The organism is Acinetobacter calcoaceticus, from assembly GCF_051947995.1.
In the GTDB taxonomy this organism is placed as follows: Bacteria; Pseudomonadota; Gammaproteobacteria; order Pseudomonadales; family Moraxellaceae; genus Acinetobacter.
Genome location: NZ_JBLVVH010000003.1, coordinates 1 through 115,343, shown reverse-complemented (window position 1 = coordinate 115,343; position 115,343 = coordinate 1). Strand labels below are relative to the sequence as shown.

Here is a 115,343-nt window from a genome sequence, read left to right as displayed (position 1 = left end):
TTGACCATCGGCACTCACCATCGGCAGAACACGATTTTCACGGATGGTAATCTTGATTTCACTTTGTCCACCCACCACGATCGGACGTGATGATAAGGTGTGCGGATGCATCGGCACCAGCGCGATCGCATCCATACTAGGGTGCAAAATCGGCCCTCCGCCTGAAAGTGCATACGCCGTTGAACCCGTTGGGGTTGAAACAATCAGACCATCACTGTGCTGACGATAGACATATTGTCCATCAATGTTCAGCTCAAAATCGATCATATGCACCGATTTACCTGAGTGCAACACTACATCATTCAATGCAATCGCATCATAAATGGTTTCACCATTGGTACGCACTTCCATTTCCAGTAAGAAACGGCGGTCCAGCTGAAACTGGCCTTGTAACACCTGATCCAGTTTGAAAATGGCTTCGGCTGGCTTAATATCGGTTAAAAAACCGAGTCTCCCCCGGTTAATGCCGAGCACAGGCGTACTATAGCGTACTAAAGCACGTGCAGCATGGAGCAATGAACCATCACCGCCCACCACAATCACTAAATCAACGACTTCACCCAGCAAGTTACGGCTCACGGTCTGACCATGACTATAGGGAACAAGTTTTGCTGTTTCCTGATCAAAAACGGGGTTTAAGCCTAAACTGATCAAATGATCATGAATTAAACATAACGTTTCTACTACAGAATACTTGTCTGGTCGTCCAATGAGACCAATATTTCGAAAGGATTTATGTGAAATTTGCACGAATAATTCAGCTCCGTTGCGGTTACTGGCTATCATATCATTAACAGCTAATGTTGCGTTGATGATTGATTAAAAAGTATAAAAATGTCTATCCGTTGCTTTTTTAAACCTTTAATGTCAACACATGCTTAAACTTTTTATTGCATGTTGCTATTTATTCACAGTTTTATGATTGCAAAATGACAATAAGCTATCGCATCATTACCGTCATTGTTTTGGTTTTAACGCAAATCTATGAAGTTTGAACGTGGTATTGGTTTTCTAGCACTCATTTTCTCAATGTTAGTGATAGGTGTCTTTGTTGCTTTTAGTATCTATCTGATCCGATTGGATAATATTATTCGTGACAAGTTTGAAGGTCAGCGTTGGGACATCCCTGCCAAGGTGTTTGCTCGCCCATTGGAAATCTACGCCAATGCACCGATTACCCAGGATAATTTTACCCAAGAGTTAAAATTACTGGGATATAAGAATACGGCGAACTACGACAAGTCGGGTAGCTATGTGGTTCAGGGCAACCAGATGTATGTGCATACCCGTGGTTTCGACTACGGTGATAGTACCGAACCTGAACAGGTGCTGGAACTGGCCTTTGCCAATGGCGAAGTCAGTGAAGTGCGCTCTACCAAACCCTCAAATACAGGGATTGCTCGCTTAGAACCTTTATTGATCGGTGGTATCTATCCGCAACATAATGAAGACCGCGTTCTCATTAAACTGAATAAAGTACCTGAAACCCTGATCGAAGCCTTGATCTCGACGGAAGACCGTAACTTCTATCACCATCATGGTCTTTCAATCCGTGGTACTGCACGTGCTGTCGTCAGTAATGTGACGGGTGGGCGTCGCCAAGGGGGTTCAACCTTAACCCAGCAATTGGTCAAGAATTTCTATCTATCACCGGAAAAGACGCTGAAACGTAAGGTCAATGAAGCCCTCATGGCGCTATTGATTGAATTACATTACAGCAAAGACGAGATTCTGGAAGCTTACTTAAATGAGGTGAATCTGGGTCAAAATGGTAGCTATTCGATTAATGGTTACGGTCTGGCATCACAATTTTACTTCGGTCTACCATTGCGTGAACTGAATATTTCCCAACAGGCCTTTCTGGTTGGTCTGGTTCAAGGCCCTTCTCTGTATAACCCTTGGCGTAATCCTGAATCTGCGAAGAAACGTCGTGATGTTGTCTTAAACAACATGAAAGTGATGGGCTATTTGACTGATGCTGAATATGAAGATGAAATTGCCCGTCCATTAAATGTGGTCAGCAAGCCAACCTTAGGCCCTGCTAAATTCCCTGATTTCCTGGATATTGTGCGTCGCCAACTCCGCACGGAGTATCAAGAAAGTGATATTACCAATCAAGGCCTGAGAATTTTCACAACCCTTGATCCAATCGCACAGACTCAGGTGCAGAACGCATTTAAGAGTACTGTTAGCCGTTTAGCCAATGCTAATCCGGGCCGTTTAAGAAACCTGCAAGGTGCGGTACTGGTTGCCCATCCTGAAAATGGTGAACTGGTTGCAGCCGTAGGTTCAACACAGGACTTTACCGGATTTAACCGTGCGCTTGATGCCAAACGCCAAGTCGGTTCTTTGCTTAAACCGATCATTTACCTGAATGCAATCGAATCAGGCCGATACACCTGGGCCAGCCCGATTGAAGACAGTGCCGTCAATATTCCAATTGATGGTGATAAGAGCTGGACCCCGAAAAACTATAGCGGTGGTGAGCATGGTGTTGTACCAATGCAACAAGCTCTAGCCAACTCATACAACTTATCCACTGTCCGTTTAGGCAATGAATTTGGTTTATCTGCGTTCAGCAATAAATTAAGACAGTTTGGTGTCACTTCAGATATTCCGGCCTACCCTTCGATCTATCTGGGCGCAGTGAATATGTCACCGATGGAAGTCTTGAGCATCTATAGCAACTTTGCCACCGGTGGCTTTAAATATCCGCCTCGTTCGATCCGTACAGTGGTGGATGCCAAAGGACATTTGCTTGAGCGTTATGGCTTGAATGTACAACAGACCATTGACCCTGCCGCAGCCTATATCCTGAACTTTGGCCTACAACAGGTGATGCGTTCTGGCACAGGTCGCTCTGCCTATAACAGCTTACCTGAATCATTAAATCTGGCGGGTAAATCCGGGACCACCAATGACACCCGAGATTCATGGTTTGCAGGTTATTCAGGCAATCATGTTGCAGTGGTGTGGTTAGGTCTGGATGACAATAAAGTTACAGGTTTAACCGGCTCATCAGGTGCACTTCCAGTCTGGACCAGTGTGATGAAACAGCTTCGCCAAGAGCCTGTTAATCTGCGTCAAACTGATAATGTGCAATGGCAATGGATTGATAGCGCCAGCGGTGATTTGTCTGCTCAAGGCTGTGATGGCGCGATGTATATTCCTTTATTGCGTCAAACAGTGCCACGTCGTGCCACCTTATGTGGTCAGTCTCATTATGAAGTGGAACCAACCTATATTCCACAGACAGATGAAACACAGAGTGACGAGCATGAAGACAGCATTGGTAACTATATTCGTGACAGTGAAAACCAGATGGATAGTGATTTATCCAATCGTAGTCCTGCACGTGTAATTTCCAGTGGCAGCTATAACGGTAACGGTGAGAACTAAGCCTTAAAAGGATGATGGGACATGATCAAGAAAACAGCAGCGATTATCGGAATACTTATACTCGCAGGGTGTACCACGGCACCTGAAAAGGCGCCGACCAAGAATACGCCAACTCACCCGCAGAAGAAAGTGACTCAACCTTCTTCCGGGGTAAAAATTACGCCTTATGATCAAAAAGAGATTAAGCGTCAAAGCGTTCCTGTGGTTGTGCCGCAACAAAAGGTTCAACAAAAGTTTAATGATGGTAGCCAGTTACCTGCATTTAAAACCTTGATGCAAAAAACCCAGGTCGCTTATAAACAGCAGCAACTGGCAGAGGCGGAACGTTATGCTCTTCAGGCGCAACGTATCGCCCCACAGGCCACGGAAACCTATTTGTATCTGGCCATGATTGCCGATCAACGTAAAGAGTATGCCAATGCAGAAGCATTGGCCCGCCGTGGCTTAAGCTACGCACAAAGCAATGCCATGAAAAAGCAATTGTGGTTAATTATTCTGAAAGCCAGTGAAGCCCGCAATCATTCGGTGAAAGCTCAAGAAGCACGTAGAGCCCTTCAGGCACTCTAATCCTAGTCAATTACACTAAACTGACGGATCCCGGCAAGCCCATAAGCATGATGTTTTTGGGCTTGTTTCAATTCAGCCGGTGCAACGCCCCCTAAGGCAAAAACAGGAATATCACTGGTTCGGGCGAGTTCATCAAAACCCTCCCAGCCCAATTCCTTGGCTCCAGGATGCGTTTCAGTGGCCTGTACCGGACTTAGTAACACTGCATCACAACCAATATGATGCGCATGTTGCAAAGAGACCGCATCATGACAAGCTGCGATAAAGCGCTTCCCAACCACCAAGCCAGCTTTACTGAAATTCATCAACTGTGATTGCTTTAAATGAATGGTGGAGATTTTATCGCGTAATTCAGCATCCAGTTGCTGCCAGAGCTCGACATTGATCATCAATTTCTGTAATTGCGCATCGCTCAAGCTTAAAAGCTGCGACTGGATCTGATCAATATCAGCACAATCAGTACGCCAATATAAGAGCGCCTGTTGTTGTGGCAAGGCTTCAATCTGCCCACTGATCTTGATGAGATGAGGCCAGATCAAACGTTGTAGAATCGCATCATTGGCCTTTGGAAAATTTAACTCGGCCAGTTGCTCACGTTTATACCAGCCCCACGGTTGATGAATCAGATCAAGCAATTCATCTGGCACATAGGCATGGAATAAATGCAGATTTACAATAATATCGTCATACTCATGACGGATCACATCAAAAACATGCCAGTCCTTTAAACCGATGCCCACTTCCTCATAAATCTCACGGCGGCAAGCCTGCTCTGGTGTTTCACCTGCTTCAACTTTTCCACCTGGAAACTCATGTTTATTGCCCTGATGCTGGCTGGCCTGTCGCCAGCCGACCAATACTTTGGTTTTATGTAATAAAATTGCGATTGCAACATCAACTGTAGCTTTGGTCATAACAGACTAAAATCTCTCATCTTTTATCCAGATTTTAAGGTGTTTAAACACGAATTCACATGACTAAAAACAAAATTAATCACTGATTTTGTAAATTGTTAAAATTTCCGTTGACAGGTCTATTCGATAATGATTATCATTTAAAACATTAAAGAACACACCACGGAGCATAACAAATGAACGCACCATTCAACCTATTTACTCGTAGTACAGATGCAGCCCAATCATTGCCAATGTTGCATTCAAACAATCTTTTTGCCTTGGGACGCGAAATCCGCATTATGCATGCGGGTGAAGAATACCGTTTACGTCTAACCCGTAATAATCGCCTGATTTTAACGAAGTAATATAATAACAACCGCATAATAATAAACGTGGGAATAAGCAGTATGTCAGCGCATGCTGCTTTTTTTTATGTTGCTCATGAGAAAATTTATACAGGCAGCTGGATACTCACTTTCAGTCCGCCATAGCAGGATTGGGAAAACTTGATTTTGCCCTGATGCAATTCAATAATTTTTTTACAAATCGACAGGCCTAAACCGGAGCCCTGTGTTTTGGTACCTAAAGCGCGATAAAAACGTTCTCCCAATCGCTCTAATATATCGTTGTCTAAGCCTTGCCCTTCATTTTCGATCACAAGTTCTATTGCATCTTGTTGTTGCTTCAAACTGATATAAATCTGTCCTTGCTCAAGGCTATAGCGGATCGCATTATCAATTATATTGCGGACACAGGTAAATATCAGCTGTTGATTAGCATGCAGCATCTTGGGCTGTGCTGAGACATCCAGTTGTATTTGAATCTGCTTGTCCTGCACAAATAATGCCAAGGCTTGCATTGCCTCTTGTATCACCGTATTTAGGTCACACTGGGATTTCGGCAGATTATTCGCATGCTCAGGATCGAGACGCGCCAACAGCAGTAAATTTTCCAGCGTTTGAATGCCGCGATTGACATCTTGCTGCATCGGTACAAAATCACCCGCCCGTTCAGGATACTTACGTTGCAATAACTGCAATCGAAGCTGAATCGCAGACAAAGGCGAACGCAATTCATGAGAAGCATCCGCAGTAAAACGCTGTTCTGCTTGCAAGGATTGTTCGAGGCGCTGTAGCAGTCGATTGAGCTGCCCCAACATGGGCTGTAACTCTTTCAGCTCCACCTCTCCAGTTGATATCGGGCTCAAATCATCTGCATTCTTTGCTGAGATGTCTGAAGATAACTGATGGATTACCTTAAATTGCCGTTTAATCAGGAAATGCAACATGATCCATTGCATTAGCCATACCAGTAGCAAGATCAAGGTATAACCAGCGAAATGATTCAGCAAATCTTTAAAACGATCTCCTAGAGGCTGTAAAATCAGTACCTGCATATGCGCATGTTCATCATCTCCCGCATAGCTTCGCCATAACTGGCCCTGCTGCCAAATAATGCCATAATCACCATGGCTGGCTGTAATCAGGCTGTAATGCTGTGGATCAAGCTGAAAAGCTGCAGACTGGGTTAAAACTTGCTGCGAATTGCGCAACTGATATTGGATATCAAACTCATCACTTAGTCCATCAATCTGCTGTCCTGAGGGTTGGGTCAAGTCGGTCATCAACAACATATCTGAAATCTCGTCCATGATTTCATCTTGTACCTGCATGGTTTGATACACGGAAATCACGGCGAACAAAAGTAAGGCCACACCACCTGCAATGATTGAACTGACTAATGAGGTTTTAACCAGACGGGTTTGTAGTGACACCACTTTCATCCTATTCACCCTGATGCATGCGATAGCCTAGACCGCGAATGGTCTTGATATATTGCCCGCCAATCTTTTTACGAATCTGATAGATAAAGACCTCGATGGCATTACTTTCAATTTCATCACCCCATGCATACAGAGATTCTTCCAGTTGCTCCCGTGTCACAATATGTTCAGGTTTTTGCATCAGCTTATATAAAATCTGAAACTCTTTGGCAGTAAGATTCACCACTTTCCCCTCCTGAATCAGGGTTTTGGCTTGGGGATCAAGTTGTAAATTGGCAAAATGAAGATATTGGCTGGCTTGCGTCTGATGTTGACGTAACTGGGAACGAACCCGGGCAGATAACTCTTCCAGATTAAATGGCTTGACCAGATAGTCATTCGCCCCCAGATCCAGTCCTTCGACCCGATCATGGACGTGGTCTTTGGCTGTAATAAAAATCACGGGGGTTTTGCTATTTTGCCGGCGAATGCTTTTCAGAATTTCATCTCCTGAGGCTTGCGGTAAGCCCCGATCCAGCAGGATACAGTCATATTGATGCTGTTCGGCTGCCAGAATCGCATGATCGCCACGTTCTACCCAGTCAACGCTATAACCATCCATTTCCAGCCAGGCCTTGATACTTTCCGCCTGAGAGGCATCATCTTCAGCCAGTAAAATTCGCATTTAATCGCCCACTGTGTTGATCTTTCACATGATCTTAAAATAAATCATCAACAAAAAACCACATGATGATCATGTGGTTTTTTGTTGGTCCATCAATTTTTAAAATTGAACCTGATCGACATCTACTTCAACACGTTTCGCTGGCTTATAGTCGATGTCGATTTCACCAATTAAGGTCACTGGTGTTTTTGCTGATACCGGCTTACCTTGCCACAAGTCATCATCAATATCGACCGTCATTGAACCCGTCTGGTCGCTAAACTGATATTTCTCATCACCCGTTGCTTTGACCACATAACCTTTCAATTTGACTGGGCTATCATCTTTCAGGGTCAAAGCCTGTTTGACTGTGGTGATTTGTGTCGGCGCCAAGGCTTGCTGATTTACGGCAGTGGTATTGGCTACGGCAAAAGTAGTTGCGCCAACCAAGCCAGCAACAACTGCACATTTAGATAATAGGTTCATCTTGTTTCCCCTCATCGTGGTTTCATCATTTCGATGCAGTCATTAAAACAAACCAAGATGAGGTGAATCTGAAGATAACGCCGTAGCTTAATTTAATGGCACCACGCGCAATACTTCTTCTAAGGTGGTCACACCCTCAATCACTTTACGCGCACCCGCAATCCGCAAGGGCTCAACGCCTTCTTTTTTCGCTTGTGCTTTTAAATCATTGAGTGTGCCATGTGCACTAATCAGAGACTTGAGTTCCAGGCTAACCGGCATAAACTCGTAAATCCCGACTCGACCCTTATAGCCGGTGTGACGGCAAGCTTCACATCCCACCGCTTTATACATGCTGGTGGGCATGTCCATCATATAATCAAAGGTCAGATGTTCCCACTCTTGCTCGTTGATAGGCGTTTCCTGTTTACAATGCGGACAAAGGCGACGGACCAGACGTTGAGCCAGAACACCAAGAATTGTGGCAGCAGTCAGGAATGGTTGCACGCCTAGATCATGTAAACGCGTCAAACTGGACGGTGCATCATTGGTATGTAAGGTGGATAACACCAGATGCCCTGTTAATGCAGCCTGAATCGCCATATTTGCGGTGTCATGATCACGGATCTCCCCGACCATGATAATGTCAGGATCTTGACGCATTAAGGCACGCACGCCATCTGCAAAGCCTAACTCAATGTTTGGATTGACCTGCATCTGGTTAAAACTGGGCTCCAGCATTTCAATCGGGTCTTCAATGGTACAGACATTGACCTGTTCGGTTGCCAGCTGCTTTAAAGATGAATACAGCGTGGTGGTCTTACCCGAACCTGTTGGCCCTGTAACCAAAATGATGCCATGACTGTGTTGCGTCAGCTGCTGCCAGCTCTGCAATAAATGACCTTCAAAACCCAGTTGCTGGAAACTCCGCACCAATACTTCCGGATCGAAAATACGCATCACCAGCTTTTCACCGAAAGCAGTTGGCAAAGTCGAAAGACGTAATTCGGTTTCCTGTCCTTTCGGTGTCCGGGTTTTTAAGCGTCCATCCTGCGGTTTACGCTTTTCCGCCACATTCATGCGACCTAAAATTTTAATACGGGAAATCACCGCGGTCAGCGTATTCGCTGGCATGTTATAGATGGTATGCAGCACCCCATCAATACGGAAACGTACCTTGCCTTTGTCTTTGCGCGGCTCCAGATGAATATCACTGGCACCTTGCTCAAACGCAAATTGCAGCACCCAGTCCACCAGTTTGACAATATGCTGGTCATTGGCATCGGGATTCTGGGTATCCCCCAACTGTAATAAAGCCTCAACACCTTTATTTTCCCGGTCATGAATACTGGCATTTTGTGAGGAAGTAACCGCACGACTAACCTGATAATACTCAACAATATAACGTTGTAACTGTTCGGGATTTAACAGCACCTTTTCAATCTTTCTAGGGGCCAGACTACGTTCCAGATTGTTCAGCCATTCAGTTGTAAAGGGCTGATCGGTTCCAATCAGAATCCGGTCTGCGTGTACTTCTACCGCCAGAATATGATTTCTGGCTGCAAATTCCTGCGACATGACGCTGGTTAAAGCCGCAACATCGGCTTTAAGCGGATCAATGATAAATAATGGAAGATCAGCTTTCTCAGCCAGCCATTGACACAAACGATTCAGCGATAAGGTACTACCCACATTCAGCTGGTCTTTGAGGCCGAAATTGGCAATCCACTGTAAAGGATGCCATTTCAACTGATCCTTTTGCCGATGTGTGGTCTGTACCAGCAGTTTGTCCCGTTCCGTGATCCGGCCATCTTTGAGTAGCTGTTCCAGACACCAGGTCACATCGATCGTAAAAGAAAAGTTTGCGAATTTTGCCTGAGCTTGCATCACCGTCCATCCCCCATTTTCTTAACTAAATTTATATTTTTTAAAGTATTAACTCTGTTCAACTGCAACAACGGTAACATCCGTTTCACCAACCGTGAAACGTACATTCAATACTGCAAAGCGCATTCCATACACACGTTCAGCATCATTTTGATAGGCAGGTCGAGGATCTAAAGATAACACTTGTTCAAGTTCATCGAATATCTTTTTATGCAAAATCCCCAGCTTTAATAACTGCTGCTGTTGCTGTTGTGCATTTTCCGACCAAACGACCGTTTTACGCTGTGGCTGTTCTTGTGCATATCCACTCACAGCTTCGGTCACCGCATCCGAATAGTGGATATAAGGTTTGATATCCAAAATCGGGGTACCATCCAGCAAATCGCTGCCCGTGACATAGACCCGTACCGCTTTACCATGCTTTTCAACGCGTAAAAACTGTACCACCGATAAACCGATCGGAGATGGACGATACATGCTTCGGGTTGCAAAAACCCCTATTTTCTGGTTGCCTCCCAGTCTTGGCGGACGCACTTGTGCACGAAATTTAGGCATTTGATTCAAGGTGTTATCTGGATTTTTATTCTCATGGAACTGCCATAGCAGCCATAAGTGGCTAAACTCTTCGATACCTTCAAATGCCAGAATATCGCTATAAGCCGCCGTCATCTCTATATAAGACTCGACCTGCACCAGATTTGGCTGGCGTGGGATGCCGAATTTCTCACGATAAGGCGAACACATATGACCAATGATTGGCATCACTACAGAATTGTTCATCACTTTTTCTTATAAACACAATTAAATATATTCAGTTTATCGAGAATGATTTTAGATTAGAATAGCGATCTGTTTCTTTTAACTGTGATCGAGACCTTTAATGGCTGCTTTTAACGTTGAACGCATTACTCATGTTCACCACTGGAATGACACACTTTTCAGTTTTAAAACTACACGCGACGTCAGCTTACGTTTTAAAAATGGTCAGTTTGTAATGATCGGCCTTGAAGTGAATGGTAAGCCTTTGATGCGTGCTTATTCGATCGCCAGTGCGAATTATGAAGAAGAACTTGAATTCTTCTCTATTAAAGTACAAGACGGTCCATTAACTTCTATTTTACAAAAAGTACAAGTGGGCGACGAAATCCTTATTTCTAAAAAGCCTACAGGCACTTTGGTACACGACGATTTACTGCCAGGTAAAAACTTATATCTTTTATCTTCTGGTACAGGCCTTGCCCCATTCCTTTCTCTTCTTCGTGACCCGGAAACTTACGAGAAGTTTGAAAAAGTGATTATGGTGCACGGTACACGTTATGTATCTGAACTTGCCTACCAAGATTTAATCTTGAATGAACTTCCGAATCATGAATTCTTTGAAGAGTTAGGCATCAAAGACAAGTTGATCTACTATCCGACTGTGACACGTGAACCGTTCCACACCCAAGGTCGTGTAACTACGGCAATTGAGACTGGCGAGCTGTTTGAAAAAATTGGTTTACCTCGTTTTAACCGTGAAACTGACCGTGCCATGCTCTGTGGTAGCCCGGCGTTCCTGAAAGACGTCGCTGCGCTGCTGGATCAACACGGTTTGGTTGAATCACCACGTATGGGTGTCATGGGCGATTATGTGATTGAACGTGCCTTCGTCGAAAAATAATATTGCTTTATAAAAAGAACCGAGGATAAGTCCTCGGTTTTTTATTTTAAGTTTTATAAAAATGTAATTTTATTTATACAAAGATCATTATTTAGCCTAACTAAAATAATAAGCCATTATGCAGCATCTAAATGGATTAATCGCTCAATATAATACCAGCACTCTTCAATCTGGGCATGATCTTTATTTACTTTTGCATACGAGGTCATCCCGTCCAGAATATTAATATACATCGCTGTTAATACATGAGGCTGATAAACCTGTGCTTTTACAAACAGGTCCTCTACCAATGCCATTAACCACTCACGATATTCCATGATTGGGCGAATAATGGAAGGATACTGTTGTAAAATTTCTAATGACGCTTTTTGAAACATACAACCATGAAAATCATCCGAGTTAAACCAGCCAAGATGCCAAAAATAGACAGCTTTAATTTTACCTAAATAGTCATCTTGTGCCTTGAGGCTGATTTCTTTCTCGATAGACTCCCGAATGCTTTTATTCCTTCGGGACAAGCACTCTTCAATCAGGTTCTCTTTAGACGGGAAATACTTATAGAACGTCATTTTAGCAACGCCCGACTCACTGATAATTCGGTCCACACCTACAGAGCTGTAGTTATGACGGTTAAAAAGGTCTAGAGCCGTTGCAATAATATCTTCTTTTTTTGACATTTTATTATCCTTTTAGAATTCTATCAAAAAACTTAACGTATTATTAAGACATAGTTTACATGCTGGAAATTTCTGGCCACTATGTATGTTTATCTTATTTTAAGAGCATTATAGAAAAGTCAAATTTTCTTTATTGTTCCTCTTATAGGGTATGAAAAAAACGGCTTATACACAAGCTCATTTGTAAAAAAATCTTTCTATTTTTTAATTAAAAAAATATACCGTGAATTACTTCACCTTTATTTACAGTTAAGTTAAATAATAAGCTTTCTTGGCATTTTTTAGCCGGCTTAATAAATTGATTTCACAAAAAAATCATTTTATATTTAAATCATCCAATAAAAAGATGTTTGGTTGAAACAATAGTTATATTCATAATCAGCCAAAGAAAATCTAACTAAATAATTGGAAAAGCAATAATATTATTAATTCATCGAGTACAAGACTATGCCAAAAAAATTTGAAAACTTTAACAACCCGAGACAGAAAGCGATTGAGGGTATGAAAAACAGTATTTCTACGGATCTATGGAACAAGAACCTGGATTTTCTGAACAAACTACGAGCAGAAATTTCAAACCATCCTGTTTCACGGCATCCTGCCATTCAACTTTTAAATGACGGTGTAATTGACAAAGAGACTTTAAAACATATTCATCTTGAATATCGACATGCCATTGTGCAGGTATTTACCGATGCCTTGCTGATGGCTCAATTCCAGACCAAGCAGTTAGAACCACGTTTATTATCGGGTTCCAAAATGTTCCCGCGCTTTTTATTGAACCTGAACATTCTGGATGAGTTTGGTTTCCGTCCAGGTCTGGATCAGGAAGGTTATTATTCCGGCAACCCGGAATATGCACATTACCCATTATTTGAAGATGTGCTCAATGACTTTGATTTGACCCAGTCTGAGCGTAATGACTATCAACCATCACTGATTGCACAACGGGTACGTCATTATCTGGAAAATTCGTTTAACAGCTATCAGGCAGTTTCAGCTTTGCTCGCCGTTGCAGAAGAAGAAGTGATTTTATTCAGTCCTGCACTACGTCAGGCCACCAAAGCGGTCGGTTTTGATGTGGATAGTGGTTATTATTATGTCCATGGTGTTTCACATGATGCAACTGCCGAAGCGGCTGATGACGACCATGAAGATGATTTATGGTTTGTACTGGCACAGGCCTGCGTTGAATCTGAATACGATTCAATCCGTCAAATCTGTCTTGAATACTGTGATTTATGGGAACAGTTCTGGGATGAACAAATTGCTTACTACGGAACCTTCAAAAAACTTGCCTAATTTTCTCAGGAAAAGCCATGTCTAATTTTAGAGATGGCTTTTCTTTCAAGATAAAATATCAACTCCTGCACTATTCCACCTTTGGTATCCTATCCTCTGTCTTGTCTAATAAATGACAGCAATTTGCGGTATAATTCAACTTTATTCCCCTGTTTATACCCTGCAATGTTCTCTCAATTCGATATCAATTTAGTGGTACTGCTGGTCTTATTAGGTTGCGGTATCTTTAGCCAAAACACGGCGGTGACGGTAGCCGCAGCGTGTCTGATCCTGGTCAAACTCACCCCTTTAAACCAGTTTTTTCCTTATATTCAGAGCCACGGATTGAATATTGGTATCATTATTCTCACTATTGGCGTACTTGCACCGATTGCCAGTGGCAAGATCAGTGGCGAAAGCATTCTTAAATCATTTATCAGTATCAAATCTCTGGCGGCAATTGCCGTTGGCCTGCTGGTCGCATGGCTAGGCGGACGAGGTGTTAAGTTAATGAGTAATCAACCCGATGTGGTTGCCGGCCTTCTGATCGGTACAGTAGCAGGTGTCGCCTTGTTAAGAGGCGTTCCGGTTGGCCCACTGATTGCTGCTGGGATTTTGTCGCTACTGATCGGGAAATCTTAACGTCTATAACATCTGCCGGGTCATCTCATCAAAATAAAGGTAGCGCATAGCTACCTTTCATAATAAGACCTTGGATTAATTTTCATAATACACGGCACGCATCTTGGAAAACTTTTCCAATTGCTTGATAAAGCCTTCAAAATAGTTCTTCTCTTTATCTTCGACCCGATAACCCGCATACAGTGTACGTCTCAGACCTTCCGGAGCGACACAATCCAGACGGCGACTGACCACCCAACCTTTTTGCTCATATTCATTGACCACCCAATCCGGCAATGCCGCAATGCCGCGTCCACTTGCCACCAGCTGGATCAGCATTTGGGTCAGATCTGTAGTGCGGATGTGCTTCGGATAGACATTGGCTGGAATAAACAGATGCGCCATGATATCCAGACGATGCTTATCAACCGGATAAGTAATCAAGGTTTCTTCTGCCAGATCCTGCACGCTCACCTGCTCGGCACGTGCCAAAGGATGTGTGCTAGACAGAACCAAGCGTGATTCATATTTGAAAATTGGGAAATATTCAATTCCCTTCAATGCAATCGGATCTGCCGTGATCAATAGATCAAACTCGGCATTTTGCAGCAGTTCGTGAGGATTCGACTCAAACCCCGCAGCAAAGTCCAAATCTACATCCGGATACTGATGACGATACTGATTCAATAACGGCATCAACCAGTCAAAACAACTGTGACATTCTGAAGAAAAGATAATCCGTCCCGTCTGGCCGTGCACGATACGGGTAATATCAGTCTGTGCGATCTGAACTTGTGGCAATACATCATCTGCCAATTTGAGTAGACGTTCACCAACATTGGAGAAGCTGACAGGGCGACTACGGCGATTCACCACTTCTACCCCATACCAATGATCAAGTTCTTTTAACTGGTGAGAAATTGCAGACGGCGTCAGACATAAATCGGTAGCCGCAGCGACCAATGAACCATGTTCTCTTAGCGCAAGTAATGTTTTTAAATGACGAAGTTCTAGCACAACAAAAACCAAAATTGAATTTATTTCATCTTAACATAAAATTAATTAGCAAGCCTCAACATGAGCTTGATTTCAAGATTTTTCTGGTACGTGAAAGTCTCTCATATAAAAAATGTATTTTTTTAACAGAACTCACAAGCCTCATCTCAAGAGAAAAGTTCTTTGATAATCATATCTGTTTTTATGCTTTAAAATTTTTCAGCTCGAACTGAGAATATTTCAGTTAATTCAAACGTTTTGCCCATTTAAAACTTTTACAATATCAAATTATTTTTATAGACCATGTCGCCTATGACCCGTCAAAGTCAAAAGACGCTTGAACGCCAAAAACTGAGCTTACCCGAAGGACATGACAAGTTACTGCTGCACTCATGCTGCGCGCCATGTTCCGGTGAAGTTATGGAAACCCTGATTGAATCAGGAATCGACTTTTCGATCTTTTTTTATAATCCGAATATCCATCCAGTGAAGGAATACCTCATTCGTAAGGAAGAAAATATCCGTTTTGCCGAGAAACACAATATTCCGTTTATTGACTGTGATTACGATACCGACAACTGGTTTGCGCGCGCCAAAGGCATGGAGAATGAACCTGAAAAAGGCATTCGTTGCACCATGTGTTTTGATATGCGTTTTGAACGCACGGCGCTTTATGCCTATGAACACGGTTTTAGCCTGATCAGCAGTTCGCTGGGTATTTCGCGCTGGAAAAACATGCAGCAGATTAATGACTGTGGTCTACGTGCTGCCGCGCATTATCCGGACATTGAATATTGGGATTATAACTGGCGCAAACATGGCGGTGCAGTCCGCATGCTGGAAATCAGCAAACGTGAAGAGTTCTATCAACAGGAATATTGCGGCTGCGTCTATTCACTCAGAGATACTAACCGCTGGCGGATGAGCAATGGTCGCGACCGGATCCAACTGGGTGTGAAATTTTATAGTAACGCCATGGATGATGAATCCAGTCAATAACAAGGCAGTCGAAACAAAAAGGCTAATTCTAGTGAATTAGCCTTTTCACATCTTAATTTACAGCAACACTGATAATGCTGTAGAACTGATTGCCTGGCTTTTGTTTCGAATCTACCGTTTCACTGACTTCAATCAAGTATTCCGCTGCTTTCGGAAATAACAATTCAGCACTGCCATCCGTCGCCGTTTTCAAGCTGATTCCTTGCTTATCGGTCGCACCTTTAGCACGAATCACCACATCGGCATTGGCTAAAGCTTTATTGGCTTTCGATACTTTAATTTTTACTGCCTGATTGGCCTTTAACTCGTTTGGATGCGTTAAAAACTCAACCTGAATCGGTGCTGTGCTGGCCTGAACGGGTGTATGTTTTTCCTTACTGACATAAGTCAATAATGTCCATTCGCGCGTGATTTCAACTGGTTTGATATTCTTGCTTTTTAGATCGGCAGGAATCACAAAATCGCGCTCAGTTTTTGCAGGCGCTTTATCGGCCGGCATATCAAAAAACATCTTCCATTGTTTTTGATCCTGCACATACTTCAATGGATATGAAGCTTTGGTTTGCACCAGATAAGTCCCTGCTTCAGGCAGTTTCAAATCAAATACGGTCGCTGAGTCCAGTTTAGTATTCGCTTGAATGGTGGTTTTGGTATTATTCGGCGCAGTGATCTCAAATTTTGCATCTTTCAAGGCATATTCACTGTTTAAGGCTTCTTCTGCATAGCCAGAAATAATCGCCACTTGTGTTTGTTCAGTTGTATAGGCAATTGGTGCAACATAAGGTTCATGTGCAGCGCTATAGCCAGAAACAAGTAGCAATGAACTGATTAATAATTTTTTCATTTTTCCACCCCGTAAGTTGTCATTTAAAATGTATGACCTGCAGTATACACAAATGTAAACAATTATCATTAATATTATTATGATCATCTATTAACTTCACACCCTCTGCTGGCTATTTAGATTGCAACACCTCCATTTTTTTACGGTTTCACTAGCACCGTCACCGGTTACCAAGTCTTTACAAAATATGTCGTGATTGTTCAGAAGCCAGTGAAGCTTAACCCTATGCTTATTATTCGAGTTCTAACGATGGATTCATAATAATGAAGAAACTTTTTATTTTAACCACGCTCCTGCTTCCTTTAGCCCTCAGCGCCTGTAATGACGATTCAAATCCCGAGCAGGATTCTCAAAGCAGCAACGATACCCAGCAACAGCAAACTGAGCGTAATAAGTCACTGGTCACCACCTACTATGAAGGTGTATTTAAAGATAAAAAAGTTCGGGAGTTCTCTGAACGTTATATCGCCGAAAACTATATTCAACACAACCCCTATGTAGCCGATGGCAGACAACCCTTTATTGATTTTTTTGAGAACCGTCTGGCAGATAATCCAGAAGCGCAATACAACATTTTACGCACCATTGCCGAAGATGATCTGGTGCTATTACAGGTCAAGGGTAAACTGAATGCAGATACGCCGACCAATGCCGGTTTCGATCTGTATCGGGTTGAGAATGGCATCATTGTAGAGCACTGGGATGTCAATCAGGCTGTCCCAGAAAATGACCGAACCAAAGCCAATCCGGACGTGATGTTTGATGGCCCCAATAAAATGAATTTATCGCCTGCAGAAACCGCTGCCAATAAACAGCTGGTCACGGCTTTTGTTAAAGGTGCCTTTGAACAACATCAGGTCAGGGAGTTTTCCGACCGTTACCTGGCCGATCATTATATTCAGCACAATCCTTGGATTGGAGATGGTAAAGAGCCCTTTGTCTCCTTCTTTGAGCAGCTCTTCCAAAATGATCCTGCAGCACAATATGAAGTCAAACGGGTCATTGCTGAAGGTGATCTGGTGGCCGTGCACCTCCGCAGCAAGCAAAGTAATAAGCCAGAAAATGCGGGCTTTGATATTTTCCGGGTAGAAAATGGCAAAATTGTAGAACATTGGGATGCCAATCAGTCGGTTCCAGAAAACAGTGCCAATAGTAATACCATGTTCTAAGCCTCACCCACGCCACAACGCGATAACTCAGGATAAAGCTCATTCTCATAATGGGCTTTATTTAGGTGTTATTCCTCTACATCGCTACAATAGCTACCCTATTCATGCCGTGCTTAGCTTTTGTGCCGCTCCTTCTTAATTTTATTTGAAAATTCCACTTTCCTCTCTATCGGTTTTGACAGAGGTATGAAAAAATAATCCCTGCTCCAGATATTATTTTTTAGAGACTCATGACCTCTCCAAGTTCTCCCACACCCATAACATCCCACTATTCCTTATTTCTGGTGATTTTCTCACTCGCCGTCGGTAGTTTCTGTATTGGAACAACTGAATTTGTGGCGATGGGACTGATTCAGGAAATCGCCACTGATTTAAATGTCAGTGTCCCGCATGCAGGCTATTTTATTAGTGCTTATGCATTGGGCGTGATGGTCGGCGCGCCGATTATTGCCATCCTCGGCGCTAAGGTTCCACGTAAGACCTTATTGCTGGGCCTGATGCTGTTTTATGGTCTGGCCAATGCAGCGACAGCGTTTGCAACCACCCCCGAAGCCATGTTGCTGTCCCGCTTTATTGCCGGTTTTCCACACGGGGCTTACTTTGGTGTAGCGGCACTGGTTGCAGCTGAACTGGCAGGCAAACAACGCCGTGCCACGGCGATTGCCCAAGTGATGATGGGCTTAACCATTGCCAATGTGATTGGAGTACCGATTGCCACATGGTTGGGGCAACAATTTGGCTGGAAATCAGGTTTTGAATTTTCTGCCGTGATCGCCTTTATTACCCTGATTGGGGTCAGTTTATTTGTCCCGAATATTCCATTGCAAAAAACCGCGAGTATCAAGGCTGAACTGGCAGGTTTAAAGAATATCAATATGTGGCTGACCCTTGCCGTAGGTGCCATTGGTTTTGGGGGCATGTTCTCGGTATATAGCTATGTTTCTCCGATTCTCACCGAATATACCCATGCCAATATCAGTGTCGTGCCAATTGCTTTAGCGATTTGGGGCATAGGCATGGTCATCGGTGGCTTAGTTGCTGGCTGGCTGGCCGATAAAAACCTGTTTAAAACCATTATCGGGATTCTGATCAGCTCGGCCCTCGCCTTTGTAGCCGCCAGCTTTATGATGTCTCATCTGTATACCGCGATTGCAGCCTTATTCCTGATTGGTTTTACCGTGATTGGTCTCGGTGGTGCCTTACAGACCCATCTCATGGACATTGCGGGTGACGCACAAACGCTGGCAGCCTCCCTCAACCATTCGGCATTTAATCTCGCGAATGCTCTGGGTGCTTTTTTGGGCGGATGGGTTTTGAGTCATGATATGGGCTGGTTAGCACCGATCTGGGTCGGCTTTGTCTTAAGTCTGGGTGGTTTAGCCATTTTATTGATTGCCCTGGCGTATGCCCGCTATTCACAGAGCAATGAATCTGCTGTGTCTTAACAGCAGATTCCGCTATTGATATTAATGCATTAGCTTTGCAATTTGTCGATCATGCCATTTTGATAAGAATAACAAGGCCGTGATCGACCCGATCAGGGCAAAAAACATATCCGATTGTGTATCCCACTCATCCCCTTGTGTTCCAAGGAATTCTTCTGCACCCTGTCCCAATAACAATGCAGCAGCCCATTCAATCAGCTCATAACTGGCACTGATTGCCAGTACAATACAGATCACAATAAAGCTCAGCATCTTAGCTTTAGCTAAAATATGATTGCGAATCAGGATTTCACGCGCAACCATAGCAGGTACAAAGCCCTGCATAAAATGCCCGATCTTGTCGTATGGGTTACGATCCAAGCCAAACCATTGTGCAAGTTCAAAACCCAGCGGTACACGCGCATAGCTGTACGCCCCACCAACAATCAATACAATGGCATGCAAGAAAATAAGCCCATATAACAACGGACTGAGGGGAAAAGCTTTATGTGTTGCATACAATATCGGTATCACAATCAATACCGGTGTGACTTCAAGCCACCATGTGGTCCGGTCAAAAGGCTGAATTCCTGAAATGATCAATAAAAAGGCTAAAATCGCTGTGCCCAAATACAGTAAAGAAATACGCATCATCTTATAAGGTCGTGTTTATTTCCCTTTATCATATAAAAAACCCGAAGCAAACGCTTCGGGTTTGTTGTTATCAGGCGGACAGACTGGATTTTACTTCACCGCATCGGCCACTTCTTTCAGCATGGCTTTCATCCCATCCAGACCATTGTTCATCAAATACCAGTTACTCGAATCCAGATAGACAATGTTGCCATTTTTAGCCGCTTTAGTCTGGTTAATGATCTGGTTATTTAACACCTGTTTTGCACCTTGCTGATTTTCAGTAATGGCTGCACCACGGTCAATCACGAACAGGTAATCAGGATTTTTCTGGGCAATAAACTCATGTGACACCGCCATACCATGCAATCCCACCTTGATCGAAGGGTCTGCTGGGGTAAAACCATAGAGATCATGAATATTGCCAAAACGCGAACCTGGGCCATAGGCTGCAATCTTGCTGTTATTGACCAGAATCACCAATGCTGTTTTCCCTTTGGTCTTGGCTTTTAAGGCTGCGATCTCTTTTTCTAAAGTTTGCAATTGTTGCTTCGCTTCAGGCTTTTTGCCCACCATTTCAGCAATATTCAGGGTTTGCTGTTTAAACGAATTGAACTGGTCGTTGTAATCCACATCGACAAAGTAAGTCGGCGCAATCTGTTTGATCTGACCGACCAGGTTTTCCATGCGTCCACTCATCAGAATCAGTTCAGGTTGGCTGGCTGCAATTTTTTCCAGATTTGGCTCTTTGACTGTGCCAACATCCAGATATTGACCATTGCTGAAATTTTGCAAGACTTTCGGTAACGGCGTACCTTTTGGCAAGGCCACCACCTTATCATCCGCACCCAAAGCATGAATGGTATTTAGGGCACTGGTATCCAGCACTGCTATACGGGACACATTCGCAGGAATGCTAATCTGGCCGGCCTTGCTGTTAAAACTTAAGGTATCCTGTGTAGCAGCAGTATGACTGTCCTGATTTGCCGAAGGTGTACTGGAATTACCACATGCAGCCAAGGCTACACTTAACATCATGACTGGCAATGTTTTCTTGAAAAGCATAACAAGCTCCTAACTAATAAAATACAAACCTAATTTATGTTGCTGAACCTGCTGGATCGGAATATGGAAATCGAAAATATCTTGCAGAATACGTTCATCCATCAACTGTTGTGGATGCCCTTGATACAGCAACTCACCTTCTTTCATGGCAATGATGTGATCGGCATAGACAGAAGCAAAGTTAATGTCATGAATCACGACAATAATTGATTTGCCATGATTCTCGGCCAGATCTTTTAACACCCGCATAATCTGGGAAGAGTGCTTCATATCCAGATTGTTCAAGGGTTCATCCAGCAAGATATATTCGGTGTCCTGTGCCAGAATCATGGCGATATAGGCGCGTTGTCGCTGCCCACCCGACAATTCGCTGATTTGTCGGTGGCGTAAGGCATCCAGATCCATATAGGCAATGCAACGGTCAATCACTTGACGGTCATCTTCAGTCAGACGTCCTTGTGAATACGGGAACCGGCCAAAAGCGACCAGATCCTCGATACTGAGACGCAGCTCGGTATGGTTGGACTGCTTCAAGATCGCCAGTTTTTTGGCAATATCGGCACTTTTCATCTGTTGCAAGTCCTGACCATCCAGCAAAACCTGTCCCTGATCCGCTTCGATTAAACGACTCATCATCGAAAGCACGGTACTTTTGCCTGCACCATTCGGCCCAATAAATGCGGTAAATTGCCCTTTGGCAATATTCAGCGATAGGTCATTCACGACCCGCTGTTGCTGATAGCTTTTACTTAAATGCTTGAGCTCTATTGCCATTTTTTATTTTCCTTCAATAAAATCCAGAAGAAATAAATTCCACCGACAAAGTTAATAATCACACTGAGCGTAGTTTTGAAATTCAGCACATGCAGCACCATGAACTGTCCAAGCATCAGACATAAAATGCTGACCAGAATGATGCCCAGTAGTAAGACATGATGTTGATGGGTCTTAAACAGTTCCAGGGTAATGTTAAGTACCAACAGACCCAGGAACATCATTGGGCCAGCCAAAGCTGTTGCAGAAGCCAGTGCCAATACCACCAGAATCAACAGCAAACGACTGGTCTTGTCATAATCCAGTCCCAGATTCAGCGCATGATCGCGTCCCAGCGCCATCACATCGAGCGTGTGATAATGCTTTAAGCTATACAACAGAATCGGCACAATGGTGAGTAAGGACAAGCCCACTGTTTCCATCTTCACCACATTAAAACTGGCAAAGCCGGCATAGGCAGCAATCTGGAATTCATCCGGATCGAGCAAGACCTGAAAGAAAGTGGTCATGTTGTCGAATAAAGTCGAACAGATCAGCCCCACCAACAGCAGGAAATAAATATTTTGCTGCGCCACTTTCTGGAAAATAAAGCGATACAGCAGCAAGGCAAAAGTCACCATGAGCAGCAGACTGATCAGATAATCGGTCACAAAATTCAGTGACAATAACGTACTGGCACCAAAGAAATAGATAATCGCCGTTTTGGACAGTTCATATAATTTATCCAGTCCCAAAGCCTGCGGTGTCACCACCCGATTATTGACAATGGTATGGAAAACCAGGGTCGACACACCGACCGCAGTTCCCGCTACCACGATGGCTGCAACCGTTTTTAAACGTAGATTCAAGGCATATTGCCATGCCACACCCAGATTCCAGCCAAGATAGAGTGCAATACTTGCAATCACCACTATGGCTAAAATCATTAACTTGATTTTATGAGGCATAGCGATATCTCCTAAGTAGCAGCCACAGAAAAATGACACTGCCCACTACCCCCATAATCAGACTGACAGAGACCTCATAAGGGAAAATCATCACCCGACCAAATACATCGCAAAGCAGAACCAGCAAAGCCCCCAACAATGCAGTATGTGAAAGGGTTTTGCGAATATTGTCACCGAGGTATAGGCTTACCAGATTCGGTACAATCAAACCGAGAAATGGAATCGCCCCGACAGTCACAATCACTACCCCGGTAATCACTGACACCAGTAACAGGCCAATAAAAAGCGTCTGTTTATAATTCAGCCCCAGATTGGTGGCAAAATCCTGTCCTAAGCCAGCCAGAACAAAACGATTGGCAAAGAAATAAATCAGAATCAATACCGGTACACTGAGATAGATCAGCTCGTATTGCCCATTTAAAATGGTGGAAAAGTCGCCTTGAAGCCAACCCGCCAAGTTCTGCAACAAGTCCAGTTGTAGCGCAATAAAGGTGGTAAAGGCTGAAATGATACTGCCAAAAATCATCCCCACCAGCGGCACAAAAACCGTATCACGGTGCTTGAGCGTCGCCAGAATAGTCATAAAGGCCATCGCGCCAATAAGCGTTACCGCAATGGCAAAACCGGTTTTAATAAAAATTGAAGCACTGGGCAGTAAAATGATCGAAACCAGAACGCCTAAACGGGCACAGTCATACAGACCTGCGGTGGTGGGAGACACAAAACGGTTACGACTCAACGACTGCATGATCAGACCGCAGACACTTAGCCCCGCACCCGCCACCACAATTGCCATCAGGCGCGGTAAACGACTGGTCCAGAACAGTTGCCAGTCTTGAGGGTTACCCGCCCACAAACCCGCAAGACTCATCTCGCCTACACCGACAAATAAGGAAATCATTGCCAGTGGAAGTAATAATAAAATCAGGTAACGCCGCTTAATCATGTTGGGAGAACTTCATAGGATGCGTAAACTTAAAATAAGCTTAAAAAATACAAAACAGATAATAAGAAACTATCACAAATGATAAAGATTATTGTTAAGTTTTTTAAATGGAATTTAATCTCAATGAAGTACAACTTAATACTGACCGAATTTTACTTTCAGGTATACAAAGCGCTAAGCACTCACACACCGAAGTTATAGCGCATTAAAATTATTCAGATTTGGAAATGATTAAGAACCTGAGCTTAACCGCGCTCTACATTTCTATAATAAATTTTTGAATTATTCAGAAAGCTTTTCACCACAATGCGGGCAAAAACGGTAATGCTTTTTTTCCTGTTCCTGATCTTCAAGCAATTTTTCCCTGACCAGTTGCATGATAATTTCATGGGTCTGCTCTTTGGGTAAACCGACTTTCTTGCGAATCCGTTCAATTTCCAGCTGATCATGCAGCAAGTCCAGCCCTTTGGCTTGCAAGACTTCACGAAACTCCTGTTCCAGTCGCTGATTTCGCATATTCAATTCATTGGCCAGACCCGAAGCCAGAATACCCGCGGGCAAAGCGGCAATACCGACACCGAGAATGGTAATAAATGCACCCAGTATCCGCCCCAAGTTGGTTACCGGGGTCACATCACCATAACCGACCGTGGTAAGGGTGACCACCGCCCACCACATCGATTGCGGTATCGAACTAAAGGCTTCAGGCTGGGCTTTATTTTCAACCACATAAATCGCAGATGCGGTCATGACAATCATAATGACCAGAATAAAGATGACCGCCTGAAATGAACCTTTTTCACGCTGGATGACGCGTAATAAAATTTGCAGGGAAACAAAATAGCGGGTTAGCTTCAGTAGTCGAACCAAACGTAAGACCCGTAAGAAACGCAAATCGATCGGAACAATGAAATTGAGATAAGCAGGTAAAATCGCCAATAAATCGATTATTGCCCCACCACTTTTCATCCAGCGAACCCGTTGTTTCCAAGCCGCTTCTTGTGGTTCCTGCTCAACAATACTCCACAGCCTGAGCAGATATTCACCACTAAAAATCATGATCGAGAGATTTTCAAAGATATCGAAATAAGGCTTATACAGTTGATAAAACTCGTTCACAGACTCCAGCAGAACGGCAGCAACGTTACCGATGATCAAGGCAATCAGCAGATAATTTACGCAGGTACTGACGGTACTTTTATAGTCATCATTATGCAGATTGTCATACACAAAACGTCTTAATTGCTGCCATGAAAGTTGAGTCATACCGTACTTATTGTCTGTTCAAGCAAGCTCAAAATGTAGCATGTTGTTTTCAAATTTGATAAGGGATTTTCACTTGAAGCCCTATTTTCAGGTTTAAAACGAGATCATTTGCCAATACATTGAGCTATCTGACGCTGTTTCAACAAAACTTTCTTTGCAGTTGAGCCTCCGCTTCAACCATAATAAAAGCTTCGTGGTTATTTCTTTAACGATTCATTCATAAAGAACTATAAATTTTATTAAACCCGTGACAACAAGGGGAATTTAACATGGGATTTAAAGCTCTCCCGACGCTGATCTCTTTATTTATTGCATTGATTATCTGGTTCGTAATTCCTGTACCTGCTGGCGTCGATCCTGATGCATGGCATTTATTGGCGATGTTTGTCGGTGTGATTGCCGCCATTATTGGTAAAGCCATGCCGATTGGTGCAATTGCGATTATTGCCATTACCTTGGTCGCTGTGACTGGTGTTACCAACGATAGTCCAAGTGGTGCCATTCAGGATGCGCTCAGCAGCTTTGCCAATCCATTGATCTGGTTAATCGGTATTTCGATCATGATCTCCAAAGGCTTGCAAAAAACCGGATTAGGTGCACGACTGGGCTATTTATTTATCGCGGTATGGGGCAAGAAAACCATTGGTATCGGTTATAGCATGGTGCTGTCTGAACTGATTCTTGCACCGGTTACCCCAAGCAATACGGCACGTGGTGGCGGGATTATTCACCCGATTGTCCGCGCCATTTCCACCAGTTACGACTCTGACCCTGCCAAAGGCACCGAAGGTCGTATGGGGAAATATTTAGCCTTGGTCAACTACCAAGCCAATCCGATTACCTCTGCTATGTTTATTACCGCAACCGCCCCTAACCCGTTGGTGGTGGAGCTGGTGGCAAAAGCAACCAACAGTCAGATTTCATTGAGTTGGAGTACTTGGGCATTGGCGATGTTATTACCGGGCTTAATTGCCTTAATCATCATGCCGTTGATCATGTACTGGATGTATCCGCCTGAAGTCAAGGAAACCCCAAACGCAGCGCATTTTGCCAAAACCAAGTTAAAAGAAATGGGGCCTGTCAGTAAAAATGAAATCATTATGCTGGGTGTATTTGGGATTTTACTGCTGTTATGGGCAGGTATCCCTGCCATGATTTTTGGCTCAGCTTGGGCGGTTGATCCGACGACCACTGCCTTTATTGGTCTGGGATTATTACTTATCACAGGCGTACTGACTTGGGAAGATATTCTGACGCAAAAAAGCGCATGGGATACCATCACTTGGTTCGCAGCTTTGGTGATGATGGCAACTTATTTAAATAAGCTCGGTTTAATCACGTGGTTCTCAGCTGTACTAGAAACTGGGATTGGCCATTTGGGGCTCAGCTGGATGCCTGCCTGTTTATTGCTGATGCTGGCCTATCTCTATGCACATTATATGTTTGCCAGTACCACGGCACACATCACTGCCATGTTTGCAGCCTTCTATACGGCTGGACTGGCGCTAGGTGCACCGCCAATGTTATTTGCCTTAATGATGGCAGCAGCGTCAAGCATCATGATGACCTTAACCCATTATGCAACGGGTACATCGCCTGTGGTATTCGGTTCAGGTTACACTACGCTGGGTGAATGGTGGAAAGCTGGCTTTGTCATGAGTGTGGTCAATATCATCATCTTTGTGGTGATTGGTGGACTGTGGTGGAAAATGTTGGGTTATTGGTGATTTGAATCAAGCAGGCACTTCATTCCAATTGAAGTGCCTGTATAACTAAAAATTAATATTTATACTTCCGGAAGTAACTCTAATAATTTTTTCCGTGCAGCCAAAGCAGCTGTTTTTCCTCTAATCGTAGATGGATGCTGGATTCTGTAACACAAATATTTTTGATCATATATAAATTTATACAGCTGATTTTTATCTATGTTCTCACCTCTATAATCCTGCCCTTCAGAATATAATTTTGGATCAAAAAACTCCCTTCTATAAATCGTGTTCTGACTTCCATTTGCGAGGATAATGATAGTAGGTTCAAAATATTCAATTTGTGCATTTAATAGCTCAAATGAAATATTTTTTATTTTTTCAAAATATTTTGACTTTATTGGGCTTTTTTCCTTCCATGCGAAACAAAATAAATTACAGTAAATCAATCCTTCGGCTCCAGATTTGTCCGCAATCGCTCGCGTAAAATCATGAAAAGTAATTTTCTTAGTTCTAGGTTCAAGCATCATTTTTTGGAAAAAGTTCTTATTCTTTTCAATTGATTTAAGAATGTAATGGTCTAAAGCATATATTTGATCTAACGCGATGTTCCATCCCCTAGTTTCTGCCCCCACAATCATAATTTTATTTTTAGCTGTCCAGTAATGATCTGGTTCACTTGCAAGAAAAAGTCCAGATAATCCTTCTTTAAACTTACTGTATTCATGTACTGTATTAAAAAAAGACTCATCAACTTTAGAGAGTATTTTTAAATATTCTTGCTCTAACATATTAAAGTTTTTCATTCTAATTGCTCAAAAATAAGGGCTGATCAATCAACCCCTATTTTTAGCTAAATCAATAAATTAAGTCAATTGAACAAATTCAGGTTTCTTATTCTTTATCAAATTTCCCGCACTACACGAAAGCCCCACATGGTTGAGCTGGCCTGAGATGAATAATAGGCATTACGATAAGCAGTACGGACATTATGTACATTGTAAATCCATGCACCACCACGTAATACAGGGAAATGACACAAGCCATTATTCTCAGCGCCCCAACGTGCCTGAGTAGTCGGTGCACCTTGATAATTGGCATGCCAACAATCTTCTACCCACTCACGGGCATTGGCAAGGACATCATATAGTCCAAAGGCATTCGGTAAAAATGAACCTACAGGTGCGGTATAGGCATAGCCATCACTACAGTTAAATGAACGCCATGCCGCAGTATTCTTTTCGGTTGAGGTCGTAGTTATATCCAGAACATTGGCATATTTACAAGCTTGATCACGCTCAGGATCATTGCCCCAGTAAAAGGTTGTTGAGGTGCCTGCTCTAGCTGCATACTCCCATTCAGCCTCGGTCGGTAACCGATAGGTTTTACCTGTTTTTTTAGACAACCATGCAGCAAAAGCCTGACCATCTTCGCGGCGTACACATACGACTGGATCTTGGGCAGTTTGAGCAAATCCCGGGTTACTTGGATTCAGATCCTTTCGATACCACATGTTAAAATTACCATCACGAACCTCCCAATTGCGGCAGCCTTGTACTTCCCAACCGGTTTCTTTCTGGAATTGCTGAAACTGGCCCACTGTGGTTTCGTGGGATGCCATTGCAAAAGGCTGGGTAATATTGACCTGATGTTGCGGCAATTCATAAGGTCTTGCCTGAGCTGGCACCTCTTCTCTTTCATGCTCAGCTGGTGTACCTCCCATCTGATAGCTGCCCTTTGGAATAACTGTTAACTCCGGGCAAAAACTATCTGAACAGTCCTTAAATTTAACCAAGGCCGCAGTATCTACATTTACTTTAGTATTTGTCAGTTTTGCTGGTTGAATTACCTTGTTCATTTGAGGAGGGTTATCTAACTGCCGGGTTAATAAATTAATGGTACCCTGCCACTCACTGACCATTTCACGCAGCATGGCTGGGCGCTCCATACTAACACCTGAACCATCATAATCTGGTGCATTACAACGTTGTTGAAGGAAGCTGGATTCTGACTCGAGTTGTAATAATTTGGGTAACATTCGCTGATCAATAAAAGCAGCCAGATTGTTTTCGGAGACGGTTAATGATGCCCTCAATTCTTGCAATGCTTTTTTTGCCTTAAAGTTTTGGTCAAGAATCCCGCTATATACCGCATCACATTGATTATTTTGCCATACCAAACGTTCACTCAGAACTTTTAATGCGGCACTGGTTTCCTGTCGCTTGTATTCTGAACCGATTTCATTTTTATCATCATGACAAGCAACTAGAAAATACCCTAAAAAAAGAATACTTGCTGCCTTGAGATAACTCTTGGATAAAATTTCCATAAGAAGCTCCATTTTTAAATTGAACAAGTGTTTATAAGCTCAATAGAATGCGGATAAGAATCATCTTTTTAAGCCAACTAGCCCTATTTATTATTAATAAAAATTAATAATATTTTAAAAATTATAGGTTCTTAATTATCTTATATAAAAAAATTTAAATATGATTTTGTTGATAAAAAACACAGAGAACACTTAGTCTGTGAAATAATTATTCATTTTCAATACAAACACTTGGCCTGAATTGTTAAGTGTGGATTCAGTTTATTTTACCCAAAAAAATAAGGGCTGATTACTCAGCCCTTACGATGTACTAAATCAATAGCTTGTGTTAGGGAAAAGCCTTTCGGCTTTTCTTGATCCTAACTCATTAAGTCAATTGAGCAGCCTGGATTTTCTTGGTATCAACTTGATCAGCTTCTTTGGTATATTCGCTCATCTTGTCGAAGTTCAAGTATTTGTAGATGTCAGCAGAAGCGCTGTCGATTTGCGACGCGTACTGTTGATATTCTTCAGGGCTTGGTAATTTACCAAGAACCGCAGCGACTGATGCAAGCTCAGCAGAAGCCAAGTAAACGTTTGCACCTTGACCTAGACGGTTCGGGAAGTTACGAGTAGAAGTCGATACACATGTTGTGTTCGGTGCTACACGTGCCTGGTTACCCATACACAATGAACAGCCCGGCATCTCGGTACGCGCACCAGCACGACCGTAGATGTTGTACATGCCTTCTTCCATCAATTGATGCTCGTCCATACGCGTTGGTGGAGCCAACCATAAACGAGTAGATAATGAACCACCAGGTACTTTGTCAAGTAACTGACCCGCTGCACGGAAGTGACCGATGTTAGTCATACAAGAACCGATGAATACTTCATCAATCTTGTCGCCTTGAACGTCAGAAAGAAGTTTCGCGTCATCCGGATCGTTCGGGCAGCAAAGAATTGGTTCTTTGATGTCAGCAAGATCGATTTCGTAAACTTTTAAGTATTCTGCATCAGCATCTGCTTTTAACAGGCTTGGGTTGTCTAACCACTTCTGCATGTTTTCAGCACGGCGTGCAAGTGTACGCGCATCGCCATAACCTTCAGCGATCATCCACTTCAACATGGTGATGTTAGAACGTAAGTATTCAGCAACTTTCTCTTCAGAAAGCGTGATTGAACAGCCAGCAGCAGAACGTTCAGCAGACGCATCAGAAAGTTCGAATGCTTGCTCAACAGTCAAGTCATTTTCCATTTCTGAAAGGTCGATCTCAAGGATACGACCAGAGAAGATGTTTTTCTTACCTTTCTTCTCTACAGTCAAGTCACCCGCCTGGATTGCGTAGTAAGGAATTGCATGTACAAGGTCACGTAAAGTGATACCAGGTTGCATTTTACCTTTGAACTTAACAAGTACAGATTCAGGCATATCCAGTGGCATAACACCAGTCGCAGCTGCGAACGCAACAAGACCAGAACCCGCCGGGAATGAAATACCGATTGGGAAACGAGTATGCGAGTCACCGCCAGTACCAACGGTATCTGGAAGTAGCATACGGTTTAACCAAGAGTGGATAATACCGTCACCTGGACGTAGAGATACACCACCACGGTTCATGATGAAGTCAGGTAATGTATGGTGAGTTGTTACGTCAACCGGTTTTGGATACGCAGCAGTGTGACAGAAAGACTGCATTACTAAGTCAGATGAGAAGCCCAAGCACGCCAAGTCTTTTAACTCGTCACGAGTCATTGGGCCTGTTGTATCTTGAGAACCAACAGTTGTCATCTTAGGTTCACAGTAAGTTCCTGGACGGATACCTTGACCTTCCGGTAAACCACATGCGCGGCCAACCATTTTTTGAGCTTGGGTGAAACCTTTGCCAGTGTCAGCAGGTTGTACTGGAGTACGGAACAATGTAGAAGGTGCAAGACCTAATTCTTCACGTGCTTTCGCAGTTAAACCACGACCAATGATCAGGTTAATACGACCACCCGCACGTACTTCGTCTAAAAGTACAGGTGTTTTAAGGTCAGCTTCTGAAATTTGAGCGCCGTCTTTGAATGCAGTTACTTTTGCAGCAGCGTGGTCAATTTTCAATACAACTTCGTCGCCCATGTTCATGTTGGCAACGTCGATTTCTACAGGTAATGCACCTGCATCTTCCATTGTATTGAAGAAAATTGGTGCGATTTTAGAGCCTAAGCACACACCACCGTCTTTTTTGTTTGGAATGTGTGGAAGTTCGTCACCGAAGAACCAAAGAACCGAGTTAGTTGCAGACTTACGAGAAGAACCTGTACCAACAACGTCACCTACGTAAGCAACTTGATTGCCTTTCGCGATAAGTTCTTTAATTTGGCTTAATGGACCAACTTCACCTGGTTTTTCAGGGTTGATACCATCACGCTCGTTTTTCAACATCGCGTTTGCGTGTAACGGGATGTCCGGACGGCTCCAAGCGTCTTGCGCTGGAGACAAATCATCGGTATTGGTCTCACCAGTTACTTTGAACACAGTGATTTTGATTTCTTCTGGAACGTCTGGACGGCTTGTGAACCATTCAGCATCAGCCCAAGATTGTAAAACAGCTTTAGCTGCAGCATTACCTGCTTTGGCTTTGTCTGCTACGTCATGGAATGCATCAAATACAAGAAGTGTTTTCTTTAACGCTTCAGCAGCAAGCTCAGCAAGTTCAGCATTATCAAGAAGCTCAACAAGTGGCGCTACGTTATAACCACCAAGCATCGTACCGAGTAAGTATACTGCGCGCTCTTTGGTTACGAGTGGAGAGGTTGCTTCGCCTTTTGCAACGGCAGCTAAGAAAGCAGCTTTTACATATGCAGCTTGGTCAACACCTGCTGGAACACGGTTTTCTAGCAAATCGACTAGGTATGCTTCTTCACCTGCTGGTGGATTTTTTAATAGGGCTACAAGTTCAGCAGTTTGAGCATCATCAAGCGGCTTCGGTGGGACTCCGAGTGCGGCACGTTCTTCAACGTGTTGGCGGTAAGCTTCTAGCACAGTGTTATTCCTCTTTTTTAAAAAATTACTTGTAAGTTCCAGCTTTGTACAAGCTTTACAAGCAATGTGGACAGCAAAATTTTACTAGACTTCGCGTCAAATGTTAATGCAACTACCGTATTTCTACGTGATGTCCATTATTTTATAGCGAAATGATCCCCTCTTTTAAATACCGCTTTGGTCTAAGGTTAATGTCTAATAAAACAATAAATTACATCTATAAAAAAAGACAAACGATGTTGTCTTTTTTATGAACACATTAAAAAAGTTTATAGTTCGGTAGCTTGTCATGTGGTGTAGCCAAGCATTCTTCCATAAATTTTTTCTTTAAATTTTCACGTAATGCTTCTGGATCTTTTTTCAGTTCATCAACCGGGATTGCATAAACTTTATCCAGAATATTAAAGATGAACTTACGTGTCATTTCATCTTCAATTTTGCCCGCATGTTCCGTTGCCTGCTTTTGGTCAATTCCATTTTGACGATCTAGCGTGATTGAGCGCGCAGCGTTCCCCACACTGACACAGTAACCGTGCCATTGTTCTTCAGGGGTTAACGGCTTTTTATCAGCACAACCAGCCAAAACTAAACCTAGTGCAATCAACAAAACTTTTTTCATCTTCATACTGCGGCTAATTTGATGCCCACCATCATACTGAAACTTGTTTATTTTGCAAAAAGGAAGCAGCTAAAAGCTTGCTTTCCGTAATAAAAACATACAAATCATTTATTACATTGCATGTTATTGGCGATCTTTTGACACTTCCCTCCATGTGCTGAAAGATAAGTCGTGCCCGCTACTAAATTATAAGACTTGCCTTTTGTATCCCAGCACCTTACACCATTGCAGTTTTTTACAGGAATGAGTACTCCGCTTGCTGCCGTCAGATTGCTGGCTGTGGCATTGCTTACAGGTTTGGATGTCGTTGCTGGAGTTGCAGTCATTGTGGCCGCTTTTGGTTCTTTGGGTGCAGTTGACTGCTGTACTGCGGTATTGCTGTTGTTCTTGACCGGATCGAGTTGTGGTTCGGTTTTTTGTGCAGGTGGTGGCGTTGCTGAATAGGTGGTTACACCTTTGGCATCGACCCATTTATAGTATTCCTTGGCATTGACTTGGAGTGTGGAACTGAGCAGTATCAAGCCAAGCACTGCCCAAAGCTGACCGAAAGTGACAGTTTTCATGTATTTTCTCCAAAAAATGTCTTAAATTCATTTATTATCAATGTCTTATAAAAATTCTATCATATTTTTATTTACTAAAATAACGTCTTTTAGAAAAACTGCCTTAATGGATTAAAGCAGTTTTATATTCAGTTCACACGGACTGCTGTACTACAGCCAGACCAATAAACACTACAAGCATTATCACCATTCTCTCGGCATGTTTTCTTTCCCAGCTCAACAGCCTCTTCTTTCGTTGCCGCACTCGCCGTTGCTGCAGCCTTACTACCTGCCATAACAACTGCGCATTGATTGAAAAATGCAAGCCTCACAGAGCAAGCTCCTCCTCCACCTTTCTTACAGTCTTCAATAGCGGCTTTTTCTGCTCTCCGCTTACTCCTCATGTCAGTGACAAATCCATAGGTGCCATTACCATCAGAGGCAATCGCACCCCAACGATCGGCCCAAACTGGTGGTGGTGATGCAGATGGTAGATTATTTAAAGGTGAGTTTTGATGATCCGGTGGTAGGCATACACCTCCCGGCAATTCAACCATACCCGCAGGACAAGCATAAATAGAGCTACAGACTCCTAGAAACATCACGCTCAACACTATTAATCGCTTTATAAATTTGTTCATTTCATCTCTCCTGAACAAAAGCCATCACGTGATCAGTTCACACGGACTGGCATGCTGCAGCCAGAATAAAAAACAATACATTTCTTATTGCTTTGAGCTTCGCAGTTGCGCACAGCTCTTACTTTTACTTCATCTAAGTCTGGTCCACTGGCAGTGTTTGCTGCAGCATCGTTGCCCCCAACTGCAACGCATTGATTATGATATGTGTAATCTACTTTACATGCCCCGCCGCCACGCTTTCGGCATTCCTCAATGGCTGCTTTTTCTGCCTGTCTCTTAGAACGGAGATTGGAGACAATCCCCAAAATACCTTTTGTGTCATTCGCAATCGCACCCCAACGATCTGCCCAAACTGGTGCTACAGATTGATTACCACCAGCATTCATTGTCGTACAGCCCATGGTCGTGCCATATTGCTGAGGAAATTGACCCTCTGGACAGCCACCCTCTGCTAGCGCTAACGTGCTCCAAACTACTCCCGACAAAATCAATAAAATATGTACGCTATTTTTAGCTATCACATCTATAGAACTCGATGCCTTTAGTAACATCACGCTCAACACTACTAATGGCCTAAGAAATTCACCCATTCCAAACCCTCCTTATCACGCACATCCCTCTATTGTGCAGTTGTATAAACATCACAACAGATGCACTCAAAAAGTGGATGGATATATTCCACTATAGGAATCAACACGATTCGGAACAATGATTTTAATTTCGAAGCAAAGGATAAAACGACATAAATGACAGGATTAAAATTTTAAATTATAAAAATAAAACAATGACTTGAATCTGCTATTTTCAGTATCACTCTTAGCATAGCCTCTAAAAAATTGGCATATACTGTTAATAGATCTGTCCTCATTATTTCTTTGTGACGATCAGATCTTAGAGGTTTCAGATGTTGTTTTAGCCCATAAAAAAAGAGGAACTATTTCAGCGAAATAATTCCTCTTTCCTGTTCTAAGCCTAGCTTAAAGAAAGCTTAGAATCGCCAATTGTAGAATACGTCAATTGCACGTTCTAAGGACTGACTTGCTTCCAGATATAAACGGCGGTTCATCTGATAACGCAAGGTCAACTTGTTCACCGGGGTAAATACACCAATACCATAACGAATAAACAGGTCTGGCGTAATATAGCCTGTCAGGCTGACCTGCGTATCATCCCCCGTACCCTGTGCATCCAGTGCCAAACCACTTAAACCGAAGGTTCGGCCAATCTGGTTGGTCAAGGCACGTGTACCACCCAAGCCCATACTGATCCCTGCGGCAGCAATGGTATTGTTTACATCCGACTTAAAGCCTTCAGTATTACTTAAACCGCTGTTACCTTCATTAATACGGCCTGTCAGCAAGGCATTCAGTGCTTCCTGTTCAGACAAGCCCGCATCGTTATAAATCTGAATGTTCGGCACGGTTGCTGTACCTGTAACACGGACACCGACCATGCTGCCCTGAACCGGTTTATTGGCATCGATATCCAGTGTCGGGTTCGCCAGCGGCCCGTTAAAACGTGCAATCGCACGATTCAGGTCAAGGCTTTGACCATAGGCTTCAATCTTCACTTTCTGGCTGACACCAATCGCACCGTTGGCACGCATGGCTGTTTCCAGACCACGTTGTGATAAATGCAAACGTCCGACCAGTGGAATGCTACTTTCAAAGCCCTGGAAGATCACCTGATTTCCTAGTGACACAGTCATATCTGCACGAATATCCCATGGCTTGGCAGCCTTTAAGGTCGCCAGTAAATCTTGTCCCTGCTGTACCACACGTACATCCGGCGACAAGTTCACCACCGTAGCAGAACTTTCTGGCATTGAAATACGGGCACGCGGTACATCAATCTTACCCTTCAAGCTGAGACGTTGGTTAAATGGAAAAACATCCAGCGTAAGGTCGGGTTCTACAATTGCCGTAATCATTGGCGCCTGACGCACCAGCAAATTATCACCCTTCAAGCTCAGGTTTAAATGTGGATCATTCTTCCAGTCAAAGTTACCTTTTAAGCGCCCCACACCTTGTCCGCTGTTAAATGCACCATCAATCGTGGCATAGTCTTGGCGAATAGATGAATACAGCTGGATATTGCTTAAATTGACAGGCAGTGAAATCATGCTGATTGCACCATTTTTCAAGCGCATCTCACCGGTAATTTGCGGCTGGGTCAAGGTGCCATTGACTTTTCCAGCCAATGACAAGGTGCCCGCCATTGAACGGACATCTTTAATAAATGGCTTAAAGACTTTGAGCTGCACATCATCAAAAGCCACTTCACCGCGCATCGGCATATTATTCTGGAATGGATCGATGATCACATTGGCATAGCCTGTCCCGATATCAGGGGTTTTCATATCCACACGGAATAGCATGCCTTCACTGATACTTTTGGCAATCAGGCTCAACTCATCATAAGTCACGGTCGTGGCTGGATCTTGCGGATCCTCCGCCGCCAGACCGATTTCACCTTTACGTGTGACTAAACGCGCATCCAGTTTCGGATGACTGCCGTTCGCCCACGATGCTTTGGCATAACCGTTAAGCTGGCCTGTAACCGCCAGACCTTCCGGCATAAAGGCGGTAAAGTCTTTTAAGTCCAGATTTTTGGTAATCAGCGAAAGGTTGCCTTTTGCCTTACTGATTCGGGCTGGCTGATCCAGACAGAGCTGGCTATTTACACTCTGCCAGCAATGCTGTCCAACATACAGTTCCTGCTGGGCACTCGTATAGATAATCGGTGCATTCTGGTTTTGCACCAGACTGATATTACGCGAGGTAAAGTTACCTTTCTGAACCAGTCCCAACCAGTCATTATTTGGATTGAAACCACCGGCAAGCTGCACATAGAAATTCGATTGACGATTTTTACTCTCGACTTTCAATACATGTGCTTTACGTGTTCCGGCCAGATTTACAGTGGCATTCTGGATCTCACGATTACCATTACGCAACTGGGTTAAAGTCGCCGTTAACTGGGTTGGCGTGGTCTCGGACGTCGGGAGTTCACCTTGTACACGTAATGACTTGATACTGACCAGATCATTAAATCCAAAGTCATCAACCGCTATATTTGCAGTTGCTCTTAAGCGCGGTTGTGATTGGACATTTAAGCTGCCATAGGCGCGTCCGCGTAAACCCGGATATAACTCGAATAATGCCGGTGCATTCAGCTTAATTTTTAAGCTTTGAGCATTCCCTGAGGCTTGCAACTGGTTCTGTGCATAGGCAAGGATCAGGTCATTGGCCTCAAATTGCTGAGGTAAAAAACCTTCCTGATTTGAATCAAGCAATACACTGAGATTACCGCGACCACGAATCGGTTTATTGTTCAAGAAGCCTGCGGCATTGAGCTGACGAATATCAATCCGTTTCAGTTTATCTGACCAGACCCCTTGTGTTTTGACATGACCAGAAACTTCACCTTTGAGGCTGGAAACAAAATATTGAGGCTTGAAACGTACCAGTGAGGCATCAATGTCCCAACCGAGCTTGTCTTTGAGATTCACTGCACCAGTGGCAAAAATCTTACCCGCAACGCCATCATGTTTAAGTTCATTAATCTTGATGTAATCCGGTGTCCCTGCCACATTAATTTTTAATAAACCTTCACCCTGATTCAACGCATTTAAAGAGCCGTTATAATCCACGGCAAAGCTCTTGAATCCCCCACCTGCTTTTTCATCATGGAAAATTAAAGCGGCTGTACTTTTCCCTTTTAAGGCAATGGTTTCCTGCTGGTTGGCCTGCGCAAGCTGACCTTTCAGATCAATCTGTTCAAGCTGAATCACCTGTTGATTTGGCTTGGCAAAACCACTGGCCTTAATGTCACCATTCAGTAAATTGACCGGTGCAGCTGCCACAACAGTCTGCGGATTAAAATCCTGTGCTTTAAGTTGAGCTTGCCACGAGAGCTGCTGCTTTTCCGTTGGTAATTTAACTTTGGCCTGCCCAGACAAACTGCCTTTTTCTGCCAGATAACGGAAATTTTCAACATTTAACAGATTGTCTTTAACATCTAAACGCGCTTCATATTTACCCGTTGGCAATAAACCCTGTTCATGCGGACGTACGGTGGTTGCAACATAAATATCCTGTTGCCCCTCTTTAAGAGCCAGATTGGTATGACCTTCCTCACTGCTCAGCCAGCCAATATACGGCATGGCACGATCAATGCCTTTCCATGAAATATCCAGCAACATCGGTTGCGCTTTGTTATTTTTTTCTTCTGCCTGATCCAGCTTGAGCGCCCAGCTTTCATATTTATCAAAAGCGACTTGAGCAGCTACAGCCAGGCCTTTTTGCAGTGAACCGGAAGAACTGATATTGGCATCGAGTTTAGGGGGTAGAAAGTCTTGTACAATCTGCGGTACTGTGGTGTTTTCAGGATCAAGATGATCGAGACGTCCCTTGATGTCCCAAGTGACATGCTCATGCCAGTTTACAATACCATTCAGGCTGACCGCGCCTTTCATTAACTGACCGTTAAAGTCACGGATATTTAACTGATGCGTTAAGTCCGTATCCATCAGGGCGGTATATTTACCTTCAGGAATCTGCTCACCTTTCAAATCTGTATCAAGATTCAAAGCCAGTTTTTGTATGTCACCGCTAAAACGAACCACACCATCTTTGGCAAACAGTTTCTGGTCCTTGAGTAAAGGCAAGTGATAATTCTTTAAAAACAACTCGCCCTGCATCGGAACATGTTCACGTACAGGATGAAGCGTTGCACGACCTGTCAGCAAATCCGGAGTTAGTGTTGCAACACCTACTCTCAAGGTATCCAGCGATCCTTGCGCCGCCACCTTAATGGTTTCAATATCCAGACTTTTTAATGACGGAATAATTAGGTCTGCCTTGGCATTTAAAGGATATTTACCACTAAAATCCATTTCACCTGATGCATTCTGGACGGCAAGATAGCCCATATCCATACGTGAGTCTTCAAACTCCAGCTTGGTTTCAGACCATAAGGCATCCTTCAGATAAACATCATTAAAATCAACCTTTGACGTTGCGGTCTGGATTTGCAGATGATCCAGACTGGCTTCATTGATACGCAAGACAAATGGCAGCTTGATCGGATCAAATCCAAACGGTTCATCTGATGGTGGTTTTTTATTAATAATTTTCAGGTTACGAACATCGGCATGACTCAAATGTACTTCTTTACTTAGAATCGCTCTCCAGCCCAAAGAGACATCGGCACGATCTAAAGAAACATCAACAGCCTGTAATTGCACCAGAATATTTTTCAGGATGATGCCCGATAGCAGATTACCGCCTTCATATTCGTATTTAATAATTTTCTGGCTTTGCAGCACGCGATCTAATAGAAAACGGCTACCTTTATCCGTAGACATCATTACAACTAAAGAGCTGACCAACAATAAAAGAATGATCAGCACGATCAGCACAATATTTCGAACAATGTGCCGATTTTTTCTTGATCCAGCTGGAGGTGTCAGTTGCTGTTCTACTTCCGTCATAATCAACCTGAAATTGTTTTCCCTTTTATAGAAGGGTTATAAAAAAGTTTTAAAGTTGTGGACCAATAAAGAAATGCAATCGGATCGGATTATTCTCATTCGAAATACCAGAGGCAATATCGAGACGAATCGGTCCAATTGGTGATCTCCAGCGAATACCGACACCCACACTATATTCTGTTGGATTGCTAAACTGTTTGTCGTAAGCATTACCAAAATCCGAGAATACGGCCGCACGCCAGCCATCTTTAAATTGGTAATTATATTCTAATGAACCAACCCCTAAAGCTTGTCCACCCAACTTATAGCCATTTTCTTCTGGAGATAAGCTCTTATAGTCAAAACCACGTAAAGACTGATCACCACCAGTAAAGAAACGCAAGTTATAAGGCACTTTATTAAAATCATCGGTAAAAATATAGCTTGCATCGCCACGACCGACAAACTGGTGATTGTCATTTTCACCCAGTGAATAAATAAAGCGCCAGCCTGCGCTCACAATTGCCATATTGGCATCGGACAATAATGATTCTGTACCCAGTTCAACTTTATAGGTTTGTTTAAACCCTTTGGTTGGATTCAAACGAGTATTGCTATTGGTTTTAGAAGCTTCATAGCTCAAGAGCAAAGATTCTTGCTCAGGTTGCGAAACTTTAAAGGCATCTGGAATTTCATCAATATCCACAATTCCTTTTTCAGTTAAACGGTCTAAACGATAACGCAAGCCAAAAGTATGTTGCCAGTCGCCGAGTGGATTTTTGATGACACGCTCACCACCCACTACCGCAGACTCGATCAGCAAATTGATATCTGGCCCAATATCATCACGCGTTTCACGCTCATAACCACCCACAAGGTTGAAATAGTCATTTAAAGGGTGTTTATAAGGAATGCTGTAACGACCATCAATCGACTGACGGATTTCAGAAACCTCGACGTTGGCATCAAAAGAATGGCCATATTTATTGACAATCGCTCGGCGGTACTGGCTACGAATACGTGCCCCAGTATCGGTGCCATAACCAATACCTGTTTCCAGACTGTTTAAACGGTCAGCATTCAAGGTCACGACCACAGGAATTTTCTGGTCAATACGCGCTTGCTCTTCCTGCTTCTGACGTGTCTCATCATCCTCATCATGCGATGGCATCGGCATTGAACGGGCTAAAGAATAGCTCTGAGCCTGTTCGCCACCGGAGAATTGTGACTCGTCAACCACATCCTGAGTCACCTCTTGTGCTGAGGTAATTTTGGCTCTGGCGATATCGGCCTTTTGCTGGCTATTTAACAACTGGGATTGCTGCACACGCTGCTGATCGACCAATGCTTGCAGATCAGGTGGCAGCTCCAGAGGAGGCTGAATGGCATCCGGTTTGATGGTATCCACCAGCGTATAGTTAAAATAACGCGTATTGGTTAAGTTATTGGCCAGTGCATTTACACGCCAGAAGGCATAATCATCATCTTCCTTCCAAGGTGCCAGACTATCCAGTACTTTCTGGGTCAAAGGCAATGGCTTGCTCGGATCGCTCATCCGGTATTCAACTTTTTTCAGTTTATAACGGTCACCTGTTTCATATTTCAGGTTAATTTCTGCAGTCTTTTCAGGCTGGCTGATCTTTACATCATGCAAGCGCCAGAACGCATCAAAATATCCGTTATCTGTAGCAACCGTGGAGATCTTGTTTTTTGTCTCTTCATATTTGCCATGGTTAAAAATATCGCCTTCATCCTGTTCCGGAATCAAACGGATGACCTGGAATTGCGGAATGTTTGCACCCGCTCCCGTAAATTCAATATTTTGTTCTTTAATTTTTACCGGTTCATTCGGTACCACAATGACTTTAACCTTGCTTTCACTCTCTTTAACAAAGGTATAAGTGGCATTGTAATAACCGACAGCTTGAGCAGCCTGATTGGTTAAAGCGCGCAATTGCGGCAAGGCAACATTGAATTCTTCAAAAGATTCCTGAGTAAAACTGGACAACTTGGCCTTGATATTTGCAGCCAGAATAGGCGGTGCACCGGTGACATCAGCGGTAATACGCGGGATCTTGTCTGGATTTAACAGGTTTTCAGGACGTAAGCGATGCCATGCCCTTTTGAAAAATCCTTCTTTTTCGGCAGTCTGCTCGGTTTTAGCCTGCAGCTCAGGTAAGGTACGTCCCGTCTCATTTGCTTCTACCACGATCTTGCTGTCGGTCTGGATATCGTGCATCAACTGGTCGATATTGACAGGTGCGCTTTTTATCTCGGTCAGCTCAGATTGAGAAACGTCACTCACAGATACTTCAGGTGTTTTGGCCGTAGTTTCGCGATAGTTCTTTGCTTCATTTTTGGCCTCTTCCGCCACGCGAAAGATTTCATTTGCCATATTCTGATCTACCGGAATCACAGGCAAATTCTCTAAATTATCATCCAGCTGAATCGGTTTTAATTCATCAATTTGATTTACAGCCTGCTCTTGCTGCTTTAAAGCAGCCAAACTGTCCTGTACTGACAAAGAATTTTCTGGCGTATTGAGCAGTGCTTGTTGCTGCCTCATTAACGCAACCGCTGCGTCAGCCTGTTGTTCAGCCTGATCCACTGTCTGATTTTCAGCCGGTTTTGGAATTTGCTCTTGCGCATAAGCAACTGATATACAAGAACTAATTAAAAAACCGCTACAAATAAGTTTAGGAAAACCCTGCATTTTAAAAATTAAATGCATAGAATGAACCAGTGTTGACTGTTTAAACTTCGATTTAGATGGCATGTAGAACTCTAAACTTATTTTTTAATTTATCATTTTTGATGGCTGAAACAACTTCAAATCTTTGATTTTTCATCCAATCAGACAGGGATATCATACATGCATTTCATCACATTTTTACAGTTCGTCACATTTTTTTATAAATCACAATGAAGTGAACACACGATGAAACAAGATGAGCGTTTAATGACATCACGTCGGTTTGCCCCGATGTTTTTCACGCAATTTTTTGGAGCACTGAATGATAATGTTTATAAACAAGCGCTTCTGTTAGTCATCACTTATGGCTGGATTCAACAACAAAGTGCGCCTGTCAGTACACTCAATAATCTGGCGGCCTTATTGTTTATTCTTCCTTACTTTTTCTTTTCGGCTACAGCTGGGCAAATTGCCGATAAATATGAACGCTCCCAACTTATTCGCTTCATTAAAATATTAGAAATCGTCATCATGCTGATCGGTACGGCTGGCTTTTTGCTGGGCAACCTGTGGTTGTTACTATTTGCTCTGTTTTTAATGGGAACGCACTCTACCTGTTTTGGGCCAATTAAATATGCCATCTTGCCTGAGATTTTAAAGCCACAGGAACTCATGTCGGGTAATGCCTTATTCCAGTCCGGTACATCGATTGCCATTTTACTGGGCATGATTCTTGGCGGTGCGGTAATTGCTTCTTCTGAAGGCAATCTGCTCTGGATCAGTGTAACTGTGGTGACTATTGCTTGCTTAGGCTATTTATGTAGCCGTTTTATCCTGCCGCAAAAAGTTGCTGCCCCTGATTTAAAAATTGACTGGAACTTTTTCCGCACCAGTTTCCAGACCATTGGCTATGCAAAAAGCATCCCGATTGTTTTTGTGATTCTGTTAGGTAACTCTTGGTATTGGTTCTATGGAGCAACCTACCTGACCCAGATTCCGCAACTGACACAACAAAATTTACATGCCTCAGAAAATGTGGTCAGTCTGCTGTTAACCTTCTTCTCGGTCGGGATTGGTGTCGGTTCTCTGTTATGCCGCCGAATTGGCGGTACGGAGATCAATATCAAGATGGTGCCTTATGGCGCAATTGGCTTGACGGTTTTTGCCCTTTATCTCGCTGCCAGTCTCGCATTTGTACCTGAACGCACAGGTGATCTACTGACATTGAAAGATATGTTTACCCAAGGTGCAGTCTATTATCATGTGATGCTTGCCGTGACCTTATTGGGCATTAGCGGCGGTTTTTATATCGTGCCCCTTTATGCCATGATGCAGGCCTACTCACCACGCTCGCACCGTGCGCGTGTTGTTGCAGCAAACAATATCTTAAATGCTGTATTTATGGTCTCTTCGGCAGTTTTTTCAATTTTAATCTTAAGCATTTTAAAAATTGATATTAAAATCTTATTCACCATTACTGCTGTTTTAAGTGCAATTTTCTCATTCTGGTTATTAAAACGACTCAAACCATTATTGGAAAATGCGCCCAATACTTTAGAGGATTAATATATGCGTCAATACACAGGTCTCGATAAACTTATTAATTCTTTTGATCAGGCTTTACGTAGTCTGGTACCTGGAGCAACCAGTGCTCAACGCTCAAATCCAGCCAGTGATGAACCTTCCCAACTCTGTGTCAGTGATGCACGCCATGTTGCAGGTTTGATGCGCGTTAACCACAGTGGTGAAGTGTGTGCCCAAGCGCTTTATCATGGGCAAGCATTGACTGCAAAGTTGCCACACGTTCGTGAAGAAATGCAGCATGCTGCGATCGAAGAACAGGACCATTTGGCGTGGTGTGAAGATCGTTTAAAAGAACTGGATAGCCATACTAGCGTCTTGAACCCGATCTGGTACGGATTGTCTTATGGCATGGGTGCGATTGCAGGCATTGCAGGCGACAAATACAGCTTAGGTTTTGTCGCTGAAACTGAACGTCAGGTGAGCCAGCATTTACAGGAACATCTCCAGCAATTGCCAGCGCATGATGATCGTTCACGTAAAATTCTTGAACAGATGAATGAAGATGAATTGCATCATCGGGATACCGCATTGAATGCAGGCGGGGTTGATTTACCAGTGCCTGTACGCATTACCATGACCGCAATTTCAAAATTAATGACAAAAACCAGTTATTATTTATAAACTAGTCTAGGGAATTATGACTTCATAATTCCCTTTTTTTCTGCTCAATTGTTCATAAAAATGCTTTATAAAAATCAGCGAAATACAATTTTCCCTTTATCTGTCGAATAACGGTCAGACCAGAAACTTTGTGGCTGCTTTTCAAGATCAGTAAAAATCGTATAGTTAATTTTGCCTTGTCTAAACTCAAACTGACCATTTTTTTGAGTTGCTGCTACTCTGGTATCATTCACCCAGACACGCTGTTGCTGGTCAATTCGAATGGTTGCCAAGGTTGTTCCATCTGATCTTTCAGCAATCCATTGAGGTTGATTGAGCGCAGGTTCCGGTGTTGCAACTGCATCGGGTATGCCAAAGCCAGCCTTGATATTTTCTTCTGCGGTCTTATTGATATCACAGCCTTGCGCCTCACTGATTTGCGTACAGCCTGAGCGTTCGAGCTGTTCTCTATATTTGGCATCAATGGCATAAGCAGAGTTCATGACAATACATGCCATCAGTCCGACAGTAATAAATTTGATTTGCATGATGCATCCCTTGCGATTGATCAGTTAAATATTTAAACATTGATCTCGGCATGGGTCTGTAATTTAAATGTTTAATCCCAAAAGCAAACAGCCTGTGACCGAAATCACAGGCTGTTTAAAACCATATTTTCAACTTAATTTAGACCATGTTCTGCTTTGAAACGTTCCATATTTCGTACGGCGTCATGATAACGCGATTGTACGCTGCTGCTATTGATCCGTAGATCATATAAACGCTTCTTATAATCATCCCGAACTTTAGAAGAAAGATCGGTACGTTCCAGCTCTTTTAAATACCGATTCATCTCATTCTGTGAACGGCTGAACTCCGAATCGGCCTGATAATATTCGTTGGCAGCCTGATAATAAGGTCGTAATGATTGGCGTTTTTCAACAGGACAAACTCGGAAATCCCCGCGGCCTTCTAACGCTTCACTGAAAATATTTTCAGGCTGACAATAATAGCCTAGACCTTGTTGATAGCCTTTTTCATACAGGCTTTGATTGGGAACAATATTGGCTTTCTGGCAAGAAGAATAATACTTATCTAGACGCGATTCATGCCCGGCCGAACCATCTTTTTCACCCACGATCAACCAATTCGCAGTTTTACATTGCTCAACACTCATGGCTGCACAACCGGAAAGTAATACCGTCAAAGCCGATAAAATTAAAATACTTTTCATGAAGAATGGTCCTAATTATTATGAGATTACATTCAAACAAATTACATTGTAATGACAGGATAGTTTATCTTTTGATCATAGCTTAAATCAGCATGTGGCCATAAATCAAATAAAGGAACTTTCACATCCAGCGCCAGCGGTAACTTCTTAGGATTAAACCGCATAGTGTCTAAATCCTTTCCCCAGGCAATTACATCAATATCCAGCGTGATCTGGTGTGATGGACGAATCCGCCCCGATTGCTGTTCCAGTTTTTTAAGCAGTTCGATGACTTCTTCAATGCCGAGTCGACTGCTTAACAGACATGCCGAGTTCCAGTAATCTGCTCCAATCCCGTCTCGACAAGGAATTTCATAAATGGGAGAAAACACCACTCTACCGAGCTGGGCAATCTGTTCATAAGCAAAAGTGAAATTTTGTTGCTGCTGGAGATTACTCGCCAGTGCGAGCGCAAAAATTGTGTCTGTTGCGTTCAAGGCGAATTCCTACTGCATTAGCTTGAGCAATGATGGCGGGTTTACGAATAGTGAGACTGATCGACTCGATCGAAGGAAAAGTGGTAAATAGGCATTCAAGCACCAGTTGGGCGGCATGCTCAATCAGTTTAGGTTGTGCCTCTTGAATGACTTGAGCTGCAAGTTCGCAAATTTGAGCATAGTTGAGCGTGTCTTCCAGCTCATCCGAGTGTGCAGCTTGGGATAGATCATTATGAATGGTGAGATCTAGCATTAAAGGTTGAATAATCTGGCGTTCCCAGTTGAAACAGCCAATGACCGTATCAACCTTTAACTCTTCAATGATAATGGCATCCATAATGACCTATTGAACCGATAAATAAATTAATGCTTTAAAAACGAAGCAGGTTCAATATTGTGAACCATTTTCAAACGCTGGTCAGCATAAATATCGGTATAAGGTGCGAGAACACGCATGAAACGATCAAAATATAACATTTGCTTGAATAATAACGCGAAGTCACGTGGGAATTTGATGCCATGACGTTCACCCACAGCCACCATATCCATCATGATGTCATTCAGATCTGCCGGATTCGAACTTAGAATTTCTTGCGGATCTGCCAGCAATACCCCACTAAACAAACGTTCAAGATCATCCGCCAATACCTGAGTATCAATTTTCTGATGAGTCATGCCCATCTTGAGCATATTCTCAGCCATTGCCACATAGTTGGTATGCTGTAACGCGTCCATAAAGGCCATACATGCTGTCCAGACTTCCGGCTTTAACTGACCGACAATACCAAAATCGATAAAGCCAATACGACCATCTTCCAGCAGCATCAGGTTACCGGCATGTAAGTCTGCATGGAAACTCTTGCACAACATCAAGCTACCAAACCAGGTATTCATGGCTGTAATCAGGACTTGTGTAGGATCTTTGGCATACTGTTTAACCACATCAAAGTCGGTTAATGGCACACCATATAAACGCTGCATGGTCAGTACACGACGGGTCGAAAACTGATGATACACTTTGGGTGCAGTCGCAGCCTGATTGCCTGAAATGTTCAGATACTGGATAAAATCATCCAGATTTTGTGCTTCTTCAATAAAATCAACTTCACGTACCATCCGTGTCTTGATCTCATCTACAATTTCAGAAAGCGATGCAAACTTGATTTTTGGTACTGCTTTTTCCAGTAATTTGGTTGCCCAGTGCACAACATTCAGATCGGTATACAGAATTGTTTCCACGCCCGGTTTCTGTACTTTTAAAACCACGTCTTCACCGGTGACCAGTCTGGCCGGATGCACCTGTGCAATTGAGGCAGACGCCAACGGTTTTTCATCAATAAAACTGAAAATTTCATTGAGATTACGGCCTTCAAACTCTTCTGCCAAAACCTTTTGAATATAGCTAAACGGTAAAGTCGGCGTTTGATCTAGACAGCCCTGAAACTCCTGCACATATTCTCGCGGGAATAAAGACGGCGTACTGGCAATGAACTGACCCAGCTTGATATAAGTCGAACCAAGCGACTCAAAGGTCTCACGCATGAGTTTGGCATTGCTTGGTTTCTCAGTTGCATATTTCACACCTGCTTGTGCTGCAACCACCACTGTTTCACCGATACGTGCAACAGAGCGTAATCCATCGAATAAAATATTTCTTTTCATAATCTTTCTTGCCTCACAGATGGCATTAGTTTAGCAAATTTTGCTCATTTTACCGATCAAGTTGCCTGACAAACTGGACAATTTACATCTTTTTCAAATTTAAGAATGCGTTGCGACAGGTTTAAGCCATTCCAGAGCAACAGTTTTTGCTTCAGTGGGGTTAAACCTAATCCTAAAAACAGCAAAGTGTGATGCGCTTGTAATGACGCAATCATTACAGGCGTAGTTGCCAATACGCCAGATTCGGCACAGCGTAGCCCTTCATTAGCATGCTCTTCCTTTGGAAATAAGCATTCATAACAGGCCGAATCTGCCTCCACCATAAACATTTGCCCTTCAAAACCAATGGCTGAAGCACTAATTAACGGGACCTGATGCTTTTTACACACTGCATTGACCAGATAACGGGTGGTAAAATTATCACAACCATCTAACACTACATCCTGATGCTGTACGAGTTCATCCGCATTTGTGGCATCGAAACGTATATTTTGATAATTGACCTGTATATGTGGATTAATGGCTTGGAGATGTTTTGCCAAGATTTCAGCTTTATATCGGCCTAAATCATTTGAGGTAAATGCAATTTGTCGTTGCAGATTACTGATCTCAATGGTATCTGCATCGATAATCGTAATTTTTCCTACCCCGGCACGTGCCAACAGCTCAGCACTGGTACAGCCGATCCCCCCAGCACCAATGATCAGTACATTGGCAAGTTTTAGCCTTTCTTGTGCCTCGATATCCCAACCATCCAGTAAAATCTGACGGCTATAGAGATGCATTTCCTCATTGCTTAGCTCAAATTCGTTTTCTAAATGGTCTGACACGTGGCTTTACTTCTTTGTTCAAGGGAATGCTGATTCTAAGTCGATGGAAGGATGGAGGAAAGTAGTAAATTTTATCTCAAACAGTTTTCTGTTGGCGCAGCTTTATTTTTATCTCGCTAATTTCTACTTGTCTTAATGCAACTAAAAAGATTAATGACTGCAAAATACACTTTTATTAACAGTTCATTCCATTATTCCACGTCCACTAAAGTAGATAAAATTGGGACCAACTCGCTATAGCATCTGGGTAAATCATCTTAATGTCCACTTGCCGCACTTCTTTTAAAATCATATTTAATTATTTAAAAACAAAAGCCTAACTGTTATAGAAAACTATTGTTTATTACTCAACCCAGTTGTATCCGGCACGAAATTATTCCTTCTTAAACAGCTGATATCCCAGTTCAACGCTTCTGCTCCAATTGACAAGCCTCCTCGCAATTTCTGTAATAAAGAATCATTTTAAGACCATCATGGAGTTGATATATGTCTTTGCTTAGGAATACTGCCTTTTTAATCTTGCTATTTTTGGCATTCGATTGCAGTGCGAAAATAATTCCAATCCCTACACAAGAACAATGGGTACATGCCAAGAAAAAAATACACCTCGATAATGGCCTCAACCTGTCTTATATCGAAGCAGGTAACACTGAGGGTAAACCGTTATTATTCATACACGGCTATACCGATAGCAGCCGCACCTGGTCTTTAATCATGCCCTATCTCAAAAACCGACATATTTATGCGATTGATTTACGTGGCCATGGCCAATCTGATGCGCCTGCATGCTGTTATGCCTATACAGATTTAGCCAGTGATGCCAACCTGTTCCTTAAAAAATTAAAAATTGCCAAAGCCGACGTGGTTGGACATTCATTAGGTTCTTTAACGACTCAAGTATTGGCTACGGCTTATCCAGATCGCGTGAATAAAGTCGTCCTGATGTCTTCTACACTGAATATTGGAATAAATGGGCCAGGCAATTGGCTATGGGATAATATTCAAACATTGCGTACGCCGATTGATCCCCATGGAAAGTTTATGCAGGAATGGAGATGGAACCCCAATCCGATTGATTCAAAACTTGAAGAAATATTAAGTCAGGAAAGCGCAGTTGTACCGCTGCATGTATGGAAAGGTGTCTTGAGTGGTGCTATATATGGAGATTTGAGCAATGCCGCGAAGCTGATGTCCGCTCCAATGCTGATCTTATGGGGTGATCAGGACCAACTATTCGGCATCCAGCATCAAAACAAACTTCAAGCGGCCTATCCTAAAGCCAAATTTATTGCTTTTAAAAATGTAGGCCATAATATTAATTTAGAGCAACCGAAACAGACCGCCGAACTGATCGAAGACTTTTTAAATACTCGTTAAAATGACTTTCCTATAAAAGATAAAGTGGAATGTTGATTCTGCCCAACTTAAGCCTATTATTTGTATAGGGCCTAAACTGCTTTAGGCTCTATAAAATTCTCTCTAACCTCAAACCACAATCTTGAATGGCTGATTTCAATACAGGTTATTCAAACGAGCTATTTCATTTGCGATCATGCATCATTTCATAAGATTGCGCTCTCAATAACTCTTCCTTGGTGGCAAAAGACTGAGTTCTTAACTGATTAATCGACTGCTGTTTACTGGCATCACTCGCATTACTTTTTAAAATCTGGTCACGCTCAGCCAGATATCCATTGACCTGTGTTTGCCAGCCAGCTTCTTCCTGATCAACCTTTTCCAGACGGTCCGCAGCCTCTGGCCCCAATAAACTTTCACGCATATTGCGTAGCTCTTGCGCAGAGCCACCTTTTTCACGGATTTCCTGCGTTAATTGCTGTAATTCAGCAAATTGCATGGAAACCCGAACACCATCCGCCATCGTGGCAGGAAGTTGATCAATTAATTTTGCCAGTTCAGCTGCCTTTTGCTGTGCCGTCAAGGTCTTATTGGCATGAATACGCATCTGCTCAATATTAAACTGGTTCAGTTTACGTTCGTTGCCAAACAAGGCATTGATCTCAGCCGCATTAAAAAACTGCTGCTGGACTTTATACATCTGATCAAGAACTTTCTGAAAGCCCTCAATATCACCCGTTTTAATATTACCGTTGGGTTTTAAATTTTTGAGGGTATGGCTGTACGCCACATATTGATCCAACAAATAAATGGCATAACCTGAAGCCGTCTCTGGTAATGTCGCGCTCAGATATTGACGAATATCCGCGATCAGTTCAGTTTCTGTTTTTTCACCCAGACTAGAAAAGAAATAATCAAAACAGCTACGAATACCAACCGTCAGTATCAGTTTACCGTTGCCATCCACCTGAATTGGACAGTCAATTTCGGTGCCTTGTAATGAAGCCGCCAGAACTGGTAATTTTCCCTTTTGATGATCTTGTGTAGCACCGCCTGCAATATTGCTTTGTGCGGACTGTTGTTGAGCCTGCTGCCCTAAAGGATGTGAAACCACTTGAGTATCTGGTTTAAAGATCCAGTAAATCAAAGCCAATATCAGCAATAAACCGATAATGACACATAAACTGATGGTTTTATTATTTAAAAATTTACCGTTCATCATCCCTTGCTCTATTGATCCTTTTTTAAATCATCCTGGCTAAAGGAGCACATATGCCCCTTTAGCGCATTGATTACAGTCCCTGATTTTTTAAACGATTGGCTTGTGCACGGAACGGCGTAACCGGATTTTGCAAGAACCCGACCAAACCTAATACCTGATTTACCTCATCCAGATGGTTAAATGCATAGTTATCACGAATGACCGTGCCTAAATGGCTTGAACAACGCGGTACCAAGCCATCATTTTCACCTGAAATGAGTAAAGAGGTTGCCGTTAACGCATAGTCCATCGGATCAGCCGCATTGGTAAACGGGCTGGTACCACTCCACGAATAATAACGGACACCATTCACCAGTTCAGCGCCTGATCCACAGGCTGTGGTAGGTACACCTGCCGGGAAGCGCTGGTTAAAGTCTGCAGAACCCTTGGTGGTGAGTGAGTTTAACCCCGCAAGGGCATCCTGATCATAATAATGACCAGAACCAATGCCGACCAAAGAGAAGAACGCATTAACGCCTGCTGCAATAACAGGTGCAAGTGCTGGACCAACAGGTGATTTCACCACTGAGTCGACCACATCTGCAACATCTGAACCTTTGGTTGGACCTCCTACTGCTGTTACTGAAGCAATCTTATTCGGCAATAAGCTTGCCACATAACGAACCGACTGTGAGCCATGACTATGGCCAATTAAATTGATTTTTTCAGCACCGGTAATTGCCAGCACCTGTTTTGCCTGTAACAGTAGCTGTTCACCACGTACTTCCGATGAGTTAAAGGAAGCTTGCTGTGCCACAAATACACTAGCCCCGTTTCCAACCAGATCTTCAGTAATCCCGTTCCAGTATTGCAATGGGCCAACCGCCGAAAAGCCGGCCATACCATGCGCCAGCAAAATCGGATACTTGGTTTTTGCATAACTGGAAGTGACGTTCGTACTACCGCCGACTGAGCAACCGTTCACATTACAGTTTTGCCATGAGGCCTTGGGTGATAGAAAATCAAACAAACCTGCATGAACTACGGTACCACTACTCACAAACATGCCTGCCATTAACGCCATAGCATTTAAATATTTCTTTTTCACGTTTTTGCTCCGAGCATTTTTCATTTTTATTACAAAGTGTTAGTCCTGTAATTTTGTATGTGGAATCATTCCTACCATACAAAAGCGATGTAAAATTTCCCCTCCTTGTAGATTGTTTGATTTTTAGACTAAAGCAAACTGTGCCAAAATCATAACAGTTCAGGCCAAAATTACGATCGATTGATAAAATTCCGATGAATGTACATGCGCAAAGCTGCAATAAGGGCTGTGCTCATCAGTATTACCGCATAAGAATATAAGTCGTGATAAGTATGGCAATGAATCATCTGGCTGAATGTTCCAGACCGGAAAATCTGAAGTATGCTTCCATTTTTGTTGCGTTTAACGTTATAAATACCGCAAAAATGAATCTTATTGCCTTAGAGATTATGCAACAATAATCCGTCTTATCTCCTTTCTGGATTGCGTATGAGTGCCCAACATATTACCGCCGTTGAACTTTCCAAAGCCTACCGTCTACTCAACCACGGCCCAACCGTACTGGTGTCGGCTCAACATGAGCAGGATACGGATGTCATGGCGGCAGCATGGGCATGTGCACTGGAATTTAGCCCAGCCAAGGTCACGGTTGTGCTTGATAAAAGCACCAAGACCCGTCAACTGGTTGAGCAAAGCGGTTACTTTGCGCTACAGGTGCCCTGCTACGCGCAAATTGATATGGTGCACCAACTCGGTACGATTAGTAAATTTGACCAGCCCACCAAACTGGCAGATTGCAAAACCGAACTGTTTTATCAGGACGCCTTTCCTGTACCGCTGGTCACAGGTAGTCTGGCATGGTTGATATGTAAAGTCATTCCAGAGCCACATAACCAGCAAGCACACGATTTATTTATTGGCGCTGTGGTTGCAGCCTGGGCAGATTCTCGCGTGTTTCGTGATGGGCACTGGCATTTTCAGGATGCTGCAAAAGAATTACGTAGTCTGCACTATATTGCAGGCGGAACCTTTTATTTGATTGGTGATGAAGTCAAAGCCAAATAATTGGCAAAAGCTCAGGCAATGATTTTCAGCATTGCCTGTATTGTTTATTCAGCTTTCATCATTTCACGATACAGGGTATCCAGGAACTGCTGCTGTTTCTGGTTATCCTTAAAATAACGTTGATAATTGACACTACAACTTTCTACATCCGCAATATTGGCCTTGTTAAAAGACCAGTCGCTGGTGTCTTTGACAGTAATCCCGAGATCATCATCGCAACTCTGCCACAATTGGGCAAATCGACTGCGCTGACTGGCATCCAGTTGCTGAAAATCGGCATAAACAGAAAAACCGTGCATCTCTGAATTAAAAAATTTCGAAATCATGCTGACAGGCACACCGCCCCAGCGCATGGGTTGATCTTCCGGAAAACGAATATCGGTGAGTTTCTCCTCAGGCATGATCTTGTCTTGTTCACCTTCCTTCAAAAACTGGGTGTCATAGACCAGTGTAGTACCTGCAGGGACCAGAATTTTTTTCACCACACGGGCTTCACGGGTTTTGTAATAGGGATAATTCGGTGTTGAGTTTCCACCCGTTGGATTCATATTGCCAACACAACCGCTCAGACACAGGCCCAAGCATGCGGAGAGAATCAGTCTATATGTCATATCAATTCCTTTTAGTATGTTTATTTTTATCAAGCCACGGTCTATTACCTTAAAATCAAAGCTGTTAACAGACAATATAAAATTTGAGTAAAAAAAGAAAAAACAGTTGTGAAGGCGAAGTCCGCAACTGTTCTATGGCGTGATTGAATCCTGTTAGCAAGGCTTATTTTGGTGCCATACGAATCGCACCGTCCAGACGAATCACCTCACCATTCAGATATGAATTCTCGGCGATATGGGCCACCAAGCGTGCAAATTCTTCTGGACGACCCAAACGTGAAGGATACGGTACCATTTGGCCTAACGCATCCTGTACGTTCTGCGGCAGACCTTTTAACATCGGGGTTTCCATGATACCCGGTGCAATGGTCATCACCCGTATCGCATGACGGGCAAGTTCACGTGCAATCGGTAAGGTCATCGCCACAACGGCACCTTTCGATGCAGAATATGCTGCTTGCCCAATTTGTCCATCAAAGGCTGCAACCGAAGCTGTATTGACGATCACCCCTCGATCTTCGTCACCTTCCGCAACGCTATTCTTGCTCATGGCATCCGCCGCAAAGCGCAGCATATTAAATGTGCCTGTGACATTGATGTTTAACGTTTTCGAGAACATTGCCAAATCATGTACGCCCTCTTTGCCCACCACTTTTGCCGAGGGGCCGATGCCCGCACAATTGATCAGACCATAAACACTGCCATGTTTGGCAAGTACATCTTTAAAAAACTGTTCCGCAGCAGCTTCATCGGTCACATCCAGTTTTACAAATTCTGCCTGAGCTCCCAATGCCTGTGCCTGTTGTTCTCCCGCTTCAACATTCATGTCAACCAAAGTGACTGACGCACCTTTTTCAACTAAATATTCAGCTGTTGCCGCACCTAGACCAGAGCCACCGCCTGTAATAACAAAATGTTTTCCCTGAATTTTCATTTACGTTTCCTATCAAATTAAAGATATAAATTTTTATAACCAAGCCTAAAGGCAACTTTTTTCCGATACAATTTCAAAAAGTAGCAAATTGAATGCGACTTTTGAGCAGTCGATCTATTTATTCTCCTGTATATCATGTGCCTATGACCAAAAACCACACTCCCGATCTTAATGCGGCCAAGGATACAATTTCAAATGCTTTAATTCGGGAAGCATTAAGCGTTGCTGCGAGTCGCGGCTTAAATATTGTCAGTATTGCCAATCGGGCAGGCATTTCAGCTGAACTGTTAAGTTCAGGTAAAGCACGCGTTCCCGTTACCCAGTGTGCCCAATTATGGGTGGAGCTGGCTGAGAGTATGAATGATGAGTTTCTCGGTATGGATACCCATCCCATGCGCCGTGGCAGCTATCAATTACTGGCAAAACTTGCCTTTAATACAGAGAATCTGGAACAGGCCATTAAAGAAATTCTCAAGTTTTTAGCCCTGATTCTGGACGATATTCGCGGCGAACTGGTTCAAAAAGGCAATAAGGCCTATCTGGTCCTGCATGATCGTGAACAACCGAAGCGGATGTTTACCTATTCAACCTTTCTGATGCTGGTTCACAGCTTGATGTGCTGGCTGAGCGATCAACGTATCCATTTTCATAAAATGAGCTTTAGATGCCATCCACCTGTTGAGCTACAGGATTATCGTGTCCGTTTCTGTGAAAATATCCAGTTTCATGCCGCACAAAACAGCATAGAATTTGATGCACATTATCTGAAACATAAAATCAAAAAAGACAAACAGGCACTTAATGATTTTCTGAGACATACCCCTTATAACCTGATCGTACGTTTCAAGAATGAAAATTCACTGAGCCTGCAAATACGCCGACAATTACTGCTGCAAGCACCTTCAGAATGGGCAGAACTGAAAGATATTGCCCAGCAATTGAATATGTCGACTGCGACCATCCAGCGTCGTTTAAAACAGGAAGGTGTCAGCTACCAGCAACTGAAAAATGACATTCGCTGTGATATCGCCATTGAACGACTGAGTAAAACGGATGATTCGATTCAAAGTATTAGCGACGATCTGAACTTCCATGACCCCAGCGCTTTTCATCGTGCCTTTAAAAAATGGAGCGGTGTAAGTCCGGGCAGTTATCGAAAAAGCTCACCCTTGAAGAAAAACAGACGCAACCTCGTCGATGAGTAAAAGGAATTAAGCCATGTACCTTCCTGAAATATTTGAAGAAAAAGACCCTCAAAAACTTTATCAACTGATTCAGGATTATCCGTTTGCAACGCTTATCAGCCAGAGTAGCGAAGGTCTGGATGCCAATCATCTGCCTTTTAAGCTGATACCGGATGAACAAAATCAAACAGCGATACTACTTGCGCACATTGCCAGAAATAATCCATTACACATGCAAATTTCAAACGGCACAGAAGTCCTGATTATCTTTCATGGTGAACAGGATTATATTTCACCAAACTGGTATCCCAGCAAACAACAGCACCATCAGCATGTACCAACATGGAACTATCAGGTGGTGCATGTCAAAGGCAAAATTCAGTTCTTCTCTGATGAAAAAGCATTACGTGGTATTTTGGCCAAGCTGACACGGACACATGAAGCCAATCAGCCTGTTCCATGGAAAATGTCCGATGCGCCTGCTGAATACATTGCTCGGCTACTGCAAGATATTGTGGGCATTGAAATCCAGATCACCGGGATCACGGGCAAATTTAAACTCAGCCAGAACCGGGAAAAAGCAGATGCCTTAGGCGTAGTTGATGGGCTGGAAAAATACGGCAATCACACTCTGGCAAAAGCCGTACAACGCTATATAGAAGATTAAGCAGACTTTTGGGCTAAACTGACCCGATCATTGCCGCCATAGTCCTTGATGGTCTGGATTTGCTCAAACCCCTGCTGCTCAAAGATTTGACGAACGACCTCACCTTGGTCATAGCCATGTTCCAGCGCAATCCAGCCCTCTGGTTTGAGCCAGTTTTTACCTTGCAGGATAATGGTTTCAATATCCGCCATGCCATGGTGATCTGCAATCAGCGCACGCTCGGGTTCAGACTTGAGCTTTTGCATATGCACATCTTCTGGATCAATATAGGGTGGATTTGAGACAATTAAATCAAATTGCTGCTGATCCAGTGCCTCAAACCAGGCACCACAGGCAAATTTCACCTGCATAAGACCATGCCGTAGCGCATTTTCCTGCGCAACCGCTAAAGTTGGCGCATAAATATCAGTCGCCATGACCTGCCACTGCGGACGTTCACTCGCCAGCGCCAGAGCTATTGCCCCCGTCCCCGTACCTAAATCAACAATATTGGCCTGTTGATCCAGCGGCAGCTTTAATACCGTTTCTACAAGAATTTCAGTATCTGGTCGGGGAACCAGAGTATCATGCGTCACTTTCAGGTCTAAGGTCCAGAATGGCTGTGAACCGGTGACATAGGCCAGTGGTTCACCCTGCTCGATACGGGCCAGTCCTTCCAGATAAGCCTGCTCCTGCATATCTGTCAATTCTTGCTCAAGTCGCAGTTTCAGTTCTAAGGCGTTAATCCCCAAAAGATGCTCAAGTAGCCATGCCGCCTCCTGACGTTCATAACTGTCAATTTCACCTTTGATCTCTAAGGCTTGAGCAATATTCATCAGCCGCCATTTTCCTGTGCAAGCATTGCCAGCTGATCGGCCTGATATTCACGATGCAAGCTATCCAGCAATTCGGTTAAATCACCTTCCATAATCGCATCTAACTTATATAAAGTCAGGTTAATACGGTGGTCGGTCATACGACCTTGCGGATAGTTATATGTCCGGATACGCTCTGAACGGTCACCTGAACCGACCAGATCACGACGCATTTCAGAGGTTGCTGCATCGGCTGCTGCACGTTTGGCATTTTCCAGACGCGACACTAACAAAGCCATCGCTTTGGCTTTGTTCTTATGCTGTGAACGCTCTTCCTGACATTCCACCACCACACCAGATGGGATATGGGTAATACGTACTGCAGAATCGGTTTTGTTAATGTGCTGACCACCCGCACCGGATGCACGGTAAGTATCAATACGTAAATCGGCAGGATTGATTTCCACGGTGGTATCGACATCCACTTCTGGAAGAATCGCAACCGTACAAGCCGAGGTATGGACACGGCCCTGTGATTCCGTTGCAGGGACACGTTGCACACGATGCGCGCCGCTTTCAAATTTCAGGCGACCATAAACCCCTTCACCGTCAATCCGGCAAATGATTTCTTTATAACCGCCATGCTCGCCTTCATTTTCAGAAAGCACTTCAATACGCCAGCCTTGGGTTTCAGCGTATTTACTATACATACGGAACAAATCACCCGAGAAGATCGCAGCTTCATCACCACCCGTTCCCGCACGAACCTCAAGATAAGCTGCATTGGCATCGTTTGGATCTTTTGGAATCATCAACACATTCAGCTGATCTTCAAGCTCAACCAGCAGTGCCTTATTTTCTTTAATTTCTTCTTCTGCCATATCTTTGAAATCAGGATCTGATTTCATCATTTCAGCAGTTTCAATATCTTCTTCCGCTTGACGATACTTACTCCAAACTTCGGTGATTTCAGTTAAATCATTATGTTCACGAGACAATTTACGAAAACGTTTATTGTCCGAAATCACTTCTACATCAGCGAGTAATGCAGTCAGCTCTTCGTGACGATCACAAAGTTGATCGAGTCTTAAACGGAGTGATGCTTTCATGGGTGGAATATCTCAAAATCTAAAGACTCAGTGCTGATCAAGCACGAGTAAAATCAAAAAATTGCGCATAGTTTACAGACTCTGCCACTTAAAAGACATAGTGAAACTGTGGAACTTACCATTCCCCCTTCATTTCATCACAAATTGTTCGGTTTTAGTTTTTACGACTTGTTCTCTGACCAGTGCTTGGCTATAAATAATACAGGACAAATAGAATGATAAAACAACAGGATAAACTATGAATAATTTTATTAACCGTCCAACTTCAGCCTTTATTGCCGCAAGCTGGGTGGCCTTACTCGCTGGTGCAGTGGGCTTTATGATTGGGTTGTGGAATGCCAACATGCCCTTGCATGAAAAAGGCTATTATCTGGTGATTCTACTTTATGGACTTTTCTCGGCAGCCTCCCTTCAGAAAACTGTCCGTGACCAACTCGAAGAGATTCCGGTAACGGCTATTTATTATGGACTGTGCTGGGCCTCCATGGCGGTCTGTATTGTGCTGTTACTGATTAGCTTATGGAATGCTGAACTGACCATGAGTGAAAAAGGCTTTTATATTATGTCCTTCCTTTTGAGTTTGTTCGGTGTCGTAGCTACCCAAAAGAATATCCGTGATTTAAATTATTTACGGTTACAAACAGAATTTAACCCGCGTCAACTCAAGTTAGAAGAGAATTCTGTAAAAGAAGAACAACAGGACTAACAATCCATCTTCAATCAAGGCTTAAAAATCATTTAAGCCTCTTTCCACCCTCAATCAAGCTATCCATTTGTTTTTTAAACACTATACACTTTCAAAAAATCTAATCTAAAACAAAAGATTACAATCCAGACACCAAAGAGTAATAATTTAGACCCGCTTCTCCACACTTTCATTCTCAAACTTTGTTACATTTGCTGCCATTAGAAAGACGTCCGATTTATAGCGGACACGGAGTCAAAAAATGAAATTAAACGCTTGGTTATGTGGTGCAATTTTTGCAACTTCATCACTTGTTACTGTTGCTCATGCTGATAACGGCACTCGTGTTGCAGCTACATCTGCACTCGGTAGTGTTGTTGGTACTGCAATCGGTAAAGAAATCGGTGGCAATAACGGCGCGATGATTGGCTCTGCGCTTGGTGGTGCGGGTGGTGCTGCTGCTGCAAGTAGCAAACGTACACGTACTGAAGCCGCTATCGGTGGTGGTTTAGGTGGTGTCGGTGGTTATACCGTTGGTAAAAACCTTGGTGGTACGACTGGTGGTTATATTGGGGCTGCTGCGGGTGCCGCAGGTGGTTCAGCTTTGGGACGTAAAGTCGGTCAAGATCGTTATTATGACAATCACCAGTCTAAAAAATACAAGAAAAAAAGAAAGCATCGTCATCATTAATGTCTTAGAAAAAGCACCTTCGGGTGCTTTTTTTATGGGCTGAAGCTTACCTGTCGTGCCATACAATCCCGAGCAAAATACTGGGTTGAATCATTTTTTCGAACTTTCTAAAATAATTCCCTATTTTTTATATGCCTTTATTGCATGATGAATACCGAATTACTCTCTCCCGCCGGTTCCCTTAAAAATATGCGCTATGCCTTTGCCTATGGTGCAGATGCGGTCTATGCAGGCCAACCTCGCTATAGTTTACGCGTACGGAATAATGAATTTGACCATGACAATCTAAAAATCGGGATTGATGAAGCACATGCCTTAGGTAAAAAATTTTATGTGGTGGTCAATATCCAGCCGCATAACAGCAAGCTTAAAAATTTTATCCGAGATATCGAACCGGTTATTGCCATGCAACCTGATGCGTTGATTATGTCTGATCCAGGGCTGATCATGATGGTGCGTGAGCATTTCCCCCAGATGCAGATTCATCTCTCGGTACAAGCCAATGCCATTAACTGGGCCACAGTAAAATTCTGGAAAGATTACGGTCTCAGCCGCATTATTTTGTCTCGGGAATTGTCAATCGAAGAAATTGAGGAAATCCAGGCACAGGTTCCCGATATTGAACTGGAAGTGTTCGTACATGGCGCACTGTGTATGGCCTATTCAGGACGTTGCCTGTTATCGGGTTATATGAATAAGCGTGATGCCAATCAAGGTGCCTGTACCAATGCCTGTCGCTGGGAGTATAAAATCCATGAGGCACAGGAAGATGCCAATGGTGATGTGATACCTGTTCAGCAGGTCGCAACTCAACAGCAATGTTGCTCACAGACATCAAACAGCACCAATACGGCGCAAACGGTTCTGGTGCAACGCAATGATGAAGACATGTTTGCCGCTGAAGAAGATGAGCATGGCACCTATTTCATGAACTCCAAAGACCTACGTGCGGTACAGCATGTAGATCGTCTGACCCAGATCGGGGTAGCTTCACTCAAAATTGAAGGCCGCACCAAATCCTATTTTTATTGTGCCCGTACCGCGCAGATTTACCGTAAGGCCATTGATGATGCGCTGGCGGGAAAAGTCTTTGATCCAAGTCTCATGACCCAACTGGAAGGTTTGGCCAATCGAGGCTATACCGAAGGTTTCTTGCGTCGCCATGTGCATCACGATTATCAAAATTATGCTGATGGTTCATCTCATTTTGACTATCAGCAGTTCTGTGGGGAAGTGATCGGGCGTAACGGCGACCATATTCGGATTGAAGTCAAAAACCGCTTTGTGATCGGTGATTCACTTGAGTTAATGACACCCAAAGGCAATATCAACTTCAAATTAGAACAGATGCGTGATCTTAAAGGCAATGCCATTGAAAATGCCAAGGGTTCAGGTCATATCGTCGAAATTCCTCTCTCCCCCGAGATCGATATTGAATATGCACTGCTGATCCGTAATTTGCCGCACGCCTCAACCGAATTACATTCTGCAGCGCTGAGCTATTCGGCAGATTAATATGGCACTGTTAATTACCAACGCATGTATCAATTGTGATATGTGCTTGCCTGAATGCCCTAATCAGGCGATTAATGAAGGTGCAAAAGTCTATGAAATCGACCCAGAACGTTGCACTGAATGCATCGGTTTCTATACAGCACCTACCTGTGTCGCCGTCTGCCCTATCGACTGTATTCAGCCTGATCCGGCCTGGGTGGAGTCTCCTGATCAATTGCTGATAAAATTCAATAAGCTGAATCTATTCAAGCATTAAGAACTCACTAAAAGATAGGTACAAGCATCACTATCAAATTACAAAGTGCCTATCTCGCTTTTCATTGACTGCACTTCATCCTGATTTTGCTTTTGAGTATCTGCACTGGCATCAAAATTGCTAATGAGTATTACGTTTTATTCAATTAGTATTACTCTATGGGTGTGCGCCTATGCATCATTCAGCTTTGTCAAAAAGGAAAAAGCTTTACCTAAGTCTGGGGTCTTTTCTGATTCCCATCCTGATCTGGAGCTGTGTCAGTTACTTACCGTTTATCTGGCACCCGCAAGTTCAAATTACCGATGCAGGCACAGCCACTTATCTACAGGCAGGAACCCGAATAGATAAACAGGCTTACTATGCTGAGGCCCAAGCTGCCGTCAATCAAGGCAAAACACCGCCTACAGGTATTCTAGTCAATCCGATTTATTTGCCTGCTCCGCATCAAGTGGCGACAGCCCTGTTTACTTCGTTTACCACGCCTCCGCAACAGGCCGATGCGCCTTGGTTACATCAAAGCCTATGGCACAGTATCAAAATTGTATTTACGGCATTTTTGATCTCTTCATTGATCGGTGTGCCGCTTGGTATTCTGTGTGGCTTTTCCAATACCATTTCCAAGCTCACTGAACCCTTTGTCGAGTTCTTTCGCTACCTGCCTGCACCCGCCTTTGGGGCCTTGACGGTGGCGATTTTAGGCATTAATGATGCCCCGAAAATTGCCATTATCGTGATTGGTACCCTATTTCAGCAAATTCTGATTATTGCCAATACCACCCGCCTGGTAGATCGTGGCCTGGTTGAAGCCGGTTATACCCTTGGTACCAATAAGCTCAAGAGCCTGTTCCATGTGGTGATTCCCGCGGCATTGCCCGACATTTACCGTGATCAACGGGTTTTACTCGGTTGGGCGTGGACCTATTTGATTGTGTCGGAACTGATTGGTGCAACCTCAGGAATTACCTGGTTCATTACTCAACAGGCGCGTTATCAGAACTTTGACAATGTTTATGCCGCCATCCTGATTATCGGGGTGATTGGACTGTTGTGTGATTTGATTTTAATGAAATTCGGCACATACCTATTTAAATGGAAAAAGGGAGTATAACTATGACGGATAATTTTGATGCCAAAGCCTATTTTCAGCATATTTATACGCGCCCCGTGATGCTGGAAACCAAGCAACTGACGCAAATTTTTCGGCATGGTACTTCTGAGCGGACGGTGCTGAACCAGATTGACTTGCGTATTCATAAACGTGAGTTTGTCTGTGTAATTGGTCCTTCTGGCTGTGGAAAATCAACCTTAAGTCGTGTGGTTGCAGGTCTAGATGACTACCATAGCGGTGAGGTGCTGGTCGAAGGTCAAAAGATTAAAGGCTCGAGTTCAGAACGTGGCATGGTGTTTCAAGGCTATACCTTATTTCCATGGAAAACCGTCAAAGAAAATGTGATGTTTGGCCCCTTAATGAAAGGTATCAGTCAAACCCGTGCCGAAGAAATGGCACGTGAATGGATCAATATTATTGGTCTAGAAAAATATGAAAATCAGTTTCCCCATGAACTTTCAGGTGGGATGAAACAGCGTGTCGCCATTGCCCGTGCCCTAGTCAATGAACCCAAAATCTTACTCATGGACGAGCCTTTTGGCGCACTTGACCCCTACACCCGACAAAAAATGCAAAAGCATTTAATGGACTTGTGGCAAAACATCGATATCACCATCTTATTTGTCACGCATGACATGGATGAAGCCATTTTACTGGCAGATCGGATTGTAGCCTTGAAAGCCAATCCTGGTGAGGTAAAAGAGATTATCGAAGTTAATTTACCACGCCCACGAACCATGGAATTGATGCAGTCGCCCGAGTTTAAACAGCTTCGGGAACGTGTCGATCTATTGGTACATCATCAAGAAGAGGCGCTAGATCCTGCCTTACAGGATTTACCTAAAATTCCACGTATGACCCAAATGAGTACACAGAAATAAAATAGCATTTGGGACGACCCAATCTGCTTCATTTATTGCTGGACGACCAGCCGATGGTGAATCTCATGAACCATGATTATGTGTTGCCCTTGATTGATATTTCCTTACTTAATAGTGCGAATTTAGAAGATCGCAAACAGGTCGTAAGGCAACTTGACCAAGCATGCAAAGACGTTGGCTTCTTATACATTCAAGGTGAACAATTTCAACCCGAACTGTTCGATCAGTTAAAACAAACCGCGCAGCACTATTTTAGCCAAGACCACACCACTAAAATGCAGCATTATATTGGCCTTTCCGAAAATCATAGTGGTTATGTGCCAATCGGTGAGGAACAATTTAAAGCCAATGTCTATGATCTAAAAGAGTCCTATGACATCAATTATGACTATCTCGGAGAGCAGCATCGCCGTCCTTTGCTCGGGCCAACGCTGTGGCCTGAAGATGCCCACTTTAAACACACCGTCTTAAATTATTATCAACATATCAAAGCCATCGGCAATCAGCTATTTAAAGCTTTTGCTTTGGCACTTGATTTGAATGAAGACTTTTTTGAACCGCATTTAAAGCATGCACCGAGCCAATTGAGACTGATTCATTATCCCTACAATCCCGAGGCAGAAGATCAATCGGGTATTGGTGCCCATACCGATTATGAATGTTTTACCCTTTTATTTCCAACAGCGGAAGGTCTACAAGTATTGAATAAACAAGGCCAATGGATCGATATTCCCTTGATCGAAAACAGCATGGTCATGAATATTGGCGACATGATGGAAATCTTATCCAATGGTCGTTATCTGGCAACCAAGCATCGCGTAAAATGTGTACAGCAAGAACGTTACTCTTTCCCGCTGTTTTTCTCCTGTGATTATGACTACCTGATTCAACCTCTGATTCCTGATGAGGCACCGTTATATCCGCCAATGAAAGGTGGTGAGCATCTATTTAATCAGACGGCCCAAACTTTTATGTACCTCAAGCAACGCATTCAGTCAGGTGAGCTGGTACTTGAGAATGCCCGTCCGCTGTACTCCTTTGGGTTAAATGAACAGGGAGCAAGAGAATGAATCTAATGAACTTATTAGCACAACTTGAGCCGACAGTAATTGATGACCACTTGCCCTTACCACGCTATTTGTTGGGATGTTTTAGACGTAAAAGTATCAGTTTCTTCAATGGCATGACGGATGAAAAAACTATTGTGTATTGGTTTCAGTCCAGATCTTTCAGCATTGACCTCCGATTGATCGATGCCAATCAAACTGCGGTGCATGAGCGACAAGGCTGGATTGGCGATACTTTATGGGATTCAGAGCACGAATTACTTTCTTGGCAAGTTCATCAAAACTATCAGAATCATATTCAATGGCCCGAACCTGCCAAGCTTTACCTAATCGGCAACAGTATTTTAGAGTTTTCACCTTCCCATGCCTATGTAGAAGATTGGCGGCAACAGGCTCAACAGGGCCTATTGCTCGGGTTACGCCTATTCCAGATGCAACATGTGGCAACACAAAAGATTGTGCCTATGGATGGGGGCTTGATGATCTCCGATCAACATATGGCTTATGCACAATCACGCCTTCCGCAACAACAAAATCAACTGAAAAATGGCCCGATTGATCATCCTGAAAATGATCTAAAAGCCATTGAAAGCTATGAAGTCTCGGTTGCTTTAAATGGTTCTCCTATTGGTTTTAGTACCATCAGCAGTCGTTTGCAGCAATCAATTTCACTCGATGATTTTGAAATAGAAGATGCCAATACCCTAATCCAACTGAAACAGATTGAAGGTGAGCTGTATCGACTTTATTTTCATCTGGATATGTATCAACCAGATTTTGTATTTCACACCACAACCGCAACTACCACGGATACACAGCAATGGCTGGCTGCTGAACAAAAGCATTTATTAAAAAATGCCATACGGACTTACTAATCCTGCTTCGATCTGATTAATTTTGAAAGGACAATCCTTTATAAAAAGATTGTCCTTTAAATTTTAAAACCTGAAAATAAAAAATCGTTCTTATAGAACGATTTTTTATACAAGATTATCTATTTCAACTCATCCACCAAAGCTGGATAGATCAAGCCATCTACATCCACTTCGGTTTTATAAATGCCATTACTGACATTGAATTGATTGACGTGATAGGTTGAACCATAAATCGAATCAAAACCTGTTCCCTTCTGGAACACTTTCTTATTTGCTGCGATATCCAGTAAATGCGTGCCCTCAATGAATTGTTCATATTGTTGAGGATCAACACCGACACGATTGGCCATGATTTTTACCGCATCCGCATGCGTTGCAGGGTCTTGGATATATTTCACCGTTTTATCCCAGACTTGAATCAGTTTTTTCCAGTCTTCTCTATGCGCCGATAAATGACTTGGATTTACCGCCAAGGTATCGTAAATCAAACCTGGTTTATCTTTAGAACTATAAATAATCTTGGAACCTGCAACAGCTTTTAAGGCTTGATTGGCAACAGGTTGCCAAACCGCAATTGCAGCAACATCCTGACTGCCGAACACTTGAGGAAGTTCATTGGTCACTGAATTGACCAGTTTGATATCTGAGAATGGAATCTTGGCATCGGTCAAAGCCGTCGATAACAACAGGTGATCGACCAAGCCCTTTTCTGTAGCGATGGATTTCCCTTTTAAATCCTGAAGGCTGTTAATACCATTCTTGGCAATAATGACATCATTACCCGCAGAATAATCGGTCACCATAACGATCATGCCCTTGCTTCCGCCCGACGCATTCACCAAATTATCTCCATTGGTAATAAATACCGCATCGAGTTGATTGGCAGCAAAGGCAGAAATTGAAGCCGAATAATCAAACCATTTAAAATCAACATTTAAGCCTGCATCTTTGAGCCAACCTTTTTCAATTGCTACTTGCCAAGCCACCCAACCCGGCCAATCACTATACCCAATCATCATTGCAGTCGTTGACGTCGCATCTTTGGCCTCGGACGCTTTCTCCGCCGTTGGGACCTTAGCCGCATTATCACACGCTGCAAGGCCCAGTCCAAACAGCACTGAAACGGATAAAGTTGCTATTGCTTGCTTCATAATCACCCCCTATCTTTTTTGAAAATTTTGCCCACATCTAAATCATGTATTTAGCGACAATACCGACGCTTGCTAATCGTTTTGCTGTAAAGGTGGCATTACGGCATCCATGAGTTCCAGATGCCCTTTAATCACCCCTTTTAAGGCAGTAAATTGTTGGCTAATCTGTTTAAGGTCATTACTGCCACCTTGTAACAGCATGACTTCCAATATTTTTTGTTGATCCAGTTGAATATGTAATGAACTGATCACCTGTTCTAAAAACTTCTGCTGTAAATCCAAGAGTTGCATACGCAACGGCATACAACTGGCGTCATAAAGCAAGGTCAGTGTGCCGACCATAACCGCATTTTGCTGTGCCTGTTCAGCAATGAGATGCTTGTTGATCATGTCGACAATCGCCTGAGAGCGACTTTCATAATGCTCTTCGACAATGGTTTGATCTAAGGCCTCAACCGTTTTTTCAGGGACGGTAATACTGATTCGAGTCAGTTTAGGACGCGCATTCATAATGATCAGACTAGTGTTATTGTTTAGGAAGCTGGGTTTGCTTTACATACAGACCTGCCCGAACGGTCAGTAAATTGGCAAAACAGCGCGCTGCAACTTTGAAATACTGAATTAGGATTGATTGCGTTTTCATAACCACCTCAGCCTGAGTAATACCAAATTTATAATTCGTAATATTTAATGCAGTATCTATGCCAGTTTTTTAGCCAAATTCTGTAGATAAATAACTACAAATTGCTGAATAAATGCACATAAAAAAAGCCCTATGTTTCATCATAGGGCCTTTTTTGCATCATGAATTTAATCGCTATAGCGTAGGCGCAAGCGTAAATAACGCCTGTCCTGTTTTTACCGTTTGCGCTTTATCAATCAAAATGCTGTCGACTTTCATTTTTGCAGGTGCAAGTATGGGGATTTCAATTTTCATTGCTTCAATTACCGCCAAGGTTTCACCCTCTTCAATAATATCGCCCACGGTACATTCAATTTTCCAGACCGAGCCTGGCATATGTGACTCCACGATCATGCCACCGTTCGGAACTGTGATCTCTGAATCCTCCAATAGCACATCCATACGTTCAGACACATATTCAGCTAAACCTGCTTCATGCCAGCGACGACGCTCCTCTTCAAAATTGCTTTGCTGAACCTGTTTAAAGGCCTGAATACTGCTTTCATTGTCTTTCAGAAAAGCATTATAGTCTTTGAGATTCAGTACCCCTTCTTCGATCCGCAGTTGCAAACGACCTGCTTTAAAGTCTTCCCGCATGTCCAGCAACTCAGACTCAGACACTTCATAAAAACGGATCTGGTCAAAGAATCTGAGCAACCACGGCTTGTACGGTTCAAAATTCGGATTTTGACGATAACGGCTCCATACCTGTGTGGTACGTCCTACAAATTGATAGCCACCCGGCCCTTCCATCCCATAAACACACATATAAGCCCCGCCAATTCCAACTGCATTCTCAGGCGTCCATGTTCGGGCAGGGTTATATTTGGTGGTGACTAAACGGTGCCTTGGGTCGAGTGGTGTAGCAACAGGTGCACCCAGATAAACATCGCCCAAGCCCATCACTAAATAAGCAGTATCATAGACCACGTCTTTTACTGCTTGCTTCGATGCAAGCCCATTAATACGGCGAATGAACTCGATATTATCGGGACACCATGGCGCATCTGGACGAACCAATTGCGTATATTTTTCGGTCGCAAGCTGCGTTTGTGAATCCTCCCAAGCTAAAGGCAGATAAACAGTTCTAGACGGTACTTGCATATTTTCAATATCAGGTAATTCACTTTCAGCCACCTGTAACAAGCGGAGTAAATCCAGTTGCTCTAAGACCGTCGAATCAAAATGAATTTGTAATGAACGAATGCCCGGCGTCAGATCAATGATGCCCTGAATATTTTGTTGCTGTACCCATTGCATCAGGGCATGAATACGGAAACGTAAATTAAGATCCAGAACCAGTTCACCATATTCGACTAACAGATATTGGTTTCCAGCGGGGCGATAGCTCACTTTCGGTTTATCCGCACCCTGATCCAAAGTCGCCAACACCGCTTTTTTTAAAGTGACAGGCTCAGCTTTGAATACAGGTGAAAAATCAACCTGCGATATCGTTTCATCCTGTAAAGCCGATTGATAGCGTTGTTCTAACTGTTGCGCCTGTGCATAGCTGACAGGAATAAATCTCACTTTATCACCAGCTTTGAGTTGCCCTAATTTCCATAACTCTGAGTTAATTACGACCACAGGACAAACAAAACCGCCTAAACTCGGACCATCAGGTCCTAAAATAATCGGCATATCTCCCGTGAAATCAATTGCACCAATCGCGTAGGCATTGTCATGGATATTGGATGGATGTAAGCCCGCTTCACCTCCATCAATCCGTGCCCATTCAGGTTTGGGGCCAATCAATCGGATACCGGTACGGCTCGAATTAAAATGAATCTCCCAGTCTTGATCGAAAAACATAGAAATATCATTGGGCGTAAAGAAATCAGGTGCACCATGTGGGCCATACATGACCGCGATTTCCCATTCAGTTTTAAAATTTGGGATGTGTTCAGGTTTTAAAGCAACTGTTTGTTCGGTTTTCGCCTCAGTGATGGGCAACATATCACCCATCAACAAGTTACGTCCGGCATGACCACCGAACTGCCCTAAGGTAAATGTGGCTAAACTGCCTAAATAAGCAGGCAGATTAAAACCATGTTTAATCCCGATATAACTACGGCACCCCGTACTGATACGACCGCATTTTAACACCTGCCCTTTACGGACATTGATACTTGACCACATTGCGACAGGCTGACCATCCAGACTGACCTCCATCTCACCGCCAGTAATGGCAATCTGACTATCACAATGAAACTTTAACGTTGGTCCAAGCAAAGTACATTCTAGACCTGAACTGTTAAATGCATTACCCAGCAGTTGATTGGCAACATTCAGGCTCAATGCATCCATGGCGCCTGAAGGTGGCACCCCAACATCCCAATAACCCAGACGCCCGGTCACATCCTGTACTGCAGTCTGGATACCTGCTTGCAGCACCTCTATTTTCTGGGTTCTCCATTGAAAATGATTCAAGAAACGGGTGGTCTGTGTCCCTTGCTGAAATACTTCACCCGCGATAATTTCCTGTAGATATTCGAGATTGGTTTCAATTCCTGCAATTTCCGTATTACTTAGGCTATTTTGCATGGCAATAATCGCCTGCTCTCGATCCTCTGCCGTGACAATGATCTTTGCAATCATTGGATCATAAAATGGTGAAACGTTTGAACCGGTTTCGACCCAGGTTTCGACCCGTGATTGAGCGTCAAATTTGACACTGGTCAATAATCCTGCGCTGGGTTGAAAGTTCTTGATCGGATCTTCGGCATATAAACGCACTTGTATCGAATGGCCTTTGGGCGGTTCAATCTGTTGCGGTGCTTGCCAGTCCCCACTGGCCAAGGTCACCATCCATTCAACCAGATCAACAGCATACACCTGTTCCGTCACACCATGTTCCACTTGTAAGCGCGTATTCACTTCTAAAAAGTAGAACTGTTGTGTATCGGTATCCATCACAAATTCAACCGTACCCGCAGAACGATACTGCACCGACTGCATCAGTTGAATCGCGACCTGTTGGATATAGTTACGTTGCGCATCGTTTAAGTGTGGTGCAGGTGTCTCCTCAATCACCTTTTGGTTACGGCGTTGTACGGAACAATCACGCTCACCGAGCGCAATGACATGGCCCTGACCATCACCGAAAATCTGTACTTCAATATGACGGGCATTTTCGACAAACTTTTCCAGATACAATCCTGCATCTTTAAAATTGGCTTGCGCCAGATAGGAAACGGTTTGATAGGCTTCTTTTAATTCCTGTTCATTCCAGACCAGTCGCATACCAATACCGCCACCGCCTGCGGTGCTTTTCAGCATCACTGGATAGCCAATCCGATCGGCCTGAAGCAATGCATCATCCAAGTCGATAAGCAACTGACTGCCCGGTAGCAAGGGCACATTGTTCTGAATCGCCAATGCTCGTGCAGTATGTTTTAGACCAAAATCACGCATTTGCTGTGAAGTTGGACCAATAAAGGCAATCCCCTGTTGCTCGCACAGATCACAAAATGTGGCATTTTCCGATAAAAAACCATAACCTGGATGAATCGCTTCAGCCCCTGTGTGCTGTGCTGCAGCAAGGATTTTTTCAATATTTAAATAACTTTGCTGTGCAGCTGAATCACCGATAAAAATCGCTTCATCGGCTAGACTGACGTGCAAGGAATCCCGGTCGGCTTCGGAATAGACGGCAACCGATTGAATCCCGAGTTTTTTTAAGCTACGGATAACACGACAGGCAATCGCACCACGATTGGCAATGAGTACTTTTTTAAACATTATGTCACCTCACGCGTCACGTATAACAAGCTGGATTTTGGTTGGATTATAGGCATTGCACGGATTATTCAATTGCGGACAATTCGAAATCAGCACAATCAGGTCCATTTCGGCCTTGATCTCCACATATTTACCCGGCGCCGAAACTCCATCTTCAAACTTTAAATGGCCCTCTGCAGTCACAGGCACGTTCATAAAAAAGTTAATATTGGGTCCAATATGACGAACATTGAGCTGATGCTTTTTGGCAATTGGATGCTGTGCCAAGGCATACATAAAATTATTACGGCAACTGTGCATCGGATATTTATCATGCGCATAACGAACGGTATTGCTTTCACATGAACATGCACCGCCCAAAGTGTCATGTCTGCCACAGTTATCATCGACAATCGTGGCAATGGGACGGGCAAAATTACTAAATAAAGTCGTGCCTTTCTCTAGATAAAGCTGCTGATTTTGCGCCAAGGTATCAGTTGCGCTATAACGTTCTTCGGCATTGTTGGCACTGAGAAACAAGGTATCGACGGCTTGGTTGCCTTCCAGATCAATAATCCGAAAATACTGGCCTTGCTTCACCTCCCCCATCCATGCTTCGCCTGCAAGGCAAGTTTCGTCTAAAACAATCTGTTCTATCTTTGCTGATGCTGTCATTTGTTTGCTCCCCAACTTAATTCGACAATGCGTAATAGCGTGTGTTATTGGCAAAACCGCGCTGATTTTGAGCACATGAATCCCGACAGATATCCTGTTCGGTTAAGGCATGGGCTTTGAATAGGCGAAGCTGGATATCGGAAGGCTGATAAGGTGTGGATGAATCCAGTGGATGTGGTGCCGCAGAAAGAAAGACTAGACAATCCATTTCAAAGCGCAGTTCGATCTTTTGTTGTTGATTATCGTCAGCGACATAGCTTAATCGCCCTTGATCATCAGGCTGGACTTTTGAAAATAAATTTACCGTCGCACTCAGATCCGCCTGACCTAAACCAAACTTGGTCAGTTCAACCAATAAACTATCCAGACCATTTTGATGCATGTCATTACGTGCATCCTGAAAGTTTTTCTTGCCAAACTGTTGTGCAATTTGCTGTGCGGTACTGGGACCGCAAAACACATCATTCCAGCCATGTTCATCTTGAATAATGGAGGCCATCACACGACCCAGATCAGAATACAAAACATGCCCTGTCGAAAGAAATGCCGTATGTTGTGCTTTCAGACTATCAGGCATATTAAAACGCTCAAGTTTGTCATCAGCATTGACACAGAACAAAGACACATTGGCATGATGCCCCAGCGCTTCCAGTTGTAAGACTGCACCGCGCTGGATGCGAGCAGACCAGTGATGACCACCGGGTAATGTTTCTTCCCACAGTACTTTATTGTCGTGATAGAACGATTGATTCATAACAAACCTCTTGCGGATGCTTAACCTCGTTATGGCAAAATGCCTGACCTCCCGGGCTTTTATCCCTCCGTGTAGTTCTATCGAACCGTTATCTCTCGGACCAGTCATGTCTCCTGTGGATACACCGGAACCCTAGACAACTTTAGCTATATTGTTATGAAGCAAAAGACATGCCAGATTAGTAATACGATTTTTCATATTCGTAATACCAAAATGATCATTTTTGGACTGTTCAGCGTGCACTTTTAAAAAGAAAGCACCAATGTGATGCTGTAGGACTAGAAGAATGGATACATTTAGGTTTTCTTTATCCATAAAAAAAGCGCCTGACGGCGCTTTCTTTTAGATATACAAATTATTTTGCATATACAGGGAATTTTGCACAAACTGCTTCAACTTTTGCTTTCACGTCAGCAATCACTTTTTCGTCACCTTTGCTATCGATCACGTCAGCGATCCAGCCAGCAAGTTCACGAACTTCAGCTTCACCAAAACCACGTGTGGTCACTGCTGGTGTACCAATACGGATACCAGAAGTCACAAATGGTGAACGAGGGTCATTTGGAACCGCGTTTTTGTTTACAGTGATATGCGCTGCACCTAACCATGCATCAGCGTCTTTACCCGTTACGTCTTGTTTGATTAAAGACAACAAGAATAAATGGTTTTCTGTACCGCCAGACACAACATCATAACCACGTGCGATTAATACTTCAGCCATCGCCTGCGCATTCTTCACAACTTGCTGTTGGTAAGTTTTGAATTCAGCAGACATTGCTTCTTTGAAGCAGATTGCTTTTGCAGCAATCGCATGCATCAACGGACCACCTTGGTTGCCCGGGAATACAGCCGATTGAAGTTTTTTCTCGATTTCTTCGTTTGCTTTAGCAAGGATCAAGCCTGAACGTGGACCACGAAGCGTTTTATGCGTCGTTGTAGTGGTTACGTCTGCGATTTGTACCGGGTTTGGATATACGCCAGCAGCAACAAGACCTGCAACGTGAGCCATATCAACAAACAGATACGCACCTACTTTGTCAGCAATGTCACGGAAACGCTGCCAGTCTACAACTTGGCTATACGCAGAGAAACCCGCAACGATCATGCGTGGCTTATGCTCTAATGCTAGACGTTCAACTTCTTCATAATCGATTTCACCCGTTTCTGGGTTTAAACCATACTGGATTGCATTATACGTCTTACCAGAGAAGCTTACTTTAGCACCGTGAGTCAAGTGACCACCGTGCGCCAAGCTCATACCCAATACGGTATCGCCCGGGTTAAGAAGCGCAAGGTAAACAGCCGAGTTCGCTTGAGAACCAGCGTGTGGTTGAACGTTTGCGTAATCAGCGCCGAATAATTCTTTTGCGCGATCAATTGCAAGTTGCTCGATCACGTCAACATATTCACAACCGCCGTAGTAGCGTTTGCCAGGATAGCCTTCTGCATATTTGTTAGTAAGTTTTGATCCCTGTGCTTCCATCACAGCTGGTGAACAATAGTTTTCAGATGCAATTAACTCAATATGCGCTTCTTGGCGTACGCCTTCAGAAGCAATCGCTTGAGCTAATTCTGGATCAAATTCAGCAATAGAAATATTGGCAAACATTAGCGGAGGGTCCTATAAATTAGGGCTTTTAAGCCGTGCTAAAGATTGGTGCGTATTGTAGCACGAAGTTTGCCTTTTCACAGATTGATATTGATTAAATTCTTGGTGAATTTTACTGATCTTGCTTGCTATTCTATCAATCAAATAAAAAAGGATATGCAAATGGGATTTATTGACAAATTTCTTTCGAAGAAAAATCGTACACCACACAACTCCACTGAGAATCCAATATTAGAAGTTCCTGAAAATTGGAATTTTTATATGTGCCAAATAGATGAGCAGCCTGCCAGTTATTTCTTAAATCTGGCTTTAGCAGAAGTTGCACCCCTACCAGAAAGATCAATCCTAGTCTGGATAGAAATACAAATGAATGACTCAAGAGAAGATGGATTATCTTCCAGTGAAGAGTTCGATCATCTGGCCGAGATGGAAGATCAAATCATTCCCGCACTTACAAATCACCATCCGATACTTTATGTAGGACGTTTAACCCATAATCACTTGAGAACATTTTATTTCTATGCTCAGGATGGAATAGATGTCGAACATAGCATTGATCACATCATGCAAAGGTTTCCAGATTATAGCTATCGATTCAGTCAAGAGAGCGATTCAAACTGGTCAACCTATTTGGATTATATGTATCCCTGTGAAGAAAGCATGCAATCGATTTCCAATAGAGCGGTCATTGAGAACCTTCAAAGTCACGGAGACAATCTTGAGCTTGCCCGACCTGTAGATCACTGGATTTATTTTCAGAATGAAAATGACAGTACAAATTTTTTGAATGCCGTTAATGGCTTAGGTTTTGAAGTAGTGAGTCAAACATACCTTGCGGAGCAAGCACATCATCCCTATCAGTTACAGATTTCCAGAATTGATCATGTAGACCTACAGTCTATCGATGCATGTACCCTACAACTCTGGAAATTGGCCCAGCAATTTAATGCAGAATATGATGGTTGGGAAACCCAGATCATTAAAAATTGATGAAACAAGCCCAATCATCGTGATACACCGATTGGGCTTGTCAGGATACTGACTTAATTATTCGCAGGCATCGCAGTTTTTACATCATTGACAATATTCCCGATATTCAAGACATAAGCTGTACCGTGATCCCATTCGGCACTAGTAAGATATTGGATTTTGGAGCCTTTATTCTGTGCTAGCGCAACAAGTGCATCCGTTGCCGCTTTAGGAACGGTAGTATCTTGTGCACCTTGATAAATCGTGACAGGCTGATTCAACTTCACTTGAGCGGGTTGTGAATCTTTTTCCAAAAATGTTTTCACCAATGGCACAGCCATGAAATTGGTTTGTGTGCGAGGGTAATTGGTTAAACTATTATTGTTTTTGCCAGCATAATCCAACATGGCGGCTCCAAACTTTTTACCTAGCACATCAAAGCAATCCGTTTCTGCATTCTTAGCGATCCCATCCGTTGGCGACTGGAATACATTTGAATAGCTAAAGCTTGGTTCAAGATTTCTTAGTCCAGCGGTAATTAAGGCAGTAAATGTATCCAGTTGCGCATACATTTCAATTTTTTGTGGTAAAGGTGCATTTTCAACGGATGCATTACCATTAACCAAAATAGCTGCCAAATTAGATGCAGGTGCAACAGCAATCGTTCCTTTATAATCCAGCTTGGCACGGCTTTGATATTGTGCTGCCCCTAATGCCGCTTGCCCACCTTGTGAATGCCCTACCGTCATCCATTGACGTGATACAGTTTTACCTTGTCCTGCCAAATAATATCGTGCAGCAACTACTGCATCTGTAATAGAGAATGCCTCACTCTTAACATTCAAGAAGGGATGCAATTCTCGGCCGCTTGGTTCTCCCAAGCCTTCATAATCAGGCGCAACTACCACGTAACCAGCAGCAAGCAATTGCGTAATCATACTTTGAATGTAAGGGTTAGTTACATTACGACTTGGCGCACATTGATCTGCCACCCCTGTTGTACCATGTGCCCATGCAACAATTTTCCATCCGCCTGGAGGTGTTGGCCCGCCTGGAACAAACAACAGGCTGGTTGCCATCGTTTCCTTACCATTCTGTCCCAACATTTTATAGGTGAGTACGGAACTTTCAGTAGCTACTGCGCTAAAATCTGTTTTGGTATATGCTACTGGAACCCCCACAACCGGATCTTTAATATTATTCTCAGGAACTTCGGGTTTCGGTGTATAGGTTGTATTCCCCCCATCACCGCCACCACATGCCGTCAACAACAGGCTCGAACTCAACATCGCAATTGATAATAATTTCATATTCATACAGTTATCCCTTAACCATTTTCTTTTTCATTTTAATACTTAGTATTTTTTTTACTAAGGCAATTACTTCCATAAGAATGCGCTTAATAACAAATTGTTCAAGTATTTTTTCCATTTTCGATGTTAATTTATCCAAACTCAATTTTATGTTAAAAAAAATAAAGTGACCTTGGCTGATTCACCCCTGTTTCAAATAAATTTCTTGTAAGATATTGGCATTCTCCACTCAGCTCAGGTCGACTTTCATGCAAGCCATTATCCTAGATACAGAAACACATACCTTGAATGGTTTGCCGATTGAAATTGCCTACGCTCCGATTGAAATCGAAAATGGAAAACTCAGTCTGGATAAAAAGCAGATTTTTGATCAGCTTTATCAGGTTGGACAACCGATTTCTTATGCTGCCATGGCAGTGCACCATATTTTAGAGTCTGATCTGGAGGGACAACCTTTTTATAATGAGTTCCAGCTTCCAACTCAAACCATCTATATTATTGGTCATAACGTTGACTATGATATTGCCGCTATTGCCCGTTGTGGTGTCGATGTATCTCAATTAAAGCCAATCTGTACTTTAGCCCTTGCACGCCATGTCTGGGAAAATGCTGAAGCACACAATATCTCCGCCCTCATCTATCTGATTTCTAAAGGTAGCGATAAAGCGCGTGAAATGCTTAAAGGTGCACATCGTGCCGATGCCGACATTATCTTAACCGCCAATATCCTGATGCATATTATTCATCAGCTGAATATTCAAGATATTGAACAACTCTATGTTGCCTCAGAACAGGCACGCATTCCTAAAAGTATCACCTTTGGCAAACATAAAGGAACGGCCATTCAGGACCTTCCTGCCGACTATATTCAATGGTTGATGCGTCAGGAAGATCTGGACCCGTATTTACGCAAAGCCTTAGAAGCAAAATGAGTCAAATAAACTCAAAGCCAAAACAGCTTAACAGTCTTTGCTCTTGATTTTAAAAGGCAGTAACATTTAATAAATTGTTAATATTACTGTCATTTTTTAACTCTATCTTAATTTCCGTCTTATCTTGATTAGGGGGAAATTAAGAGATGTCACATTTTTTTAAAACTGAACTTGGCCAGAATGCATTACAACAACGCAGTATTGCTTTAACTGCCCGCCAACGTCGTTTATTACTTCTAATTGATCACGAAGATTTTAAAGAGCTTGATCAGGAGTATAGGCAACGGATCGCACCCACCGAACTGGTGCAGCAACTGATGGATATGGGGCTATTGGCACAACACCAGTCCTTACCCATAAATAAAGAACAAAGCCAAACAACGTTAAAAATGCCTGCTTTTGATGAGGCCCTATCTACTCAATCGGTGCCAGTTCAAGAAAAGCACATAATTCGACCAGCACCTGCAGTTGAAGAAATGCTTGAACTGGAAAAACTTGCGTTTGTTGAAATCCAGCAGGTCATGATTCAGACTCTAAGCAGTTATTGTGGTCTGATGGCTCGCCCGCTAATACAAAAAATTCAGTCGATTAATTCATTAAATCAGCTGAAAGCTTGTCAAATGCAATGGATTACATCATTGCAGGAATCACGGATTCCGCCAAGCCAATTGAACCAAACCTTAAAACTGATTAATTATTCTGTACAGCATTTATCATAATCAATAAAGATTTGATGAATCATTTATGAGCTTTGAGTGACTGAACATACAAATGGAGCACCTCTTTCAAAAGGTTCTCCATCTAGTACAATCAGATATAGCCCTTCTGTTTTTAACAAGCTATTGTATTTTTGCCCTTGTGACGATGTCTCAAACTCTTTGGATAGTTGATTAAATACATCAGCAAAATTGGGATTCGCAAGTTTCAATAAATCCCGACAATATTTTAATGCCTCATTTTTTGAAGCCTGATAATCATTCGGATATCTTGAAGAGACAACGACCTCGCTCCAACTTTCGAGATCGGGTCGTTTTGATACTTTAATATCTAGCCAATGCTCCTCTGGCAAGAAAAAATAACTTGAGTTGGCATCTATATCATTAAATCTCACCTGATTCTTATCAGCCCGAACCTGAGTATCAAGATCAACCAATTGTTTAGAAAGTCTATCCACAAAAGTAGTCATCGCCAGATAATCTGATCTTTCAATATCTGCGACCTTTTTATAAGAATCCGTACAACCTGCACTTAGAAGCAAACTTAATATTAATATTTTCTTATCCATGTTTTATCCAACACACTGATGTTTTAGGTTGTAGCGGTTATCAATAGAGTAATTTACCTGTGGACTGTAAAATTATCATAAGGAAAAAGCTGGATAGCTAAAATTGATGATAAGTATTAAGAGTTAACTGATTGAATAGATATAATATATGAGTAATTTTTTTAGTCTTAAAATGTAAATTTGGTGCGCTCAGCGGGACTCGAACCCACGCCACAGGCTTCGGAGACCTGTACTCTATCCAGTTGAGCTATGAGCGCATGCGTGCCACATCATAGGCAAAAAAAACATATTGGTAAATATGTAGGCTTAAACAAAAATGTTTCTTGCTTATTAAAACAACAATTTTAGGTGTTTTATAACTATCTTATTACTTTTGAACGCAATAATTAGATAAAAAAGCTTCAATTCACTTTTAAATTGTCTTGAATACACAACGTTCTGTTTTTAACACGCCATAAACCTATTTTTCTACTTGGTTTATTTTTTCATATCGCTCAAAATACCCGTTCTATTTAACAACGTGAGACGTTTATGACTGATGCTTTGGTGTTGAGCGATTTGTCCAAAACTTATCGTAATGGTTTTCAGGCGTTAAAAGGTATTAATTTAACCGTGCCTGAGGGTGAGTTTTATGCATTATTAGGCCCTAATGGTGCAGGAAAATCGACTACGATCAGTATCATTAGCTCTTTAGCCAAAAAAACATCTGGTTCAGTTGAGATTTTTGGACATAACTTAGATACCCATCCTTCTCAAGCAAAACAATGTCTTGGTGTTGTTCCTCAAGAATTTAACTTTGGTCAATTCGAAAAAACCTTCGATATTCTAGTGACCCAGGCCGGTTATTACGGCATTCCTAAAAAAGTGGCAGAACAACGTGCCGAACATTATCTAGAAAAGCTTGGCCTATGGGAAAAGCGTAATATTCAATCACGTATGCTTTCAGGCGGTATGAAACGCCGTTTGATGATTGCACGTGCCATGATGCACGAGCCGAAGCTGCTGATTCTGGATGAGCCAACCGCAGGTGTTGATATTGAATTGCGCCGTTCGATGTGGGACTTTCTTACCGAAATGAATGACAACGGTACCTCCATCATTCTGACCACACACTATCTAGAAGAAGCAGAAATGTTGTGTCGTCGTATTGCGATTATCGATCGTGGTGTGATTAAAGAAGATACCACCATGAAAGGCTTCCTTAATCAGTTGAATGAAGAATCATTCATTTGTGATCTGGCTGAACCGATTAGTGGTTTTGATCTGAATATTATTGGCTTCAAATTTAATCTGATTGATCCTGTGACCCTCGAAGTCACCATGGATAAAGCACACAGTATGAATGACCTGTTCCTGTTATTGCAGTCTCAGAACATTCAAGTAAACAGTATGCGGAATAAATCCAATCGTCTGGAAGAGTTATTCGTGAAAATGGTCGAGAAAAATCTTGCAGGAGCGAATGAATGAACTTCAGTCAATTAAAAACTGCACTCTGGACTTTAGTTGTTAAAGAAATTCGTCGCTTTATGCGCATCTGGCCACAAACCTTGCTGCCACCAGCGATCACCATGAGTTTGTACTTTGTGATCTTCGGAAATCTGGTCGGTTCACGTATTGGCGAAATGGGTGGCTTTAGCTATATGCAGTTCATCGTGCCCGGTTTGATCATGATGGCTGTCATTACCAATAGTTATGCCAACGTTTCTTCGAGTTTCTTTAGTGCAAAATTCCAGAAAAGTATTGAAGAACTGATTATGAGTCCCGTGCCACTGCACTTAATCCTGTGGGGTTATGTGATTGGTGGTGTCAGCCGTGGCGTTCTGGTTGGCCTGATTGTGACCATCATGAGTTTATTCTTTACCCATTTAGAAATTTATAATTTATTTGTGACGATCTACACCGTCATTATTACTTCATTATTATTTTCTCTGGGTGGCTTTATTAATGCCGTATATGCGAAGTCTTTCGATGATATTTCCATTATCCCGACTTTCGTATTGACCCCGCTCACCTACTTAGGTGGTGTGTTCTATGCCATCAGTGCATTAAGTCCTTTTTGGCAAAACGTCTCTTTAGTTAATCCGATTGTGTATATGGTCAATGCCTTCCGTTATGGCATTTTAGGGCACAGTGACGTCAATGTTGCTTTCTCTTTAGGTGTTGTAACCCTGTGCTGTGTTGTCCTCTATGCAATTGCCTATCATTTATTAGCTCGTGGTTCAGGAATGCGTGAATGAGTGTTGAACTTTCTTTATTGGGTAAAGACACCCAATACCCGACTCAATATCAACCGGAAGTTTTATTTCCAATTGCCCGTGCTGAGTCTCGTCAACAATATGCGCATATTGAAGGCATTACTCAAGGCAAAGACTGGTGGCATGTTTTTGAAATTTCATGGTTAAATCAGTTAGGTTTGCCTCAGGTCGCGATTGGCCGTTTAACCCTGCCAGCCAGCTCACCAAACTTAATTGAATCGAAATCACTTAAGCTGTATTTCAATAGCATGAACTTCACGCAATTTGATTCGAAACAAGCCTTTATTGCTACAGTTGAGCAGGACCTGTCAAAAGCAGCAGGTGCAAAAGTTGAATTAAACCTGTTCCATGTCGATGATTTGGAAATTTCAAAACCACAAGGCATTTGCATTGATGATTTGATTCCTGAGCGTCTTTCCGAACATCCGGATTCGACATTGTTACAGTTAGATGCTGCAGCCGGAGAAAACGTAGAAATTGAACTTTACTCTCATCTTTTAAGAAGTAACTGCCCAGTCACAGGTCAACCGGACTGGGGTACGGTTTTTATTCGTTTGCAAGGTAAAAAGCCTTGTTATCGCAGCGTTTTAGCTTATATTATCTCGTACCGTCAGCATAATGGTTTCCATGAGCAATGTGTTGAGCAAATATTTGCCGATATCTGGCAACTTTTGCAACCAGAAAAACTGATGGTCTATGCAACTTATACTCGCCGCGGGGGCTTGGACATTAACCCATGCCGAGTATCAGATTTGTCATGGATGCCCGAGCCAATTCGCTTGGCACGACAATAAAACGAATAAATTTGATATATAGAGGACGTTCTTCAATGACCAGTTATTTCGGTATTCTTCCGTCAGCAAGTTTGAGTCAGGACATTCAGCTTGCACAAGCCAATCGTGACAGTAAAGAGCCTCAATACCCTTTACGTGACAAAATTTCTCTACAGCTTACTGATGAGTTAATTGACACCATGTTGGTTCACCTGGTTCAGCAATTTCCACCAAGTGATAAACGGGATACCACCGAAGGGCTAGCGATTAAAATTCGCGGCATTGTCGAAACGCTCATGAAACAGCTTTTAGGCAAAGCTTCAAATGAACAGGTGCGTGAATCTTTAGCCTTTATGGAAAAGAGCCTGTTCATTGACAATGAAGGTAAACAACGTATCGGTACCGCATTACCTGATAGTCTTGTGGCTGACATGAAAAAGAGCTTTGCTGAAGTGGCTGCCGGAAATGGTAAAGAGCAGCGTGATGCCTTAACTCAACAGTTCAAGACATTTGCTGATGCCTTAATTCACCACTTTATGACTGAATATAACAAGACACTTGGCCTCGGTATGGTTAAACGTGGCGTTGCCAGTGTAGCAACCAGTGGTGTTGAAACCGCAGTTCATATCGTGATCAAGAAATTAATCCCAAGCCTAAGCCAGGTCGAACTCGAAGTCTTCACCAAACACTTTGATCAGTTATTGGTTCAAAAATAAGCTTTACCCCTGAAGAAAGCGACGATTGTAAAATCGTCGCTTTTTTTATGCCGATTTTATGCAAAATTAAGCGCTTATAAATGTCACAATTTCTAAATTTGCATTGTCTAAACCGACGATTATGTTAGCATGCGCGAAGCGTTGATTTACTTGATTTAGAATCGCATGTCTCCAAGCTCACAATACAAATTTTTGCGTCAAGCACCACGTGATGGCTTGAGCACAGCCAATCAACTTTCTCGTTGGCAACAACTTCACCTTGATCCTTGGCTCTGTCTGTTTTTGATCCTCAATGCCATACTCGGACTCACTGTTTTATATAGTGCATCTGCACAAGATGTGGGGCTTGTTACCAAACAGGCGATGAGTTTCGGGATCGGTTTTGCCGTGATGTTTGGTTTGGCCCAGATTCCACCCAAAGTCTATCAGGCATTCTCACCTTACTTTTATGTATTCGGTGTCTTGTGCCTGATTGCCGTGATGGTCTTTGGTGAAGTGCGTATGGGTGCACAACGCTGGATTGACATTCCCGGCTTTGGTAGTGTGCAGCCGAGTGAGTTTATGAAAATCGGCATGCCAATGATGGTGGCCTGGTTCTTGTCACGCAAGGCCCTGCCGCCAAGCTTCTCTCAGGTTATTCTATCGTTAATGCTGATTGTGGTGCCTTTCCTGCTTATTGCAGAACAACCCGACTTAGGTACTTCTTTACTGGTCCTTGCCAGCGGGATCTTTGTGCTTTTCCTCAGCGGCCTGTCATGGAAATTGATTGCGGCAGCCGCAGGCGCTGCAGGAATCATTATCCCAATCGCCTGGGAATTCTTACTGCATGACTATCAACGTCAACGGGTATTAACACTTTTTAATCCTGAGGCAGATGCACTCGGAACAGGCTGGAATATTATTCAGTCAAAAACTGCGATTGGTTCTGGTGGTTTTTCGGGTAAAGGATTCCTTGAAGGTACACAATCCCATTTACACTTTTTACCAGAAGGTCATACTGACTTTATTATTGCAGCCTATTCAGAAGAGTTTGGTCTGATTGGTGTTACCTTACTGATTCTTCTTTATTGTGCAATTATTTTCAGGACATTCCAGATTGGCCTGCAAAGCTTTCATAACTATGGTCGCTTAGTGGCTGGCGCCTTTGGTTTGTCATTTTTTGTTTATGTATTTGTAAACGCAGGCATGGTCAGTGGTATTTTACCTGTAGTAGGTGTGCCTTTGCCGTTCATGAGTTATGGCGGAACTGCAATTATTACCCTTATGTCAACTTTTGGACTGGTTATGTCTATTCATACACATCGATAATGAGGAATTTTATAAACTTATGTTTCTTCCTACTTTAAATAAAACTTTTAAATTTTTAACTTTAAGCGCTGGTTTATTCTTGAGCAGTAATTGGGCACAAGCAAATGAATTTTATAATCACCCGAATTACTTTGCGTTTAAACAAAAAGCCATGACTACTTATGGCTTAAGCAGCGAACAAATTGATGCTGCCATGAGCGGTGCGCGCAACCTGCCTAACATTCTAAATATCATGACCCGCCCGGGTGAAAGCAAACCTTGGTATCAATACCGCTCGATGTTTTTAGTCGAAGGTACCATTCAACGTGGTGTTCGCTTCAAAAACGAGTATGAGGATGTGCTGAATCGCGCAGAACAGCAGTATGGCGTCCCTAAAGCTGTGATTTTAGGTATTCTCGGCGTAGAAACCGGTTATGGCGCAAATAAAGGCTCTTTCATCACACGTGATGCCCTTGCAACGCTCGCTTTTGGCTATCCACGTCGTGCCGACTATTTTAGTGATGAACTCGCAGCGCTCATTTCCTGGACCTATAAAGAAGGTTACCCGACGAATAGCATCGTTGGTTCTTATGCAGGTGCGATTGGATATCCACAATTCATGCCAAGCAACATTCAGAAACTTGGGGTCGATTACGATGGAAATGGACATATTGATCTTAGAAATTCTGCTGCTGATGCGATTGGATCAATTGCAAACTATTTAGCTCAGTATGGCTGGGAACGTGATCGTCCAATTGGCTTCCCGGCACGCTACTCAGGCAATAATCCTGACAGTGTAATTGCCAAGGACCTCACCCAGCCAACGCCTTATGGCGAGCTGAAAAGACTGGGTATTACACCCGTTAACCCATTGGTAAAAATTGATGATCTCGATCTGGTCAATGTGATTCAATTACAAGATCAGTTTGGTCCGATTTACTATATTACTTATCCAAATTTTCAGGTGATCACCACCTACAATAAGAGCCGTATGTATGCGACAGCAGTATGGTTATTAGGTACAGAAGTAGCTAGCCGATAGGCTAGCTTTTTTACAAGATTATGGAAAGTCAATAATTTTTTAATAAAAAATGAACACAGAATCAGCAAAATTCATTTCTTGTTACAATATTGATTATTATTTAACCAGAAACTGTAAGTTTTTGCCCTTTTTGTAACTATTTATCGTTAAAGACTAGACACACTTCGTAAGCGATGAATATTATCGCCGCAAGTTAAAAGTAATTGCAAAAGTGAATAATTAGACATGTGCACTATATTTCAGGCAGTTTTATTGAAATAGAAAAGCATGTTCTCTAGGAGTTTATACAATGCAGTTTTCGCTAAAATATATTCTAGCGCTGACGGCAGGCTTAAGTTTAAGCCCGTTACATGCTGAAATGGTACAGTCTTCATCATTATCAAATGATGTGGATGGTTCTAATTTGGCTGCCCGCGTTCTAAGCAAAGATTCTCAAAATTTTAATTCTCGTTTCTCTAACGTTAATAGTCTTTCAATCACTGAGAGTTCAGGTGACAAAGTACGTCGCCAGACGATTGCTGCAAAGATCGATATCCCTGAAGAAGAGCCTTCAGTGATTGAAAAACTGAATACTGTTGCTTCGAACACAGTTCGTAAATTCAGCCAAAGCGGCGTTGCTTCATGGTACGGTCGTCAATTCCATGGCCGTAAAACAGCAAGCGGTGAAACATTCGATATGAATGCCATGACTGCTGCACACCGTAGCCTGCCTTTGAACTGTTACATCCGTGTAACTAACAAAGACAATGGTAAAAGTGTTGTTGTGAAAGTAAACGACCGTGGCCCATTCCATGGTAACCGTGTATTAGACTTATCTTACGGTGCTGCAAAGCAATTGGGTATGTCTAGCGCTGGTACGGGTAATGTCAGCATTGAACGTGTTGATGGTCCTAACTCTTAAGCGTTAAACCACAGCATTCAAAAAAAGTCGCGTCATGCGGCTTTTTTTATTTTTTATCGACAATCTTTTTTAACGCTTTACGCCCTATTCTTTTGTTCGGTATATTGAAGCCATAAAAATGAATACAGCGAGGAGCGCATTGCGAAATCAATTGAAGAATGGTTTGAGGAATATAGTGATAGCCACCAAAACCAGACCAACAAGAAAATTCACTGGGTTTGTGTACCTGCAATCTTATTTTCGATTATTGGTATCCTTGCGCACTTTAGCATCTTACTTACCGCGTTATTGCTGGTTTTAACTTTAGTCTTTTATGCTCGTTTAGACCTGATACTTGCAATTGCAATGGCAGCTTTATTGGCCGTGATGGCATGGCTAATTGTGATCTTGCCAGTCGGTGTCGGATTCTATATCGGGGTATTTGTGATTGCCTGGATCGGTCAATTTTATGGTCATAAAGTTGAAGGTAAGAAGCCTTCTTTCTTTAAAGACTTACAATTCCTTCTGATTGGCCCTGTATGGTGCATGGACGCGTATTTAGCTAACATCCTACCTAAATGGAAAATTCGTCAAAAATTGGCGCTTACACGCTAATTTAGCGCCTATCTTGCAAGTAACCGATCAAGGAAAAATGCTATTGATAGATTTTTCCTTGATATTTTAGCCATCCATCCATGTGTTTTCCGCGTGGATCATGATGCGTCCAGTGAATGACACCACCTTTCTGGCTATATTCATATTCACCATAGAACTCAACGACCTCACCCTTTTTAAGCCCCTCAATTCTTGGTGCCAAATCGATATTGTGCGCAATCAGCACGGTTAAGCCATTGTCCAGTTTAAGAATCATTTTCTGATGTCTTGAGCCATCATTATCATCAGGCAAAATCGCTTTCACCACGCCCTGCGCTTGCACCTGAACATTACTGCGTTGTTGCTGATAAGCCTGCATGATCTTGTGCTGATCATCGACAGAAACCGTATTTCCTGTATTGGAAGTCTGAACGCTAGCACCAGTATTTTGTTTTTGCTTAAAATCCAGACCAAAATAAGCAGCAACCAACAAAACGATGGCAACAATGATCAGATTATTTTTTTGATTTTTCATATTTCCCTTTTATTCAACTCAAGATAGCAAAATGCCAATCAAGGTGATTGGCATTTGCATCATACAAGCACTGGGTGGCTTAGAACAAACGATTCATACCATTCAACGCTGCAACACGATAGGCTTCAGCCATGGTTGGATAGTTGAAAGTGGTCTCAACAAAATACTTCAAGGTATTGTTTGGGCTATGCATCACAACCTGTCCAATGTGGATAATCTCTGCAGCATTATTACCAAAGCAATGAATACCTAATACTTCTAAAGTATCACGGTGGAATAGAATCTTTAATTCACCTACCGTATCACCGGTAATCTGCGCACGCGCCAGATGACGGAAAGAAGCCTGCCCCACTTCGTAAGGGACTTTCTCTTCCGTTAACTCCTGTTCGGTCTTACCAATCGAAGAAATCTCCGGAATGGTATAAATACCCGTTGGAACGTCACGGATTGGCTTCACATTTTTCTCGCCGACCATATTCGCACCTGCGCAACGACCCTGGTCGTATGCCGCCGATGCCAAAGACGGCCAGCCAATCACATCACCCGCAGCAAAAATATTTTCTGCTTCGGTCTGGTATTGATCATTCACCATCAACTGACCACGGCCATTTGGCACCAAGCCTACATTTTCAAGACCTAAACCATCAGTATTTCCTGAACGGCCGTTACACCATAAAATAGCATCGGCCTTGATCTTCTTGCCACTCAGTAAATGTAGAACCACGTGATCATCAAACGTCTCTAAGCGGTCGATCTGTTCATTGTGACGGATCAGCACGCCTTGTTCACGTAAGTGGTATGACAATGCATCGGCAATTTCATCATCCAGATAGCTTAGAAGCTTTTGCTGGGTATTGATCAGATCAACCTTATGATCTAATCCAATGAAAATTGACGCATATTCACAACCGATCACGCCTGCACCATAAATGATGATTTTCTGGATAGCGAAATCAAGGTCGAGAATCTTGTCTGAATCAAATACACGCGGGTGATTAAAATCCAGACCTTTTGGCTGATATGGACGGCTACCCGTTGCAATCACAATCTGCTTGCAAATAATGGTGTCTTTAATACCATCCTGACCAAAAATCAGAACCGTGTTCTTATCCTGAATATAAGCACGTCCATGAAAGACTTCGATTTTATTGCGATCATAGAAACGTGTATGCGTGTCAACTTGCTGTTGAATCACTTTATGCGCATTACGTAATACCTGTTTCATGGTGAATTGTTTCCATTCACCGACTTTCTGAAACATTGGATCACGCTGATAACGAATGATACTTGAAACTGTTTGACGCAAAGCTTTACTTGGAATTGTGCCTACATGTGCGCAGTTACCGCCGAGTTGATCACGAACATCAACGATTGCAACTTTTTTACCTGCTTTTGCAAGCTTCATTGCCGCGCCTTCGCCAGCTGGGCCAGAACCGAGAATTACTGCATCATATTTAACAATATTCCCACCAACGACCTCTTTCTTACGTGGCATTCAAAGCTCCTTTGTCTCTTAACCGTTTTTGCTCTCTATATGATAACCAATATGCAGCGAGATGATGTATTTCACAACTATATATTTTTATATATTTACATTTTCAAAATGAATACCACTTTTCCTGCTTTAATGCGGTAAATTTGACTATAATATTCCCATATCTCAAATCAAAGGCTGTAGGAAGTATATGTCTGAACACCGTAAACCTGAACAGGGTATAAAACTTCGTGGCGCGGAAAAAGTCGCAAGAATTCCTGTAAAAGTTATCCCTACGGTTGAAGTACCTCGCAAACCTGACTGGATTCGAGTCAAGATGACCGCTCCAGAAGAAGTTCAGCGTATCAAAACAACCTTGCGTTCACAAAAACTGCATACCGTATGTGAAGAAGCTGCCTGCCCTAACTTGCCTGAATGCTTCGGTGGTGGTACAGCAACCTTCATGATCATGGGCGATATCTGTACCCGTCGCTGTCCTTTCTGTGACGTTGCACATGGTCGTCCAAATGCATTGGATCCTGATGAACCGCGTCACATGGCTGAAACCATTTCTAATCTGGGCTTAAAATATGCCGTGATTACCTCGGTTGACCGTGATGACCTGCTTGATGGTGGTGCCCAACACTTTGTTGACTGTATCAAGGAAGCGCGTGCATTAAGTCCAAAAACCTTATTGGAAATTCTGGTGCCTGACTTCCGTGGTCGTATGGATATTGCCTTACGCATCATGACTGAATGTCCGCCAGATGTATTCAACCACAATATTGAAACTGTACCACGTCTCTACAAAGCCATGCGTCCAGGTTCTGACTATCAGCACTCTTTAAACCTGTTAAAAATGTTTAAAGAATACTGCCCTGATGTACCAACCAAATGTGGTTTGATGGTCGGTATTGGTGAAACTGAAGAAGAAGTGATTTCGTTACTGGATGATCTGCGTGCACACGATGTGGATTACGTGACCATTGGTCAATATCTGCAACCATCGAAGCAACATGCCCCAATTGACCGTTTTGTTACACCAGAAGAATTCGAGCGTTATGCCGAACATGGCCGTAAACTCGGTTTCAGAAATATCTGGTCTGCGCCAATGGTTCGTTCAAGCTACTTTGCTGATCGTCAATATCATGGTGAGCCAGTGCCTGCAGTACGTCGTAAGACTGATCCTGCCAAGAAAATTGCAGTTCAAGCAATTGAAGCTTAAAGTTTCATAAGGCATAAAAAAACACCACAATTGTGGTGTTTTTTTATATTCTAGTCAAAAGCTTAAGCAATATGCTTTTGTACCACAATCGAACCGACTGAATAGCCCGCACCGAAAGAAGAAATTACAGCAAATTCGCCATTATCGACCTGTTCACCGGTACGATGCATCGCAATGATGACTCCGGCAGATGAAGTATTGGCAAACTCATCCAAGATGATCGGTGCACGCTCAAGATCAGCATCTTTACCAACAACCAGTTTTAAAATTAGTTCATTCATGTTGGCATTGGCTTGGTGCAACCAGAAACGCTTGATTTGTTCAGGCGTTAATTCAAGTTTTTCCAGTTGTGCAGTAATGATTTTTGCAACAAGCGGACAGACTTCTTTAAATACTTTACGGCCATCTTGACGGAACAGTTTGTCATCGACCACCGCATCTTCACTGCGATTCAAGAAGCCAAAGTTGTTACGGATATTATTTGAGAATTGAGTAAACAAATGAATATCTAAAATTTCAAAACCTGATTTGGTTTCAGTTTCTTCGATAATTGATGCAGTCGCAACATCACCAAAAATAAAGTGCGCATCACGGGTACGATAATCCAGATGACCAGACGTGATTTCAACATTCAGCAATAACACACGGCGAGCACCGCATTTTACGGCATCATAAGCCTGCTTCAAACCGAATGTTGCAGCAGAACATGCCACATTCATATCATAAGCATAGCCCTGAATCCCGAGTGCAGACTGGATCTCAATCGCAACCGCAGGATAAGCACGCTGCATGTTTGAACACGCCAAAATCACCACATCGATGTCTTCAGCGGTTACGCCTGCATTTTCCATCGCCTGTTTTGCCGCAATTACGCCCCACTCCGCTTGAAGTGAAAGCTCATCGTTGCTACGTTCCTGCAAACGCGGACGCAAGCGTGTTGGATCTAAAATACCTGATTTTTCGACCACATAGCGACGTTTAATCCCTGATGCTTTTTCAATAAATTCAGGGCTTGAACCACGTAAAGCCTCGATTTCGCCCGCTTCGATCTGCGCTGCGTTGTCTTGGTTATATTGTTCTACATAAGCATTTAAACTTTCAACCAACTCTTCATTGGAAATAGATTCGGTTGGGTGAAATAACCCTGTACCTGTTATACGGATGCCCATGTAAAACTCCTGTAAAGAATGCTTCTAACTTTCATATTTCTCAGTTTAACCGATTGCTAATCGATCCCATAGTTTTTGTAATCTAGTTGGTGAAATAGGCAGCTTTGTTTTCATCGGTTGAGAAAACAAGGAAATTCTGAGTTCTTCCAACATCAAATACAATTCTTTGATTTTAGGATCTTTTTTAAATTTAAATACTTTGTCCATCCATGGATCGACATCATCAATTGCAGCAAGATCACGTTGTAGATTATTTGGCAAACGGTCTAAACGCAATAGCAGTGCTTTCAAATAACGCGGGTATTCCTGCCAAATCTCGGGCGATTGGCTATACACAAAGTCTGCCAATGACATTAAATCAAGCTGATCTTCAATATCATCCACACTGCGACCAAAGATCGTCTGATCCAGTACCAGCAACTCACGGCGAATTTGCTGCCATTGGGTAAATATTTCAGTTAAATCAGCTAATGTCTGTTGACCATTTGCTAAAAACTGCTTTTTGGTTTCAGTTAATAACTGCTGAAATTCATCGACATTTTTAGGCAATTGCTGGATCGACACCTGCAAAGTTGCATAAACCAGCATCTGCTCCAGTTTTGCCCGCTCACCTAAAGGTGAATAAGCCAGAGCCAGCGGCTTGGAAATCTGCTTTTTGAGTTGACGGATTAAATCCCCCAACTGCATATGCACCAGCCGGATCACTCCTTCACGATGGTGCTTGATTGCTTCATCCTGATCATTAAAGGTTTGAATCACTACACCTGACTCGTCTTTCGCATCAAGCTCGGCAAAAAGCTTGGTTGGCACCAATGCCTGATATTGCTTGACCACAACACCCGTGACCTTTTGCGAAGCTTCGAAGATAAAATTTTCAGGGAAGGTTTTAAACTCACCTTTTTGCTGTTTCACTGGACGATGGGTTTCAACACGACAACGTGCTTTCAGCTCCTCCAGATCACGCCCTTGCGCAATTAACTTGCCTTTTTCATCAACCACTTTAATAAAAGGCACCAGATACTGATCAATCCGTTCAAAAGAAAAATCTTTTTCCGTGATTTGCTCACCACGCAAGGCAAATGCCAGATAACTAAACAGATGTTCACGTAAATGCGTTGCATCGACACCTTGCATCAGTTTTCTCGCAGTATCAGGAATCGGCACCAGATTACGGCGCTTATCTTTGGGTAATGCTTTCAGTAATGCTTCGATCAGGTCTTGACGCCAGCCTGGAATTCCCCATGACCATTGCTTTTCATCGACTTGCGGTAACGCCTGCACCGGAATCTTGACGGTTGCCCCATCTTCATCATGACTTGGGTCAAATCGATAGCTGGCCGCCAGGCGCAATTGACCATTATGCAAATAATCGGGAAATTGTTGCGTGGTCGGCCGATCGTTCAGCCATAAAGCATCATCTTCGACAAACAGATAACGGGGCTGATCAGGTTCGACGGTTGCACGCCAATCTTCGAAACTACGACGGCTGGCAATTTCCTCAGGCACTTTTGCTGCATAAAACTGGTAAATGGTTTCTTCATCGACCACCAAGTCACGGCGACGCAGTTTATCTTCAACGCGCTCCACTTCTTCAAGCTTTAACAAGTTATGCTTCAAGAACGGTGGTGTAATCCCCAGATTCCCTGTGGTTAGAGCATCGCGTAAAAAGATTTCATGGGCCGCAGGCTGATCCACCTTCTCAAAGTTGATCAAACGCTTCGGTTCAATAATTAAACCAAACAGAGAAATCTGTGCATAGGCATTCACAATACCTGCTTTCTTGGACCAGTGCGGTTCAAAGTAATGGTATTTCAATAAATCACGGGCCGCCAGCAAAATCCATTCTGGATCAATTTTTGCCAAAGTCCGCAAATACACCTGAGAAGTTTCCACCATTTCAAAGGCCATCACCCAAGCGGTATTGGTTTTATGCAAGGTACTGGCGGGGAACACTTTGGCTTTCTGCTGACGTACCGCCATAAAGGTATTACGTTCATCGGTTTTATTGGCAATGAATGAAAGTAAACCAGTCAATAAAGCGCGGTGTAAATTTTCATAATTGGCACCCTTTTCATTAAAACTCAGTTTTAATCCTTCTGCCAGCTCGACCAGTTGCTGATGGGTCTGCTTCCATTCACGTAAACGCAACCAGCTTAAAAAATGTTGACGTGCAAATTGACGACGCTTGTTCTCCGTCTGTGTATCCGGACTGGTTTGCAGAGTATTCCAGAGTTTTAAGTAGAATAAAAAGTCCGAATCTGCTTCTTTGAATAACGCATGCTTCTGATCGGCCTGCATTTGTTTATCTGCAGGACGTTCACGCGGATCTTGAATTGCCAAAGCACTGACAATAATCAGGGTTTCTTTGAGCACACCAAAATGTGCTCCGCCAATGATCATACGTGCCAGACGCGGGTCAATCGGCATACGAGCCATCATCTGACCGACTTTGGTTAAGTCATTCTTGCGCTCACTCAGTGCACCCAACTCGATCAGCAGTTTACGGCCATCATTGACCAGACGAAAATCAGGTGGCTCGATAAAATCAAAATCTTCAAGACTACCTAGTCCAAGGCTTTGCATTTGCAAAATCACAGAGGCCAAGTTGGTTCGTTTAATTTCCGGCTCGGTAAATTCTGGACGGCTTAAAAAGTCTTCTTCACTATATAGGCGAATACATACACCTGCCGCAATACGACCACAACGGCCTTTACGCTGATTGGCAGCAGCCTGTGAAATCGCTTCAATTGGAAGACGTTGCACCCGTGAACGATAGTTATAACGTGAAATACGGGCAAAACCGCTATCAATCACATAGCGAATATTCGGAACTGTCAGTGCCGTTTCTGCTACGTTGGTGGCAATAATGATACGGCGACCTTTACCACTTGGACTGAAAATCTTTTGCTGTTCTGCCAAGGCTAAACGTGCATATAAAGGCAGCACTTCAGTATGACGGGGACCATACTTCTGTAAGGTTTCTTGTAATTCACGAATTTCCTGTTCTGTACTGGCGAAAACCAGAATATCGGCATGCTCAGGATGGCCCTTGCTCTCTGCATCGGTAAAACATTCTTCAACAGCCTGTACCACGGCACGCGGGAGGTTTTCTTCAAAGTCATCGAACTCATCATCATCACTGCCAACGATGCTCAGTTCTGAAATCGGGCGATAACGCACTTCAACAGGGAAACTACGCCCTTCTACTTCAAAAATCGGTGCATCATAGAAATACTGGCTAAAGCGATTCACATCGAGCGTTGCCGAAGTAACAATGACTTTTAAATCAGGACGCTTCGGTAAAAGCTGTTTTAAATAGCCCATGATAAAGTCAATATTGAGTGAGCGTTCGTGCGCCTCATCAATAATGATGGTGTCGTATTTTGACAGGAAGCGGTCATTGGTCAGTTCAGCCAACAAGATACCATCGGTCATCAAACGAACAATCGAGTCTTGTGAACCCTGCTCGTTAAAACGGATTTTAAAACCGATTGATTCACCGAGTTTCTCGCCAACCTCTTCGGCGATACGCTGCGAAACACTACGCGCAGCCAGACGACGTGGCTGGGTGTGACCAATCATGCCTGTCAGTCCACGCCCTGCTAACATGGCAATCTGCGGGAGCTGTGTGGTTTTACCAGAACCGGTTTCACCCGCCACAATAATGACCTGATGCTTTTGAATCGCTGCAATCAAACGATCTGCATACTGGGTGACAGGTAAATCCTGATTGAGTTTGATCTCTGGAAGGCGTGCAAGGCGCTGCTTAACCTTGTGGTTAGACTGTTCAAACAGTTTTTCGATATCTGCTGGTTCTGTTTTCTTATCCTTGCGCAGTCGATTTAAACGGTGACGGTCACGTGCCATAACCAATTGATCTACATTTAAATGACTCTGCACTGAACAGCTTTCCTGAAAAATAAACTAATCGGCTATTTTACGCCTTAAAGCCTTGCTATGCAAAGAAACTGCATCAATCTCCTGCTGATCTTGATCCAGTTCCCTCCATACAGCTTAAGGTTTCGGTGACTGGTCAAAGCGTTTTAGAAAGCGTTTGACATATTTTTTAAAGGGCCAGGTAAACTGTTTGACAAAACTATTCGGGATCTTATAACCCACTGTTCCATATACACTGGCCAGATGATCCGGCATATAGACACTTTTAAATAGCACATCATAAAACGGGATAAACGCTGCATAATTCTTATCAATCGCAGGTTTTTCGGAAGAATGATGCCAATGATGAAACTCAGGTGTAGCAATCAACCAGCGTAAATACGGGAAACGGAAACGCACATTGGAATGAATAAAAATGGCATGAAAGGAAATAAAAATCAGATAGGCAAATACTGCCGAAGTATGAAAACCCAGTAAAAATATCGGCAAGGTTGCAATAAACCGGGTCATCAATACTTCAACCACATGCAGACGTGAAGATGCCAGCCAGTCCATATATTCGGTCGAATGATGAATGGCATGGAAACGCCACAGGAAATTGACCTCATGCATGGCACGATGTAACCAGTACACCACAAAATCTACCACAATCAACAATTCAATAAACTGCAACCAGATTGGCTGGGCCTGAACATAAGGCACAATCGGATTATTGGGTAAATGGGTAATCCAGTACTGAATCGGCATCACGGTTAAAAAGCTAAATAGCTGAATACCAATATGACTGAACATGAAATATTTCATGTCCGTCACCCAGCCCACTCGCAGGATTTTCTGCTCGGGACTCTTGGCAAAAAAACCTTCTAAAGGAATAAAGATGAGGGCCAGAATCACCAGTGTAAGTACAAAATAATCTATACCTGCATAAAAAGGCACACTCGGTAACATCGGTGCTTTAATCACACCACAACCTAAAATCGCAGCCACCAAAGCGAAACATAAACCATAGAAGCCGTATCGGTTCTGACGGACAATCGCACTAAAAGCACCAAAACCGACACTCAGAATAATGCCACCCATGAGTCCAAAATAAAAAACATCATAATTTTTTGCATAAAATGGTCTTAACTCAGGTGTAGTCATCACCGAAGGGAATAGAAAACACAAGGCGCCAAACAGGCAAAGCAAGCCTAAAGACATGGAAATAAACGCACTAATTTTTCCCAAGCCCGCATTCAGTTCCAGATTTTCAAATTTAGCTCTTAATTGATCAGTCATTGTTACTATAATTTTCACTCTGAATGCCAGCATACCCTGCTGATGCATATAACCTTATAATTTTTCTCAAATAGATACTATTTAGTATTTCAAAGAGTTACAGCCCATTTTAGTCAATCGTCTACCGAACCACAAGATCAATCTCTAAGCAGCACCCAGCTTAGCTAGCCTATTCATATCAGCAACTAACATCCAGCACCGCCATAGCGAATACCTTGTATAGTTCTCCTGACTCTGTATTCCTATCGCTTAATGATTTAAAACTCACAGCCATGCTGGATAAAGTTTGAACGTATATCTTGGTTTTTTATATATTTTTATCTTTTTTCAATTTTACCCTTGAATTTTGATCACGTAGACTTCATGTTGTTATGCACATTAGTTTTCAGATGTTTTGTCATGTTGGCTTCATTTTTATGTCGTCAAATAAAGCAGACATCTTTGGGTGAAAGTCGTTTTTGATTGATTTATTCAATTTTCCGATTTTAGTCATGTAAAAATACTATTTCCCCAATAACTAAAAATTATTTATTCTAGACCTCGTAAACAAGTAAGGCGTTAGCCTCTCAATAAAACCTCAATCATGGAGACAATGATGAGCTTAATTAATACTGAAGTTAAACCATTTAAAGCAACTGCGTACCACAACGGTCAATTTGTTGACGTATCTGAAGCAGATCTTAAAGGTAAATGGTCTGTTGTATTCTTCTACCCAGCTGACTTTACTTTCGTATGTCCAACTGAGTTAGGCGACCTTGCTGACAACTATGCTGAATTCCAAAAATTAGGCGTTGAAATCTATGGCGTGTCTACTGACACTCACTTCACGCACAAAGCTTGGCACGACACTTCAGACGTTATTGGTAAAATCCAATACCCATTGATCGGCGATCCAACTTGGACGCTTTCTAAAAACTTCGACGTATTAATCGAAGCTGCTGGTCTTGCTGACCGTGGTACTTTCGTTATCGATCCAGAAGGCAAAATCCAAATCGTTGAAATCAACGCTGGTGGTATCGGCCGTGACGCATCTGAACTTCTTCGTAAAGTAAAAGCTGCTCAATACGTTCACGCTCACCCAGGTGAAGTTTGCCCAGCGAAATGGAAAGAAGGCGAAGCAACGCTTGCTCCATCTATCGACTTAGTTGGTAAAATCTAATTATTTAGATTAAACCGATGGTCCGAAGCCACCCTTTTTAGGGTGGTTTCTTTTTGCCTGTCTTCTGTATAAATCCCCCCTCTACTCCGATCCCGATTTTATAGCTAATTTTTTACAATTCTTATACTTATAAATTTATAGCCAGCTTCATTTATCAATTGTCAGACGGTTTGAGTTGGAGTACTGTCAAATCATGGAGCACCAGAGTTGTTAAATATGTACTAAAAGATCAAATTAATAAGGGGACGAATCTATGGAAAAATCTGTTGTTGTAACCTCCTGGAAATATGATGTTTCTTCACGCTATTTAAAAATCTTTTATAGCAACGGCTCGGGCGAGCTTTACCATCCTGTTCCAGAGTTTATCTACAATAACTTGCTTCGTACCACTGATAAAACGGCCTTTGTGCATAAATATCTTGAATTTGACCTGCACTTTAAACGACTCTGTATTTCAGCATAAAGCATAAAAAAAACAGCCCGATCGGGCTGATTTTTGTTGTATCTAGCTTCAGCTTTAAGCAGCATCTTGCTGTTCGGCATATTTCTCTAACATCTTTTGTTTGGCTTCAGGATGGACATTGATTCTGTCCAAGTGACCTTTATAGTGTTGCACCACCCGATCATCCATAATTTTTGACCACCACGCTGGAATAAAGGCGGGCAAAATCATGGCCCCATAACCTGCGGGTAACTGCGGTGCATCTTCAAAATGACGTAAGGTCTGAAAGCTTCGGGTCGGATTAGCATGATGATCTGAATGACGTTGTAATTGATACAGGAACAAATTGGTTACTACATTATTATTGTTCCAGCTATGCTCAGGTAAAGTCCGTTCATATTGGCCATTTTCTTTCTTGGCCCGCTTTAAACCATAATGTTCAATATAATTTACTGATTCAAACAAGGTAATTGCATAGACCGCTTGCGTCAGTTGAAAAGGTACAGAACGCAGACCAAACTGACTGAACATCGCCGCATGGTATACAGCCGACATGACCCACCCGTGGATCAACTCATTTTCCTTACATAAGAAAGGCAATTTCTTGCGTTGTAAACGGTTCTTTTCAATCTCGATCGCTGATTTAAAACTACCCATCACGGTACGCGGTAAAAACTTCCAGAAGCTTTCACCAAATTGTGACGATGCCGGATCTTCAGGCGTGGCTACACGACGGTGGTGACCATAAGGATGCTCAATGCGAAAATGGTTATAACCTGATGGCGCCAAGGCCAGATGTGACAAATAATGTTCCAGCCGTCCTGTTTTATGGCTCAATTCATGTGCGGTATTAATCGCAATGCCATTGACCATGCCGACCAAGCTTCCCAGTAACAACTGATCCGCAAGCGAAGTATCTTTACGACTGGCTAAATAGGCGCCATAGATATTGGTCGCGTATTGCAAAGGAATAAAAAGTTTAACAATACGGGCATAATAGGGATCGGCTTCTAAATCTGCGATTGCATCGAGTGGCGGGTTTTCCGTGTCCTCACCGATCAATTTATCCAATGTTGGAATAACAGCATGAATAAATAAGGGTCCAAATGAAGCGAAGAATTTTTTGGTTCTTTTAGGGCCAAACTGATAGCCTGCCAAACCACTCATTGCAATCGTAGGGACAGCCAAACCCAATAACCACAAATGCCGTTTTTTATCTTTAAATGTTGTTGCCGCTTGCTCGACATCCAGTTGAGTATGCATATTCATTAGAATCTCCTCAATCAAACACAAACTCTTTTGCTTGAGGTAATTGTGTAATTTTACAGCAGCGCTATATTATCATTTTAAGACTTGCTATTATCATTTTAAGACTTTACTGAGTTTTTCTTGTGCAGAAGCAGCAAATTCCGGTGATTCCATCACGCTACTATTTGCGTCTGATTGAAATTTTAATCGGCACACATCAATACGACCATCATGTGTTGAGTGCATTGCAACAGCAACTGGCACAAACAGAACTGTTGTCTATTCAACAGATAGAGCAATTTATTGAAATGGGTTTAAGCCTGCCTAATACCCATGATCTGGCCTTTGTACTTGGAAAAAACCTTAAACTCAGCTCGCATAGTCTGGTGGGTTATGCCCTCATGACCAGCCCGAATCTGGAACATGCACTCAGACTCATTGCACAATACTTTAGACTGATTATGCCAAGTTTTAAGCTCAGTATTCAGTTTCCAGACCATCAACAAAAGGTTGAGCTGTTATTTGAGCCAATATTGCAAATGAATAAACAATGTCTGGCTTTTCATATCGAAGCCATTGCAGTCGCTTTTTACTACAGTCTGCTAGAACTGGCAGGTCAACAGTTACAACGTTATCAAATCTATTTAAGTATCCCCGAACCGACTTATCAGGAACGTTATCTCTCCTTAGTCAAAGCCAGTTTCCAGTTTAACTATAGCTGGCTATCTGGTATACGGGTCGTGATTGACCAGCAACAATTGGCACTACCCTTACCGTTGGCAGATGCGCATAGCTTAAAAGTGGTTGAGCAACGCTGTCAGGAACAAATCCAGAAAATCTACCATCAAGGTGAAATCGTGGAATGGGTCAGCATGATGTTGCGACAAGCCAATCAAGTACCCACCTTAACCGAATGTGCTCGAGTCCTGAATATTTCTACAAAAACCCTGCAACGCTATTTGCAGCAACAAGGTGTTGAGTTTCAGGGATTAAAGCAGCAGATCAGCACAGAACGCGCCATTGATTTATTAGAGAATTCTAGCTTTACCATTACAGCGATAGCGTATGAACTGGGTTATTCCAATCCTGCCAATTTTACCCGTGCCTTTAACAAAGTCATGGGCTGTAGTCCGCAAGCGTATCGCTTAAACCATCAGGATCAAATTCATTCACTTTAACACCACCATACATAAACCCGCGCCAATCGGCAAAATCGTAGTCATGTAATCTTCATCTTGCTTAATCAATTCCAGAAAGGTTTTCACTTCGGCGGCATGAGAAATCACATTATCGATTATCAAGGTACTGCCAGCATTTTGTAATAAACGCTTTAAATCGGCCCAGTAACTGACGTAATGAATACGCTCTGCATCCAGTAAAATAAAATCAAATGCTTCTGTAGCTTGGGCCAGAAAATCCGCTGCATCTCCTACCCAGAAATCAATGTGCTGTGCTAGCTCAAAATCTTCAGCATATTTTTTCGCTTGGGCACTGCGTAAAGGATCAATTTCTAGCGTTTGAATCTTTCCGCCGACCGCTTGGGCAGCCTCAGCCAACCACAAGGTTGAATAACCAGTCGAAGTCCCGATTTCCAGAATACGTTTTGATTGCTGACAACGAATCAGCATCGCCAATAACTTTGCCGACTCGGCCTCAATATTCCGATAGCGACTCAGACGATCAGACTGTTGTGCATCGTGTTGTTTAAACTCGTCATATAAATCAGCAATACGCTGTAAAAATACATTACTGGTCATGATTGACCCTCCAGATGCTAAGTCGGCAAAGTCTGCTTAAGTCGCTTGAATCAATTTAAAACGGGGCTGGATTTGTCCATCCGCCAATTCAACCGTTTCAGTAAACATCGCCAATGGGCGTACCCACATCGAATAATCGCCATATAAGCATTGATACACGACCAGCTCCTCTTCTGTTTCACTATGACGAGCAACATGAAAGACCTGATAAAGCTGCCCTTTATAATGTTGATAGATGCCGCGCTGTAATGCCATATTGCTTATCCTCTATTTATGTCACGTCATGATTGCAGTTGTATAACAGGTTTGATTGTACTGATTTTTTTATCGAAAGATATATTTCAAAATTCAACTATTCAATTAAAAATTCAAAAAACCGATCAAACCCATAAAAACATACTGTTTTACCTATTTATAGTTTTTGCGTAGTATAGCCTTATTGAATGAATTGACCGATTTAAAAGTCTTAGGGTTTGGAGAAATACATGTTAGATCAAAATATTAAAACTCAATTAAAAGCTTATTTAGAACGTTTAGAAAGTCCGATCGAACTGGTTGCTGCTTTGGATGACTCAGACAAAGCAGAGAAAATCAAAGAACTGGTGACTGAAATCGCGGAACTTTCTGACCAAGTTACGGCGCGTTTTGACGGTTCAAACGCTCGCCGTCCTAGCTTCGGTGTTGCCAAAGCAGGTGAACAACCGCGTGTGTTCTTTGCTGGCTTGCCGATGGGCCATGAGTTTACTTCTTTGATTCTGGCATTACTGCAAGTGTCTGGTTATGCGCCAAAAGTCTCTGATGAAGTCCTGGCTCAAATCAAAGGCCTCAACTTGACTGCAAACTTCGATGTATTTGTGTCACTTAGCTGCCACAACTGTCCAGATGTGGTACAAGCGCTTAACCTGATTGCAATCAACAACCCGAATACCACGGCAACCATGATTGATGGTGCTTTCTTCCAGGATGAAGTGGAAGAGCGCAAAATCTTAGCTGTACCTATGGTATTCCAGGACAATGAGCATATCGGTCAGGGTCGTATGACACTGGAAGAAATCGTGGCTAAGTTAGACACCAACTTAGCTGAGAAAGATGCAGCAGCAATCAATGCCAAAGATGCATTTGATGTGTTGGTGATTGGTGGTGGTCCTGCGGGTGGTACTGCGGCAATCTATGCAGCGCGTAAAGGGATCAAGACCGGTATTGTGGCTGAACGCTTTGGCGGTCAGGTGATGGATACCATGGATATTGAAAACTTCACCACGGTGCAAAAAACTGTCGGTCCGAAGTTTGCTCAGGATATGGAAGCACATGTCCGTGAATACGGCGTGGATATCATGAACCTGCAACGTGTCAGCAAGATCACAGGCGCAGATCAAACTGCCAACGGTCTAGTTGAAGTTGAACTGGAAAATGGTGCCAAGCTTGAATCGAAAACCATCATTCTTTCAACCGGTGCACGCTGGAGAGAGATGAATGTGCCGGGTGAAGCCGAATACCGTACCCGCGGTGTGGCTTACTGCCCACACTGTGATGGCCCATTGTTCAAAGGCAAACGTGTTGCGGTGATTGGTGGCGGTAACTCGGGTGTAGAAGCCGCGATTGACCTTGCAGGTATTGTTGAGCATGTGACACTGGTTGAATTCGATACCAAGCTTCGTGCCGACCAGGTGTTGCAAGACAAGTTAAACAGCTTGCCAAATACCACCGTGATCATGAATGCATTGAGTACCGAAGTGGTCGGTGATGGCGCTCAGGTGACAGCGTTGAAATATAAAGACCGCGCTACTGATGTTGAACATACGGTTGAGCTGGCAGGGATCTTTGTACAGATCGGCTTATTGCCAAACACTGACTTCCTGAAGAACAGTGCGGTTGAGTTAAGCAACCGTGGTGAGATCGTGATCAACGACCGTAACGAAACCAGTGTTAAAGGTGTATTTGCCGCAGGTGACTGTACGACCGTGCCTTATAAGCAAATTATCATTGCCACAGGTGAAGGTGCCAAAGCTTCTCTCTCAGCCTTTGATTATATGATCCGTTCTGGCCTATAAAAAAGACACGTACTTATATTGACCGATGTAAGTGCGTGTTTTTACAAATTTTCAACTTTATTCTTTATGCAGTTTATGTTTATATTTTTAGCATCCATTCCTATTGGATGCCACAAAGAAAAGGAAATAGACAATGAATAAATTACTTGTTGCATTAGGTCTTGCTGCTACTGTTGCGCTTGTAGGCTGTAATAAAGATAAAGCACCTGAAACAGGCGCAACCACGGGTGAACATTTAGAACACGCGGCTGATCAAGCTGGTGCAGATATCAAAAACGCAACTGAAGCAGCAACAAGCGATGTTGCGACTGCAGTAGATACAGCGGGCGATCAGATTGATGCTGCTGCTGACCACACTGCAACGGCGACTGCTGAAGCTGCTGCAAAAACTGAAGCTGCTGCACGTGATGCGACAGCTAAAGTTGCAGGTGCAGTAGAATCAGGTGCTGCTGACGTGAAACAAAAAGCTCAACAATAATTGAGCTGAAATAAAAAAGCCTCTGTTCGCAGAGGCTTTTTTATTGGGTTGTATTAGCTCAACAGCCCTTCATCACGCATCGCAATCTGAACCGATTGACGCTCAGCAATTTTATTACGTAGCGCTACGATATGGATATATGGTGTTAAATCATGTTCGATATGGTTTGACCAGTTGGTTAACACAAACAAATAGGCATCCGCCGGGCCAAAGTTATCATCGACCAGATAATCACAATCCCAACCCGCCAGATAGTCATCGATATATTTCAACAAACGGTCCACTTCAGCATAGGCCTTGGTCTTCTCATCGTCTGTCAATTTACCGGTAAAAAAGACAGAATATGCATCATGCAGTTCCGAGTTCAAATACCCCAACCACTCAAGAACTTTTGCCCGTCCCATGCCCGATGGTGGTATCAGGTCCTGTTTTGGATCGTGTTGCGCAAGAAACGGTAAAATCGCCACATTCTCGGTTAAAATCAAACCTGGATTAATTTCCAAAGCCGGTACATAACCCTTTGGATTAATCTCGTAATAATCTGCACCTTTTGAGGTTTTATGTGTTTTTAGATCAACTCGTTCTAAATCAAAATCTACGTTGATTTCATTTAAAATAATATGGGCTGCCAATGAGCATGCGCCAGGTGAATAATACAACTTCATAATTGATCCTTGTTATCTAACAACTTATGCTCTAGAACGTTCCTACGAAACTCGAGAACAGACAGAATTAAAATTTATAATCGCTTTCATGCTAAGAACATCTACACCACTACTATTAATGAATTTTTTTCGACCTTGCAAGTTATATTCCGTGACGATTGATTATTTTATGAAAAAACAAACCCAACAATGTCACGGAAACCGGATTAGGCTCGACCAAAAAGCTTGCCTAACCATTCAAATAACGAATTTAGAAACTCTACGATAATATGTTTCGGATGATCAGGTTCAAGTTGTGAATCGGCGGTTTTCATATCCAGATCAACAATCACGGGATCATGGTCTGAAGAACGGTAAGCATTGGCCGAAAAGAACAGATCCTTTTGCGCATCGGTTTTATATTCTTCGTTATAATCCAATACCGTTGGTTCATCGGCATTGATATGCCAGGCAAAGGCTTTCACCACACGCTTATACAGGTTGGCATCGGCGATGGCATGATCAAGGTTACCTGCACCGCCATAGCCATCTGCATCACTCGATACGCCAAAGACATAGCTATAAGCCTGATTGCCCTCACCGACCTTGCTGTCATTTAGCAATACTTTATAGTTGGCTTTTTCAAAGCTCAGGATCGGATCTTCTTTGGCATAGCTGTTCATATCACCCAATAATAAAATATTCGGATTTTTGACCTGAGTTGGATTCTTGGCGATCCATTGCGTGAGTTGTTCAACTGCTTTCACGCGGGTTGGATTCCAACACCCTTGTCCATCCCGTTGATCCGCATCCAGAGAGTTTAGATCTACCCCCTTACAACCTTTCGATTTAAGATGATTTGGAATGACCGTAAAGATCTGTCCGCCCTGTAGCGGCTTAAAAGATTGCGCTATGGTCGAACGGTTTATCCCCCAGATCTAATACCGCAGCTTTATTCACGGGTTGAACACGTTTGCTGTTATAGATAATCGCAACTGCAATCACATCCGTACCCAACTGGTTAAGTCCTTCTGGAATGACATATTTCCAGTCTGGTCCTAAAGCCCGAGTTAAATTAGCAACTGCACTATCACTGCCATAACCATTATTGGCAATCTCCATCAAGCCATATACATCAGCATCGATTGTTTTTAATGCACTCACAATTTTGGCATGTTGCTTGTCAAACTCAACCTGACTGTTTGCACCACGTTCGGTTGGGAAGCCAGTCTTGCCATTGTCATAGTTGAGTACATTAAATGCTGCAACACGAACATGTTTACTTTGCTTAGCTGTAATCGTTGGCCGCGGATTAGTGGTGGTCACGACTTCCGGCAAGTTTGCCCCTGCAATGGGTTGTACACGCCAGGCATTAAAACGGTATTCCAAAATACCTTGTGCATTTTTTAACTGATAGCCTGAGCGTAGTGTATTCAACGCACTAAAGTTTTGTGGCAACCACGGCGCACGGTTTTGATTATTATAGCCATCATCAAAGATAATTTTTGAAAGCAGATTTTGCTGTGCTAATGCCTTGGCTTCATTTGAAAGTGCCGGATACAGATTGGTTGGAATAAACAGACGCCCCAGACTTAAAGACAACTCCCCATAACGACCGAAATTATAGTTTTCACTGATCGTCAACGTTTGTGGTAATTTCACCAACATGCCCTGATAACGTTTCGGTGAGTTTCCCGCCGTATCGGTCAAACTGCTAAAGGGTAAATTCAAATCCAGCGGTTGAATCAATGATGCCATGTTCTGGTTACAGGTCTTGATATCCTGCTGCAACTGATCCATTTGAAGCTGGTTTTGATAACTGGTTAAACGGCCACGCAGGATCACTTCATCGCCAACCTGCCCACCGTTTACGGCACTACTTGCAGGAATATAGACGAAGATGGCATTGCTGACATTTGGCGTTGCTTTGCTATCAGGCGTTTGCACATAGAAACCGGAGAAACCGTTGCTATAACGATAGTCTGCGGTGATCACGCCACGAATGGTATAGTTTTGATTCTGAGCTGACTCGGCTAAACTGGCAATCGGGGTATCACGACTGCTACAGCTGACCGCATCGCTAATCGGCGGTGTGGTGGTTGAACCGCTTAAGTTCGAAAAGTCATTCCGGTCCGTCCAGGCCTGCCAGGATTGATCCAGATCAAATGGACTGGTTGGGTCAACACTCACGATTGAATTGTCTGTTTGAATACGTTTAAAGCTGTTACCCATGCTTAAAACCGCTGTACCCCAACCATTCGCTGGACGCTCGCCAATGCGACCGAAACGATCTACAGGTGTCCCACGATACAGTAATACCACCGCATCATCACCATTAAAGGACAAGCTAGCAACCTGATTGACCTTATTGCCTAATTGCGCTTGTAATTCTGAACGACCGATCAGAAATTTCTGTTTGCTAGCTAAACTGCCTTGTAAGGGAAATGCCGCGGTTTTAACGGTGCCGCCATTATTAAACTGCTGGATTTCATAATCTGCCAGATTGACCGTTGTGGCATCAGGGTTATAGATTTCCAGCCCCTTTTTATTGCTGCTGCCATCGACATACTGACTAAACATCAGTTGTGCATGCGCCGCAGAAAAGATTGAAGATGCGCCCAACAGGCTTAAACAAATGGCGATCGAATGGTATTTAAAATTATGCATGATTTTTTACTTAGTGTTTAAATTGCCATTAGGCTATGCAAGTTCTGTGACAGCACCATGAAGATTTTTTGACAAGTTTTCATCATTTTTAAAAATAAACGACTAAATAAAATCACTTAAAAGTTTGACTTGTCCACCTGAGCACTTAAAATACGGCATTTCTATATTTATATCTCCAGAATCATGTCAAACGATCAGTTAGAAACGCAAATTACGGAACTCGACAATTTGCCTGAGCACCGTGAAATTGTGACGTTTATGCGTCGTTCAGCTCCGCTCAATACTTCACAACGTACTGCTTTAGAAGATTATCGTGATTTAATTTTGGAATACCCTGTTGGTGATTTACGCCAGCATTTTGAACATCCTGAACGCCCATTAACCGTTGAAATCGGTTTTGGTATGGGCCGTTCTCTGGTGTTAATGGCAAAGGCCAATCCTGAACGTAACTTTGTCGGCATCGAAGTGCATGTGCCTGGTATCGCACAGTGTGTCTATGAAGCGGGTATGGCTGGCTTAAAGAACCTGTTTGTACTGGATGCCGATGCCATTCAGGTATTACGTGAAATGCCAGACAACAGCATTAACTGTGTACAGCTTTACTTCCCTGATCCATGGCAGAAGAAACGTCACTTTAAACGCCGTTTTGTCATTCATGAGCGTATGCAACTGGTTGAACAAAAACTTGAGCTGGGTGGGACTTTCCATGCAGCGACAGATTGGGAGCCGTATGCAGAATGGATGCTTGATATCCTAGATAACCGTCCTGATATGGAAAATCTGGCAGGTAAAGGCAATAGCTACCCTCGCCCAGACTGGCGTCCAGTCACCAAATTCGAGCGTCGAGGTCTTGAATCTGGTCATAAAATTAATGACTTTATCTTTAAGAAAATTAAATAAGTCGATTTAGTTTTCGAAGGAAGCCACTCATTGTTTGTTGAGTGGCTTTTTTATTGCATAAACATTGACATGGCTGAGATCAGGTTATGGCGAGTCATGCTCTAATTGTTTTAACACCTCTCCTGATTCTTTAACTCCATTTTCATAGGCTTTTTTAAACCAGTACTTGGCTTTTTCAAGGTTATGATATTCATTTATATAAAGGTAACCTAAATTATGCTGAGCCATAGGAAAATTCTGCTCGGCTGCACTTTCATATAGTTTTAAAGCCCTCTTTTCATTCTTGGGTACCAGCAAACCATCAGAATACATATTTGCCAGGTTATATTGCGCTTCAGGCATATTCTGTTGTGCGGCCTTTTCATATAAATCCATGGCTAGACCAATATCTTTTTTCACCCCTCTCCCTGAAGAATAAGCATTTGCCAGATTAAACTGGGCTTTAGCATAGCCTTGATCTGCAGATAACCGATAAAAAGCTAAAGCCTTATTTCGGTCTTTTTTCACATAATGGCCATGGTCATACATAATGCCCAAATTATATTGTGCTTCCGGAAAATTTTTCTGTGCGACTCGTTCATACCAGTAAAAAGCTTTCTCTTCGTTTTTAGCGGTTCCAAGGCCCTTGAAATACATGCCGGCCAAATCATTTTGGGCAATCGCTGAGCCTTGCTGCGCTGCTTGTTCAAACAAAGCCTTAGCTTTTATATAATCTTGAGCTACATCTTGACCCAAGAAGTATCGCCCGCCTTGCTGATAGAGCAATTCGGCTTGTACCTCCTGATTATCCCGAGTTACTTTTGAACAGGCACTGAATTGAAAAATGGTCAAAATAATCAACATAACAATAAATTTTTCTTTCATTTCAATATCAATACCTTGTATAGATCAAACGAGTGTATAGTCAGATTTTCATATCCATATAAAATTGAATCTACGATTACAACTTTGATTTCCTATAGTCTACCTATTATTTCTAGCAATAAATTGATTATTAAAAGAATATAAAACAAACTTTTGAGGAGATTTTACTTATTTTTTAGAGAAACAATCAGGCTATAGTACCTTTTTTAAAATATGGATAAGAATAAAATGCTAATAAAATTGGATTATATTGTTAAATACTAGAAATCAAATCCAAGGTCTAATATAGATCAATCAAAAATAATCAGCCTTATATATCGCTTTTTCACCAACAACATTATAATTGGTAAGAAGTTTTTAATTAGCTCTTAATACCAACTAACACAAATTAACTTCACTATTTTAATTAGATTGATTAAGATTTCTTCCAATTAAATTTAAACAATTGATTTTTTTATAATGAAAAAGCAGAAGCTATTCTTTATTTTATTCTCAGGCCTAGCTTTAAGCGCTTGTGCCAAATCACCTGAAACTAATCAGAAAGTTGTAAAGACCTCACCTGAACTGCAACAAAAAATTCAAAAATTGGTGGAAAAAACCAAAAAGAATATGATTTTTGTTGAAGGTGGGAGCTACCTGATGGGCGATTTTGGGGTAGTCACTCCTGAACTTGAAAAAACCGTGCCTGATAGCATGGCGGTCAAGAATCCCAAAGGCAATATCGAAAAACCTGATCACCTGCCTTTCTCACCAGGAAATGACAATAAGGCTTTGCATAAAGTAACACTGAGCAGCTTTAATATGAGTGCCTATAAAACAACATTAGAAGACTTTAATGTTTTTACTGAGGCAACCGGACAACCTAAGAGCTATTACAATGAACTCTTTACTCCAGAGATCGCCCATGAAATTGCGACAGGGATGGATTGGCAACAAGCCAAAGATTATTGCCAATGGCTGGGACAACAAGTAGGAACGCCTATGGACCTACCGACTGAAGCACAATGGGAATATGTTGCACGCAATAAAGGCCAATATACTGTCTTTGCAACAGACACAGGCAAAGTAGAGCCTGAGAAGAACTTATGGAAATTAAATCAATATGACAATTATAGTCATAGTAACACCCCTGATTCAGTACTGGAAATTCCAGTGCTTGGCAAAACACCACCAAACCCTTTAGGTTTTTATGACCTTGTCACCAATAATTATGAATGGATGAATGACTGGTACGATAAAGACTATTACAAACACTCTCCTGTCGATAATCCCAAAGGGCCTAAGTCTGGTACTGAAAAGGTATTGCGTAGCTCACCTGCAATGAGTGCGGATGATTTAATGATGGCTGGTGGTCTTAATATAGAAAGAGCACATGCCCTACCAAAATCAAATGAAGAAAATAAAATGACCTATCGTTTATATGGGGTACGTTGCGTCGCCAATCTTCCACATTCTTTTTAAGTCAGCATTCAATTTTAGGTTTTAAAAAATGATTAAACCCACCCTTATAGCTATTATATTTTCTAGTATAGCCTTAACTGCATGTGCAAAACCCGCCTCAGATTCTAGCCTAAAGACACAAACACCAGTTGCCCAAAAAAACCTGTCTGCCGAACAACAAAAGCAATTACAGCAGCTCCTAGAAAAAACTAAAAAAAATCTCATTTTTGTCAAGGGTGGAACTTTTATGATGGGTGATTTCGGCCCTGAACATAGTGTCGATAAACTTCCTTATGATGGTAAAGGTGACAGCAAGCCCTTGCATAAAGTCACTTTAGATGACTTTCAATTAAGTGCTACCAAAGCCACTTATGCTGATTTTGATATCTATACTGATGTCACTGGACAAAAGAAGGTTGGAACATTCGATGAACTTTCAATTAAATATCGTATTCCTACAGCTGCCGCAGGAATTAATTGGCAACAAGCTCGAGACTATTGCCAATGGCTCGGCCAACAGCTTAATTTAAAAATGGATTTACCTACAGAAGCCCAATGGGAATACGCCGCCCGTAATCGTGGTCAATATGTTCTTTATGCAACCGACAATGGCAAAATGGATATTGGTCGTAATATCTGGAGCTTTGAGCAGAAAAAAGCCTCTAATAGAAAATTCAAAGCAAGAAAAAATGTATCTACACTCCAGCAATTTCCTCCAAGCCCTTTAGGCTTTTATGACATGCTTACCGACAACTATGAATGGATGCTGGACTGGTATGATCCAGAATATTACAGTAAATCCCCTGAAAAAAACCCGCAAGGCCCTGCATCAGGTAAATTAAAAGTTGTGCGTAGTTCTGCACCTGATGATGGCCAGAATATGCATATGGGAGGAAAGGGCTTAACCATGCAACGCCATGCGATGCATCCTGTTGAAGACCCTGTACGTGCAAAAGACCCAAGAATTAAAAAGTATAATATTGATTTAAATCAATACAATTCAGTACGGTGTGCTGTAAATCCTTAATTTACATAGCTTCTAAGGTGTACCTTAAATATCGTATACCTTAACTCCTTCTTTCTTCTATTTAAAACACCGAAGACCATCAATTTAAGTAAAAAAATATGCGAAGATTTCAACTTCACATTTGGTTTTAATACTTAACACAATGTTTCTTTTCAATCCCGCAAAACTGTCTTAGAATTCTAACAATATCCGCAACCCAATGATTTTAAAAAAGATGATTAAACAAAACCTTGCGATTATTCTGCTTTCTAGCACTGCTTTAACCGCATGTGCAAAACCCGCCTCAGATTCTAGCCAAAAGACACAAACACCAGTTGCCCAGAAAAATCTATCTGCCGAACAACAAAAGCAATTACAACAACTCCTTGAAAAAACAAAAAAGAACCTTATTTTAGTCAAGGGTGGAACTTTTATGATGGGTGATTTCGGCCCTGAACATAGTGTCGATAAACTTCCTTATGATGGTAAAGGTGACAGCAAGCCCTTGCATAAAGTCACTTTAGATGACTTTCAATTAAGTGCTACCAAAGCCACTTATGCTGATTTTGATATCTATACTGATGTCACAGGTCAAAAGAAGGTTGGAACGTTCGATGAATTTTCAATTCAAGAACGTGTTCCTACAGCCGCTGCAGGAATTAACTGGCAACAAGGCCGAGACTATTGCCAATGGCTTGGTCAACAACTTAACTTAAAAATGGATTTGCCTACAGAAGCCCAATGGGAATATGCTGCCCGTAATCGTGGCCAGTATATTCTATATGCAACTGATAACGGCAAAATGGATATCGGCCGTAATATCTGGAGTTTTGAACAAAGAAAAGCAATTAATAAAAAATTTAAATCTCTTACTAATGTCCCAGTTTTACAACAATATCCTGCTAGTCCATTAGGTTTTTATGACATGATCACGGATAATTATGAATGGATGCTAGACTGGTATGATCCAGAATATTACAGTAAATCCCCTGAAAAAAATCCTCAAGGCCCTGCATCAGGTAAATTAAAAGTTGTGCGTAGTTCAGAACCACGCGGTGGGCAAAATCTATATATGGCAGCAAAAGGTTTAACCATACAACGCCACGCTATAGATCCAATAGCAGATCCTAAACTTGTAGAGTATTACTCTAAAAAAGACTACTCTTTTGATTATAATCAAAATAATTCAGTACGTTGTGCTGTAAATCTTTAATTTATATACTTTCTAAGGTGTACCTTAAACATGGTACACCTTCTCTGATTCATCCTGCTCAAAAGGCGCTAAGATTTCAAGATTGCTGGCCATCAATGTTTGCTCTTCAAAACCTCTGGATATTCCCTGCTGTATCTTAAACTGTTCAAAACGCTGATCATCCTGATTTCTTACTAACATATAATTCCAGGACGTACCTGTAACTGCTTTAGCACCCTTACGGTATTTTAAATAATCTTTTAACCATTGATTAATATTGGTTCCCGCATAATCAATACCCTGGTTAATACAACGAATAATATCTTCAGCATATTTGGGATTTTCCCCATAATTTAAAAAGCGAATCAGATCCCCTTCAACTTTACCGAATTGATCTCGGGTTAACTTTTCTCCCAGCGGATGAATATGTTGAATAGTATTTTGCCATTCTGCAGTCGTAATACAGGTCTTTAAGATATTAATTACTGCTGTCTTTCGGGCAGGAAAAAACTTGATTTCTAAACTACTAAAAGAAACATAAATATCAAAAATTGGGGCAGTACGATCACTCCAATGAGTCACTGCATATAGCAAAATCCCCTTGGTTTCTGGTGGAGCAATGATTAATTCCTCCCGCCCTTTAGCTGAATTCACATGATTCGCTGTTTTTAAACGGCCCTGATCAACATCTAATCTTATAACCCAACGTTTATATTCATTTGATAAGAATTGTACTCCTACAGTTAATGGTTGATCTTCACCAATACAATAGGCCAAAATTTGTGCCATCAATGAAAATGTCTCTGATTCAATATAAAGAAGGTTTCTAAAGCTAGCCTGTAATAATTGTAGTTTGATAAAACCGATATAGTTCAGAATATGCTCGGTACCTACCGTAAAAGTTGCGACCCCCTTTGCCCCTATCCCCCAACATAGATGGGCAGCAGCGCGTATTTTAAAACATCCGTCATCATAAATAATCTGAAATTGTCCTTGCGCGCCAGCCCCGATACTGACTGCAGCACCAGCAGTTGCAGCAGCAATTGTGACAAATTTCCCTTCACCACTTTTATCTATATTCGGTTTAAACCATTCAATGCCACCTTTGAGCACACCTTGTATTTGTGCACCTACAAAGGCGTTAATTCCTGCTGTTGCTTGGGGTTTTCCGCTTTCTTGGGCAGTCGCAATTTCTTTTAGATCACCTTTTGCTGGCTGAAACATGGGTTTACGTTCACGATTCAGCATATTTGACATCGATTGTCCAGGTTCTCGTACCACTGCAGATATCACCTGCGTTGTACCTTGATGACTGATATCTACTGATAAATTCCCTGCAATCCCAAGATTTGCTCCAGAGAAACCGGATAACTCAGCACCAATTAAAAACCGAATCGTACCTAAATCATAGTTTTCAAGTTCAAGAGCCCACCCAGATTCACAAGGATAAAATTTACGCCACTCTTTTACACCTTCGAATAATGTCCATTTGGCGGATGCATCCCCGCTCAGTTTTGCTTTAACACCCTTTGGAGATGCACTGATCATGCCTTCGGCACTAGAACCAGCCACCATACGCATCCACTGAGCTTCCTGACTCACCGTTATATTACTACTACTAACATATTCTTCAGCGATTTCGCCACCCAAGCCACCAATCAGGTTATAAACGGCTTTATCCCCACCCACTGATTTTTTAGCGGTCAATAACTGTTTTGCGAGTTTATCAAATTCCTTTTTGATAAGACTTGGCGGAGCAACCTGACCATTTTCCTGCTTAATCTTGACTTCCTTTTCTTCATTTAAGCGCCTCTGGCTATAGCTCTTATAATCAGAAACACGCAGATAACGCCTTACCAAATTATATTTGGAAGCACTCTGATTCTTTTCACCAGTTGTCTCAACAATCCATACCTCTTTAAGGTCTGCAACTTGTTTAAATTCACCATTAATTTTTTCAATGGCTTTTTCCTGATTGATATTCAACCTTTTCTCGAGTTCCTTGATTTGCTCAAGATCTCTACTTTGAATTGCTCTTGTTAATTCACTATTAGAATGATGAACTTCCTTTATTGCATCAGATAGAATTTTTGTTTTTCGATCAAATTCCGCATAAAGTGCAGGAGGAAGTACCAAAACCTCATTGTCAGATGGATTGATGACAATGGGTGGTTTCTGATTCTCGCCTAAACTGGCTTTATTGTTAATATCTGGATTGGTATTCGCTGAGGCTGTTGGGAAAACAACCAACCTGATATCCTGCTTATCTACACAAGTAATTGGTTCATATAACTCACTTGTCTTTGATGTGCTTCCCATTTGATATTTAATTTGGCTTTTCAGATAAGTATCCGCTTGTTTGGTATAACCTTTTTGATCTGTTGGTGTTGGTCTAAAACCGACTAAGGGTTTACTTTGCCCCTCTCCAAAAATCTGATAGCTCATATTAGGAATACCTTTACCTCGGCTATCAACAAAGCGGTACAACACATACATTTTAAATTTCAAATATTTTCTGGACTTTATAATCGTAGTATTTTTCTTTTTATATTCCTCATAAGACATATCGAAACTTTGCTCAAGTTTTTGTACACCCTGATTAAATGTTGGTGGCATTTTAGATAAATTAAAAAAATTGCCTTTAGGATTTTTCTTCGCCTGCTCTTTTAGTTCAGCACGTAATTTTTTGGATTTTTCCTGCTGAAGCTCGAACTGCTCTTTTGTTATAAACTTGATATTGTTCTCTAAACGACTATCTTGAATTTCAATAACATTTGTCCCTTCAGCCAAAACAGGTTTAATCAGCTTTTTAGGACTAAAAATGGTTTCATGACCCTGAACAAAAACATGTAACGTCCCATTTTCACTAATTTCAACTGGCTTAGTCTGCCCCTTATCATCGGTTACCCCCGTATAGGTAATACGACTCCCCTGTTTAGGAAAAAAAAAGAGAGTGTAATTCACATTTGGCAAGACTTTGTTTCTTTGGTTATAAAAAATAATCGTTTTTTCAATAACATTATATTTATTCATTATTTTCTACCCCTTTGTTACCAGCTTATATTTAGAAGCATTTTCATCATTAATATGAATCGAAATCTTCTCTGAACTCTCTGTTGTGAATCTTTGAGTTTGGCCTGCCGCATTTGTGCGACCAGTTTGCTGACTTCCATCTGCTCTAAATGCAATATATTCTACATTTTTCGCAGGTTTACCTTCTAAATCCACAATCTCAAAAGTCAAATAACATGGTGAGCTATTAAATTTCCTTTCTGGGGCCTCAACCTTCGCTCCACCCATAAACAAATGCTGCCCCGCCTTGACCTCAAACTTGCCGCCTGTGGTTGGGAAAATACCAGAACCATCTAGCTTAATCTGAGAACCACCCGCAGTAATTACAATCTCTTTCGGACTGGTAATCTCAATGCGGTCTTCGGTTGAAATAATCTGAATCCCTTGCTTGGCAAGTAAATCCATCCCATCCGATTGAGCCTGAACCTCAAACTTACCTTTGGCAGCAACCTGCTTAATTCCATTCTGCGCTGCAAACAGGCTCACCTTACCACTGACATGTGCCACCAGATTTTTTTGCGTGCTCAAATTGATACTGTCGCCGGCAAACTGATTGATCTGACCATCCGCAGATAAATGAATATCTTCATTAGTGCTCAGGCCAATGCCTGCTGGCGAACTCAATAACAGCATGGCCTTGTTAAACTTGGCAATATCCGCTTCAATTTCATCAGCAAACGCTTTCAGTTGATCAACTGATTCAATTTCATCGGTCTGCTGGTTCTTGGCAACCTCACTCAGTGACTTGGCATTGCTTTGATTGCCTTCAAGCTGCTGTTTAGCAGGCTGTGCATCCAGATGTTCACCTTGCGCTTGATCCTGCT

General features: G+C 42.6%; 102 protein-coding genes, 1 tRNA gene, 1 pseudogene and 1 riboswitch (1 of these 105 running past the window's edge). Of the genes and pseudogenes, 45 read left to right on the top strand and 59 right to left on the bottom strand.

Annotated features, from left to right (window positions below):
• Positions 1–750 carry the 5' portion of an NAD(+) kinase gene (locus ACNQO6_RS06380; protein WP_262753510.1) on the bottom strand. The gene continues 159 nt to the left of window position 1, outside the view, so only the first 750 of its 909 coding nucleotides appear in the window; it begins with the start codon at positions 748–750; its stop codon lies off the left edge, out of view.
• Positions 751–984: 234 nt separating this feature from the next.
• Here ACNQO6_RS06380 and mrcB point away from each other — a divergent pair, with 234 nt between their 5' ends.
• Positions 985–3,399 carry a penicillin-binding protein 1B gene (gene mrcB, locus ACNQO6_RS06375; RefSeq protein WP_440208424.1) on the top strand — a complete coding sequence of 805 codons (2,415 nt, stop codon included), beginning with the start codon at positions 985–987 and terminating at the stop codon, positions 3,397–3,399.
• 21 nt (positions 3,400–3,420) lie between these two features.
• The gene (locus tag ACNQO6_RS06370; RefSeq protein WP_440208423.1) at positions 3,421–3,966 is read left to right on the top strand and encodes a tetratricopeptide repeat protein; all 546 of its coding nucleotides are present in this window, start codon (positions 3,421–3,423) and stop codon (positions 3,964–3,966) included.
• Between the two features lie 2 nt (positions 3,967–3,968).
• Here the strand turns inward: ACNQO6_RS06370 and ACNQO6_RS06365 are convergent, their stop codons facing one another.
• Entirely contained in the window at positions 3,969–4,880 is a 912-nt protein-coding gene (locus ACNQO6_RS06365; protein ID WP_440208422.1) for an NUDIX domain-containing protein, read from the bottom strand.
• 176 nt (positions 4,881–5,056) lie between these two features.
• Between ACNQO6_RS06365 and hemP the strand changes: the two genes are divergently transcribed.
• A complete protein-coding gene (hemP, locus tag ACNQO6_RS06360) occupies positions 5,057–5,227 on the top strand; it encodes a hemin uptake protein HemP (RefSeq protein WP_004661888.1) in 171 nt (56 codons plus the stop codon).
• Between the two features lie 86 nt (positions 5,228–5,313).
• Here hemP and ACNQO6_RS06355 read toward each other — a convergent pair whose 3' ends face one another.
• From ACNQO6_RS06355 to tsaA, 5 genes are all read right to left on the bottom strand, one after another.
• Positions 5,314–6,645, bottom strand: a complete 1,332-nt coding sequence (locus tag ACNQO6_RS06355) for a sensor histidine kinase (RefSeq protein WP_440208421.1) — start codon at positions 6,643–6,645, stop codon at positions 5,314–5,316.
• 1 nt (position 6,646) lies between these two features.
• The gene (locus tag ACNQO6_RS06350) at positions 6,647–7,309 is read right to left on the bottom strand and encodes a response regulator transcription factor (protein WP_343581693.1); all 663 of its coding nucleotides are present in this window, start codon (positions 7,307–7,309) and stop codon (positions 6,647–6,649) included.
• A gap of 99 nt (positions 7,310–7,408) precedes the next feature.
• Entirely contained in the window at positions 7,409–7,774 is a 366-nt protein-coding gene (locus ACNQO6_RS06345) for a NirD/YgiW/YdeI family stress tolerance protein (protein WP_440208420.1), read from the bottom strand.
• 87 nt (positions 7,775–7,861) lie between these two features.
• Positions 7,862–9,640 (bottom strand): GspE/PulE family protein, encoded by a 1,779-nt coding sequence (locus tag ACNQO6_RS06340; RefSeq protein ID WP_440208715.1) that lies wholly within the window; start codon positions 9,638–9,640, stop codon positions 7,862–7,864.
• 48 nt (positions 9,641–9,688) lie between these two features.
• Positions 9,689–10,402, bottom strand: coding sequence for a tRNA (N6-threonylcarbamoyladenosine(37)-N6)-methyltransferase TrmO (tsaA, locus tag ACNQO6_RS06335; protein ID WP_440208714.1), 714 nt, complete (start codon positions 10,400–10,402; stop codon positions 9,689–9,691).
• 118 nt (positions 10,403–10,520) lie between these two features.
• Between tsaA and ACNQO6_RS06330 the strand changes: the two genes are divergently transcribed.
• Positions 10,521–11,300: a ferredoxin--NADP reductase gene (locus ACNQO6_RS06330; RefSeq protein ID WP_004772583.1), complete on the top strand. Its 780-nt coding sequence runs from the start codon at positions 10,521–10,523 to the stop codon at positions 11,298–11,300.
• A gap of 116 nt (positions 11,301–11,416) precedes the next feature.
• Here the strand turns inward: ACNQO6_RS06330 and ACNQO6_RS06325 are convergent, their stop codons facing one another.
• Positions 11,417–11,977, bottom strand: a complete 561-nt coding sequence (locus ACNQO6_RS06325; RefSeq protein WP_440208419.1) for a TetR/AcrR family transcriptional regulator — start codon at positions 11,975–11,977, stop codon at positions 11,417–11,419.
• Between the two features lie 447 nt (positions 11,978–12,424).
• Between ACNQO6_RS06325 and ACNQO6_RS06320 the strand changes: the two genes are divergently transcribed.
• Both ACNQO6_RS06320 and ACNQO6_RS06315 read left to right on the top strand, forming a co-directional pair.
• Positions 12,425–13,279 carry a hypothetical protein gene (locus tag ACNQO6_RS06320; RefSeq protein ID WP_202739944.1) on the top strand — a complete coding sequence of 285 codons (855 nt, stop codon included), beginning with the start codon at positions 12,425–12,427 and terminating at the stop codon, positions 13,277–13,279.
• 165 nt (positions 13,280–13,444) lie between these two features.
• A complete protein-coding gene (locus ACNQO6_RS06315; RefSeq protein WP_005230925.1) occupies positions 13,445–13,900 on the top strand; it encodes a DUF441 domain-containing protein in 456 nt (151 codons plus the stop codon).
• A 75-nt stretch (positions 13,901–13,975) separates the two neighbouring features.
• On the opposite strand, the gene ACNQO6_RS06310 is transcribed toward ACNQO6_RS06315, so the two are convergent.
• Complete coding sequence (locus ACNQO6_RS06310; protein ID WP_005230927.1) at positions 13,976–14,896, bottom strand: LysR family transcriptional regulator; 921 nt, start codon at positions 14,894–14,896, stop codon at positions 13,976–13,978.
• A gap of 282 nt (positions 14,897–15,178) precedes the next feature.
• Between ACNQO6_RS06310 and ACNQO6_RS06305 the strand changes: the two genes are divergently transcribed.
• On the top strand, positions 15,179–15,874 hold the full coding sequence (locus tag ACNQO6_RS06305; RefSeq protein ID WP_440208418.1) for an epoxyqueuosine reductase QueH: 696 nt from the start codon (positions 15,179–15,181) through the stop codon (positions 15,872–15,874).
• A gap of 52 nt (positions 15,875–15,926) precedes the next feature.
• Here ACNQO6_RS06305 and ACNQO6_RS06300 read toward each other — a convergent pair whose 3' ends face one another.
• A complete protein-coding gene (locus ACNQO6_RS06300; protein WP_440208417.1) occupies positions 15,927–16,718 on the bottom strand; it encodes a DUF4198 domain-containing protein in 792 nt (263 codons plus the stop codon).
• Between the two features lie 263 nt (positions 16,719–16,981).
• Between ACNQO6_RS06300 and ACNQO6_RS06295 the strand changes: the two genes are divergently transcribed.
• Both ACNQO6_RS06295 and ACNQO6_RS06290 read left to right on the top strand, forming a co-directional pair.
• Positions 16,982–17,887, top strand: coding sequence for a nuclear transport factor 2 family protein (locus ACNQO6_RS06295; protein ID WP_440208416.1), 906 nt, complete (start codon positions 16,982–16,984; stop codon positions 17,885–17,887).
• 230 nt (positions 17,888–18,117) lie between these two features.
• Positions 18,118–19,332 (top strand): MFS transporter, encoded by a 1,215-nt coding sequence (locus ACNQO6_RS06290; protein WP_005230935.1) that lies wholly within the window; start codon positions 18,118–18,120, stop codon positions 19,330–19,332.
• A 21-nt stretch (positions 19,333–19,353) separates the two neighbouring features.
• On the opposite strand, the gene ACNQO6_RS06285 is transcribed toward ACNQO6_RS06290, so the two are convergent.
• The 6 genes from ACNQO6_RS06285 to ACNQO6_RS06260 all read right to left on the bottom strand — a co-directional run bounded on the left by ACNQO6_RS06285 (position 19,354) and on the right by ACNQO6_RS06260 (position 24,942).
• Positions 19,354–19,962, bottom strand: a complete 609-nt coding sequence (locus tag ACNQO6_RS06285) for a DUF2238 domain-containing protein (protein WP_440208713.1) — start codon at positions 19,960–19,962, stop codon at positions 19,354–19,356.
• Between the two features lie 93 nt (positions 19,963–20,055).
• Entirely contained in the window at positions 20,056–21,009 is a 954-nt protein-coding gene (locus tag ACNQO6_RS06280; protein ID WP_343580962.1) for a siderophore ABC transporter substrate-binding protein, read from the bottom strand.
• Positions 21,010–21,018: 9 nt separating this feature from the next.
• Positions 21,019–21,783, bottom strand: a complete 765-nt coding sequence (locus ACNQO6_RS06275; RefSeq protein ID WP_440208415.1) for an iron ABC transporter ATP-binding protein — start codon at positions 21,781–21,783, stop codon at positions 21,019–21,021.
• Entirely contained in the window at positions 21,774–22,730 is a 957-nt protein-coding gene (locus ACNQO6_RS06270) for an iron chelate uptake ABC transporter family permease subunit (protein WP_440208414.1), read from the bottom strand. The genes ACNQO6_RS06275 and ACNQO6_RS06270 overlap by 10 nt, the downstream gene beginning before the upstream one ends.
• Positions 22,720–23,676 (bottom strand): ABC transporter permease, encoded by a 957-nt coding sequence (locus tag ACNQO6_RS06265; RefSeq protein ID WP_440208413.1) that lies wholly within the window; start codon positions 23,674–23,676, stop codon positions 22,720–22,722. Before ACNQO6_RS06265 ends, ACNQO6_RS06270 begins: the two co-directional genes overlap by 11 nt.
• A 282-nt stretch (positions 23,677–23,958) precedes the next feature.
• The gene (locus tag ACNQO6_RS06260; protein ID WP_440208412.1) at positions 23,959–24,942 is read right to left on the bottom strand and encodes an ion transporter; all 984 of its coding nucleotides are present in this window, start codon (positions 24,940–24,942) and stop codon (positions 23,959–23,961) included.
• A gap of 269 nt (positions 24,943–25,211) precedes the next feature.
• Here ACNQO6_RS06260 and ACNQO6_RS06255 point away from each other — a divergent pair, with 269 nt between their 5' ends.
• Positions 25,212–26,669, top strand: a complete 1,458-nt coding sequence (locus ACNQO6_RS06255) for a DASS family sodium-coupled anion symporter (protein ID WP_440208411.1) — start codon at positions 25,212–25,214, stop codon at positions 26,667–26,669.
• Positions 26,670–26,728: 59 nt separating this feature from the next.
• On the opposite strand, the gene ACNQO6_RS06250 is transcribed toward ACNQO6_RS06255, so the two are convergent.
• The 9 genes from ACNQO6_RS06250 to ACNQO6_RS06210 form a co-directional block, all read right to left on the bottom strand.
• Positions 26,729–27,454 carry a hypothetical protein gene (locus ACNQO6_RS06250; RefSeq protein WP_343580968.1) on the bottom strand — a complete coding sequence of 242 codons (726 nt, stop codon included), beginning with the start codon at positions 27,452–27,454 and terminating at the stop codon, positions 26,729–26,731.
• Positions 27,455–27,552: 98 nt separating this feature from the next.
• Complete coding sequence (locus tag ACNQO6_RS06245) at positions 27,553–28,977, bottom strand: formylglycine-generating enzyme family protein (protein WP_440208410.1); 1,425 nt, start codon at positions 28,975–28,977, stop codon at positions 27,553–27,555.
• Between the two features lie 367 nt (positions 28,978–29,344).
• The gene (locus tag ACNQO6_RS06240; protein ID WP_005230954.1) at positions 29,345–31,984 is read right to left on the bottom strand and encodes a bifunctional aconitate hydratase 2/2-methylisocitrate dehydratase; all 2,640 of its coding nucleotides are present in this window, start codon (positions 31,982–31,984) and stop codon (positions 29,345–29,347) included.
• Positions 31,985–32,243: 259 nt separating this feature from the next.
• Positions 32,244–32,603, bottom strand: coding sequence for a hypothetical protein (locus ACNQO6_RS06235; RefSeq protein ID WP_343580701.1), 360 nt, complete (start codon positions 32,601–32,603; stop codon positions 32,244–32,246).
• 104 nt (positions 32,604–32,707) lie between these two features.
• Complete coding sequence (locus ACNQO6_RS06230) at positions 32,708–33,166, bottom strand: DUF4124 domain-containing protein (protein ID WP_440208409.1); 459 nt, start codon at positions 33,164–33,166, stop codon at positions 32,708–32,710.
• A 128-nt stretch (positions 33,167–33,294) separates the two neighbouring features.
• Positions 33,295–33,786, bottom strand: a complete 492-nt coding sequence (locus tag ACNQO6_RS06225) for a DUF4189 domain-containing protein (protein ID WP_440208408.1) — start codon at positions 33,784–33,786, stop codon at positions 33,295–33,297.
• A gap of 32 nt (positions 33,787–33,818) precedes the next feature.
• On the bottom strand, positions 33,819–34,376 hold the full coding sequence (locus ACNQO6_RS06220; protein ID WP_440208407.1) for a DUF4189 domain-containing protein: 558 nt from the start codon (positions 34,374–34,376) through the stop codon (positions 33,819–33,821).
• A gap of 398 nt (positions 34,377–34,774) precedes the next feature.
• The gene (locus ACNQO6_RS06215) at positions 34,775–39,280 is read right to left on the bottom strand and encodes a translocation/assembly module TamB domain-containing protein (RefSeq protein ID WP_440208406.1); all 4,506 of its coding nucleotides are present in this window, start codon (positions 39,278–39,280) and stop codon (positions 34,775–34,777) included.
• 49 nt (positions 39,281–39,329) lie between these two features.
• Complete coding sequence (locus ACNQO6_RS06210) at positions 39,330–42,035, bottom strand: autotransporter assembly complex protein TamA (RefSeq protein WP_440208405.1); 2,706 nt, start codon at positions 42,033–42,035, stop codon at positions 39,330–39,332.
• A 162-nt stretch (positions 42,036–42,197) separates the two neighbouring features.
• Here ACNQO6_RS06210 and ACNQO6_RS06205 point away from each other — a divergent pair, with 162 nt between their 5' ends.
• Both ACNQO6_RS06205 and coq7 read left to right on the top strand, forming a co-directional pair.
• The gene (locus ACNQO6_RS06205; RefSeq protein WP_440208404.1) at positions 42,198–43,517 is read left to right on the top strand and encodes an MFS transporter; all 1,320 of its coding nucleotides are present in this window, start codon (positions 42,198–42,200) and stop codon (positions 43,515–43,517) included.
• Between the two features lie 3 nt (positions 43,518–43,520).
• A complete protein-coding gene (gene coq7, locus ACNQO6_RS06200) occupies positions 43,521–44,156 on the top strand; it encodes a 2-polyprenyl-3-methyl-6-methoxy-1,4-benzoquinone monooxygenase (protein ID WP_005258021.1) in 636 nt (211 codons plus the stop codon).
• 74 nt (positions 44,157–44,230) lie between these two features.
• Here the strand turns inward: coq7 and ACNQO6_RS06195 are convergent, their stop codons facing one another.
• The 6 genes from ACNQO6_RS06195 to ACNQO6_RS06170 all read right to left on the bottom strand — a co-directional run bounded on the left by ACNQO6_RS06195 (position 44,231) and on the right by ACNQO6_RS06170 (position 48,292).
• Positions 44,231–44,683 (bottom strand): hypothetical protein, encoded by a 453-nt coding sequence (locus ACNQO6_RS06195; protein WP_440208403.1) that lies wholly within the window; start codon positions 44,681–44,683, stop codon positions 44,231–44,233.
• 134 nt (positions 44,684–44,817) lie between these two features.
• The gene (locus ACNQO6_RS06190) at positions 44,818–45,369 is read right to left on the bottom strand and encodes a DUF2799 domain-containing protein (RefSeq protein ID WP_440208402.1); all 552 of its coding nucleotides are present in this window, start codon (positions 45,367–45,369) and stop codon (positions 44,818–44,820) included.
• A gap of 41 nt (positions 45,370–45,410) precedes the next feature.
• Entirely contained in the window at positions 45,411–45,845 is a 435-nt protein-coding gene (locus tag ACNQO6_RS06185; RefSeq protein WP_440208401.1) for a 2-amino-4-hydroxy-6-hydroxymethyldihydropteridine diphosphokinase, read from the bottom strand.
• A complete protein-coding gene (gene folB / locus ACNQO6_RS06180; RefSeq protein ID WP_440208400.1) occupies positions 45,802–46,182 on the bottom strand; it encodes a dihydroneopterin aldolase in 381 nt (126 codons plus the stop codon). The genes ACNQO6_RS06185 and folB overlap by 44 nt, the downstream gene beginning before the upstream one ends.
• 26 nt (positions 46,183–46,208) lie before the next feature.
• Complete coding sequence (locus ACNQO6_RS06175) at positions 46,209–47,507, bottom strand: ABC1 kinase family protein (RefSeq protein WP_004772617.1); 1,299 nt, start codon at positions 47,505–47,507, stop codon at positions 46,209–46,211.
• 56 nt (positions 47,508–47,563) lie between these two features.
• Entirely contained in the window at positions 47,564–48,292 is a 729-nt protein-coding gene (locus tag ACNQO6_RS06170; RefSeq protein ID WP_440208712.1) for a HesA/MoeB/ThiF family protein, read from the bottom strand.
• Between the two features lie 531 nt (positions 48,293–48,823).
• On the opposite strand from ACNQO6_RS06170, the gene ACNQO6_RS06165 reads away from it, so the two are divergent.
• Entirely contained in the window at positions 48,824–49,714 is an 891-nt protein-coding gene (locus tag ACNQO6_RS06165) for an alpha/beta fold hydrolase (RefSeq protein WP_440208399.1), read from the top strand.
• A gap of 163 nt (positions 49,715–49,877) precedes the next feature.
• Here the strand turns inward: ACNQO6_RS06165 and ACNQO6_RS06160 are convergent, their stop codons facing one another.
• On the bottom strand, positions 49,878–50,912 hold the full coding sequence (locus ACNQO6_RS06160) for a lipase secretion chaperone (protein WP_440208711.1): 1,035 nt from the start codon (positions 50,910–50,912) through the stop codon (positions 49,878–49,880).
• Between the two features lie 73 nt (positions 50,913–50,985).
• Positions 50,986–52,002: a lipase family alpha/beta hydrolase gene (locus ACNQO6_RS06155; RefSeq protein ID WP_005230972.1), complete on the bottom strand. Its 1,017-nt coding sequence runs from the start codon at positions 52,000–52,002 to the stop codon at positions 50,986–50,988.
• 429 nt (positions 52,003–52,431) lie between these two features.
• On the opposite strand from ACNQO6_RS06155, the gene ACNQO6_RS06150 reads away from it, so the two are divergent.
• The gene (locus tag ACNQO6_RS06150; protein ID WP_005230973.1) at positions 52,432–53,007 is read left to right on the top strand and encodes a flavin reductase family protein; all 576 of its coding nucleotides are present in this window, start codon (positions 52,432–52,434) and stop codon (positions 53,005–53,007) included.
• 44 nt (positions 53,008–53,051) lie between these two features.
• On the opposite strand, the gene ACNQO6_RS06145 is transcribed toward ACNQO6_RS06150, so the two are convergent.
• Together ACNQO6_RS06145 and ACNQO6_RS06140 are read right to left on the bottom strand one after the other, a co-directional pair.
• Entirely contained in the window at positions 53,052–53,618 is a 567-nt protein-coding gene (locus tag ACNQO6_RS06145) for a hypothetical protein (RefSeq protein ID WP_343581641.1), read from the bottom strand.
• A 163-nt stretch (positions 53,619–53,781) separates the two neighbouring features.
• Positions 53,782–54,552 (bottom strand): SDR family NAD(P)-dependent oxidoreductase, encoded by a 771-nt coding sequence (locus ACNQO6_RS06140; protein WP_440208398.1) that lies wholly within the window; start codon positions 54,550–54,552, stop codon positions 53,782–53,784.
• Between the two features lie 143 nt (positions 54,553–54,695).
• Here ACNQO6_RS06140 and ACNQO6_RS06135 point away from each other — a divergent pair, with 143 nt between their 5' ends.
• Both ACNQO6_RS06135 and ACNQO6_RS06130 read left to right on the top strand, forming a co-directional pair.
• Positions 54,696–55,757, top strand: coding sequence for an AraC family transcriptional regulator (locus ACNQO6_RS06135; protein ID WP_440208397.1), 1,062 nt, complete (start codon positions 54,696–54,698; stop codon positions 55,755–55,757).
• A 13-nt stretch (positions 55,758–55,770) separates the two neighbouring features.
• Positions 55,771–56,403, top strand: a complete 633-nt coding sequence (locus tag ACNQO6_RS06130; RefSeq protein ID WP_343581644.1) for an FMN-binding negative transcriptional regulator — start codon at positions 55,771–55,773, stop codon at positions 56,401–56,403.
• On the opposite strand, the gene prmC is transcribed toward ACNQO6_RS06130, so the two are convergent.
• On the bottom strand, positions 56,400–57,218 hold the full coding sequence (gene prmC / locus ACNQO6_RS06125) for a peptide chain release factor N(5)-glutamine methyltransferase (protein WP_343581645.1): 819 nt from the start codon (positions 57,216–57,218) through the stop codon (positions 56,400–56,402). The genes ACNQO6_RS06130 and prmC overlap by 4 nt on opposite strands.
• Complete coding sequence (gene prfA / locus ACNQO6_RS06120; RefSeq protein WP_004772635.1) at positions 57,218–58,306, bottom strand: peptide chain release factor 1; 1,089 nt, start codon at positions 58,304–58,306, stop codon at positions 57,218–57,220. The genes prmC and prfA overlap by 1 nt, the downstream gene beginning before the upstream one ends.
• 238 nt (positions 58,307–58,544) lie before the next feature.
• Between prfA and yiaA the strand changes: the two genes are divergently transcribed.
• From yiaA to ACNQO6_RS06080, 8 genes are all read left to right on the top strand, one after another.
• The gene (yiaA, locus tag ACNQO6_RS06115; protein WP_440208396.1) at positions 58,545–59,012 is read left to right on the top strand and encodes an inner membrane protein YiaA; all 468 of its coding nucleotides are present in this window, start codon (positions 58,545–58,547) and stop codon (positions 59,010–59,012) included.
• Between the two features lie 241 nt (positions 59,013–59,253).
• Entirely contained in the window at positions 59,254–59,682 is a 429-nt protein-coding gene (locus ACNQO6_RS06110; RefSeq protein ID WP_343581647.1) for a hypothetical protein, read from the top strand.
• Positions 59,683–59,829: 147 nt separating this feature from the next.
• The gene (gene trhP, locus ACNQO6_RS06105) at positions 59,830–61,197 is read left to right on the top strand and encodes a prephenate-dependent tRNA uridine(34) hydroxylase TrhP (protein ID WP_440208710.1); all 1,368 of its coding nucleotides are present in this window, start codon (positions 59,830–59,832) and stop codon (positions 61,195–61,197) included.
• Position 61,198: 1 nt separating this feature from the next.
• On the top strand, positions 61,199–61,453 hold the full coding sequence (locus tag ACNQO6_RS06100; RefSeq protein ID WP_440208395.1) for a YfhL family 4Fe-4S dicluster ferredoxin: 255 nt from the start codon (positions 61,199–61,201) through the stop codon (positions 61,451–61,453).
• 172 nt (positions 61,454–61,625) lie between these two features.
• A complete protein-coding gene (locus tag ACNQO6_RS06095; RefSeq protein WP_440208394.1) occupies positions 61,626–62,561 on the top strand; it encodes an ABC transporter permease in 936 nt (311 codons plus the stop codon).
• A 2-nt stretch (positions 62,562–62,563) separates the two neighbouring features.
• The gene (locus ACNQO6_RS06090; protein WP_440208393.1) at positions 62,564–63,442 is read left to right on the top strand and encodes an ABC transporter ATP-binding protein; all 879 of its coding nucleotides are present in this window, start codon (positions 62,564–62,566) and stop codon (positions 63,440–63,442) included.
• Positions 63,443–63,495: 53 nt separating this feature from the next.
• Entirely contained in the window at positions 63,496–64,512 is a 1,017-nt protein-coding gene (locus tag ACNQO6_RS06085; RefSeq protein ID WP_440208392.1) for an isopenicillin N synthase family dioxygenase, read from the top strand.
• Positions 64,509–65,384, top strand: coding sequence for a hypothetical protein (locus tag ACNQO6_RS06080; protein ID WP_440208391.1), 876 nt, complete (start codon positions 64,509–64,511; stop codon positions 65,382–65,384). Before ACNQO6_RS06085 ends, ACNQO6_RS06080 begins: the two co-directional genes overlap by 4 nt.
• 119 nt (positions 65,385–65,503) lie before the next feature.
• On the opposite strand, the gene ACNQO6_RS06075 is transcribed toward ACNQO6_RS06080, so the two are convergent.
• The 6 genes from ACNQO6_RS06075 to glyA form a co-directional block, all read right to left on the bottom strand.
• Positions 65,504–66,535, bottom strand: coding sequence for an ABC transporter substrate-binding protein (locus tag ACNQO6_RS06075; RefSeq protein WP_440208390.1), 1,032 nt, complete (start codon positions 66,533–66,535; stop codon positions 65,504–65,506).
• 72 nt (positions 66,536–66,607) lie between these two features.
• Complete coding sequence (locus ACNQO6_RS06070; RefSeq protein ID WP_005187690.1) at positions 66,608–67,045, bottom strand: CopG family ribbon-helix-helix protein; 438 nt, start codon at positions 67,043–67,045, stop codon at positions 66,608–66,610.
• Between the two features lie 307 nt (positions 67,046–67,352).
• Positions 67,353–70,958, bottom strand: coding sequence for an urea carboxylase (gene uca, locus ACNQO6_RS06065; protein ID WP_440208389.1), 3,606 nt, complete (start codon positions 70,956–70,958; stop codon positions 67,353–67,355).
• A 9-nt stretch (positions 70,959–70,967) separates the two neighbouring features.
• The gene (locus tag ACNQO6_RS06060) at positions 70,968–71,612 is read right to left on the bottom strand and encodes an urea amidolyase associated protein UAAP2 (RefSeq protein ID WP_440208388.1); all 645 of its coding nucleotides are present in this window, start codon (positions 71,610–71,612) and stop codon (positions 70,968–70,970) included.
• A gap of 16 nt (positions 71,613–71,628) precedes the next feature.
• Positions 71,629–72,366: an urea amidolyase associated protein UAAP1 gene (locus tag ACNQO6_RS06055; RefSeq protein WP_343580884.1), complete on the bottom strand. Its 738-nt coding sequence runs from the start codon at positions 72,364–72,366 to the stop codon at positions 71,629–71,631.
• Between the two features lie 46 nt (positions 72,367–72,412).
• Positions 72,413–72,513, bottom strand: a riboswitch (guanidine-I (ykkC/yxkD leader).
• A gap of 208 nt (positions 72,514–72,721) precedes the next feature.
• Complete coding sequence (glyA, locus tag ACNQO6_RS06050) at positions 72,722–73,975, bottom strand: serine hydroxymethyltransferase (RefSeq protein WP_262764179.1); 1,254 nt, start codon at positions 73,973–73,975, stop codon at positions 72,722–72,724.
• 162 nt (positions 73,976–74,137) lie between these two features.
• On the opposite strand from glyA, the gene ACNQO6_RS06045 reads away from it, so the two are divergent.
• Complete coding sequence (locus ACNQO6_RS06045) at positions 74,138–74,965, top strand: DUF695 domain-containing protein (RefSeq protein WP_440208387.1); 828 nt, start codon at positions 74,138–74,140, stop codon at positions 74,963–74,965.
• 53 nt (positions 74,966–75,018) lie between these two features.
• Here ACNQO6_RS06045 and ACNQO6_RS06040 read toward each other — a convergent pair whose 3' ends face one another.
• Positions 75,019–76,260 (bottom strand): alpha/beta hydrolase family protein, encoded by a 1,242-nt coding sequence (locus tag ACNQO6_RS06040; protein WP_440208386.1) that lies wholly within the window; start codon positions 76,258–76,260, stop codon positions 75,019–75,021.
• Between the two features lie 245 nt (positions 76,261–76,505).
• On the opposite strand from ACNQO6_RS06040, the gene ACNQO6_RS06035 reads away from it, so the two are divergent.
• Positions 76,506–77,189 carry a putative quorum-sensing-regulated virulence factor gene (locus ACNQO6_RS06035; protein WP_440208385.1) on the top strand — a complete coding sequence of 228 codons (684 nt, stop codon included), beginning with the start codon at positions 76,506–76,508 and terminating at the stop codon, positions 77,187–77,189.
• 146 nt (positions 77,190–77,335) lie between these two features.
• The gene (locus tag ACNQO6_RS06030) at positions 77,336–77,908 is read left to right on the top strand and encodes a hypothetical protein (protein ID WP_440208384.1); all 573 of its coding nucleotides are present in this window, start codon (positions 77,336–77,338) and stop codon (positions 77,906–77,908) included.
• 23 nt (positions 77,909–77,931) lie between these two features.
• On the opposite strand, the gene ACNQO6_RS06025 is transcribed toward ACNQO6_RS06030, so the two are convergent.
• Together ACNQO6_RS06025 and ACNQO6_RS06020 are read right to left on the bottom strand one after the other, a co-directional pair.
• The gene (locus ACNQO6_RS06025) at positions 77,932–78,474 is read right to left on the bottom strand and encodes a hypothetical protein (protein WP_440208383.1); all 543 of its coding nucleotides are present in this window, start codon (positions 78,472–78,474) and stop codon (positions 77,932–77,934) included.
• 181 nt (positions 78,475–78,655) lie between these two features.
• A tRNA-Arg gene (locus tag ACNQO6_RS06020) sits at positions 78,656–78,731 on the bottom strand.
• Between the two features lie 274 nt (positions 78,732–79,005).
• Here ACNQO6_RS06020 and ACNQO6_RS06015 point away from each other — a divergent pair.
• From ACNQO6_RS06015 to ACNQO6_RS05980, 8 genes are all read left to right on the top strand, one after another.
• Positions 79,006–79,941, top strand: a complete 936-nt coding sequence (locus ACNQO6_RS06015) for an ABC transporter ATP-binding protein (protein ID WP_005230992.1) — start codon at positions 79,006–79,008, stop codon at positions 79,939–79,941.
• Positions 79,938–80,711, top strand: a complete 774-nt coding sequence (locus ACNQO6_RS06010; protein ID WP_004772656.1) for an ABC transporter permease — start codon at positions 79,938–79,940, stop codon at positions 80,709–80,711. Before ACNQO6_RS06015 ends, ACNQO6_RS06010 begins: the two co-directional genes overlap by 4 nt.
• A complete protein-coding gene (queF, locus tag ACNQO6_RS06005) occupies positions 80,708–81,523 on the top strand; it encodes an NADPH-dependent 7-cyano-7-deazaguanine reductase QueF (RefSeq protein ID WP_440208382.1) in 816 nt (271 codons plus the stop codon). The genes ACNQO6_RS06010 and queF overlap by 4 nt, the downstream gene beginning before the upstream one ends.
• A gap of 35 nt (positions 81,524–81,558) precedes the next feature.
• Entirely contained in the window at positions 81,559–82,218 is a 660-nt protein-coding gene (locus tag ACNQO6_RS06000) for a hypothetical protein (protein ID WP_343580891.1), read from the top strand.
• A 165-nt stretch (positions 82,219–82,383) separates the two neighbouring features.
• Positions 82,384–83,526: a rod shape-determining protein RodA gene (rodA, locus tag ACNQO6_RS05995; protein WP_004772663.1), complete on the top strand. Its 1,143-nt coding sequence runs from the start codon at positions 82,384–82,386 to the stop codon at positions 83,524–83,526.
• A 19-nt stretch (positions 83,527–83,545) separates the two neighbouring features.
• Positions 83,546–84,547, top strand: a complete 1,002-nt coding sequence (mltB, locus tag ACNQO6_RS05990; RefSeq protein ID WP_069578397.1) for a lytic murein transglycosylase B — start codon at positions 83,546–83,548, stop codon at positions 84,545–84,547.
• Between the two features lie 289 nt (positions 84,548–84,836).
• Positions 84,837–85,448: a septal ring lytic transglycosylase RlpA family protein gene (locus ACNQO6_RS05985; protein WP_004772666.1), complete on the top strand. Its 612-nt coding sequence runs from the start codon at positions 84,837–84,839 to the stop codon at positions 85,446–85,448.
• Between the two features lie 138 nt (positions 85,449–85,586).
• Positions 85,587–86,042 carry an Mpo1 family 2-hydroxy fatty acid dioxygenase gene (locus tag ACNQO6_RS05980; protein WP_440208709.1) on the top strand — a complete coding sequence of 152 codons (456 nt, stop codon included), beginning with the start codon at positions 85,587–85,589 and terminating at the stop codon, positions 86,040–86,042.
• Between the two features lie 40 nt (positions 86,043–86,082).
• On the opposite strand, the gene ACNQO6_RS05975 is transcribed toward ACNQO6_RS05980, so the two are convergent.
• Together ACNQO6_RS05975 and sthA are read right to left on the bottom strand one after the other, a co-directional pair.
• On the bottom strand, positions 86,083–86,556 hold the full coding sequence (locus tag ACNQO6_RS05975) for a DUF3465 domain-containing protein (RefSeq protein WP_440208381.1): 474 nt from the start codon (positions 86,554–86,556) through the stop codon (positions 86,083–86,085).
• A 79-nt stretch (positions 86,557–86,635) separates the two neighbouring features.
• Positions 86,636–88,051, bottom strand: coding sequence for a Si-specific NAD(P)(+) transhydrogenase (sthA, locus tag ACNQO6_RS05970; protein ID WP_343580897.1), 1,416 nt, complete (start codon positions 88,049–88,051; stop codon positions 86,636–86,638).
• A 190-nt stretch (positions 88,052–88,241) separates the two neighbouring features.
• Between sthA and lipA the strand changes: the two genes are divergently transcribed.
• A complete protein-coding gene (gene lipA / locus ACNQO6_RS05965; RefSeq protein WP_325779237.1) occupies positions 88,242–89,255 on the top strand; it encodes a lipoyl synthase in 1,014 nt (337 codons plus the stop codon).
• Positions 89,256–89,317: 62 nt separating this feature from the next.
• On the opposite strand, the gene ACNQO6_RS05960 is transcribed toward lipA, so the two are convergent.
• The 3 genes from ACNQO6_RS05960 to ACNQO6_RS05950 all read right to left on the bottom strand — a co-directional run bounded on the left by ACNQO6_RS05960 (position 89,318) and on the right by ACNQO6_RS05950 (position 95,599).
• Positions 89,318–90,424 carry a beta-ketoacyl-ACP synthase III gene (locus ACNQO6_RS05960; protein WP_272654271.1) on the bottom strand — a complete coding sequence of 369 codons (1,107 nt, stop codon included), beginning with the start codon at positions 90,422–90,424 and terminating at the stop codon, positions 89,318–89,320.
• A gap of 45 nt (positions 90,425–90,469) precedes the next feature.
• Positions 90,470–94,324, bottom strand: coding sequence for an ATP-dependent RNA helicase HrpA (hrpA, locus tag ACNQO6_RS05955; protein ID WP_440208380.1), 3,855 nt, complete (start codon positions 94,322–94,324; stop codon positions 90,470–90,472).
• Between the two features lie 114 nt (positions 94,325–94,438).
• Positions 94,439–95,599, bottom strand: coding sequence for a sterol desaturase family protein (locus ACNQO6_RS05950; protein ID WP_440208379.1), 1,161 nt, complete (start codon positions 95,597–95,599; stop codon positions 94,439–94,441).
• A 595-nt stretch (positions 95,600–96,194) separates the two neighbouring features.
• Here ACNQO6_RS05950 and ahpC point away from each other — a divergent pair.
• Together ahpC and ACNQO6_RS05940 are read left to right on the top strand one after the other, a co-directional pair.
• Positions 96,195–96,758 carry an alkyl hydroperoxide reductase subunit C gene (gene ahpC, locus ACNQO6_RS05945; RefSeq protein ID WP_004772679.1) on the top strand — a complete coding sequence of 188 codons (564 nt, stop codon included), beginning with the start codon at positions 96,195–96,197 and terminating at the stop codon, positions 96,756–96,758.
• A gap of 253 nt (positions 96,759–97,011) precedes the next feature.
• The gene (locus ACNQO6_RS05940; protein WP_005294945.1) at positions 97,012–97,221 is read left to right on the top strand and encodes a KTSC domain-containing protein; all 210 of its coding nucleotides are present in this window, start codon (positions 97,012–97,014) and stop codon (positions 97,219–97,221) included.
• 54 nt (positions 97,222–97,275) lie between these two features.
• Here ACNQO6_RS05940 and ACNQO6_RS05935 read toward each other — a convergent pair whose 3' ends face one another.
• On the bottom strand, positions 97,276–98,469 hold the full coding sequence (locus tag ACNQO6_RS05935; RefSeq protein WP_440208378.1) for an alkane 1-monooxygenase: 1,194 nt from the start codon (positions 98,467–98,469) through the stop codon (positions 97,276–97,278).
• Between the two features lie 122 nt (positions 98,470–98,591).
• Between ACNQO6_RS05935 and ACNQO6_RS05930 the strand changes: the two genes are divergently transcribed.
• A complete protein-coding gene (locus ACNQO6_RS05930) occupies positions 98,592–99,626 on the top strand; it encodes a helix-turn-helix domain-containing protein (RefSeq protein WP_440208377.1) in 1,035 nt (344 codons plus the stop codon).
• Here ACNQO6_RS05930 and ACNQO6_RS05925 read toward each other — a convergent pair.
• A complete protein-coding gene (locus tag ACNQO6_RS05925) occupies positions 99,618–100,205 on the bottom strand; it encodes an O-methyltransferase (protein ID WP_440208376.1) in 588 nt (195 codons plus the stop codon). The genes ACNQO6_RS05930 and ACNQO6_RS05925 overlap by 9 nt on opposite strands.
• Before the next feature lie 36 nt (positions 100,206–100,241).
• The gene (locus ACNQO6_RS05920; RefSeq protein ID WP_440208375.1) at positions 100,242–100,460 is read right to left on the bottom strand and encodes a DUF1653 domain-containing protein; all 219 of its coding nucleotides are present in this window, start codon (positions 100,458–100,460) and stop codon (positions 100,242–100,244) included.
• A gap of 230 nt (positions 100,461–100,690) precedes the next feature.
• Here ACNQO6_RS05920 and ahpF point away from each other — a divergent pair, with 230 nt between their 5' ends.
• Together ahpF and ACNQO6_RS05910 are read left to right on the top strand one after the other, a co-directional pair.
• The gene (ahpF, locus tag ACNQO6_RS05915; RefSeq protein WP_440208374.1) at positions 100,691–102,256 is read left to right on the top strand and encodes an alkyl hydroperoxide reductase subunit F; all 1,566 of its coding nucleotides are present in this window, start codon (positions 100,691–100,693) and stop codon (positions 102,254–102,256) included.
• Between the two features lie 133 nt (positions 102,257–102,389).
• On the top strand, positions 102,390–102,734 hold the full coding sequence (locus ACNQO6_RS05910; RefSeq protein ID WP_038343717.1) for a hypothetical protein: 345 nt from the start codon (positions 102,390–102,392) through the stop codon (positions 102,732–102,734).
• A 53-nt stretch (positions 102,735–102,787) separates the two neighbouring features.
• Here ACNQO6_RS05910 and ACNQO6_RS05905 read toward each other — a convergent pair whose 3' ends face one another.
• Together ACNQO6_RS05905 and ACNQO6_RS05900 are read right to left on the bottom strand one after the other, a co-directional pair.
• Positions 102,788–103,399: a glutathione binding-like protein gene (locus tag ACNQO6_RS05905; protein ID WP_343581228.1), complete on the bottom strand. Its 612-nt coding sequence runs from the start codon at positions 103,397–103,399 to the stop codon at positions 102,788–102,790.
• 206 nt (positions 103,400–103,605) lie between these two features.
• Positions 103,606–106,045 (bottom strand): annotated as a pseudogene (locus tag ACNQO6_RS05900) (ExeM/NucH family extracellular endonuclease).
• Between the two features lie 183 nt (positions 106,046–106,228).
• Between ACNQO6_RS05900 and trmB the strand changes: the two are divergent.
• The gene (gene trmB, locus ACNQO6_RS05895) at positions 106,229–106,945 is read left to right on the top strand and encodes a tRNA (guanosine(46)-N7)-methyltransferase TrmB (RefSeq protein WP_005231014.1); all 717 of its coding nucleotides are present in this window, start codon (positions 106,229–106,231) and stop codon (positions 106,943–106,945) included.
• Positions 106,946–107,029: 84 nt separating this feature from the next.
• Here trmB and ACNQO6_RS05890 read toward each other — a convergent pair whose 3' ends face one another.
• Positions 107,030–107,809, bottom strand: a complete 780-nt coding sequence (locus tag ACNQO6_RS05890; RefSeq protein ID WP_440208373.1) for a tetratricopeptide repeat protein — start codon at positions 107,807–107,809, stop codon at positions 107,030–107,032.
• 459 nt (positions 107,810–108,268) lie between these two features.
• Here ACNQO6_RS05890 and ACNQO6_RS05885 point away from each other — a divergent pair, with 459 nt between their 5' ends.
• The 3 genes from ACNQO6_RS05885 (at position 108,269) to ACNQO6_RS05875 (ending at position 111,468) form a co-directional block, all read left to right on the top strand.
• Positions 108,269–109,270, top strand: coding sequence for an SUMF1/EgtB/PvdO family nonheme iron enzyme (locus ACNQO6_RS05885; protein WP_440208372.1), 1,002 nt, complete (start codon positions 108,269–108,271; stop codon positions 109,268–109,270).
• A gap of 28 nt (positions 109,271–109,298) precedes the next feature.
• Complete coding sequence (locus tag ACNQO6_RS05880; RefSeq protein WP_440208371.1) at positions 109,299–110,276, top strand: formylglycine-generating enzyme family protein; 978 nt, start codon at positions 109,299–109,301, stop codon at positions 110,274–110,276.
• Positions 110,277–110,475: 199 nt separating this feature from the next.
• Positions 110,476–111,468: a formylglycine-generating enzyme family protein gene (locus ACNQO6_RS05875; RefSeq protein WP_440208370.1), complete on the top strand. Its 993-nt coding sequence runs from the start codon at positions 110,476–110,478 to the stop codon at positions 111,466–111,468.
• Positions 111,469–111,492: 24 nt separating this feature from the next.
• On the opposite strand, the gene ACNQO6_RS05870 is transcribed toward ACNQO6_RS05875, so the two are convergent.
• Together ACNQO6_RS05870 and ACNQO6_RS05865 are read right to left on the bottom strand one after the other, a co-directional pair.
• The gene (locus ACNQO6_RS05870; protein ID WP_440208369.1) at positions 111,493–114,480 is read right to left on the bottom strand and encodes a hypothetical protein; all 2,988 of its coding nucleotides are present in this window, start codon (positions 114,478–114,480) and stop codon (positions 111,493–111,495) included.
• A gap of 6 nt (positions 114,481–114,486) precedes the next feature.
• The coding region (locus ACNQO6_RS05865; RefSeq protein ID WP_440208368.1) for a DUF2345 domain-containing protein at positions 114,487–115,343 on the bottom strand (857 nt) is incomplete at its 5' end.

Excerpts from the sequence above, each read along its gene's own strand:
- ACNQO6_RS06080 (WP_440208391.1), top strand. The coding sequence starts at position 64,509 with ATGAATCTAATGAACTTATTAGCACAACTTGAGCCGACAGTAATTGAT.
- ACNQO6_RS06075 (WP_440208390.1), bottom strand. The coding sequence starts at position 66,535 with ATGAAGCAAGCAATAGCAACTTTATCCGTTTCAGTGCTGTTTGGACTG.
- queF (WP_440208382.1), top strand. The coding sequence starts at position 80,708 with ATGAGTGTTGAACTTTCTTTATTGGGTAAAGACACCCAATACCCGACT.
- ACNQO6_RS06025 (WP_440208383.1), bottom strand. The coding sequence starts at position 78,474 with ATGGATAAGAAAATATTAATATTAAGTTTGCTTCTAAGTGCAGGTTGT.
- ACNQO6_RS06350 (WP_343581693.1), bottom strand. The coding sequence starts at position 7,309 with ATGCGAATTTTACTGGCTGAAGATGATGCCTCTCAGGCGGAAAGTATC.
- ACNQO6_RS06250 (WP_343580968.1), bottom strand. The coding sequence starts at position 27,454 with ATGAAAAACTTTAATATGTTAGAGCAAGAATATTTAAAAATACTCTCT.
- ACNQO6_RS05910 (WP_038343717.1), top strand. The coding sequence starts at position 102,390 with ATGAATAAATTACTTGTTGCATTAGGTCTTGCTGCTACTGTTGCGCTT.
- ACNQO6_RS06085 (WP_440208392.1), top strand. The coding sequence starts at position 63,496 with ATGGTGAATCTCATGAACCATGATTATGTGTTGCCCTTGATTGATATT.
- ACNQO6_RS06130 (WP_343581644.1), top strand. The coding sequence starts at position 55,771 with ATGTACCTTCCTGAAATATTTGAAGAAAAAGACCCTCAAAAACTTTAT.
- yiaA (WP_440208396.1), top strand. The coding sequence starts at position 58,545 with ATGAATAATTTTATTAACCGTCCAACTTCAGCCTTTATTGCCGCAAGC.
- coq7 (WP_005258021.1), top strand. The coding sequence starts at position 43,521 with ATGCGTCAATACACAGGTCTCGATAAACTTATTAATTCTTTTGATCAG.
- tsaA (WP_440208714.1), bottom strand. The coding sequence starts at position 10,402 with ATGCCAATCATTGGTCATATGTGTTCGCCTTATCGTGAGAAATTCGGC.
- ACNQO6_RS05880 (WP_440208371.1), top strand. The coding sequence starts at position 109,299 with ATGATTAAACCCACCCTTATAGCTATTATATTTTCTAGTATAGCCTTA.
- ACNQO6_RS06230 (WP_440208409.1), bottom strand. The coding sequence starts at position 33,166 with ATGAAAACTGTCACTTTCGGTCAGCTTTGGGCAGTGCTTGGCTTGATA.
- ACNQO6_RS06330 (WP_004772583.1), top strand. The coding sequence starts at position 10,521 with ATGGCTGCTTTTAACGTTGAACGCATTACTCATGTTCACCACTGGAAT.
- ACNQO6_RS06160 (WP_440208711.1), bottom strand. The coding sequence starts at position 50,912 with ATGAACGGTAAATTTTTAAATAATAAAACCATCAGTTTATGTGTCATT.
- ahpF (WP_440208374.1), top strand. The coding sequence starts at position 100,691 with ATGTTAGATCAAAATATTAAAACTCAATTAAAAGCTTATTTAGAACGT.
- trmB (WP_005231014.1), top strand. The coding sequence starts at position 106,229 with ATGTCAAACGATCAGTTAGAAACGCAAATTACGGAACTCGACAATTTG.
- ACNQO6_RS06220 (WP_440208407.1), bottom strand. The coding sequence starts at position 34,376 with ATGGGTGAATTTCTTAGGCCATTAGTAGTGTTGAGCGTGATGTTACTA.
- ACNQO6_RS06270 (WP_440208414.1), bottom strand. The coding sequence starts at position 22,730 with ATGCCTCATAAAATCAAGTTAATGATTTTAGCCATAGTGGTGATTGCA.
- ACNQO6_RS05935 (WP_440208378.1), bottom strand. The coding sequence starts at position 98,469 with ATGAATATGCATACTCAACTGGATGTCGAGCAAGCGGCAACAACATTT.
- ACNQO6_RS06365 (WP_440208422.1), bottom strand. The coding sequence starts at position 4,880 with ATGACCAAAGCTACAGTTGATGTTGCAATCGCAATTTTATTACATAAA.
- rodA (WP_004772663.1), top strand. The coding sequence starts at position 82,384 with ATGTCTCCAAGCTCACAATACAAATTTTTGCGTCAAGCACCACGTGAT.
- ACNQO6_RS05905 (WP_343581228.1), bottom strand. The coding sequence starts at position 103,399 with ATGAAGTTGTATTATTCACCTGGCGCATGCTCATTGGCAGCCCATATT.
- ACNQO6_RS06225 (WP_440208408.1), bottom strand. The coding sequence starts at position 33,786 with ATGAACAAATTTATAAAGCGATTAATAGTGTTGAGCGTGATGTTTCTA.
- ACNQO6_RS05925 (WP_440208376.1), bottom strand. The coding sequence starts at position 100,205 with ATGACCAGTAATGTATTTTTACAGCGTATTGCTGATTTATATGACGAG.
- ACNQO6_RS06205 (WP_440208404.1), top strand. The coding sequence starts at position 42,198 with ATGAAACAAGATGAGCGTTTAATGACATCACGTCGGTTTGCCCCGATG.
- ACNQO6_RS05885 (WP_440208372.1), top strand. The coding sequence starts at position 108,269 with ATGAAAAAGCAGAAGCTATTCTTTATTTTATTCTCAGGCCTAGCTTTA.
- ACNQO6_RS06275 (WP_440208415.1), bottom strand. The coding sequence starts at position 21,783 with ATGGCAATAGAGCTCAAGCATTTAAGTAAAAGCTATCAGCAACAGCGG.
- ACNQO6_RS05870 (WP_440208369.1), bottom strand. The coding sequence starts at position 114,480 with ATGAATAAATATAATGTTATTGAAAAAACGATTATTTTTTATAACCAA.
- ACNQO6_RS06045 (WP_440208387.1), top strand. The coding sequence starts at position 74,138 with ATGGGATTTATTGACAAATTTCTTTCGAAGAAAAATCGTACACCACAC.
- ACNQO6_RS05975 (WP_440208381.1), bottom strand. The coding sequence starts at position 86,556 with ATGAAAAATCAAAAAAATAATCTGATCATTGTTGCCATCGTTTTGTTG.
- ACNQO6_RS05875 (WP_440208370.1), top strand. The coding sequence starts at position 110,476 with ATGATTTTAAAAAAGATGATTAAACAAAACCTTGCGATTATTCTGCTT.
- ACNQO6_RS06280 (WP_343580962.1), bottom strand. The coding sequence starts at position 21,009 with ATGCTTTTCAAGAAAACATTGCCAGTCATGATGTTAAGTGTAGCCTTG.
- ACNQO6_RS06030 (WP_440208384.1), top strand. The coding sequence starts at position 77,336 with ATGTCACATTTTTTTAAAACTGAACTTGGCCAGAATGCATTACAACAA.
- ACNQO6_RS06175 (WP_004772617.1), bottom strand. The coding sequence starts at position 47,507 with ATGAAAAGAAATATTTTATTCGATGGATTACGCTCTGTTGCACGTATC.
- ACNQO6_RS06195 (WP_440208403.1), bottom strand. The coding sequence starts at position 44,683 with ATGCAAATCAAATTTATTACTGTCGGACTGATGGCATGTATTGTCATG.
- ACNQO6_RS06260 (WP_440208412.1), bottom strand. The coding sequence starts at position 24,942 with ATGACTCAACTTTCATGGCAGCAATTAAGACGTTTTGTGTATGACAAT.
- ACNQO6_RS06090 (WP_440208393.1), top strand. The coding sequence starts at position 62,564 with ATGACGGATAATTTTGATGCCAAAGCCTATTTTCAGCATATTTATACG.
- mrcB (WP_440208424.1), top strand. The coding sequence starts at position 985 with ATGAAGTTTGAACGTGGTATTGGTTTTCTAGCACTCATTTTCTCAATG.
- ACNQO6_RS06070 (WP_005187690.1), bottom strand. The coding sequence starts at position 67,045 with ATGAATGCGCGTCCTAAACTGACTCGAATCAGTATTACCGTCCCTGAA.
- ACNQO6_RS06320 (WP_202739944.1), top strand. The coding sequence starts at position 12,425 with ATGCCAAAAAAATTTGAAAACTTTAACAACCCGAGACAGAAAGCGATT.
- ahpC (WP_004772679.1), top strand. The coding sequence starts at position 96,195 with ATGAGCTTAATTAATACTGAAGTTAAACCATTTAAAGCAACTGCGTAC.
- ACNQO6_RS06140 (WP_440208398.1), bottom strand. The coding sequence starts at position 54,552 with ATGAAAATTCAGGGAAAACATTTTGTTATTACAGGCGGTGGCTCTGGT.
- ACNQO6_RS06010 (WP_004772656.1), top strand. The coding sequence starts at position 79,938 with ATGAACTTCAGTCAATTAAAAACTGCACTCTGGACTTTAGTTGTTAAA.
- ACNQO6_RS06165 (WP_440208399.1), top strand. The coding sequence starts at position 48,824 with ATGTCTTTGCTTAGGAATACTGCCTTTTTAATCTTGCTATTTTTGGCA.
- ACNQO6_RS06215 (WP_440208406.1), bottom strand. The coding sequence starts at position 39,280 with ATGACGGAAGTAGAACAGCAACTGACACCTCCAGCTGGATCAAGAAAA.
- ACNQO6_RS05920 (WP_440208375.1), bottom strand. The coding sequence starts at position 100,460 with ATGGCATTACAGCGCGGCATCTATCAACATTATAAAGGGCAGCTTTAT.
- ACNQO6_RS05890 (WP_440208373.1), bottom strand. The coding sequence starts at position 107,809 with ATGAAAGAAAAATTTATTGTTATGTTGATTATTTTGACCATTTTTCAA.
- ACNQO6_RS06145 (WP_343581641.1), bottom strand. The coding sequence starts at position 53,618 with ATGACATATAGACTGATTCTCTCCGCATGCTTGGGCCTGTGTCTGAGC.
- lipA (WP_325779237.1), top strand. The coding sequence starts at position 88,242 with ATGTCTGAACACCGTAAACCTGAACAGGGTATAAAACTTCGTGGCGCG.
- uca (WP_440208389.1), bottom strand. The coding sequence starts at position 70,958 with ATGTTTAAAAAAGTACTCATTGCCAATCGTGGTGCGATTGCCTGTCGT.
- ACNQO6_RS06060 (WP_440208388.1), bottom strand. The coding sequence starts at position 71,612 with ATGACAGCATCAGCAAAGATAGAACAGATTGTTTTAGACGAAACTTGC.
- ACNQO6_RS06170 (WP_440208712.1), bottom strand. The coding sequence starts at position 48,292 with ATGCATCTCTATAGCCGTCAGATTTTACTGGATGGTTGGGATATCGAG.
- ACNQO6_RS06340 (WP_440208715.1), bottom strand. The coding sequence starts at position 9,640 with ATGCAAGCTCAGGCAAAATTCGCAAACTTTTCTTTTACGATCGATGTG.
- ACNQO6_RS06100 (WP_440208395.1), top strand. The coding sequence starts at position 61,199 with ATGGCACTGTTAATTACCAACGCATGTATCAATTGTGATATGTGCTTG.
- ACNQO6_RS05960 (WP_272654271.1), bottom strand. The coding sequence starts at position 90,424 with ATGGGCATCCGTATAACAGGTACAGGGTTATTTCACCCAACCGAATCT.
- ACNQO6_RS06315 (WP_005230925.1), top strand. The coding sequence starts at position 13,445 with ATGTTCTCTCAATTCGATATCAATTTAGTGGTACTGCTGGTCTTATTA.
- prfA (WP_004772635.1), bottom strand. The coding sequence starts at position 58,306 with ATGAAAGCATCACTCCGTTTAAGACTCGATCAACTTTGTGATCGTCAC.
- ACNQO6_RS06210 (WP_440208405.1), bottom strand. The coding sequence starts at position 42,035 with ATGCCATCTAAATCGAAGTTTAAACAGTCAACACTGGTTCATTCTATG.
- prmC (WP_343581645.1), bottom strand. The coding sequence starts at position 57,218 with ATGAATATTGCTCAAGCCTTAGAGATCAAAGGTGAAATTGACAGTTAT.
- ACNQO6_RS05950 (WP_440208379.1), bottom strand. The coding sequence starts at position 95,599 with ATGACTGATCAATTAAGAGCTAAATTTGAAAATCTGGAACTGAATGCG.
- ACNQO6_RS06290 (WP_005230935.1), top strand. The coding sequence starts at position 18,118 with ATGACCTCTCCAAGTTCTCCCACACCCATAACATCCCACTATTCCTTA.
- glyA (WP_262764179.1), bottom strand. The coding sequence starts at position 73,975 with ATGTTTGCCAATATTTCTATTGCTGAATTTGATCCAGAATTAGCTCAA.
- ACNQO6_RS06135 (WP_440208397.1), top strand. The coding sequence starts at position 54,696 with ATGACCAAAAACCACACTCCCGATCTTAATGCGGCCAAGGATACAATT.
- ACNQO6_RS06000 (WP_343580891.1), top strand. The coding sequence starts at position 81,559 with ATGACCAGTTATTTCGGTATTCTTCCGTCAGCAAGTTTGAGTCAGGAC.
- ACNQO6_RS06040 (WP_440208386.1), bottom strand. The coding sequence starts at position 76,260 with ATGAATATGAAATTATTATCAATTGCGATGTTGAGTTCGAGCCTGTTG.
- ACNQO6_RS06305 (WP_440208418.1), top strand. The coding sequence starts at position 15,179 with ATGTCGCCTATGACCCGTCAAAGTCAAAAGACGCTTGAACGCCAAAAA.
- ACNQO6_RS06015 (WP_005230992.1), top strand. The coding sequence starts at position 79,006 with ATGACTGATGCTTTGGTGTTGAGCGATTTGTCCAAAACTTATCGTAAT.
- ACNQO6_RS06255 (WP_440208411.1), top strand. The coding sequence starts at position 25,212 with ATGGGATTTAAAGCTCTCCCGACGCTGATCTCTTTATTTATTGCATTG.
- ACNQO6_RS06190 (WP_440208402.1), bottom strand. The coding sequence starts at position 45,369 with ATGAAAAGTATTTTAATTTTATCGGCTTTGACGGTATTACTTTCCGGT.
- ACNQO6_RS06300 (WP_440208417.1), bottom strand. The coding sequence starts at position 16,718 with ATGAAAAAATTATTAATCAGTTCATTGCTACTTGTTTCTGGCTATAGC.
- ACNQO6_RS06035 (WP_440208385.1), top strand. The coding sequence starts at position 76,506 with ATGCAAGCCATTATCCTAGATACAGAAACACATACCTTGAATGGTTTG.
- ACNQO6_RS06295 (WP_440208416.1), top strand. The coding sequence starts at position 16,982 with ATGAAGAAACTTTTTATTTTAACCACGCTCCTGCTTCCTTTAGCCCTC.
- ACNQO6_RS06355 (WP_440208421.1), bottom strand. The coding sequence starts at position 6,645 with ATGAAAGTGGTGTCACTACAAACCCGTCTGGTTAAAACCTCATTAGTC.
- ACNQO6_RS06150 (WP_005230973.1), top strand. The coding sequence starts at position 52,432 with ATGAGTGCCCAACATATTACCGCCGTTGAACTTTCCAAAGCCTACCGT.
- ACNQO6_RS06235 (WP_343580701.1), bottom strand. The coding sequence starts at position 32,603 with ATGAAAAAAGTTTTGTTGATTGCACTAGGTTTAGTTTTGGCTGGTTGT.
- ACNQO6_RS06345 (WP_440208420.1), bottom strand. The coding sequence starts at position 7,774 with ATGAACCTATTATCTAAATGTGCAGTTGTTGCTGGCTTGGTTGGCGCA.
- ACNQO6_RS06370 (WP_440208423.1), top strand. The coding sequence starts at position 3,421 with ATGATCAAGAAAACAGCAGCGATTATCGGAATACTTATACTCGCAGGG.
- ACNQO6_RS06055 (WP_343580884.1), bottom strand. The coding sequence starts at position 72,366 with ATGAATCAATCGTTCTATCACGACAATAAAGTACTGTGGGAAGAAACA.
- trhP (WP_440208710.1), top strand. The coding sequence starts at position 59,830 with ATGAATACCGAATTACTCTCTCCCGCCGGTTCCCTTAAAAATATGCGC.
- folB (WP_440208400.1), bottom strand. The coding sequence starts at position 46,182 with ATGGATGCCATTATCATTGAAGAGTTAAAGGTTGATACGGTCATTGGC.
- ACNQO6_RS06325 (WP_440208419.1), bottom strand. The coding sequence starts at position 11,977 with ATGTCAAAAAAAGAAGATATTATTGCAACGGCTCTAGACCTTTTTAAC.
- hemP (WP_004661888.1), top strand. The coding sequence starts at position 5,057 with ATGAACGCACCATTCAACCTATTTACTCGTAGTACAGATGCAGCCCAA.
- ACNQO6_RS06110 (WP_343581647.1), top strand. The coding sequence starts at position 59,254 with ATGAAATTAAACGCTTGGTTATGTGGTGCAATTTTTGCAACTTCATCA.
- ACNQO6_RS06245 (WP_440208410.1), bottom strand. The coding sequence starts at position 28,977 with ATGGAAATTTTATCCAAGAGTTATCTCAAGGCAGCAAGTATTCTTTTT.
- ACNQO6_RS06265 (WP_440208413.1), bottom strand. The coding sequence starts at position 23,676 with ATGATTAAGCGGCGTTACCTGATTTTATTATTACTTCCACTGGCAATG.
- mltB (WP_069578397.1), top strand. The coding sequence starts at position 83,546 with ATGTTTCTTCCTACTTTAAATAAAACTTTTAAATTTTTAACTTTAAGC.
- ACNQO6_RS05985 (WP_004772666.1), top strand. The coding sequence starts at position 84,837 with ATGCAGTTTTCGCTAAAATATATTCTAGCGCTGACGGCAGGCTTAAGT.
- ACNQO6_RS05940 (WP_005294945.1), top strand. The coding sequence starts at position 97,012 with ATGGAAAAATCTGTTGTTGTAACCTCCTGGAAATATGATGTTTCTTCA.
- ACNQO6_RS06285 (WP_440208713.1), bottom strand. The coding sequence starts at position 19,962 with ATGCGTATTTCTTTACTGTATTTGGGCACAGCGATTTTAGCCTTTTTA.
- ACNQO6_RS06095 (WP_440208394.1), top strand. The coding sequence starts at position 61,626 with ATGCATCATTCAGCTTTGTCAAAAAGGAAAAAGCTTTACCTAAGTCTG.
- sthA (WP_343580897.1), bottom strand. The coding sequence starts at position 88,051 with ATGCCACGTAAGAAAGAGGTCGTTGGTGGGAATATTGTTAAATATGAT.